91 protein-coding genes, 3 tRNA genes and 1 pseudogene (2 of these 95 only partly in view) are annotated in these 115,343 nt (G+C 65.4%); 53 read left to right on the plus strand and 42 right to left on the minus strand.

Annotated elements, in window-relative coordinates; genetic code table 11:
- Positions 1-237, minus strand: the 5' end (the start) of a protein-coding gene (locus ACSX1C_RS04490) for a hypothetical protein (RefSeq protein ID WP_439888421.1). 720 nt of this gene lie to the left of the window's left edge; only the first 237 of its 957 coding nucleotides appear in the window; its start codon is at positions 235-237; the stop codon falls past the left edge of the window.
- Between ACSX1C_RS04490 and ACSX1C_RS04495 the strand changes: the two are divergent.
- Positions 230-1,394, plus strand: a pseudogene (locus ACSX1C_RS04495) (IS3 family transposase). The gene ACSX1C_RS04490 and the pseudogene ACSX1C_RS04495 overlap by 8 nt on opposite strands.
- A gap of 15 nt (positions 1,395-1,409) precedes the next feature.
- Here the strand turns inward: ACSX1C_RS04495 and queD are convergent.
- The 3 genes from queD to ACSX1C_RS04510 form a co-directional block, all read right to left on the minus strand.
- Positions 1,410-1,766, minus strand: a complete 357-nt coding sequence (queD, locus tag ACSX1C_RS04500; RefSeq protein WP_439888422.1) for a 6-carboxytetrahydropterin synthase QueD — start codon at positions 1,764-1,766, stop codon at positions 1,410-1,412.
- A 171-nt stretch (positions 1,767-1,937) separates the two neighbouring features.
- On the minus strand, positions 1,938-3,083 hold the full coding sequence (locus tag ACSX1C_RS04505) for a catalase family protein (protein ID WP_439888423.1): 1,146 nt from the start codon (positions 3,081-3,083) through the stop codon (positions 1,938-1,940).
- A gap of 43 nt (positions 3,084-3,126) precedes the next feature.
- Positions 3,127-5,043 (minus strand): di-heme-cytochrome C peroxidase, encoded by a 1,917-nt coding sequence (locus ACSX1C_RS04510; protein WP_439888424.1) that lies wholly within the window; start codon positions 5,041-5,043, stop codon positions 3,127-3,129.
- A gap of 274 nt (positions 5,044-5,317) precedes the next feature.
- Between ACSX1C_RS04510 and ACSX1C_RS04515 the strand changes: the two genes are divergently transcribed.
- Positions 5,318-5,785 carry a DUF3429 domain-containing protein gene (locus tag ACSX1C_RS04515; RefSeq protein WP_318641740.1) on the plus strand — a complete coding sequence of 156 codons (468 nt, stop codon included), beginning with the start codon at positions 5,318-5,320 and terminating at the stop codon, positions 5,783-5,785.
- A gap of 38 nt (positions 5,786-5,823) precedes the next feature.
- On the opposite strand, the gene ACSX1C_RS04520 is transcribed toward ACSX1C_RS04515, so the two are convergent.
- A complete protein-coding gene (locus ACSX1C_RS04520; RefSeq protein ID WP_439888425.1) occupies positions 5,824-6,438 on the minus strand; it encodes a hypothetical protein in 615 nt (204 codons plus the stop codon).
- A 507-nt stretch (positions 6,439-6,945) separates the two neighbouring features.
- On the opposite strand from ACSX1C_RS04520, the gene ACSX1C_RS04525 reads away from it, so the two are divergent.
- A complete protein-coding gene (locus tag ACSX1C_RS04525) occupies positions 6,946-7,776 on the plus strand; it encodes an undecaprenyl-diphosphate phosphatase (RefSeq protein ID WP_439888426.1) in 831 nt (276 codons plus the stop codon).
- 18 nt (positions 7,777-7,794) lie between these two features.
- Here the strand turns inward: ACSX1C_RS04525 and ACSX1C_RS04530 are convergent, their stop codons facing one another.
- A complete protein-coding gene (locus ACSX1C_RS04530) occupies positions 7,795-8,148 on the minus strand; it encodes an MmcQ/YjbR family DNA-binding protein (RefSeq protein WP_439888427.1) in 354 nt (117 codons plus the stop codon).
- 26 nt (positions 8,149-8,174) lie between these two features.
- On the minus strand, positions 8,175-8,909 hold the full coding sequence (locus tag ACSX1C_RS04535; RefSeq protein ID WP_318641730.1) for a phosphoadenylyl-sulfate reductase: 735 nt from the start codon (positions 8,907-8,909) through the stop codon (positions 8,175-8,177).
- Between the two features lie 238 nt (positions 8,910-9,147).
- On the opposite strand from ACSX1C_RS04535, the gene thrH reads away from it, so the two are divergent.
- The gene (gene thrH, locus ACSX1C_RS04540) at positions 9,148-9,765 is read left to right on the plus strand and encodes a bifunctional phosphoserine phosphatase/homoserine phosphotransferase ThrH (RefSeq protein WP_318641728.1); all 618 of its coding nucleotides are present in this window, start codon (positions 9,148-9,150) and stop codon (positions 9,763-9,765) included.
- 43 nt (positions 9,766-9,808) lie between these two features.
- Here the strand turns inward: thrH and pabB are convergent, their stop codons facing one another.
- Positions 9,809-11,158, minus strand: coding sequence for an aminodeoxychorismate synthase component I (gene pabB / locus ACSX1C_RS04545; RefSeq protein ID WP_439888428.1), 1,350 nt, complete (start codon positions 11,156-11,158; stop codon positions 9,809-9,811).
- Positions 11,159-11,321: 163 nt separating this feature from the next.
- On the opposite strand from pabB, the gene ACSX1C_RS04550 reads away from it, so the two are divergent.
- Entirely contained in the window at positions 11,322-14,036 is a 2,715-nt protein-coding gene (locus tag ACSX1C_RS04550) for a LuxR C-terminal-related transcriptional regulator (protein WP_439888429.1), read from the plus strand.
- Complete coding sequence (locus ACSX1C_RS04555) at positions 14,033-16,747, plus strand: LuxR C-terminal-related transcriptional regulator (RefSeq protein ID WP_439888430.1); 2,715 nt, start codon at positions 14,033-14,035, stop codon at positions 16,745-16,747. The genes ACSX1C_RS04550 and ACSX1C_RS04555 overlap by 4 nt, the downstream gene beginning before the upstream one ends.
- A 49-nt stretch (positions 16,748-16,796) precedes the next feature.
- Here ACSX1C_RS04555 and ACSX1C_RS04560 read toward each other — a convergent pair whose 3' ends face one another.
- The 3 genes from ACSX1C_RS04560 to rloA are packed head-to-tail and all read right to left on the minus strand — an operon-like array spanning position 16,797 to position 19,855.
- Positions 16,797-17,783, minus strand: coding sequence for an alpha-L-glutamate ligase-like protein (locus ACSX1C_RS04560; RefSeq protein ID WP_439888431.1), 987 nt, complete (start codon positions 17,781-17,783; stop codon positions 16,797-16,799).
- Positions 17,784-17,786: 3 nt separating this feature from the next.
- On the minus strand, positions 17,787-19,313 hold the full coding sequence (gene rloB, locus ACSX1C_RS04565) for an osmotic stress tolerance membrane protein RloB (RefSeq protein ID WP_439888432.1): 1,527 nt from the start codon (positions 19,311-19,313) through the stop codon (positions 17,787-17,789).
- A gap of 5 nt (positions 19,314-19,318) precedes the next feature.
- Positions 19,319-19,855: a retropepsin-like aspartic peptidase RloA gene (rloA, locus tag ACSX1C_RS04570; protein WP_439888433.1), complete on the minus strand. Its 537-nt coding sequence runs from the start codon at positions 19,853-19,855 to the stop codon at positions 19,319-19,321.
- A gap of 306 nt (positions 19,856-20,161) precedes the next feature.
- Between rloA and ACSX1C_RS04575 the strand changes: the two genes are divergently transcribed.
- The 6 genes from ACSX1C_RS04575 to prpD all read left to right on the plus strand — a co-directional run bounded on the left by ACSX1C_RS04575 (position 20,162) and on the right by prpD (position 28,486).
- Positions 20,162-20,884, plus strand: a complete 723-nt coding sequence (locus tag ACSX1C_RS04575; protein ID WP_439888434.1) for a GntR family transcriptional regulator — start codon at positions 20,162-20,164, stop codon at positions 20,882-20,884.
- Positions 20,881-21,765: a methylisocitrate lyase gene (gene prpB, locus ACSX1C_RS04580; protein WP_439888435.1), complete on the plus strand. Its 885-nt coding sequence runs from the start codon at positions 20,881-20,883 to the stop codon at positions 21,763-21,765. Before ACSX1C_RS04575 ends, prpB begins: the two co-directional genes overlap by 4 nt.
- Before the next feature lie 46 nt (positions 21,766-21,811).
- The gene (gene prpC, locus ACSX1C_RS04585) at positions 21,812-22,975 is read left to right on the plus strand and encodes a bifunctional 2-methylcitrate synthase/citrate synthase (RefSeq protein ID WP_439888436.1); all 1,164 of its coding nucleotides are present in this window, start codon (positions 21,812-21,814) and stop codon (positions 22,973-22,975) included.
- 1 nt (position 22,976) lies between these two features.
- Positions 22,977-25,586 carry a Fe/S-dependent 2-methylisocitrate dehydratase AcnD gene (gene acnD / locus ACSX1C_RS04590; RefSeq protein ID WP_439888437.1) on the plus strand — a complete coding sequence of 870 codons (2,610 nt, stop codon included), beginning with the start codon at positions 22,977-22,979 and terminating at the stop codon, positions 25,584-25,586.
- Between the two features lie 137 nt (positions 25,587-25,723).
- Complete coding sequence (gene prpF, locus ACSX1C_RS04595) at positions 25,724-26,911, plus strand: 2-methylaconitate cis-trans isomerase PrpF (protein ID WP_439888438.1); 1,188 nt, start codon at positions 25,724-25,726, stop codon at positions 26,909-26,911.
- A 90-nt stretch (positions 26,912-27,001) separates the two neighbouring features.
- Complete coding sequence (gene prpD, locus ACSX1C_RS04600; protein ID WP_439888439.1) at positions 27,002-28,486, plus strand: 2-methylcitrate dehydratase; 1,485 nt, start codon at positions 27,002-27,004, stop codon at positions 28,484-28,486.
- A gap of 59 nt (positions 28,487-28,545) precedes the next feature.
- Here the strand turns inward: prpD and ppsR are convergent, their stop codons facing one another.
- Positions 28,546-29,364, minus strand: coding sequence for a posphoenolpyruvate synthetase regulatory kinase/phosphorylase PpsR (gene ppsR / locus ACSX1C_RS04605; RefSeq protein ID WP_318641700.1), 819 nt, complete (start codon positions 29,362-29,364; stop codon positions 28,546-28,548).
- 180 nt (positions 29,365-29,544) lie between these two features.
- Here ppsR and ppsA point away from each other — a divergent pair, with 180 nt between their 5' ends.
- The 8 genes from ppsA to ACSX1C_RS04645 all read left to right on the plus strand — a co-directional run bounded on the left by ppsA (position 29,545) and on the right by ACSX1C_RS04645 (position 37,701).
- The gene (gene ppsA, locus ACSX1C_RS04610; protein WP_439888440.1) at positions 29,545-31,917 is read left to right on the plus strand and encodes a phosphoenolpyruvate synthase; all 2,373 of its coding nucleotides are present in this window, start codon (positions 29,545-29,547) and stop codon (positions 31,915-31,917) included.
- 140 nt (positions 31,918-32,057) lie between these two features.
- Complete coding sequence (locus tag ACSX1C_RS04615; protein WP_439888441.1) at positions 32,058-33,077, plus strand: alpha/beta fold hydrolase; 1,020 nt, start codon at positions 32,058-32,060, stop codon at positions 33,075-33,077.
- 213 nt (positions 33,078-33,290) lie between these two features.
- Positions 33,291-33,779, plus strand: coding sequence for a ribonuclease E activity regulator RraA (rraA, locus tag ACSX1C_RS04620; RefSeq protein ID WP_439888442.1), 489 nt, complete (start codon positions 33,291-33,293; stop codon positions 33,777-33,779).
- Positions 33,780-33,810: 31 nt separating this feature from the next.
- Positions 33,811-34,806, plus strand: coding sequence for a zinc transporter ZntB (locus ACSX1C_RS04625; protein WP_439888443.1), 996 nt, complete (start codon positions 33,811-33,813; stop codon positions 34,804-34,806).
- Positions 34,807-34,860: 54 nt separating this feature from the next.
- Entirely contained in the window at positions 34,861-35,106 is a 246-nt protein-coding gene (locus ACSX1C_RS04630; RefSeq protein WP_318641691.1) for a CrfX protein, read from the plus strand.
- Position 35,107: 1 nt separating this feature from the next.
- Positions 35,108-35,932 carry a mechanosensitive ion channel family protein gene (locus ACSX1C_RS04635; RefSeq protein ID WP_439888444.1) on the plus strand — a complete coding sequence of 275 codons (825 nt, stop codon included), beginning with the start codon at positions 35,108-35,110 and terminating at the stop codon, positions 35,930-35,932.
- A 92-nt stretch (positions 35,933-36,024) separates the two neighbouring features.
- A complete protein-coding gene (sigX, locus tag ACSX1C_RS04640; protein ID WP_318641687.1) occupies positions 36,025-36,615 on the plus strand; it encodes an RNA polymerase sigma factor SigX in 591 nt (196 codons plus the stop codon).
- A gap of 105 nt (positions 36,616-36,720) precedes the next feature.
- Entirely contained in the window at positions 36,721-37,701 is a 981-nt protein-coding gene (locus ACSX1C_RS04645) for an OmpA family protein (RefSeq protein WP_439888445.1), read from the plus strand.
- A 105-nt stretch (positions 37,702-37,806) separates the two neighbouring features.
- On the opposite strand, the gene cobA is transcribed toward ACSX1C_RS04645, so the two are convergent.
- The 10 genes from cobA to ACSX1C_RS04695 form a co-directional block, all read right to left on the minus strand.
- Entirely contained in the window at positions 37,807-38,544 is a 738-nt protein-coding gene (cobA, locus tag ACSX1C_RS04650) for a uroporphyrinogen-III C-methyltransferase (RefSeq protein WP_439888446.1), read from the minus strand.
- Between the two features lie 10 nt (positions 38,545-38,554).
- A complete protein-coding gene (locus ACSX1C_RS04655) occupies positions 38,555-41,275 on the minus strand; it encodes a nitrate reductase (RefSeq protein ID WP_439888447.1) in 2,721 nt (906 codons plus the stop codon).
- 95 nt (positions 41,276-41,370) lie between these two features.
- The gene (gene nirD / locus ACSX1C_RS04660) at positions 41,371-41,697 is read right to left on the minus strand and encodes a nitrite reductase small subunit NirD (protein WP_439888448.1); all 327 of its coding nucleotides are present in this window, start codon (positions 41,695-41,697) and stop codon (positions 41,371-41,373) included.
- Positions 41,694-44,150 carry a nitrite reductase large subunit NirB gene (gene nirB / locus ACSX1C_RS04665; RefSeq protein ID WP_439888449.1) on the minus strand — a complete coding sequence of 819 codons (2,457 nt, stop codon included), beginning with the start codon at positions 44,148-44,150 and terminating at the stop codon, positions 41,694-41,696. The genes nirD and nirB overlap by 4 nt, the downstream gene beginning before the upstream one ends.
- Before the next feature lie 293 nt (positions 44,151-44,443).
- The gene (locus ACSX1C_RS04670) at positions 44,444-46,111 is read right to left on the minus strand and encodes a protein kinase domain-containing protein (RefSeq protein WP_439888450.1); all 1,668 of its coding nucleotides are present in this window, start codon (positions 46,109-46,111) and stop codon (positions 44,444-44,446) included.
- Between the two features lie 202 nt (positions 46,112-46,313).
- Positions 46,314-47,525 (minus strand): nitrate/nitrite transporter, encoded by a 1,212-nt coding sequence (locus ACSX1C_RS04675; protein WP_439888451.1) that lies wholly within the window; start codon positions 47,523-47,525, stop codon positions 46,314-46,316.
- Positions 47,526-48,009: 484 nt separating this feature from the next.
- Positions 48,010-48,804 carry an ABC transporter ATP-binding protein gene (locus tag ACSX1C_RS04680; protein WP_439888452.1) on the minus strand — a complete coding sequence of 265 codons (795 nt, stop codon included), beginning with the start codon at positions 48,802-48,804 and terminating at the stop codon, positions 48,010-48,012.
- A gap of 24 nt (positions 48,805-48,828) precedes the next feature.
- Positions 48,829-49,818: an ABC transporter permease gene (locus ACSX1C_RS04685; RefSeq protein WP_439888453.1), complete on the minus strand. Its 990-nt coding sequence runs from the start codon at positions 49,816-49,818 to the stop codon at positions 48,829-48,831.
- A gap of 59 nt (positions 49,819-49,877) precedes the next feature.
- Entirely contained in the window at positions 49,878-51,266 is a 1,389-nt protein-coding gene (locus ACSX1C_RS04690) for a CmpA/NrtA family ABC transporter substrate-binding protein (protein ID WP_439888454.1), read from the minus strand.
- Between the two features lie 425 nt (positions 51,267-51,691).
- Positions 51,692-52,009, minus strand: a complete 318-nt coding sequence (locus ACSX1C_RS04695; protein WP_318641665.1) for a transcriptional regulator — start codon at positions 52,007-52,009, stop codon at positions 51,692-51,694.
- 201 nt (positions 52,010-52,210) lie between these two features.
- On the opposite strand from ACSX1C_RS04695, the gene ACSX1C_RS04700 reads away from it, so the two are divergent.
- Positions 52,211-52,603, plus strand: coding sequence for a hypothetical protein (locus ACSX1C_RS04700; protein ID WP_439888455.1), 393 nt, complete (start codon positions 52,211-52,213; stop codon positions 52,601-52,603).
- A 55-nt stretch (positions 52,604-52,658) separates the two neighbouring features.
- On the opposite strand, the gene alaC is transcribed toward ACSX1C_RS04700, so the two are convergent.
- The 5 genes from alaC to acnB all read right to left on the minus strand — a co-directional run bounded on the left by alaC (position 52,659) and on the right by acnB (position 60,164).
- Positions 52,659-53,897, minus strand: a complete 1,239-nt coding sequence (gene alaC / locus ACSX1C_RS04705; protein WP_439888456.1) for an alanine transaminase — start codon at positions 53,895-53,897, stop codon at positions 52,659-52,661.
- A gap of 105 nt (positions 53,898-54,002) precedes the next feature.
- Positions 54,003-55,367 (minus strand): pyridoxal phosphate-dependent decarboxylase family protein, encoded by a 1,365-nt coding sequence (locus tag ACSX1C_RS04710; protein ID WP_439888457.1) that lies wholly within the window; start codon positions 55,365-55,367, stop codon positions 54,003-54,005.
- Between the two features lie 176 nt (positions 55,368-55,543).
- Positions 55,544-56,122: an ANTAR domain-containing response regulator gene (locus tag ACSX1C_RS04715; RefSeq protein WP_439888458.1), complete on the minus strand. Its 579-nt coding sequence runs from the start codon at positions 56,120-56,122 to the stop codon at positions 55,544-55,546.
- Between the two features lie 20 nt (positions 56,123-56,142).
- The gene (locus tag ACSX1C_RS04720; protein ID WP_439888459.1) at positions 56,143-57,366 is read right to left on the minus strand and encodes a CmpA/NrtA family ABC transporter substrate-binding protein; all 1,224 of its coding nucleotides are present in this window, start codon (positions 57,364-57,366) and stop codon (positions 56,143-56,145) included.
- 197 nt (positions 57,367-57,563) lie between these two features.
- Positions 57,564-60,164 carry a bifunctional aconitate hydratase 2/2-methylisocitrate dehydratase gene (gene acnB / locus ACSX1C_RS04725; protein ID WP_439888460.1) on the minus strand — a complete coding sequence of 867 codons (2,601 nt, stop codon included), beginning with the start codon at positions 60,162-60,164 and terminating at the stop codon, positions 57,564-57,566.
- Between the two features lie 405 nt (positions 60,165-60,569).
- Between acnB and ACSX1C_RS04730 the strand changes: the two genes are divergently transcribed.
- Positions 60,570-61,043 carry a DUF1289 domain-containing protein gene (locus tag ACSX1C_RS04730; RefSeq protein ID WP_318641651.1) on the plus strand — a complete coding sequence of 158 codons (474 nt, stop codon included), beginning with the start codon at positions 60,570-60,572 and terminating at the stop codon, positions 61,041-61,043.
- Positions 61,044-61,094: 51 nt separating this feature from the next.
- Here ACSX1C_RS04730 and ACSX1C_RS04735 read toward each other — a convergent pair whose 3' ends face one another.
- A complete protein-coding gene (locus ACSX1C_RS04735) occupies positions 61,095-61,958 on the minus strand; it encodes a universal stress protein (protein ID WP_439888461.1) in 864 nt (287 codons plus the stop codon).
- Between the two features lie 163 nt (positions 61,959-62,121).
- Between ACSX1C_RS04735 and ACSX1C_RS04740 the strand changes: the two genes are divergently transcribed.
- Positions 62,122-62,724 carry a tRNA-(ms[2]io[6]A)-hydroxylase gene (locus ACSX1C_RS04740; RefSeq protein ID WP_439888462.1) on the plus strand — a complete coding sequence of 201 codons (603 nt, stop codon included), beginning with the start codon at positions 62,122-62,124 and terminating at the stop codon, positions 62,722-62,724.
- A gap of 54 nt (positions 62,725-62,778) precedes the next feature.
- Here ACSX1C_RS04740 and ACSX1C_RS04745 read toward each other — a convergent pair whose 3' ends face one another.
- The gene (locus ACSX1C_RS04745) at positions 62,779-63,993 is read right to left on the minus strand and encodes an MFS transporter (RefSeq protein WP_439888463.1); all 1,215 of its coding nucleotides are present in this window, start codon (positions 63,991-63,993) and stop codon (positions 62,779-62,781) included.
- Positions 63,994-64,113: 120 nt separating this feature from the next.
- Here ACSX1C_RS04745 and ACSX1C_RS04750 point away from each other — a divergent pair, with 120 nt between their 5' ends.
- Positions 64,114-64,992 carry a LysR substrate-binding domain-containing protein gene (locus ACSX1C_RS04750; RefSeq protein ID WP_439888464.1) on the plus strand — a complete coding sequence of 293 codons (879 nt, stop codon included), beginning with the start codon at positions 64,114-64,116 and terminating at the stop codon, positions 64,990-64,992.
- A 20-nt stretch (positions 64,993-65,012) separates the two neighbouring features.
- Here the strand turns inward: ACSX1C_RS04750 and lpxH are convergent, their stop codons facing one another.
- Complete coding sequence (gene lpxH, locus ACSX1C_RS04755; protein ID WP_439888465.1) at positions 65,013-65,735, minus strand: UDP-2,3-diacylglucosamine diphosphatase; 723 nt, start codon at positions 65,733-65,735, stop codon at positions 65,013-65,015.
- Positions 65,732-66,226 (minus strand): peptidylprolyl isomerase, encoded by a 495-nt coding sequence (locus ACSX1C_RS04760; RefSeq protein ID WP_439888466.1) that lies wholly within the window; start codon positions 66,224-66,226, stop codon positions 65,732-65,734. The genes lpxH and ACSX1C_RS04760 overlap by 4 nt, the downstream gene beginning before the upstream one ends.
- 119 nt (positions 66,227-66,345) lie before the next feature.
- Between ACSX1C_RS04760 and ACSX1C_RS04765 the strand changes: the two genes are divergently transcribed.
- The 3 genes from ACSX1C_RS04765 (at position 66,346) to ACSX1C_RS04775 (ending at position 71,539) form a co-directional block, all read left to right on the plus strand.
- A complete protein-coding gene (locus ACSX1C_RS04765; protein ID WP_439888467.1) occupies positions 66,346-68,016 on the plus strand; it encodes a glutamine--tRNA ligase/YqeY domain fusion protein in 1,671 nt (556 codons plus the stop codon).
- Positions 68,016-69,401, plus strand: coding sequence for a cysteine--tRNA ligase (cysS, locus tag ACSX1C_RS04770; protein ID WP_439888468.1), 1,386 nt, complete (start codon positions 68,016-68,018; stop codon positions 69,399-69,401). Before ACSX1C_RS04765 ends, cysS begins: the two co-directional genes overlap by 1 nt.
- 158 nt (positions 69,402-69,559) lie before the next feature.
- Complete coding sequence (locus ACSX1C_RS04775) at positions 69,560-71,539, plus strand: UvrD-helicase domain-containing protein (protein ID WP_439888469.1); 1,980 nt, start codon at positions 69,560-69,562, stop codon at positions 71,537-71,539.
- Between the two features lie 16 nt (positions 71,540-71,555).
- Here the strand turns inward: ACSX1C_RS04775 and ACSX1C_RS04780 are convergent, their stop codons facing one another.
- Positions 71,556-73,427, minus strand: coding sequence for a sigma-54-dependent Fis family transcriptional regulator (locus ACSX1C_RS04780; RefSeq protein ID WP_439888470.1), 1,872 nt, complete (start codon positions 73,425-73,427; stop codon positions 71,556-71,558).
- A 310-nt stretch (positions 73,428-73,737) separates the two neighbouring features.
- Here ACSX1C_RS04780 and ACSX1C_RS04785 point away from each other — a divergent pair, with 310 nt between their 5' ends.
- From ACSX1C_RS04785 to ACSX1C_RS04810, 6 genes are all read left to right on the plus strand, one after another.
- Positions 73,738-74,832: an ABC transporter ATP-binding protein gene (locus tag ACSX1C_RS04785; RefSeq protein WP_439888471.1), complete on the plus strand. Its 1,095-nt coding sequence runs from the start codon at positions 73,738-73,740 to the stop codon at positions 74,830-74,832.
- Positions 74,832-75,944 (plus strand): ABC transporter ATP-binding protein, encoded by a 1,113-nt coding sequence (locus ACSX1C_RS04790; RefSeq protein WP_439888472.1) that lies wholly within the window; start codon positions 74,832-74,834, stop codon positions 75,942-75,944. The genes ACSX1C_RS04785 and ACSX1C_RS04790 overlap by 1 nt, the downstream gene beginning before the upstream one ends.
- Positions 75,941-76,807, plus strand: coding sequence for a carbohydrate ABC transporter permease (locus ACSX1C_RS04795; RefSeq protein WP_439888473.1), 867 nt, complete (start codon positions 75,941-75,943; stop codon positions 76,805-76,807). Before ACSX1C_RS04790 ends, ACSX1C_RS04795 begins: the two co-directional genes overlap by 4 nt.
- Positions 76,808-76,815: 8 nt before the next feature.
- Positions 76,816-77,616, plus strand: coding sequence for a carbohydrate ABC transporter permease (locus ACSX1C_RS04800; RefSeq protein WP_318641622.1), 801 nt, complete (start codon positions 76,816-76,818; stop codon positions 77,614-77,616).
- A 10-nt stretch (positions 77,617-77,626) separates the two neighbouring features.
- Complete coding sequence (locus tag ACSX1C_RS04805) at positions 77,627-77,899, plus strand: DUF2160 domain-containing protein (RefSeq protein ID WP_439888474.1); 273 nt, start codon at positions 77,627-77,629, stop codon at positions 77,897-77,899.
- A gap of 92 nt (positions 77,900-77,991) precedes the next feature.
- Positions 77,992-79,734: an ABC transporter substrate-binding protein gene (locus tag ACSX1C_RS04810; protein ID WP_439888475.1), complete on the plus strand. Its 1,743-nt coding sequence runs from the start codon at positions 77,992-77,994 to the stop codon at positions 79,732-79,734.
- Between the two features lie 73 nt (positions 79,735-79,807).
- On the opposite strand, the gene folD is transcribed toward ACSX1C_RS04810, so the two are convergent.
- The gene (folD, locus tag ACSX1C_RS04815) at positions 79,808-80,662 is read right to left on the minus strand and encodes a bifunctional methylenetetrahydrofolate dehydrogenase/methenyltetrahydrofolate cyclohydrolase FolD (protein ID WP_439888476.1); all 855 of its coding nucleotides are present in this window, start codon (positions 80,660-80,662) and stop codon (positions 79,808-79,810) included.
- A gap of 271 nt (positions 80,663-80,933) precedes the next feature.
- Between folD and ACSX1C_RS04820 the strand changes: the two genes are divergently transcribed.
- The 9 genes from ACSX1C_RS04820 to ACSX1C_RS04860 all read left to right on the plus strand — a co-directional run bounded on the left by ACSX1C_RS04820 (position 80,934) and on the right by ACSX1C_RS04860 (position 89,859).
- Positions 80,934-81,010, plus strand: a tRNA-Arg gene (locus ACSX1C_RS04820).
- A gap of 34 nt (positions 81,011-81,044) precedes the next feature.
- Positions 81,045-81,120, plus strand: a tRNA-His gene (locus ACSX1C_RS04825).
- Positions 81,121-81,174: 54 nt separating this feature from the next.
- Positions 81,175-81,259: transfer RNA gene (locus ACSX1C_RS04830), tRNA-Leu, on the plus strand.
- A gap of 124 nt (positions 81,260-81,383) precedes the next feature.
- On the plus strand, positions 81,384-82,694 hold the full coding sequence (gene tig / locus ACSX1C_RS04835; RefSeq protein WP_439888477.1) for a trigger factor: 1,311 nt from the start codon (positions 81,384-81,386) through the stop codon (positions 82,692-82,694).
- Positions 82,695-82,785: 91 nt separating this feature from the next.
- On the plus strand, positions 82,786-83,427 hold the full coding sequence (clpP, locus tag ACSX1C_RS04840) for an ATP-dependent Clp endopeptidase proteolytic subunit ClpP (protein WP_208707018.1): 642 nt from the start codon (positions 82,786-82,788) through the stop codon (positions 83,425-83,427).
- Between the two features lie 108 nt (positions 83,428-83,535).
- Complete coding sequence (gene clpX / locus ACSX1C_RS04845; protein WP_318641610.1) at positions 83,536-84,816, plus strand: ATP-dependent Clp protease ATP-binding subunit ClpX; 1,281 nt, start codon at positions 83,536-83,538, stop codon at positions 84,814-84,816.
- Between the two features lie 145 nt (positions 84,817-84,961).
- Positions 84,962-87,358 (plus strand): endopeptidase La, encoded by a 2,397-nt coding sequence (gene lon, locus ACSX1C_RS04850; protein ID WP_439888478.1) that lies wholly within the window; start codon positions 84,962-84,964, stop codon positions 87,356-87,358.
- A 136-nt stretch (positions 87,359-87,494) separates the two neighbouring features.
- On the plus strand, positions 87,495-87,767 hold the full coding sequence (gene hupB / locus ACSX1C_RS04855; protein WP_003239952.1) for a nucleoid-associated protein HU-beta: 273 nt from the start codon (positions 87,495-87,497) through the stop codon (positions 87,765-87,767).
- Positions 87,768-87,993: 226 nt separating this feature from the next.
- The gene (locus ACSX1C_RS04860; RefSeq protein WP_439888479.1) at positions 87,994-89,859 is read left to right on the plus strand and encodes a SurA N-terminal domain-containing protein; all 1,866 of its coding nucleotides are present in this window, start codon (positions 87,994-87,996) and stop codon (positions 89,857-89,859) included.
- Between the two features lie 62 nt (positions 89,860-89,921).
- Here ACSX1C_RS04860 and fabI read toward each other — a convergent pair whose 3' ends face one another.
- The 6 genes from fabI to ACSX1C_RS04890 are packed head-to-tail and all read right to left on the minus strand — an operon-like array spanning position 89,922 to position 98,131.
- Positions 89,922-90,716, minus strand: a complete 795-nt coding sequence (gene fabI, locus ACSX1C_RS04865) for an enoyl-ACP reductase FabI (protein ID WP_439888480.1) — start codon at positions 90,714-90,716, stop codon at positions 89,922-89,924.
- Positions 90,717-90,746: 30 nt separating this feature from the next.
- Complete coding sequence (locus ACSX1C_RS04870) at positions 90,747-92,360, minus strand: ABC transporter ATP-binding protein (protein ID WP_439888481.1); 1,614 nt, start codon at positions 92,358-92,360, stop codon at positions 90,747-90,749.
- A 1-nt stretch (position 92,361) separates the two neighbouring features.
- A complete protein-coding gene (locus ACSX1C_RS04875; protein WP_439888482.1) occupies positions 92,362-93,381 on the minus strand; it encodes an ABC transporter permease in 1,020 nt (339 codons plus the stop codon).
- Position 93,382: 1 nt separating this feature from the next.
- Positions 93,383-94,456, minus strand: coding sequence for a microcin C ABC transporter permease YejB (locus tag ACSX1C_RS04880; RefSeq protein WP_439888483.1), 1,074 nt, complete (start codon positions 94,454-94,456; stop codon positions 93,383-93,385).
- A 1-nt stretch (position 94,457) separates the two neighbouring features.
- Positions 94,458-96,305 carry an extracellular solute-binding protein gene (locus tag ACSX1C_RS04885; protein ID WP_439888484.1) on the minus strand — a complete coding sequence of 616 codons (1,848 nt, stop codon included), beginning with the start codon at positions 96,303-96,305 and terminating at the stop codon, positions 94,458-94,460.
- Positions 96,302-98,131, minus strand: a complete 1,830-nt coding sequence (locus tag ACSX1C_RS04890) for an extracellular solute-binding protein (RefSeq protein WP_318641545.1) — start codon at positions 98,129-98,131, stop codon at positions 96,302-96,304. Before ACSX1C_RS04890 ends, ACSX1C_RS04885 begins: the two co-directional genes overlap by 4 nt.
- Positions 98,132-98,277: 146 nt before the next feature.
- Between ACSX1C_RS04890 and ACSX1C_RS04895 the strand changes: the two genes are divergently transcribed.
- Positions 98,278-99,723 carry an HDOD domain-containing protein gene (locus tag ACSX1C_RS04895; protein ID WP_439888485.1) on the plus strand — a complete coding sequence of 482 codons (1,446 nt, stop codon included), beginning with the start codon at positions 98,278-98,280 and terminating at the stop codon, positions 99,721-99,723.
- On the opposite strand, the gene ACSX1C_RS04900 is transcribed toward ACSX1C_RS04895, so the two are convergent.
- Both ACSX1C_RS04900 and gloB read right to left on the minus strand, forming a co-directional pair.
- The gene (locus tag ACSX1C_RS04900; protein ID WP_369959276.1) at positions 99,724-101,280 is read right to left on the minus strand and encodes a lytic transglycosylase domain-containing protein; all 1,557 of its coding nucleotides are present in this window, start codon (positions 101,278-101,280) and stop codon (positions 99,724-99,726) included.
- A gap of 100 nt (positions 101,281-101,380) precedes the next feature.
- The gene (gloB, locus tag ACSX1C_RS04905) at positions 101,381-102,154 is read right to left on the minus strand and encodes a hydroxyacylglutathione hydrolase (RefSeq protein ID WP_439889368.1); all 774 of its coding nucleotides are present in this window, start codon (positions 102,152-102,154) and stop codon (positions 101,381-101,383) included.
- Between the two features lie 75 nt (positions 102,155-102,229).
- Here gloB and ACSX1C_RS04910 point away from each other — a divergent pair, with 75 nt between their 5' ends.
- Genes ACSX1C_RS04910 through dnaQ form a run of 3 tightly spaced genes read left to right on the plus strand, consistent with a single transcriptional unit; the run spans position 102,230 to position 104,220 of the window.
- A complete protein-coding gene (locus ACSX1C_RS04910; protein WP_318641537.1) occupies positions 102,230-102,988 on the plus strand; it encodes a class I SAM-dependent methyltransferase in 759 nt (252 codons plus the stop codon).
- Between the two features lie 37 nt (positions 102,989-103,025).
- A complete protein-coding gene (rnhA, locus tag ACSX1C_RS04915) occupies positions 103,026-103,478 on the plus strand; it encodes a ribonuclease HI (RefSeq protein ID WP_369959277.1) in 453 nt (150 codons plus the stop codon).
- Positions 103,471-104,220: a DNA polymerase III subunit epsilon gene (gene dnaQ / locus ACSX1C_RS04920; protein WP_439888486.1), complete on the plus strand. Its 750-nt coding sequence runs from the start codon at positions 103,471-103,473 to the stop codon at positions 104,218-104,220. Before rnhA ends, dnaQ begins: the two co-directional genes overlap by 8 nt.
- A 111-nt stretch (positions 104,221-104,331) precedes the next feature.
- On the opposite strand, the gene amaB is transcribed toward dnaQ, so the two are convergent.
- Positions 104,332-105,822 (minus strand): L-piperidine-6-carboxylate dehydrogenase, encoded by a 1,491-nt coding sequence (gene amaB / locus ACSX1C_RS04925; RefSeq protein WP_369959278.1) that lies wholly within the window; start codon positions 105,820-105,822, stop codon positions 104,332-104,334.
- A gap of 156 nt (positions 105,823-105,978) precedes the next feature.
- Between amaB and ACSX1C_RS04930 the strand changes: the two genes are divergently transcribed.
- The 7 genes from ACSX1C_RS04930 to ACSX1C_RS04960 form a co-directional block, all read left to right on the plus strand.
- Positions 105,979-106,890 carry a LysR family transcriptional regulator gene (locus tag ACSX1C_RS04930; RefSeq protein WP_439888487.1) on the plus strand — a complete coding sequence of 304 codons (912 nt, stop codon included), beginning with the start codon at positions 105,979-105,981 and terminating at the stop codon, positions 106,888-106,890.
- 206 nt (positions 106,891-107,096) lie between these two features.
- Positions 107,097-108,347 carry a 2-aminoadipate transaminase gene (locus ACSX1C_RS04935; RefSeq protein ID WP_439888488.1) on the plus strand — a complete coding sequence of 417 codons (1,251 nt, stop codon included), beginning with the start codon at positions 107,097-107,099 and terminating at the stop codon, positions 108,345-108,347.
- Between the two features lie 4 nt (positions 108,348-108,351).
- Complete coding sequence (gene ydiJ, locus ACSX1C_RS04940) at positions 108,352-111,411, plus strand: D-2-hydroxyglutarate dehydrogenase YdiJ (RefSeq protein WP_439888489.1); 3,060 nt, start codon at positions 108,352-108,354, stop codon at positions 111,409-111,411.
- A 95-nt stretch (positions 111,412-111,506) separates the two neighbouring features.
- A complete protein-coding gene (locus ACSX1C_RS04945) occupies positions 111,507-112,739 on the plus strand; it encodes a DUF3422 domain-containing protein (RefSeq protein ID WP_439888490.1) in 1,233 nt (410 codons plus the stop codon).
- A gap of 318 nt (positions 112,740-113,057) precedes the next feature.
- Entirely contained in the window at positions 113,058-113,657 is a 600-nt protein-coding gene (locus tag ACSX1C_RS04950; RefSeq protein WP_439888491.1) for an AlbA family DNA-binding domain-containing protein, read from the plus strand.
- Positions 113,658-113,933: 276 nt separating this feature from the next.
- Complete coding sequence (locus ACSX1C_RS04955; RefSeq protein ID WP_439888492.1) at positions 113,934-114,293, plus strand: nuclear transport factor 2 family protein; 360 nt, start codon at positions 113,934-113,936, stop codon at positions 114,291-114,293.
- A gap of 510 nt (positions 114,294-114,803) precedes the next feature.
- A protein-coding gene (locus ACSX1C_RS04960; protein WP_439888493.1) for a mechanosensitive ion channel family protein crosses the window boundary here: on the plus strand, positions 114,804-115,343 show its 5' end (the start). 789 nt of this gene lie beyond the right edge of the window; the window shows 540 of its 1,329 coding nt (coding positions 1-540); the start codon lies at positions 114,804-114,806; its stop codon lies beyond the right edge, outside the window.

Raw genomic sequence — 115,343 nt, forward strand, 5'->3', positions numbered from 1 at the left:
AATCGGATTAATTGTTGAAAGGGTTTGGAGTTGTTGTTCGGTGGGGGAGGGCTCTTGTTGAGTTGTTATCATATCGTTTTCAGGCGATTGACTGATTTTCCTGGATGTCTCGTGCGGTTTTTCTCGCAGAGACTCTACCTGCACCCCTAGATTGGTGTTGTGTATGTAGTGGTCTACTGATCCCGGACACCGATTTAGGCGAAAATCCTCGCCGTGAGAGAGGTGTCTGATGAGCAAGCAACGACGTACGTTTTCCGCCGAGTTCAAGCGCGAGGCAGCGGCCTTGGTACTGGATCAAGGCTACAGCCATATTGAGGCCTGCCGTTCGCTGGGCGTCGTGGACTCGGCATTGCGCCGCTGGGTGAAACAGCTCCAGGATGAGCGCCAGGGGGGGGGCACCTCGAAGAGCAAGGCGCTGACGCCCGAGCAGCAGAAGATCCAAGAGCTGGAAGCCCGGATCAACCGGCTGGAGCGGGAGAAAGCGATACTAAAAAAGGCTACCGCTCTCTTGATGTCAGACGAACTCGATCGTATGTGCTGATAGACCAGTTGAGTGAGCAGGAGCCAGTAGAAGTGGTCTGCTCAGCTTTCGATGTGGCGCGCTCTTGCTACTGCGCCCATCGCCTTCGACGTCACCGTGTCGATGCTCGCCGCGTGGCGCTACGCAGCCAGGTCAACCAGTTGTTCAGTCAGAGTCGAGGCTCGGCCGGAAGCCGGGGCATCTTGGGCATGCTGCGCGAGGATGGCGTGGCGATTGGCCGTTTTCGTGTACGCCGGCTGATGCGTGAGCTGGGCCTGGTCAGCAAGCAGCCGGGCTCGCACGCCTACAAGCAGGCCACTGTTGAACGACCAGATATTCCGAATCGGCTGAATCGCGAGTTCACGACCGAAACTCCCAATCAGGCTGGTGTGGCGACATCACCTATGTCTGGGCGCAAGGTCGCTGGCATTACCTGGCCGCAGTGCTGGATCTACATACCCGTCGGGTAGTTGGCTGGGCGTTCTCGGCCAAACCGGATGCCGAGTTGGTAATCAAGTCCCTGGACATGGTTTACGAGCAACGCGGCAAGCCACAACAAGTAATGTTCCATTCGGATCAGGGCAGCCAGTACGCCAGCCGCCTGTTCCGCCAACGGTTGTGGCGTTACCGGATGCAGCAGAGCATGAGCCGTCGGGGTAATTGCTGGGACAACTCGCCGATGGAGCGCCTGTTCCGAAGCCTGAGGTCGGAATGGGTTCCAACGACCGGATACCTGACCGCCCAGGAAGCTCAACGGGACATCAGTCATTACCTGATGCACCGTTACAACTGGATCAGGCCGCATCAGTTCAACGACGGATTACCACCTGCGGTGGCCGAAGAAAAACTTAACCCACTGTCCGGGATGGGTTGACCACTACACTGGCGTTCAGTGGCCTCGGTATTCGCAGCCGCTGGTGCAGGTCTCGTGGATGCGAATGCGGGACAGTTCCGGCAGGACAGGTTTGAGTTGTTCCCAGAGCCACTTGGCGATGACTTCGCTGGTGGGATTTTCCAAGCCGGGAATGTCATTGAGGTAGTTGTGATCCAGCTGCTCATAGAGCGGCTTGAAGATCTCCTTGATTTCGGCGAAGTCACGGATCCAGCCGGTGTAGGGATCGACCTCGCCTTCGATATAGACGGCGACGCGGAAGGAGTGGCCGTGCAGCCGTCCGCATTTGTGCCCGGCGGGGACGTGGGGGAGGCGATGGGCGGCCTCGAAAACAAACTCTTTGAACAGTTCCACTACAACATGTCTCTCTAGAAGGCGCGGCGAAAAGCTCCGCTCTGATAAAGGCTGATCTTACCAGTTAGGCCCGTGCTTTACCCAATGCCCTGGCTGCCAATCTGGGCGCCTCGCTGCCAGAGGGTGAGCAGACCGCTCGGCGCCGGGCCTGGGGCGATTCAGGCATGCAGCCTACTTGCGAGTCGGTGCGCCGTTTCGTTCGTGGCGATAGACGCTCACCGCCTCATACACGGCCCCCCTCAAACGGTTGAGTCCGCCGATCGGACGATGCTCCGGCAGCGAATGCCAGGGATTGAACGAGAGGTTGTCGCAAAACAGGTTTTGCTCCGTGCTATCGAAGTCCTGGGCAGGCAGATGGATGTCGGCAACGGTTTCGAAGGGCGACACCGCTTCGTCCCACTCGACGCTGGGGTCTTCGATCGGCATGTAGTGGGTGGGGTCCTGCCGTTGGACCTGCAGGGCGAAACAGGCAGGGACACGGTCCAGTGAGAGTTGTTGGTACAAGGCACTGCGTAGGAAGTTGGGCAGGTCGGTGTTTGGCTGTGGCAGGCTGTATTTCGGGCAGTTCTCGGGAGTGGGGATGACCCGATACTTGATGTTGTGTGGGCCGAGCTTGAACGGAGCGATGGAGTTGTAGGTGGTCGCGACCGGGCTCTGAGGCGCTGGTGCCAGGGTCTTGAGCGCGATGATGAGGTGGCGTATTTCCCAGCTGCGTGGGTCCCAGCTGGGGAAGAAGGCCAGGGCTTTTTTGCCGTCGGCCTGGGCGGCGAAGTTGCTGCGGTACTCGGCCACGTCGCGAACGAAAAAGACCGGGTGGTTGAACATCACGAAGTCTTGTTCGTTCTCATGGCCTGCACTGCCCATTAACTTGGCGCCGGGTACGTCGAGAAGCTTGATGGCCATGCCGCGGGCATCGCGAACTCGGTCGAACTGGGGGTAGGCGTTGCCATTGGAGAGACGCATCCAGGCCTGCCAAGTCTTTCCCGGCTCGCTCAGCACGCCATGCTGGAGGTCGGTATCGAGGTCGACGCGGACGGTCACTTCGGCCTTCACGCAACCATGGGCTTTGGCATGGGCGTCTCGCAGGACTCGGGTGTTATCACGGTGCTGTTCGACGATGCGAACGGCATCTTCGATGATGGCCTGGGTGAGGGCGGCCTCGCCGGGAGGTATTTGCTCCTCGCTGGGTACCGGGCCGGAGTGTTTCCAGCTGTAGTAAGCCGTGCCGACGGCCCAGCCACCCAGCCCGAGGGCCGCCAGCAAGAACAGCAATCTACCTAACAGGCGACCAAGCCAGAGCCAGAGTCTTTTGAGCATGGATCCCTTCCCTTGTCCGTTGCCGTTATGTCTGCTCGCCAGTTCAGAGTTTTTCTGACTCTCCTTCGCTTGCGAGCGAGGTTTCTGAGGTCCTGCACTCGGGGCCAGGGCTCCAGGGCTTGGCCTTGACCGGTTGCAACTGCTGCTCGAGCTCACTATTGCCCAAGACCTTGAGGTACTCGATCAGCGCCAGGCGTTCCTCGGGCTGCAGGGCGCGACCGATCACTCCACCCTGGCGGCAACCGTCGCGGAACTCATGTCCGTGGTTGCCGTTGCCGGTGATGCGGGTGTCGAAGAGGAAACCACCGGGAAACGCCTGGCTGGAGAAACCGACTTTTTTCGGGTCGAATTCGAAGTTGCCGACCCAGAACTGCTCCTGACGTTCCGATACGGGCGAAAGCAGTTGAAACAGAGTGGGTACCGAACCGTTGTGCAAGAAGGGGGGGGTCGCCCAGATTCCCTCGAGGGGACGGGCCTTATAGCCACGCTTTTCCTGGACGCCGATCGGCAGGCCGAAGCCGTCCATGCGCCAGCGCTCCCTGGGCTGTATGCCGGCGTCTTGGTAGGCGCGGTTCTCGACATAGGCGGTGATGTAGGCCAGGCCCTTGGCGCTGGAGATGCTACGCAAGTCCACCTCATCCAGGGTGGCGCCGAACAGTCGGACGTCCAGCTTGCTCAGTTCGGCCTTGGTCCAGCCCAGTCGGCCGATGTCGAACCGGTGATCGGCGATGTTGTCGGCTGCGGTAGGGTCGGTGCCGATGATATCTGTGGGGACGACGCGCATGTGCCATTCGGGATCGCGCGCCGGGGCAAAGCGTTTGTCTCGTGGCTTGGGCGCCGGTGCATGGCAATAGGCGCAGTTTTCCTGGTACAGGGCGCGGCCCTGGCTGGCGAGTGCTCGATCTATCCGGCCGAATACCGCTTCGGGCCAGGGCGGAGGTTTAAGCTGCTGGAGCGTTTCCTCGAGGGTGTGCAGATCCCGCAGGAGTACGCTGGAGGCATAGCGCTCGGTCTCTGCGACCGGTTGTCCGTTGCTGTCCATCAGGTTCAGCGTGGCGCCGACGCCCAGGGCTTCGCCGATATTGCGTGCCATCGGTTGCATGGCCGAGCCGTTCCACTGCACCCAGTCGAACTTCCAGATGTCCCATACGTGCGGGTAGCTGACAGGGGCATTGGCGACGCGATAGTTGCCTGGGTCTATGGCATCGCCGAATACGCTGTTGGCGATACGGCCGAAGGCATCGGTGCGGCCGAAGCCCTCCTCGGTCGGGTAGAGCCCGCGGTGCCAGTCGTTGAAGGCGGTGTCGAGCAAGCGATCGAGCACTTCCTTGAAGTCACGGCGCAACTGGTCGCGCCCTTCCGGATAGGCTTCGCCCAGCACTTCCTGGGCAAAGCGTCTGAATTTCAGAGGGTTGTAGTAGGTGAACGCCATGCTCATGCCGAGGGCCTGGCCGAAGCCGCCGCCTCGCAATGTGGGTACGGTTGAGGCTAGCGAGTGCAGGGCCGGACCGCCGTCGATGCGCACTGCCTCGCCTCGGTAACGTAACTCGCCCGTGTGGCAGGCCGCGCAACTGATGTCCAGGTACTGGGTTCCGGTCGTGCTGTCTTCGTGGCGGGCAAAACCAACGGGGAGATTGGCCGGGTTGCGTTCGCTTGCGACTTGCCGAGGGTCGACCAGAAAGCCGAAGCGCGCCAAGTAGTCCGGGGTGGCGAACTTGCGTGCGCTCAGGGGCAGTTCGAGGGCGCTAAACCATGCGTAACGCAGTCCCTTAACCCGAGTGCCCTGGGGCGTGTAGTAGTAGGTCTGCCGTTGTTCCTCGTCCCATTGGTCCAGGTAGTGCAGGCGTACCGGCTTCTGATAGTCGGGCAGGTTCGGATTGGCGACGAAGTACAGGCCAATGCCGAGGCCGAGGCCTAGCAACAGCACAAGAGCAACTAGGGCGCGACGGAGTATTCGCATCGGGCACTTCCTTGTCGAGCATGCATATAGATCCGACTTTATGCCAAGCACACCGCCTAATGGCAAGCGGCCATTGCGTTGTTCCTGGGGGCGGGCGCGAACTGGCCGGGCTCTGAGCATGTTTCAGGAATAACATTGCCGGAGAAGGGACGTTAGACGGAAATGGGCGCTCTCGCCGATTGTGCGCAGGCAGCCCCAATGATCGCGGCGCGACCGGTTTGCAGGCGCGGCCGTTGTCTGGCTACCCTGAGAGTACATCTGACAGGAGATCGTGATGCACCCCTTCGAAGCCAAGCATCCCCAGCAGCTGGCCATGCACCTGGGCTATGCCGGTCTGGTTCCTTTCGTCAGCGGAGCCCTGGGCATCTGGATCACGCCGTTTGCTTGGCGACCCTATGTCATGTCGGCTCTGCTGGATTATGCGGCGGTGATCCTGGCGTTTATGGGGGCGATTCATTGGGGGTTGGCGATGCGCGCCGAGGCGAACGATGAGCGTGCCAGGCTGCAGCTCGGCCTGTCGGTGATCCCGCCACTGCTCGGATGGGTTGCGGTGGCCAGCGGCATGCCATTCGGTTTCGCCTTGCCGGTGTTTCTGGTGGCCTTCGTGCTGCTCTATTTCGCTGACTTGCGCGCGGTCAAGCTGGGCCTTGCGCCGAAGTGGTATCCGGCCTTGCGGCGGCCGTTGACCATAGTGGTGACGATCAGTCTGCTGATCGCCTGGATCAGCCTGTTACGCCTGTGAGTCGATACCCCGAACGCCCTGGATGGTGTGGGTGAGCGCTAGTAGGTGAGGGTGTCTGCTTGGCGATAAAGCATCAGCAGCTTGCGCGTGATGGTCTGCTGGATATCCTCGCGCTCGAAGGACGAGAGGCGATTGAGGCGATGTACCTGCAACCTGTGCAGATGGATGTAGGGCATCTGCTGATCGAATTCGCGCAAGTCGCCCTTCATCATGATCGGAAGGAACAGGTCGCCGATTTTCTTCTGATTGCTGATGATCTGCGCCAAGGCCAGTTTGAAGGGCATGGTCTTGGGTGCGGGACCGCTCTCCGTTATCTGGGTCGCCAGCAGCAAACCAGGCTTGCCTAGCAGTGCACCGGGTAGCACGCAGAGGCCGGTCTTGCGCACCGCCAGTGCCTCGATGCCGTGCAGGGTGTCATGGAAGGCGTAGGGATTGGGGAGCACCACCATCTTGCGCCCCTGGTCACTGGGGAAGTGCAGGTCGTAGTTGGTATAGAGTTGGCGCACCGACTCGGAGTAGACGCACAGGCGGTTCTCGAACAGCTTGATGAAGCGCTCGGCCAGCTCGCGGCGGGCAATGCTGTCCAGGTCCCAGATCAGGTCCTGATTTTGCGCTCTGTTGAGATCGACTTCCTGATGTTCCATGCTGCTCATCTTCTTGCCTCATACATGAAGCTGGTTGAGCACTCTGGCGAGTGGCCCAGCCGCCAGCGCATTGTCATGCTTCAAGTCAATCGCTTGGGCGACACTCCGATTAACAGCTTCGGGCGCGCAACATTGTTGCAGTGTGGCCCTGGTATGGGAAGCATTCAAGGCGACGATCTGGGCTGTTGCCTGCGTCTCGCCCCTATTTGCTTTCGGGGTGTATTGGGCTCGGGAGCTGTTGCGGCGTTCTTTGCACTTTTCCCGTCGGTATCTGGCAGAAGTCGTACTGGTCTGGGCCGGAGGTCGCTGGTGCGCAAGACTTAGCGCAGAGAGGTCGATCGTGCGGGTTTCTCTGGTAGCATTTCGGCCCTCGCGCGGTCTACGAACACCTCTGGGCTGAATGCCCGCATGAAGGAACCTTGCTGCGAGACATGAGTCCGAGACTCGTCCCTTGGTGTTAGCCCCGCATAGACAAGTATTTTCGCACGGTGAGTGCCGTGCGCCTTAGGAGACCGGATGGATCTGTGGTTGGCCGTACAGGCTTTGATATTGGGCGTTGTCGAAGGCATTACCGAGTTTCTGCCTATTTCCAGCACAGGGCATCAGATCATAGTTGCGGATCTCATCGACTTCTCCGGTGAACGGGCGATGGCCTTCAACATCATCATCCAGTTGGGCGCCATCCTCGCGGTGGTCTGGGAGTACCGGCAGAAGGTTCTCGAGATCGTGCTCGGTCTGCCGAAACAACCCCAGGCCCAGCGGTTTACCGCCAACTTGCTAATCGCGTTCTTTCCTGCCCTGGTGCTGGGTGTGACCTTCGCGGATTTTATTCATGCGTTTCTATTCAACCCGGTCACAGTGGCGGCCGCGCTGGTGGCCGGGGGTGTGGTCATGCTCTGGGCCGAGCAGCGTAGTCATCAGATCAGTGCCGAGAGCGTGGATGACATGAGCTGGCAACAGGCGTTGAAGATTGGCTGCGCGCAGTGCCTGGCGATGATCCCCGGGACTTCGCGCTCCGGCGCCACCATCATCGGGGGGCTGCTGTTCGGCCTCTCGCGCAAGGCGGCGACCGAGTTCTCCTTCTTCCTGGCGATGCCGACCATGGTCGGGGCGGCGGTGTATTCCGGCTATAAGTACCGGGACCTGTTCCAGCCGGCCGACCTGCCGGTTTTCGCCATCGGCTTCGTCACGTCCTTCGTGTTCGCCATGATTGCCGTACGAGCATTGCTGCGCTTTATCGGCAACCACAGTTATGCGGCCTTTGCCTGGTACCGCATCGTATTCGGTCTGCTGATCCTGGCCACCTGGCAGATAGGGCTGATCGACTGGAGTACGGCGCAGGGGTGAGCCTGTTGGACGCGCCTGTCAGTGATCGAGCAACAGCCCGACCTGCTGGTGCTTGGACAGCCGGCGCACCACCAGTTGATGGGAGCGGATCAGCAGTTGGCGCAGCTCGGCGTCAGCCAGAGGTGGCTGGATGCCGCTCATGCTGACCCAGTGCGCCCGCGCCAGGTAGGGCGCCGGTCGGATGCCCGGACGGTCGACGTAGCCGAGGAACAGGTCGCGGTCGACCTTGAAGGCCAGGTCTTGTCCGAGGAAATCGAGGATGGCGAACATCTTGTTGCCGGCCACGGAAAAGACCCGGTTGCTGCCCCACTTGAAGTCTTCGCGGGCGCCGGGCAGATGCAGGCAGAAGTGCGCTATTTCATCCTGGGTCATTTCGCCTCAGCCTGCCGAGATCACCGCTAGTCCTTGGCAATCAGGTTGCCGGCGTGCAGCCCGCATTCCTTCTGCGTGGCTTCCTCCCACCACCAGCGCCCTTCGCGCTCGTGCTGGTTGGGCAGCACGGGCCGGGTGCAGGGCTCGCAGCCGATGCTGATGAAACCGCGCTCGTGCAGGCTGTTGTAGGGCAGCTCGAGCATGCGGATATAGGCCCAGACCTCCTCGCTGCTCATCTGCGCCAGCGGGTTGAACTTGTATAACGGCCGCTCGGGGGTGGAGAAGGCCGTGTCGATCTCCAGCGCCGCCACCTGGCTGCGGGTGCCGGGACTCTGGTCGCGGCGCTGGCCGGTGGCCCAGGCCTTGACCGTGGCCAGCTTGCGACGCAGCGGGGCGATCTTGCGGATGCCGCAACATTCGCCGTGACCGTCCTTGTAGAAGCTGAACAGGCCTTTTTCCTTGACCATCGCCTCGAGCGCCGTGGCGTCCGGGGATAGCACCTCGATGGCGATGCCGTAGTGCTCGCGGACCTGGTCGATGAAGCGATAGGTTTCCGGGTGCAGGCGGCCGGTGTCGAGGCTGAAGACCTTGACCTGCTTGTTGAGTTTCCAGGCCATGTCCACCAGCACGACGTCCTCGGCGCCGCTGAAGGAGATCCACAGCTCATCGCCGAAGTGCTCGAAGGCGAGCTTGAGAATGTCCTGGGGCGACTTGTTCGCGTAGGTCGCGGCCAGTTCGGTTACATCGAAGGGGTGGCTCATCGGGCTGGATTCCTGGTTATGGTCGCTTGCAGGGGCTGGCGGCCGGAGGTCTACCTGCCTCTTGCCCGGCCGCGTCCGCTGGCGCTCTGTGTGGCGGATGGTAGCAAAAAGGCTTTATTCGGCTAAATAAACAAATCCCATGATGACCGCGACGTTCGGTTATAAGCGGTCGCGTTGCGCGGCCTTGGGCGAGGGGCTAGAGTGCCGCCTTCATTCAAGCTCAAGCTAGGAGTGTGCCGTGGAAATCGCTTGTCTCGACCTGGAAGGGGTCCTGGTTCCGGAAATCTGGATCGCCTTCGCGGAAAAAACCGGCATCGACGCGCTGAAGGCGACTACCCGGGACATTCCGGACTACGACGTATTGATGCAGCAGCGCCTGCGCATTCTCGACGAGCACGGCCTGAAACTGGCCGATATCCAGGAGGTGATCGCTACCCTCGAGCCGCTGGAGGGCGCGGTGGAGTTCGTCGACTGGCTGCGCGAACGCTTCCAGGTGGTGATTCTCTCCGACACCTTCTACGAATTCTCCCAGCCCCTGATGCGCCAGCTGGGCTTTCCGACCCTGCTCTGCCACAGGCTGATCACCGACGACAGCGGCCGCGTGGTGAACTACCAGCTGCGCCAGAAGGACCCCAAACGCCAGGCGGTGATCGCGTTCAAGAGCCTGTACTACCGGGTGATCGCCGCGGGCGACTCGTACAACGACACCAGCATGCTCGGCGAGGCCCATGCCGGCATCCTGTTCCATGCGCCGGACAACGTGATTCGCGAGTTCCCGCAGTTTCCAGCGGTGCACAGTTTTGAGGATCTCAAGCGCGAGTTCCTCAAGGCGTCCAACCGCCCGCTGGGCCTGTAACTCTCGCGCCCAAGATACAGGCCCGCGGGTGCGGGCCTGCTCGTCAGTCGCAGAAGCGCTCCAGGGTCTCCAGCAGGACCTTCACCTTGGTGATCGACTCCTGGTACTCCGCCTGCCACTGGGAGTCGGCGACTATCCCGCCGCCGCCCCAGCAGCAGAGCTGCCCGTCCTTGGCCAGCAGGCTGCGGATGGCGATCGAGCTGTCCATCTCGCCGCGCACGTCCAGGTACAGCAATGAACCGCAGTAGAGTGCGCGGCGGGTCGGCTCCAGTTCATCGATGATCTGCATCGCGCGAATCTTCGGCGCCCCGGTGATCGAGCCGCCGGGGAAGCTACCGGCGATCAGGTCCAGGGCATCCTTGTCGGCGGCCAGCTCGCCGGTGACCGCGCTGACCAGATGGTGGACGTTGGGATAGCTCTCCAGGGCGAACAGCTCCGGCACCCGTACCGAGCCGGTGCGGCAGCTGCGGCCCAGGTCGTTGCGCAGCAGGTCGACGATCATCAGGTTCTCGGCCCGGTCCTTCAGGCTGCTCATCAGGGCATGGGCCTGTGCGGCGTCCTGACGGGGGTCGTCGCTGCGCGGTCGGGTGCCCTTGATCGGCCGAGTTTCCACCTGGCCCCGGCTGACCCGGATGAAGCGCTCCGGCGACAGGCTGATGATCGCACCGCCGTCCGGCAAGGCCTGATAGCCGGCGAAGGGGGTCGGGCAGGCCTCGCGCAGGGCCCGGTAGGCGCTCCAGGGGTCGCCCTGATAGCGGGCGCGGAAGCGTTGGGCGAAGTTCACCTGGTAGCAGTCGCCGGCCTGGATATAGGCCTGGATACGCGCGATGGCCTGGCGATAGCCGTCCTCGTCGAGGTCGGCCTGGAAGGCGCCGAGCAGCTTGAAGGGGTGCGCGGGCTCGACTGTCAGCCGTTCGAACAGGACGATCAGGCGCTCGCGCTCGCTGGGCGCCAGACTCGGATGGAACAGCAGCTGGCTGGTCCCCAACTGGTGGTCGCTGATCAGGGCCCAGGCGTACAGGCCGAAGCGGGCATCGCTCAGGCCGAGGTCATCGCTCGCCAGGGCGGGCAGCTTCTCCAGGCGCCGGCCGAAGTCGTAGGCCAGATAGCCGATCAGGCCGCCGGCAAAGGGCAGGGGGTAATCGGCGGGCGGTTCGGCGACGCCGAGCCTGGCCAGGCCGTCGCGCAGGCGCTGGAGAAAGGCGTCGGCCGGCTCGTCGGGGGCTGGTGCCAGCTCTGCCAGGGGCCAGGCGCTGATCAGGTCATAGCGCCCCCGCTGCGCCGTCGGGCGCCCGGCATCCAGCAAGACCGCGCCGGGGGCCTGGCTGACGGCACTGAAATAGTCGAGGGGATCGGCCCGATAGGGCAGAGGGTGAACGAGGCAAGTAGGCATGCGAGGTATTCGGAGGAGCGCGGACGCCGATTGTAGAACGCCGTCACCATTCGTCCTAGGGTTTGCGCGTAGGTTTACTCGACAGAAGGCGGCTGACTAGTATGGGCGGTCAGCGCGATAGGCTGTACGTCAGTGCCAGATAACCAGACAAAGGATCACGTTTATGGATGAAACGCTGGGGCCGGCCGCCGATAGCCTTCTGCGCACCAGATTAGGTCCGCCCCAGGTATCCAGTGAGTATTTACCCCGGCCCCGGGTCGAGGCGGCGTTGTCCGCTCGGCCCCATGCCCGCCTGCTGTTGTTCTCGGCCCCGGCCGGCTTCGGCAAGACCAGCGCCCTGGCCACCTTGGCGTACACGCGGGCCGGCGCCGGCCATGCGCTGGCCTGGCTGTCGTTGGAGCCTGAGGACGACGAGCCCTCGCGCTTCTTTCGCCAGCTGATCGAGACGCTAATCGGGCTGGCTCCCGAGTTCGGCACGGAGGCCCTGGCCTACCTGGAGAACACCGTGGGCGTACCGGTGGCGGCGGTGATGGAGTGCCTGCTGGCTGACCTGTCCCGGCTGCATGCGCCCTTGTTGCTGGTGCTCGACGATCTTCACCTGATTCAGAATGAAGAGCTGTTGGCGGCTCTCAAGCGCCTGCTCCGCTTCGCGCCCGAAGGCTTCGCCCTGGCGGTCGGCAGCCGCGCACAACCGGCGTTGGGCCTGGCGACCCTGCGCGCCAAGGGCCTGCTAGTGGAGGTCGGCGAAAGGGACTTGCGCCTGGGCCTGGAGGAAATCCGCGACTATCTGGCCCGGCACGAACTGCAGCTGGGGGCCGAGGCCGTCGCCGCGCTGCATAGACACACCGAGGGGTGGCCGGTCGGGGTACACCTGGCCTGCCTCTGGCTGCGCCACCGGCCTGAGGCCAGCCAGCAACTGAGCGAAATCGGCACCGCCCCGAGCGTCGCCGGTGACTACCTGCTGCGCAGCGTGTTCGACCAGCTGCCGATGGACAAGCAGCAGTTGCTGCAGGCCCTGGCCATTGCTCAGCAGCTCAACGGTGACCTGGCCGGTGCCCTGACGGGACACCCGGATGGTCAGCGGTTGCTGGAGGAGCTGGAGGGCATGCAGCTGTTCCTGTTGCCGCTCGATCGCGAGCGGCGGTGGTACCGCTTCCACTACCTGTTCGCCGAGTTCTTGCGCGGACGCCAGCTGGCGGTCGATCCCGAGCGCTTCAGGCAGCTGAACTTCAATGCCTGTCTATGGTTCACCAACCACCATATGCCCAACCTGGCCATCGAGCATGCCTGCCTGGCCGAGGACCCGCAGATGCTCGCGGCGCTGGTGGACGGCTGTGGGCTGGAACTGATCAACCGGGGCCAGCTCCATCTGATCTACAAGTGGCGCCTGCGCGTCCCGGACGAGATCGTCGAGGGTTACCCGCTGCTGGTGCTGGCTGACGTCTGGAGTCGAGCGACCGAACTGGGGCTGGCGGAAGCCAACCGGATGCTCGACGAACAGCTGCTGCGCTGGGGGCCGGTGGGCGACTCGGAAAGGCTCAGCGACAAGCTGTTGGCGACCTTGACGATCAAGGCGGTGGTGGCCCTGCAGAAGGACGATTTGCCTGGCTGCCTCGCCCTGGTGTGTCGGGTGGAGCGGCAGCTGGGGCAGCACACGGCCTTTCTCGAGGTGGCCATGTTGATCGTTGGTGCCCTGGCCAGCGTGATCGTGGGGCGCCCCGAATCCGCTCGCCGCCTGTTGGCCCAGGCCCAGCAACGCAACCACTTCCTGCAGGGGCGCTACCTGGGCATGCAGTTGGCCAACGTGGAGGTCCTGCTGTATCTGGAGCAAGGGCAGATCAAGCAGGCGCGGCTGCTGTTCGCGCAGCTACGCGGCCGTAGCCTGCCCTGTTTCGCCGAGCGCTCCCGCGCCATGGTGCTGCCGACCATCAGTGAGGCATTGCTCGATTACCTTCGGGGGCGTCTGGACGGAGTCGAGGAACGTTTGCGTGGGGCCCTGGCGAGGGTGGATGTGATCAATCCAATCGACCTGTATGCCCAGGGCATGCTGTGTCTGGCCCGGCTCCAGCGGATGCAAGGCAAGCCCAGGGAGGCCGCCGGGACCCTGCTACAGATCCAGAAGATGGCAGCGGCCAACCGCGCCTGGCGTTTCCATGCCCAGGCCATAGGCGAGGAGGTGGCGCAGATTCTCCAGGAGCCGGCGGCCGATCGTCTCAGGCGCGCCGAGCAACGCCTCAACAGCCTCGACTGGTTCAGGCTGGCGGAACACTATCGGCACATGGCATGCAATCCGTTGCTCTGGGAGCGGGGGCTGGCGCGCCTGCGCCTGCAGCAGGCGCGTGGCCATCACGGCGAGGCGTTGCAGGAGGCCGGCCAACTGCGCGAACTGCTGCTGGATGACTGGCACGGTCTGCAGCGTCTGCGTCTGGATCTGCTGGATGCGCTCAGCTACTTGGGGCTGGGCTATCAGGAGCGCGCCTTCAGCCTGCTGGAGCAATGCCTGATCGGCGCCGAGCGGGAAGGCGTGCGCAGCCTGTTCATCGAGGAGGGGGCGCAGGTTCGCCTAGCCTTGCAGCAGTTCGAGGCGCTCGGCCGGCAGCCGGTTTTGCAGGGCTTCATGCGTTCGATCCTGGCGATCTGGCCGGGACCGGCAGCGGCTCGGCTCCAGGAGGCCATGGATGAGGGGCTGACCGAGCGCGAGGGCGAGGTGATCCAGTTGGCGGCCCAGGGGCTCTCCAACGACGCCATCGGCCGGCAGCTCGCGCTGGCCCTGGGCACCGTCAAATGGCACCTGCACAACATCTACGAGAAGCTCAAGGTGCGCAATCGAACCCAGGCGATCCGCCGTGCCCGCGAACTGGGGCTGCTCGCATCATGAGCCAGCCAGCATTGCCGTCCCTGCCGCTGCTGCGCACCAAGCTGTTTCCGATTGCGGCCGGCAGCCAGCCGCAGTTGGAGCGCATGGCCTTGGTCGAGCGGTTGCGCGCTGCCCGCGATCGCCCCCTGACGATCCTCTGTGCGCCGGCGGGTTATGGTAAGAGCACGCTGCTCGGCCAGCTGCGACTGCGTTTGCAGGCGGAGGGTGTCCGGGTGGCCTGGCTGTCATGCGACGAGGTCGACGGTGAGCCGCAACGCCTCCTGCACTATCTGGTCGCGGCCATCGCCGAGCAGCGGCCCGGCTTCGGGGGGCGCACCCTGGCGTTGCTGCAGGGGGAGGAGAGCCTGCCTCATCAGGAGCTGATCGATGCTTTTCTGGTCGAGCTGGCAGGCATCGAGGGGCGGCAGCAGCTGATCCTGGATGACGTCCACCATCTCCGCCACCCCGACCTTGCGCCTCTGGCGCGTGGGCTGATCGAGCGGATGCCGGATCATGTCCGGCTCACCGTCAGCACGCGTCGCACGTCCGGCCTTACCGGCGAACGCTCGATGCGAGGAGCGGCAGCGTTCTGTATCGGGGCCGAGGACTTGTGCCTGACGCCTGAGGAAACCCGTGACTATCTGTGCGAGATCCGGGGCCTGAGCCTGAGTCGAGCGCAGGTCAGGCTGTTGCATGAACGCACCGAGGGCTGGATCACCGCGTTGCATCTGGCGACGCTGTCCCTGGGCCGATGCGGCGAGTCGGGCGTCGATCTCGACGGGCTCACCGGCACCGAGCGCAACATCGCCGACTACCTGGGCGAAGACGTGGTGGATCGGCTGCCGGGCGTAGTGCAGCGTTTCCTCGAGCGGACCTCGGTACTGGACGAGTTCAATGCCGAACTGTGCAGCGCGCTGACCGGCCAGGAGGACGCCGGGGCGACCCTGCGGCGTCTGCAGCGCGAGCAGCTGTTCATCGTGGCCCTGGACGAGCGGGGCGAGTGGTTCCGCTACCATCCCCTGTTCGCCGAGTATCTGCAGGGACGCCTGGCCAGGCATGGTGAGCCGACCCAGCTGTTGCACGCGGCAGCGCGCTGGTGCGAGCAACGGTCCCAGGTGGACAAGTCGGTCACTTACGCCCTGCGCGCCCGCGACTACGCCTTTGCCGCCGACCTGTTGGAGCGCCAGGGCGTGCACCTGATGGCCGGCAATCGGCTGTATGACATCCTCGCGACTATTGGGACGATTCCGGCCGAGGTCATTCGCGAAAATCCGGTGTTCCAGATCTTCTATGCCTGGCAGTTGGCCTTCGAGGAAAAATACGTCGATGCCGAGGCGTTGCTCGAGGACATCGCTGCGCGCCTGCAGAAGCCCTGTGGGCGAGAGCAGGGCGCCGGCCTGAGCGAGACACTGGCGCTGGTGCAGGTGATCAAGGCCCTGGTGCTGCTCTATCAGGATAAGTTGGGACAGTGTCTGACCGTTACCCGTCACTGGCTCAGCCTGGTCCCGGATGGGCAGGTGCTGATTCGCGCCAGCCTGTCGTGCCTCCAGGCGGCGGCTCATGCCTTGCTCGGTGAGTTTGGCGCAGCCTTGGGGATGATCGAGCTGGCCCGCGGCAGCCTGCGTCACTGCCCCAGCGAATACCTGCACGTGATGCTGAGCCTGATCGAGGCGCTGCTGTGCAAGGAGCAGGGGCAGCTGGAGCGCGGCTGTGCCCTCGCCGAAGACGCGCGTGCCCGCGTCGAGCGGGTGTTCGGCTCGCGCAACCGGGTAGGCGGTCCCCTGGCCCTGGCTTATGCCGACCTGCTGTACGAGCGGGATCGCCATGCCGGGATCCTCGCCGAGCTGCTCCAGGCCACCACCTGGCGCGACGTCGCCACGCCGGTCGAGCTGATCAGCCGTGGCCGTCTGTTGATGGTGCGTGCGAGTTTCTTTGCCGGTGAGAGCGAGCAGGCGCTGGCGCAGCTGGACGATTGGCTGACGCAGGTGCAGGGGGCCGGTTACGAGAGGCTCTATGCGTTGGCCGTGAGCTGCAAGGTGCAGTTCCTCCTGTGGCTGCGGCGCCCGAGTGAGGCCGAGCGACTGTGTCTGCAACTGCGGCGCCATTCGCTGGCGCTGCCGGCGCAGCGCGATACTGACGTCGGTGTTGCCCTGGTGCAGTGCCAGGCACGACTCGCCTTGTCAGGGCGCCGGGGCGAGCGGGTCGTCGCGCAGCTGGAAGCCTGCCTGGCGAAGCAGGGGGACGAGCATCGGCGCGACAGCCGTGTGCGCCTGTCCTTGCTGCTGGCGGTGGCCTACTGGGGCGCGGGGAGTGGTGAGAGGGCATTCGCCTTGTTTCAGGCAACCCTGGAGGAAGCCTGGAGCAGCGGCTACCGCCGTGCTTTTCTCGACGATGGGCTGTGGTTGCTGCCGCTGTGGGAGGCCTGGCGAGTGGCCGACCCAGAGGCTGCCGGGAGTTGGCAAGGCCTGGCCGAGCAAATGCGCGTGCAGTGCCGGCGTCTGGGCGTCGATCAGGAGGTTTTCGCCGGCCATCAGGATGTGAACCCCAGGGAGCAGGATATCCTGCGCTTGGTTGCCGCCGGCCTGTCCAACCGCGAGATTGCCAAGGCGATGCACCTGAGCGAGGCCACCATCAAATGGCATCTGCACAACCTGTTCGCCAAGCTGGGCACGCGCAGCCGCACCCAGGCTGTGCTAGAGGGCAGGCGTTCGGGCTGGTTGACTGAGGATTGAGGGGCAGAGGCAGAAAAAGCCCGGCATCGGCCGGGCTCTTTCGCAGGGGTCAGACCTCGGCCGTAGCGGCGTGGCCGAAAAGCTCCTGGGAAAAGCGCATGCGCTCCTCCGCGCTTTCCTGGATACCCTTGGCCTTGAGCTCGGCGAGGCGTGCCTCGACGGCGTGGGCGCGGTGGGTGAGGCCGCAGTCGTTGGCGATCTGGATGTTCAAGCCCGGACGGGCGTTGAGCTCGAGAATCAACGGGCCTTTCTCCTGGTCCAGGACCATGTCCACGCCGATGTAGCCCAGGCCGCACAGCTCGTAGCAGCCGGCCGCCAGCTTCATGAAGCCGTTCCAGTTCGGCAGCTGCACGCCGTCCACCGCGTTGGTGGTATCCGGGTGCTTGCTGATCTTGTTGTTCAGCCAGGTGCCACGCAGGGTCACCCCGGTGGCCAGGTCGACGCCGACGCCGATGGCGCCCTGGTGCAGGTTGGCCTTGCCGTTGGACTGGCGCGTCGGCAGGCGCAGCATGGCCATCACCGGATAGCCCATCAACACGATGATGCGGATGTCCGGCACGCCCTCGTAGCTGATGCTCTTGAAGATCGGGTCGGGGATCACCCGGTATTCGATCAGCGCGCGGTCGCGGTGGCCGCCCAGGGAGTAGAGTCCGGTGAGGATGCTGGAGATCTGGTGCTCGATTTCCTCATGGCTGATGATCCGCCCGGATACCGTCTTGTAGCGTTCCTCGAAGCGGTCGGCGACCACCAGGATGCCGTCGCCGCCGGCGCCTTGCGCTGGCTTGACCACGAAGTCGCTGCGCTCGCCGATGATCTCGCCGAGCTTGTCGATCTCCTTCTCGGTGGAGATCACCCCATAGAGCTCCGGCACATGGATGCCGGCCTCGATGGCCCGCTCCTTGGTGATGATCTTGTCGTCGACGATCGGGTACAGGTGCCGCTTGTTGTACTTCAGCACGTAGTCCGCATTGCGCCGGTTGATGCCCATGATGCCCTTGGCTTCCAGGGCCTTCCAGGTTTTCCAGAGACCTAGCATGGCTCAATCCTTCAGGAAGGCTTTGAAGCGGAACAGTTCGGTCAGGCGGTAGCCGCGGTAGCGACCCATCGCCAGCATGAAGCCCACCATGATCATCAGCACCGCCGGGAAGGTGAAGACGAAGTAGACCAGTTCCGGAATGCTCATCAGCAGGTGCGCGAGGGTCGCGGCCACCAGGGTGCCGATGGCGACCTTGAAGGCATGGCCGCCGCCGCGCTCCTCCCAGGTGATCGACAGGCGCTCGATGGTCATGGTCAGGATCACCATGGGGAACAGCGCCACCGACAGGCCGCGCTCCAGGCCCAGCTTGTGACTGAACAGGCTGATGGCGGCGATCAGCACCACCACGAAGGTCAGCACCACCGACAGGCGCGGCAGCATCTGCAGCTTGAGGTGCTCCAGATAGGAGCGCAGCGACAGGCCCAGGGCGGTGATCACGGTGAACAGGAAGATGCCGAAGCCCAACTGGGTCTCGCGGAAGGCCAGGGCGATCAGCACCGGGGTGAAGGTGCCCAGGGTTTGCAGGCCGCCGAGGTTGCGCAGGATCAGGATCAACAGCACGCCGACCGGGATGACCACCATGATCTGGAAGGTCTGCTGGGTCGACAGCGGCAGGCCGTACAGCGAGTAGCCGAGGAAGTCGGCATCGGTGCTCTCGTCGGTCAGCTTGGCCAGGCGGATGGCGTTCATCTCGCTCTTGTTCAGGCTGAAACTGACCTGGGCCTTCTTGCCGCCTTCCAGGTTGATCAGCTCGGCATCGCCGATCCACCAGACCAGGCGATCGGCCGGCAGGCCCTGTTCACCGCTCTCGGGGTTGAAGTACAGCCACTTTTCGCCGTTGAAGCTGCGCAGCCAGAGCTCCGGGCTCTGCTGGCTGTCGGCGCTCAGGCGAATGGTGTGGACGCGCTCCATCGGCACATGGGCGATCGACAGCAGCAGGTCGATGGCATTGGCCTTGTTGGCGGTGGAGGCATCGCCGCCGAGCAGCAGCTTGACGTTGTCGTCGGTGGTGTCGTTGACCCGCTTGATGGTCTCGCTGATGAAGGTCTCGACGTCCGCCGAGTGCTGGCGGATGGGCGCGAGCAGCGCGTCGGCGGCGATCTTTTCCGGGCCTTCGACCGGCAGGCTGTCGCGGAAGATCGGCCCCTTGGCCTTGCTCTGTTCGCCGCTGTAACGCTTGGTCAGCACCAGGCGGTAATACAGGGTCTGCTTGCCGCTGGCGCGGCGTGCCGACCAGGTGACCCGGCGGTTGCCCTCGGCGCGGTTGATGCTGACGCCATAGTTGTTGGAGATGAAGCTCTCGTTGAGGCTGACGTAATCCTGGGCCAGCGGCGGCACGAACATCTGCAGCTTGACTGGCTCGCGCGGGTTGGCCTGGAACTCGACCTTGGCGTCGATGTTCCACAGATCGTCGGTTTCGTCCTCGGTCACCGGGATGCCAAGAATGAAGATCTGGTAAGCCGTAATCAGAACGCCCAGGCTCACCAGGAGCGTGATCAGGACTTTCAGATGCAGGGTAAGAGAGCGCATGGGAATTACTCGCCAGGGTTTGCGTCGGTGGTGCAGCCAGGTTTCCCCGCTGCGTATTTGAGGCCAGGGTCGACCAGCGCACTGAAGCGTTTGAGCGCTTCGGAGCCGATCAATAGCGGGTATTGAAAGGCGCTGCGGTCGGTCAGGTTCACTTCGATGGTGCGCAGGGCTTGGCCCATGCACACCGTCATCTCGATAACGGGGCGTGCGGTGTAGGTTTTTTCTTCATCGGGATCATAGTCGCCGGCGCGGCGCTTGATCTTGCTGATCCGGGCCAGCGGGCGTTCGATCGGGCGCTCGTGGGCCTCGTCGATGGCCAGGTAGAACTGTACCCAGGTTTCATCGTCGCGCTTGAAGCGTCTGATGTCGCGTGCGCTCAGGGACGCTGTCTTGGCTCCGGTATCCAGTTTCGCGGCAACCTCCAGGTCGAGATCGTTCAGCTTGACGTATTCGTTGAGGCCGTAAACGGTCTTGTTCGCGGCCAGCCCCACGCCTGGTGAAAGGAACAGGCAGCACAGCAGGGCAGAGGGCTCGAGTCTCATAAGTCCTATTGAATATCGCGCAACATTTGATCAGAAAGACCGGCGGGCGTGATGCAACAGCCACGAGCCTCTGGCATGGAGTCTAGCAGGCATGACGGAGCCGTCTGGCCAGGCCAAAACGGGCGGCATTCTAGCATGGCGGTTTTCTGCTGTGACAGGCGCTTATGAGCAATTGTGCAGGTGATTTCCGCTGTCCAGGGGCTGCTGCTTCTTGTCGGCGTATTGTCAACAATATCTTGGTGTTGGTTGACATGCATGCCTGCAAAGCCTAATTTTTCGACATCGTTAAAGTGTGGTGTAGACAATATGCTGGAGTCCACCGAAGCCCCCCGTAGCGCGCAAGACGACTCGGAAACCCTGTCCGAGCATGTGTTTCGCTGCATTCAGGCCGCCATCGTTCGAGGCGACATCGCCCCGGGCAGCAAGATCTCAGAACCGGAGCTGGCGCGTACCTATGGCATCAGCCGTGGGCCGTTGCGCGAGGCGATTCATCGTCTTGAGGGACAACGGTTGTTGGTGCGTGTTCCCCATGTGGGCGCACGGGTGGTTTCCCTGAGTCACGCCGAACTGATCGAGTTGTACGAGATCCGCGAGTCTCTGGAGGGTATGGCCTGCCGCCTGGCTGCCGAGCGCATGAGTGCGGCCGAGATCGACGAATTGCGCCGGGTACTCGACCTGCATGAGCAGGATGCGGCCTTCAAGGCTGGCGTCGGCTACTACCAGCAGGAAGGCGATTTCGACTTCCACTACCGGATCATCCAGGGCAGTGGCAACAAGACCCTGGTGCAGATGCTCTGCGGAGAGCTGTACCAACTGGTGCGCATGTACCGCCTGCAGTTCTCCGCCACCCCCAATCGGCCGCGTCAGGCCTTTGCCGAACACCACCGCATTCTCGATGCCATCGCCGAGCGCGACGGCGAGCTGGCCGAGTTGCTGATGCGCCGTCACATCGGCGCCTCCAAGCGCAATATCGAGCGCCACTACCAGGGCGCGCAATCCAAGACAGCCAAACCCAGAGGTGAGTCATGAGTCTGAACACTCCCGGCCAGCGTTTCCGCGATGCGGTCGCCGCCGAACATCCGCTACAGGTGGTCGGTGCGATCAATGCCAACCATGCGTTGCTGGCTCAGCGTGCCGGCTTCAAGGCCATCTACCTGTCCGGCGGCGGCGTCGCGGCCGGCTCCCTGGGCCTGCCGGATCTGGGCATCACCGGCCTGGATGACGTGCTCACCGACGTGCGGCGGATCACCGATGTCTGCGACCTGCCGCTGCTGGTGGATGTCGACACCGGCTTCGGCAGCTCGGCGTTCAACGTCGCCCGTACCGTCAAGTCGATGATCAAGTTCGGCGCCGCGGCCATCCATATCGAGGATCAGGTCGGCGCCAAGCGCTGCGGTCACCGGCCGAACAAGGAGATCGTCTCCCAGCAGGAGATGGTCGACCGCATCAAGGCGGCGGTGGATGCGCGTAGCGACGACAGTTTCGTGATCATGGCGCGCACCGACGCCCTGGCCGTGGAGGGCCTGAACGCCGCCCTGGACCGTGCCGCGGCCTGCATCGAGGCCGGCGCCGACATGATCTTCCCCGAGGCGATCACCGAGCTGGCGATGTACAGGACCTTCGCCGAGCGGGTGAAGGCGCCGATCCTGGCCAATATCACCGAGTTCGGCGCCACCCCGCTGTACACCACCGAGGAGCTGGCCGGCGTCGACGTGTCCCTGGTGCTCTATCCGCTGTCGGCCTTCCGCGCCATGAACAAGGCGGCCGAGAACGTCTACACCGCGCTGCGCCGCGACGGCACCCAGAAGAACGTGATCGACACCATGCAGACCCGCATGGAGCTGTACGAGCGCATCAACTACCACGCCTTCGAGCAGCACCTCGACGCACTGTTCGCGGCCAAGAAATAAGCGGCCCGCAGACGGCCCCGAAACGGATTGATGAGGAGACTGAGTGATGAGCGCGACCCCAGAAACCCCCACCCCGGGCTTCAAGCCGAAGAAGTCGGTGGCCCTCTCCGGCACCGCCGCCGGCAACACCGCGCTGTGCACGGTCGGGCGCAGCGGCAACGACCTGCACTACCGTGGCTATGACATTCTCGATGTGGCCACCAGCTGCGAGTTCGAGGAAATCGCCCACCTGCTGGTGCATGGCAAGCTGCCGAACGTCGCCGAGCTGGCCGCCTACAAGACCAAGCTCAAGGCGTTGCGCGGTCTGCCCGCGGCCCTCAAGGCCGCCCTGGAGCAGCTGCCGCCGTCCGCTCACCCGATGGACGTGATGCGTACCGGCGTCTCCGTGCTGGGTTGCCTCTCGCCGGAGAAGGACGACCACAATCACCCGGGCGCCCGCGACATCGCCGACAAGCTGATGGCCTCGCTGGGTTCTGCGCTGTTGTACTGGTACCACTTCAGCCACAACGGCAAGCGCATCGAGGTGGAAACCGACGACGACTCCATCGGCGGCCACTTCCTCCACCTGCTGCACGGCGAAAAGCCGCGCGACAGCTGGGTGCGCGCCATGCACACCTCGCTCAACCTGTACGCCGAGCATGAGTTCAACGCCTCCACCTTTACCGCGCGGGTGATCGCCGGCACCGGTTCCGACATGTTCTCCTGCATCGCCGGCGCCATCGGCGCGCTGCGCGGGCCGAAACATGGCGGCGCCAACGAAGTCGCCTTCGAGATCCAGAAGCGCTACGACAACCCGGACGAGGCCGAGGCCGACATCCGTGAGCGCGTCGGCCGCAAGGAGGTGGTCATCGGTTTCGGTCACCCGGTCTACACGGTCGCCGACCCGCGCAACAAGGTGATCAAGGAAGTGGCCCGCGAGCTGTCGCAAGAGCAGGGCAGCAGCAAGATGTTCGACATCGCCGAGCGCCTGGAAGGCGTGATGTGGGAGATCAAGAAGATGTTCCCCAACCTGGATTGGTTCAGTGCGGTCAGCTACCACATGATGGGCGTGCCGACCGCCATGTTCACCCCGCTGTTCGTCATCGCCCGCACCGCCGGCTGGTCCAGTCACGTCATCGAGCAGCGCATCGACGGCAAGATCATCCGCCCGAGCGCCAACTACGTCGGTCCCGAGGACCTCAAGTTCGTGCCGCTCGAGGACCGTGAATAAGATGAACACACAACATCGCAAGAATCTGCCCGGCACGGCGCTGGACTACTTCGATGCCCGCGAGGCGATCGACGCCATCGCGCCCGGCGCCTACGCCAAGCTGCCCTATACCTCCCGCGTGCTGGCCGAGCAGCTGGTGCGGCGTTGCGATCCGGCCACGCTGACCGATTCGCTCAAGCAGCTGATCGAGCGCAGGCGCGACCTGGATTTTCCCTGGTACCCGGCGCGGGTGGTCTGCCACGACATCCTCGGCCAGACCGCGCTGGTCGACCTGGCCGGCCTGCGCGACGCCATCGCCGAGCAGGGCGGCGACCCGGCCAAGGTCAACCCGGTGGTGCCGACCCAGCTGATCGTCGACCACTCGCTGGCCGTGGAGGCGCCGGGCTTCGATCCGCAGGCCTTCGACAAGAACCGCGCCATCGAAGACCGGCGCAACGAGGACCGCTTTCACTTCATCGAGTGGACCAAGACCGCGTTCAAGAACGTCGATGTGATCCCGGCCGGCAACGGCATCATGCACCAGATCAACCTGGAGAAGATGAGCCCGGTGATCCAGGCGCGCGGCGGCGTGGCCTTCCCGGACACCTGTGTCGGCACCGACAGCCACACCCCGCATGTGGATGCCCTGGGCGTGATCGCCATCGGCGTCGGCGGCCTGGAAGCCGAGACCGTGATGCTCGGCCATCCGTCGATGATGCGCCTGCCCGACATCGTCGGCGTCGAGCTGACCGGCAAGCGCCAGAGTGGCATTACCGCCACCGACATCGTCCTGGCCCTGACCGAGTTCCTGCGCAAGGAGCGTGTGGTCGGCGCCTGGGTCGAGTTCTTCGGCGAGGGGGCGGACAGCCTGTCGATCGGCGACCGCGCCACCATCTCCAACATGTGCCCGGAATACGGGGCGACGGCGGCGATGTTCCATATCGACCAGCAGACCCTCGACTACCTCAAGCTCACCGGCCGCGAGCCGGAGCAGGTGGCCCTGGTCGAGAATTACGCCAAGACCCTCGGCCTGTGGGGCGATGCGCTGAAGACCGCCGAGTACGAGCGCGTGCTGAGCTTCGACCTGGGCGGCGTGGTGCGCAACATGGCGGGCCCGTCCAATCCGCACCGTCGCCTGCCGACCTCCGCACTGGTCGAGCGCGGCATCGCCGACGAAGCCAAGCTGAAGTCCGGCAAGGTCGAGGAGGCCGAGGGCCTGATGCCCGATGGCGCGGTGATCATCGCCGCCATCACCAGCTGCACCAACACTTCCAACCCGCGCAATGTGGTGGCTGCCGGCCTGCTGGCGAAGAAGGCCAACCAGCTGGGTCTGGTACGCAAGCCCTGGGTCAAGACCTCCTTCGCCCCGGGCTCCAAGGTCGCCAGGCTGTACCTGGAGGAGGCGGGCCTGCTGCCGGAGCTCGAGCGGCTCGGCTTCGGCATCGTCGGCTACGCCTGCACCACCTGCAACGGCATGTCCGGTGCGCTGGACCCGCAGATCCAGCAGGAGATCATCGGCCGCGACCTGTACGCCACCGCCGTGCTCTCCGGCAACCGCAACTTCGACGGCCGTATCCACCCCTACGCCAAGCAGGCCTTCCTCGCCTCGCCGCCACTGGTGGTCGCCTACGCCATCGCCGGCACGGTGCGCTTCGATATCGAGCAGGACATGCTGGGGCATGACCAGAGCGGCAATCCCATCACCCTGAAGGACCTGTGGCCGAGCGACGAGGAGATCGACGCCATCGTGGCCTCCAGCGTCAAGCCGGAGCAGTTCCGTCAGGTCTATATTCCGATGTTCGATCTGGGCAGCGTCAAGGAGGCCGACAGCCCGCTGTACGACTGGCGCCCGATGTCCACCTACATCCGTCGTCCGCCGTACTGGGAAGGCGCCCTGGCCGGTGAGCGCACGCTCAAGGGCATGCGGCCGCTGGCGATCCTCCCGGACAACATCACCACCGACCACCTGTCGCCGTCCAACGCCATCCTGGCCGACAGCGCGGCCGGCGAGTACCTGGCGAAGATGGGCCTGCCGGAGGAGGACTTCAACTCCTACGCCACCCACCGCGGCGACCACCTGACCGCCCAGCGCGCTACCTTCGCCAACCCGCAGCTGGTCAACGAGATGGTGATGGTCGAGGGGCAGGTCAGGAAGGGCTCCCTGGCGCGGGTCGAGCCGGAAGGCCAGGTCACCCGCATGTGGGAGGCCATCGAGACCTACATGAACCGCAAGCAGAACCTGATCATCGTCGCCGGGGCCGACTACGGCCAGGGCAGCTCCCGTGACTGGGCGGCCAAGGGCGTGCGTCTGGCCGGAGTCGAGGTGATCGCCGCCGAAGGCTTCGAGCGCATCCACCGCACCAACCTGGTCGGCATGGGCGTGCTGCCGGTCGAGTTCAAGCCGGGCACCACCCGTCTGACCCTGGGCCTGGACGGGACCGAGACCTACGACATCGAGGGCGAGGTGTCGCCGCGCTGCGACCTGACCCTGGTGGTCAATCGCCGTAACGGCGAGGTGATCGAGGTGCCGGTGACCTGCCGCCTGGACACCGCCGCCGATGTCAGCGTGTACCAGGCCGGCGGCGTGCTGCAGCGCTTCGCCAAGGACTTCCTCAAGGGCGAGGTCGCCTGATTGGTAGGGTGGGTCACGCTTCACCGATCCACCATTGCGCTCTGCGCGGTGGATGGAAAAGGCGCCATCCACCCTGCTCCAGTTGTGTAGCCCGGATTGCATCCGGGCTACTTCCACCATTCAGCCAGGACACAACCATGGCTCATCCAGCTCAGATCAAAGTACCCGCCACCTATATGCGTGGCGGTACCAGTAAGGGTGTGTTTTTCCGCCTGCAGGACTTGCCGCAGAGCTGCCAGGTGCCGGGCGAAGCCCGCGATCGGCTGTTCATGCGCGTGATCGGCAGTCCCGACCCCTATACCGCGCATATCGATGGCATGGGCGGCGCCACGTCCTCGACCTCCAAGTGCGTGATCCTGTCCAAGAGCAGCCAGGCGGATCACGACGTGGACTACCTCTATGGCCAGGTCGCCATCGACAAGGCCTTCGTCGACTGGAGCGGCAACTGCGGCAACCTGTCCACGGCCGCCGGCGCCTTCGCCATCCACGCCGGCCTGGTCGACCCGGCGCGCATCCCCGAGCACGGCACCTGCCAGGTGCGTATCTGGCAGGCCAATATCCAGAAAACCATCATCGCCCATGTGCCGGTGAGCAACGGCCAGGTGCAGGAAACCGGCGACTTCGAGCTGGACGGCGTCACCTTCCCGGCCGCTGAAATCGTGCTGGAGTTCCTCGACCCCTCCGACGACGGCGAGGAGGGCGGCTCGATGTTCCCCACCGGCAACCTGATCGACGATCTCGAGGTTCCGGGCATCGGCACCCTCAAGGCCACCCTGATCAGCGCCGGCATCCCCACCGTGTTCGTCGATGCCGAGGCCATCGGTTACCAGGGCACCGAGCTGCGCGAGGACATCAACGGCAACCCCGAGGCGCTGGCCCGCTTCGAGGCGATCCGCATCGCCGGGGCCCTGCGCATGGGGCTGATCAAGACGCCGGAAGAAGCGGCGACCCGGCAGCACACGCCGAAGATCGCCTTCGTGACGAGCGCCAAGGACTACCGGGCGTCCAGCGGCAAGGTGGTGCAGGCGAGCGAGGTCGACCTGCTGGTGCGGGCCCTGTCCATGGGCAAGCTGCACCACGCCATGATGGGCACCGCCGCCGTGGCCATCGGCACCGCCGCGGCGATTCCGGGCACCCTGGTGAACCTCGCCGCTGGCGGCGAGGCGCGTAGTGCGGTGCGCTTCGGTCACCCATCGGGCACCCTGCGGGTGGGCGCCGAGGCCGCCCGGGACGGCGACGAGTGGCGCGTGACCAAGGCGATCATGAGCCGCAGCGCCCGGGTGTTGATGGAGGGCTGGGTGCGGGTGCCCGGCGACGCGCTCTAGGACGGGGACGCCCGCGCCGGCAGGCTACTCTCATCTATAGACGTGCCGGCAGGGGGCACCGGTCAACAGCCTCGCCGGAGGAGGTGCCAGATGTCCGCGACCTTTGACCTGAACATGCGTCCCGACTACGACCAGGTGCTGCAGGATATCGCCGACTATGTCCTGAATTACCGGGCCGAGTCGCAAGAGGCGCGCAGCACCGCCCGCCACTGCCTGATGGACAGCCTGGGGTGCGCCCTGCTGGCGCTGCGCTTTCCCGCCTGCACCAAGCTTCTGGGGCCTCTGGTTGAGGGGACCCAGGTGCCCCACGGCGCCCGTGTACCGGGTACCCACTTCGTTCTCGACCCGGTCAAGGCGGCCTGGGACATCGGCTGCGCCGTGCGTTGGCTGGATTACAACGACACCTGGCTGGCGGCCGAATGGGGCCACCCCTCCGACAACCTGGGGGGCATTCTCGCCGTGGCCGATCACCTGTCGCAGAAGCGGGCCAGTCGGGGCGAGGCGCCGCTGACGATGCGCGCGGTGTTGGAGGCCATGATCATGGCCCACGAAATCCAGGGAGTGATCGCGCTGGAGAACGCCTTCAATCGCGTCGGCCTCGACCACGTCATCCTGGTGAAGGTGGCCACCACCGCCGTCTGCGCCAGGCTGATGGGGGGCAGCCGCGAGCAGCTGCTGTCGGCGCTGTCCCATGCCTTCGTCGATGGCCAGGCCTTGCGCACCTATCGCCATGCGCCGAACGCCGGCAGCCGCAAGTCCTGGGCCGCCGGCGATGCCACCAGCCGCGGCGTGCGCCTGGCCGATATCGCCCTGCGCGGCGAGATGGGCATTCCCGGCGTGCTGACTGCGCCGCAGTGGGGCTTCTACGACGTGCTGTTCAGTCATACCAACCAGGACCTGGCGACCAAGCCGGCGCAGCGGCGTCAGTTCGGCTTTTCCCAGGGCTTCGCCAGCTACGTGATGGAGAACGTGCTGTTCAAGATCAGCTTTCCGGCCGAGTTCCATGCCCAGACCGCCTGTGAGGCCGCGGTCCGCCTGCACCCGCAGGTCAGGGGGCGGTTGCACGAGATCGACAGAATCGTCATCAGCACCCAGGAGTCGGCGATCCGCATCATCTCCAAGGTCGGTGCGCTGGCCAATCCGGCCGATCGCGACCACTGCCTGCAGTACATGGTCGCGGTGCCGTTGGCCTTCGGCACGCTGCAGGCCGAACACTACGAGGACGAGTTCCATGCCGCCCATCCGCTTATCGACGAGTTGCGCGGCAAGATGGCGGTGGTCGAGGAGCCGCGCTACAGCCGCGAATACCTGCAGGCCGACAAGCGCTCGATCGCCAACGCCGTGCAGGTGTTCTTCGAGGACGGCAGTTGCACCGAGAAGGTGGAGGTGGAGTACCCCCTGGGGCATCGGCGGCGGCGCGCCGAGGGCATTCCGCTGCTGGAGGAGAAGTTCAAGGCTAACCTGGCGAGTAGGTTGGCCGAGCAGCGCTGCGCCGAGATCCTGGCTCTGTGCCGGGATCAGGCACGGCTGGAGGCCACGCCGGTGCAGCGCTTCATGGAGCTGTGGGTGGTCTGAGCCTCGCGCCGATAAAAAAGCCGAAGCGCGGGCTCCGGCTTTTCCTGCTGGGGCGGGTTTTACTTGAGACGCCGCTCGACGCCTTTTTCCACCAGGATCTTCGCCGAGATCTCCTCCACCGAAAAATGCGTGGAGTTGATGAAGGCGATGTTCTCGCGGCGGAACAGGTTCTCCACCTCGCGCACCTCGAACTCGCACTGGGCGAAGCTGGCGTAGCGGCTGTTGGGCTTGCGTTCGTGGCGGATGGCGGTCAGGCGGTCCGGGTCGATGGTCAGGCCGAACAGCTTGTCCTTGTGCTTCTTCAGCGCCGCCGGCAGCTGCAGGCGCTCCATGTCGTCTTCGGTCAAGGGGTAGTTGGCCGCACGGATGCCGTACTGCATCGCCATGTACAGGCAGGTGGGGGTCTTGCCGCAGCGCGAGACGCCCACCAGGATCAGGTCGGCCTTGTCGTAGTAGTGGGTGCGCGCGCCATCGTCGTTGTCCAGGGCGAAGTTGACCGCCTCGATGCGCTCCATGTAGTTGGAGTTGTGCCCGATGGAATGGGACTTGCCCACCGAGTAGGAGGAGTGCGAACTCAGCTCCTGCTCCAGGGGGGCGAGAAAGGTGGAGAAGATGTCGATCATGAAGCCCTCGGACTGGGCCAGCACGTCGCGAATCTCCTGGTTGACGATGGTGTCGAAGATAATCGGTCGCACCCCGTCTTTCTCGGCAGCGCTATTGATCTGTAGTACCATGGCGCGCGCTTTTTCCACGCTGTCGATGTACGGCCGCGTGAGCTTGGTGAAACTGGTGGTTTCGAACTGCGCCAACAGGCTCTGACCCAGGGTTTCGGCGGTGATGCCGGTACCATCGGAGATGAAAAAAGCGGTTCGTTTCATTTGCGCCATGGGCCTTAAGCTGAGGACGATTCTTGGCTATCATAGGCCCGCTTTGGCTGGCCCGAATGGGGCGGCATTGTTACTTATTTTCCAGGGCCAGGCCACAATCGTGCGGATTCGCGCCGCCGAACTTTCCCAGCCCCTTGAGCTTTTCCAACACCAATAAGTGGAGAGATCACCTTGGTAGAGTACGTAGTTTCCCTCGATAAGCTCGGCGTCCACGATGTTGAGCACGTAGGGGGCAAGAACGCCTCCCTGGGCGAGATGATCAGCAACCTTGCCGGTGCCGGTGTCTCGGTTCCCGGTGGTTTCGCCACTACCGCCCAGGCCTACCGGGACTTTCTCGAGCAGAGCGGGCTGAACGCGCAGATCCACGCCGCACTCGATGCCCTGGATGTCGACGACGTCAACGCCCTGGCCAAGACCGGTGCACAGATTCGCCAGTGGGTGATGGACGCGCCGTTCCCGGCCGAGCTGGACACGCAGATCCGCCAGGCGTTCGCCGCCATGGCCAATGGCAACGACAACATGGCCGTCGCCGTGCGCTCCTCGGCCACCGCCGAAGACCTGCCGGATGCCTCCTTCGCCGGTCAGCAGGAAACCTTCCTCAATATCCGTGGCGTGGACAACGTGATCCGCGCCGCCAAGGAGGTGTTCGCCTCCCTGTTCAACGACCGCGCCATCGCCTACCGCGTGCACCAGGGCTTCGACCACAAGCTGGTCGCCCTGTCCGCCGGCGTGCAGCGCATGGTCCGCTCGGAGACCGGCACCGCCGGGGTGATGTTCACCCTCGACACCGAGTCGGGCTTCCGCGATGTGGTGTTCATCACCGGCGCCTACGGCCTGGGCGAGACCGTGGTGCAGGGGGCGGTCAACCCCGACGAGTTCTACGTGCACAAGCAGACCCTGGAGGCCGGTCGTCCGGCCATCCTGCGCCGCAACCTGGGCAGCAAGGCGATCAAGATGATCTACGGCGACGAAGCCAAGGCCGGCAAGTCGGTCAAGGTGGTCGACGTCGAACGCGCCGATCGCGCGCGCTTCTGCCTGTCCGACGCCGAGGTCAGCGAGCTGGCCAAGCAGGCCATGATCATCGAGAAGCACTATGGCCGGCCGATGGACATCGAGTGGGCCAAGGACGGCGACGACGGCAAGCTGTACATCGTCCAGGCCCGCCCGGAAACCGTGAAGAGCCGCGCCAGCGCCACCGTGATGGAGCGCTACCTGCTCAAGGAGACCGGCACCGTGCTGGTCGAGGGGCGCGCCATCGGCCAGAAGATCGGCGCCGGCAAGGTGCGGGTGATCAACGACATCGCCGAGATGGACAAGGTCCAGCCGGGCGACGTGCTGGTCTCCGACATGACCGACCCGGACTGGGAGCCGATCATGAAGCGTGCCAGCGCCATCGTCACCAACCGCGGCGGCCGTACCTGCCATGCGGCGATCATCGCCCGTGAGCTGGGCATCCCGGCCGTGGTCGGCTGCGGCAACGCCACCTCCGTGCTCAAGGACGGTCAGGGCGTAACCGTGTCCTGCGCCGAGGGCGACACCGGTTTCATCTTCGAGGGCGAGCTGGGCTTCGACGTGCGCAAGAACTCGGTCGACGCCATGCCCGAGCTGCCGTTCAAGATCATGATGAACGTCGGCAACCCCGATCGCGCCTTCGATTTCGCCCAGCTGCCCAACGAGGGCGTGGGCCTGGCGCGTCTGGAATTCATCATCAACCGCATGATCGGCGTGCACCCCAAGGCGCTGCTGAACTTCGCCGGCCTGCCGGCGGAGATCAAGGACAGTGTCGAGAAGCGCATCGCCGGTTACAACGATCCGGTCGAGTTCTACGTCGAGAAGCTGGTCGAAGGCATCAGCACCCTGGCCGCGGCCTTCTGGCCGAAGAAGGTCATCGTGCGCCTGTCGGACTTCAAGTCCAACGAATACGCCAACCTGATCGGCGGCAAGCTCTACGAACCGGAAGAAGAGAACCCGATGCTCGGCTTCCGCGGCGCCTCGCGCTACATCAGCGAGTCGTTCCGCGACTGCTTCGAGCTGGAGTGCCGCGCGCTGAAGAAGGTGCGCAACGAGATGGGCCTGACCAACGTCGAGATCATGGTGCCCTTCGTGCGCACCCTCGGCGAAGCCAGCCAGGTGGTCGAGCTGCTGGCGGAGAACGGCCTGGCCCGCGGTCAGGATGGCCTGAAGGTCATCATGATGTGCGAGCTGCCATCCAACGCCATTCTCGCCGAGGAATTCCTCGAGTTCTTCGACGGCTTCTCCATCGGCTCCAACGACCTGACCCAGCTGACCCTGGGCCTGGACCGCGACTCGGGCATCGTCGCGCACCTGTTCGACGAGCGTAATCCGGCGGTGAAGAAGCTGCTGGCCAACGCCATCGCCGCCTGCAACAAGGCCGGCAAGTACATCGGTATCTGTGGCCAGGGCCCCTCGGATCATCCGGATCTGGCCATGTGGCTGATGGAGCAGGGCATCGAGAGCGTCTCGCTCAACCCCGACTCGGTACTGGATACCTGGTTCTTCCTGGCCGAAGGTCAGCCAGCCTGATCTGCGGTTCACCACCTTGATCGAGGGCGGGTTATCCCGCCCTTTTTTGTGGCTTGCCATTCCCGGCCGCCACCCATCGGGCCGTCGCCAGGCGACGTGAAAAATTGCTCCCGGCAATTTTTTGTACCAGAGCGAAGTAGATGCAAAGCAGCAGTGAGCTTTTTCCCGTCGCCTTGATCGGCGCCGATATCCGGGGCGACCTGAGCGAGGATGTCTATCGCCTCAAGCCGGGCAGCAGCCCCGACCCCAGCGTCGAGCTGGCATTGACCCGTCTGGGCCGGTTCGACCAGCAAGGCGGGCGCGGTGTGCCGGTGATCCTGCTGCCGGGGAGTTTCTCCAACCGGCGTTTCTGGTATTCGCCCAAGGGTATCGGCCTGGGCCCCTACCTGGCACGCGCCGGTTACGATGTATGGATCGCCGAGATGCGCGGCCATGGCTTGTCGCCGCGCAACCGCGGCTATTCGCGCAACCGGGTCAGCGATTACGTGCGCTACGACCTGCCGGCGATCGCCGACTTCATCCATGAGCAGAACCCGCAGCCAGCCCACTGGCTGGGCCATTCCCTGGGCGGCATCACCCTGGCCGGCGCCTTGGGCGGGCGTTATCTGGACGAGGCCCGGGTGGCCTCGGCACTGCTGTTCGGCAGCCAGGTCAGCCGCATCTACTGGCCGTTGAAGCTGCCGCCGGTGGAGTGGGGGACGCGTCTGTTGCTGGGGCGCTTCTCGGTGCTGTCCGGTTCTCGCCTCGGCCGCGGGCCGGAGGACGAGCCGATCGGCCTGGCCCTGGAAAGCCTGCGCTGGCATGGCCTGTTCGGCCGTTTCGGCGATGCCGAGCGTGACTGGTGGGCGGGTCTTGGCGAGGTGCGAGTGCCGCTGCTGGCGGTGGCGGCCGTGGGAGACCGGCAGGACCCGGCCTGGGCCTGCCGCAAGTTACTGGAGCAGTGCGGCAGCGGGGTGCGGGAGTTTCTCTGTCTGGGCAAGCAGCACGGCTTCTCCGGTGATTTCGGCCATGTGGAAATGCTGGTCAGTAAGGCGGCGCAGGCCGAGGTGTGGCCGCTGGTCGAACACTGGCTGGGCAATGGCTCGTTGCAGGGCTCCGGTGCGCAAAGCATTGTCCTTGAGCCGCGCACGGGCATACCAACGGAACCCTCATCCGGTTAACATGTGACGCTGTACGCGCTTGCGGTCACTTTGTGCGGCCTGTGCGGCCACTATGTTCGTTGTTCTGGAGTCTTGGCCGAATCTCGAACAGGGCTCTCGCCCGGTCTTTCCGGTTCAGGCGCGCGAGCCGTTGCTGCGGGTCGCCGAGGGGCGCAACCTGTCGTTGGGCACCCGCTGTTCGCCCGACGTCCCATTCTTAAAAGGAGCTCAGCCATGCACTACATCACTCCCGATCTGTGTGACGCCTACCCCGAACTGGTGCAGGTGGTCGAACCCATGTTCAGCAACTTCGGTGGTCGCGACTCCTTCGGTGGGCAGATCGTCACGGTCAAGTGCTTCGAGGACAACTCGCGGGTCAAGGAGCTGGTCGAGCAGCCCGGCCAGGGCCGGGTGATGGTGGTCGATGGCGGCGCCTCGATGCGTCGCGCCCTGCTCGGCGACATGCTGGCGGAAAAGGCCGCGAAGAATGGTTGGGCGGGCATCGTGGTGTACGGCTGCGTGCGTGACGTCGACGTGCTGGCGCAGACCGACCTGGGCATCCAGGCACTGGCCAGCCACCCGATGAAGACCGACAAGCGCGGCATCGGCGACGTCGATGTGCCGGTGACCTTCGGTGGCGTGACCTTCCGCCCCGGCGAGTACCTCTATGCCGACAACAACGGCATCATCGTCGCGCCTAGCGCGCTGGAGATGCCGGAGTGAGGCGCTCGGCTCGCTGATCGGGAGGCAAGGGATGCAGGAGGAAGACAACGGGCAGCTGGGCCTGGTCCATGCGCTGGTGCTGGATGGTCGCGGCGGGGCACGATTCGTCACGCGCGAGGGGTTGACGGGTCTCGAGCTGGGCGAGGGCGAGAGCCTGTGGTTGCACTGGGACCGTAGCCACCCGCAGACCCGGCAGTGGTTGCGGCAGGACAGCGGCCTGAGCGAGTTCGCCTGCGACCTGCTGCTGGAAGAGAACACCCGCCCACGCCTGCTGCCGCTGCCCGACCAGGGGTTGTTGCTGTTCTTGCGCGGGGTCAATCTCAACCCGGGGGCCGAGCCCGAGGACATGGTCTCGGTGCGCATCCACGCCGATGCGCGCCGGGTCGTTTCCCTGCGCTTGCGCCCCCTGCGCGCCAGCGAAGACCTGATCCGCGACCTGCAGGCCGGCAAGGGGCCGAAGACCTCCTCGGAACTGATCCTCAGCCTCGCCGATTATCTGACCGACAAGATCGACGGCCTGGTCGCCGAGCTGGCCGAGCGGGTCGATGAGCAGGAAGAGCGGATCGACGCCGACGAGCGTCTGTTACCGGACCATGACCTGTTGCTGCAGATGCGCCGCCGTGCCGCCGGCCTGCGCCGCTTCCTGGCGCCGCAGCGGGAGATCTACGCCCAGCTGGCGCGTAACCAGCAGCCCTGGTTTCTGGCCGACGACAGCGACTACTGGAACGAGCTGAACAACCGCCTGACCCGCTATCTGGAAGAGCTGGAGCTCAGTCGCGAACGGGTCGACCTGGTGCTGGATGCGGAGAAGCGACGCATGGACGAACGGATGAACCGCATCATGTACCGCTTCAGCATCATCACCATGGTGTTCCTGCCGATGAGTTTCCTCACCGGCCTGCTGGGCATCAACGTCGGCGGCATGCCCGGGGCCGACAGCCCGCTGGGCTTCGTCATCGCCTGCCTGGCCATGTCGGCCATCGGCCTCGGCCAGTGGTGGCTATTCCGTCGCTGGCGCTGGCTCTGATGTGACCCAGTGACCGCTGCTCTCGTCTAGCCGAGACGTCCTGTGAGGTGCGTCATGCACGATCCATTCGAAGAATCCCTGCGCGATTTGCTCAAGTCCCCGGTGTCCGATCACGACGATGACGCCTGCCTGCACCGCGTGCTGAAGACCGCCAACCGCCAGGTCGGCGCGGGGGACTTGTTCAGCCTGATGGGACATTGGCTCGAAGCCCTGATGATCGCCCTGAATAGCGGTTCGGCGCATGTCGCGCCGGTCTCGCGCCGCCACTCTTCTTCTCGTTCTACTGATAAGGCTGACTGAAATGGAACTCGATCCCTGGACCCAAAGCCTGATTGCCGCGATGACTGCCCTCTGGACCAAGGTCGCCGGCTTCATTCCGAACCTGTTCGTGGCCTTGATCCTGGTGCTGCTCGGTTTCGTGGTGGCCAAGCTGCTCGACACCCTGCTGTCCAAACTGCTCGGCAAGCTCGGCCTGGATCGGCTGATGGCCGGCACCGGCCTGACCAAGCTGCTCGGCCGCGGTGGCATCCAGGTGCCGGTGTCGACCCTGATCGGCAAGATCGTCTACTGGTTCGTGTTGCTGATCTTCCTGGTGTCGGCCGCCGAGTCCCTCGGTCTGGAACGGGTGTCGGCGACCCTCGACGTGCTGGCGTTGTACCTGCCCAAGGTCTTCGGCGCGGCCCTGGTGCTGGTCGCCGGCGTGCTCCTGGCCCATCTGGTCAGCGGTCTGGTGCGCGGCGCGGCCGAGGGCGTCGGCCTGGATTACGCCCATGGCCTGGGGCGTATCGCCCAGGGCCTGGTGATCATCATCAGCATCTCCGTGGCCATCGGCCAGCTGGAGGTCAAGACCGACCTGCTCAACAACGTCATCGCCATCGTGCTGATCTCGGTCGGGCTGGCCGTGGCCCTGGCGTTGGGGCTGGGCAGCCGGGAGATCGCCGGGCAGATACTCGCCGGCATCTACGTGCGAGAGTTGTATCAGGTCGGGCAACAAGTGCAGATCGGCGAGGTCGAAGGGCAGATCGAGGAAATTGGCACGGTCAAGACCATCCTGCTGACCGACTCCGGCGAATTGGTCTCGGTGGCCAACCGAGCCCTGCTCGAGCAACGGGTAAGCAGCCGCTAACGCGCCAATCCCTGCTAATGTATGCCGCCGTACCTGCCGCCTGAAGCATCAGGCGCTGGCGGCTTGTGTCCCGACTGTCGGCCCGACCCGTTTTGAATAAAGCCCAACCGTTGTCCATGCGATACGACCCCCGCGAGCTCTCGGACGAGGAGCTGGTGGCGCGGGCGCATGGCGAGTTGTTTCACGTCACCCGTGCCTATGAAGAGCTGATGCGGCGTTATCAGCGCACCCTGTTCAACGTGTGCGCGCGCTATCTGGGCAATGATCGCGATGCGGACGATGTCTGCCAGGAGGTCATGCTCAAGGTTCTCTACGGTCTGAAGAACTTCGAGGGCAAGTCCAAGTTCAAGACCTGGCTGTACAGCATTACCTATAACGAGTGCATCACCCAGTACCGCAAGGAGCGGCGCAAGCGCCGTTTGATGGATGCCCTGAGTCTCGATCCTCTGGAGGAGGCGTCGGAAGAGAAGACGCCGAAGGTCGAGGACCGCGGGGGGCTGGACCGCTGGCTGGTGCATGTGAACCCGATCGATCGGGAAATCCTGGTGCTACGTTTTGTCGCAGAGCTGGAGTTCCAGGAGATCGCCGACATCATGCACATGGGCCTGAGTGCCACGAAAATGCGCTACAAGCGCGCACTGGATCGATTGCGTGAGAAGTTTGCCGGCGACACCGAAAGTTAGTTCGGGGCAGCTCTCTCTGGCGCAGCAATCGTTCTGCTAAACTCGCCGCCGTTTTGCGTGTCTACCTGCACGCAATTCAATCAATCACCATGTGGGGATTTACGGATGAAACTGAAAAACACCTTAGGCGTAGTCATTGGCTCTCTCGTTGCCGCCTCTTGCATGAGCGCGCTGGCTCAGGGCCAAGGCGCAGTCGAGGTGGAAGCTTTCGGCAAGCGTTACATGACCGACAGCTCTCGCGACCTGTCCAACGGCAATCTGTTTGGTGGCTCTGTAGGCTACTACCTGACCGATGACGTCGAACTGGCCCTGTCGTATGGCGAATATCACGATATTCGTTCGGAAAACGGAACCGGTAACAAGAACATCAAGGGCAACCTGGCCGGCCTGGATGCCATCTACCACTTCGGTGAGCAGGGCATCGGCCTGCGTCCCTACGTGTCTGCTGGCTTCGCCCACCAGAACATCAGCAACGTGCCGGCGCGCACCGGCCGTGATCACTCCACCTTCGCCAACGTCGGCACCGGCGTGAAGTATTTCTTCACCGAGAACCTCTTCGCCCGTGCCGGCCTGGATGGCATGTACAACATCGACGCCAACGAAACCGAGTGGGCCGCTGGTCTGGGTGTCGGCATGAACTTCGGCGGCAGCAGCAAGCCGGCTCCGGCGCCTGCGCCGGTCGCCGCCGTGCAGCCGGTTGCCGAGCCGGTTCAGGCCGAAGAACCGATGGAAATGGTACGTGTCGAGCTGGACGTTAAGTTCGACTTCGACAAGGCCAACGTCAAGCAAGAGAGCTATGGCGACATCAAGAACCTGGCCGACTTCATGAACCAGTACCCGCAGACCACCACCACGGTCGAAGGTCACACCGACGCCAAGGGCAGCGACGCTTACAACCAGAAGCTGTCCGAGCGTCGTGCCAACGCCGTTCGTGAAGTGCTGGTCAACCAGTACGGCGTGTCGGGCGAGCGCGTCAACGCCGTCGGTTACGGCGAGAGCCGTCCGGTGGCCGACAACGCCAGCGATGCCGGCCGCGCCATCAACCGCCGCGTGGAAGCCGAAGTGGAAGCCCAGATCAAGCAGTGATCGAGGCTAAGCTTCAGGAAAAACCCGGCTTCGGCCGGGTTTTTCTTTGCCCAGAAAAAAGCCCGGCCGAAGCCGGGCAGGAACAACTTCGCAGGAGCGAAGCGGTTAGGCACTGATCGCCAGCTGGAGGGCTTGCGGTTCGGCGGCGACCTCGCCGATCACCAGGATCGCCGGGCTCTTGAGTCGAAAGGACAGGGCATCGTGCTGCATGGCGGCCAGGCTGCTGCGGCAGTCGCGCTGCTGCGGCAGCGAGGCGTTCTCGATCATCGCCACCGGCATGTCCGCGCGCATGCCGCCGGCCAGCAGGCCGTCGCGGATATCCGCCAGCTTGGCCACGCCCATGTACACCACCAGGGTGGTGCCGCTTTGCGCCAGGGCCGGCCAGTTCAGCGTGCTGTCGTCCTGGGTGTGGGCGGTGACCAGGGTCACGCCGCGGGCCACGCCGCGCAGGGTCAGGGGGATGCCGCACTGGGTGGCGCCGGCCAGGCCGGCGGTGATGCCGTTGACCAGCTCCACCTCGATGCCGTGGCCGCTCAGCCAGGCGGCCTCCTCGCTACCGCGGCCGAAGATGCAGGGGTCCCCGCCCTTGAGACGCACCACGCACTTGCCCTGGCGCGCGTAGCGCAGCATCAGGCGGTGGATGAAGGCCTGGGGCGTGGAGCGGCAACCGCCGCGCTTGCCCACCGGCACCACCCGGGCGCCCGGGCAGTGCTCCAGCACGGCTGGGTTGACTAGGTCGTCGATCATCACGATCTCGGCCTGGCCCAAGGCCTTCACCGCCTTGAGGGTCAGCAGCTCCGGGTCGCCGGGACCCGCGCCTACCAGCCAGACTTTTGCGCTCATATTCATCACCTCAGGCGTTCGCGGCGGCGGACAGGGGTGCCGCCAGCAGTCGTTTGATTTCCGGTACACAGGAGCCACAGCTGGTGCCGCACTTGAGCTCCTGCTTGAGACCGTCCAGGTCCAGGCCACGGGCGATGCCGGCGCAGACCGCGGCCTCGCTCACATCCAGGCAGTTGCACAGGGTCTTGCCGGCCTTGGCCGCGGCGGCATTGCCGGGGGGCGTGGCCAGCGGCGCCAGCAGCCAGCGGCGCAGGTCGGCGTCGGCCTGGCCCTTGCTCCACAGGCTCTTGAGCCAGTCGCGGGCGGCGGTTTCGCCGGCCAGGCGGATGGCGGTGATGCGCCCGTCCTCGATGCGCACGCGCTTGCCGACGGTGCGCCGCGGGTCGTCGTAGGCCAGTACCGGACCTTCGACGACATCCAGCAGCGCATCGATCCGCGCCAGCAGCGCCGGCTCAGGTGCCACCGCGCTGGCGGCGCGGATCAGCAGGGCGGGGCGCTCGCGGCCGGTGAGGCACAGGCTGGCGTAGGCGAAGCCGTCGAACAGCGGGCGCAGAGCGGCGAAGCGCTGCTGCACATCGCCCTCGACCAGGGCGAACAGCTGCCAGGGCAGCTCGGCCTTGTCCACCTCGATGCCGGCGTGCTTGAGTTCCGGTTGCTTGGACAGCGGGTCGAAGGCCGGCAGGGTCAGCACGTTGGTGCCCAGGCCCTTGAGGAAACGGTCGCCCCAGTGCATCGGCAGGTAGGCCTGGCCGGAGCGCACCGCGTCGTCGGCCTGGATCGGCAGGATCAGGCTGCCGCGGCGGCTGCGCAGCTTGACCAGGTCGCCGGCCTGCAGGCGGCGGCGGCGTAGTTCGTCCGGGTGCAGGCTGAGCACGGCTTCGGGAGCGTGGCCGAACAGCCGCGCGGCGGTGCCGGTGCGGCTCATGCCATGCCACTGGTCGCGCAGGCGGCCGGTGTTGAGGGTCAGCGGGAAGCGCGCCTCGCGCTTCTCCTTGGGCGCACGGTAGGGGTCGGCATGGAAGCGTGCGCGGCCGTTGTCGGTGGCAAAGCGCCCGTCGCCGTACAGCCGTGGGGTGCCCTGGCGGGCGCCGGCCGGGAAGGGCCACTGCTGGGGACCCAGCTGATCGATCAGCGCGTAGGACAGTCCGGTCAGGTCGAGGTCGCGCCCCCGGGTCAGCTGCTTGTATTCCTCGAACAGCGCCTCGGGGCCGTCGAAGGCGAACAGGCTCGGCTGGCCCGGACGCAGGGATGGTTCCAGGCGACGGGCGAAGTCGCTGGTGATCGCCCAGTCCGGCCGCGCCTGCCCCGGCGCCGGCACGGCGCGGCGCACATGGCTGACGCGGCGCTCGGAGTTGGTCACGCTGCCTTCCTTCTCGCCCCAGCTGGCGGCGGGCAGCAGCAGGTCGGCGTACTGGCAGGTCTCGGTGGTGAAGAACGCCTCCTGCACGACGACGAAGGGGCAGGCGGCCAGGGCCTCGTGCACCTTGTTCTGGTCAGGCAGCGATTGCGCCGGGTTGGTGCAAGCGATCCACAGCGCCTTGATGGTGCCGGCGCGCACCGCCTCGAACAGCTCGATGGCAGTCAGGCCGGTGCTGTGCGGCAGGGCGTCGACGCCCCAGTAGCCGGCCACCTCGGCGCGGTGTTCGGGGTTGGCCGCGTCGCGGTGGCCGGGCAGAAGGTTGGCCAGGCTGCCGGTCTCGCGTCCGCCCATGGCGTTGGGCTGGCCGGTCAGGGAGAAGGGCCCGGCGCCGGGCCGGCCTATCTGCCCGGTGGCCAGGTGCAGGTTGATCAGCGCGCTGTTCTTCGCGCTGCCTGCGCTGGACTGGTTCAGGCCCATGCACCACAGCGAGAGGAAGGAGGGAGCGGTGCCGATCAGCTCGGCGCAGGCCTGCAGCTGCTCCAGGGAGATGCCGCAGATCTCCGCCACCGTGCCCGGGGTGTAGTCGCGCACCAGCTTCTTCAGGGCGTCGAAGCCCTCGGTGTGGGCTTCGATAAAGCGCCGGTCGATCCAGCCTTCCCACATCAGGATGTGCAGGATGCCGTGGAACAGCGCCACGTCGGTGCCCGGCAGGATGGCCAGGTGCAGGTCGGCCAGCTCGCAGGTGTCGGTGCGCCGCGGGTCGATGACGATGACCTTCATCTCCGGGCGCCTGGCCTTGGCTTCCTCCAGGCGGCGAAACAGCACCGGGTGGGCGTAGGCCATGTTGCTGCCGGCGATCAGCAGGCAGTCGCTCTGCTCGATGTCCTCGTAGCTGCAGGGCGGCGCGTCGGCGCCGAGGCTGCGCTTGTAGCCGACCACCGCGCTGGACATGCATAGGCGCGAGTTGGAGTCCAGGTTGTTGGTGCCGACCAGGGCCCGGGCCAGCTTGTTGAAGGCGTAGTAGTCCTCGGTCAGCAGCTGGCCGGAGATGTAGAAGGCCACGCTGTCCGGGCCGTGCTCGCGGATGGTCTCGGCGAACACGCTGGCGGCGTGGTCCAGGGCGCTGTCCCAGTCCGTGCGGCTACGGGCCAGGCCCTTGCCCAGGCGCAGCTCGGGATACAGGCCGCGGGCGTCGAGGTCGCCGGTCAGGTGCAGGCTCGCGCCCTTGCTGCACAGCTTGCCGTAGTTGGCCGGGTGGCTGGGATCGCCCGCGACGCCGAGGATCTTCTCGCCGTCGTGTTCGATCAGCACGCCACAGCCGACGCCACAGTAGCAGCAGGTCGAGGCGGTGATCTGGTTGGTGCTGGCCATGGTTCGGGGCTCCTACAGGCGTGGGGTGGACGACGCTGTGCGGGTCCACCGGTACGTGGCGGTGGAAAAGCCCGTGGCGTTTTCCACCCTGCGGCTCACGCGCACTCTTTCGCGGTATTCAGGGACAGCAGCACCCGGCCGTTCTCGACCTTGGCCTGATGCCGGTGGGCGCAGCCGACATCCGGGGCCACCGCCTCGCCGCTGGCCAGCTCGATCTGCCAGTTGTGCAGCGGGCAGGCCACGCGCTTGCCGTAGATCAGGCCCTGGGACAGCGGCCCGCCCTTGTGCGGGCAGCGGTCGTCCAGGGCGAACACCTCGTCGCCTGCGGTACGGAAGATGGCGATGTCACCCTTGGGCCCTCCGATGATGCGCGAACCCAATACGTTGATCTCGTCCAGGGCGCAGATATCCAGCCAGTTCATACGGAGGCCTCCTCGAGCTGCACGACAGTGATGCGGTCGAACTCTTTCTTCAGGTTCGGGGTTTCGATGCGCTCCTTCCACGGGTCCTGCTCGAAGGACAGCGCGTACTGCAGGCGGGCATTGAGCGCCTTGCGGTTGTCGGCGTCCTCGAGCACGGCCTTCTTGATGTGCTCCATGCCCACGCGCTGCAGGTAGTGCACGGTGCGCTCCAGGTAGAAGGCTTCCTCGCGATAGAGTTGGAGGAAGGCGCCGTTGTACTCGCGCACCTCCTCGGCGGTCTTGAGCTTGACGAAGAACTCCGCGACCTCGGTCTTGATGCCGCCGTTGCCGCCGATGTACATCTCGAAACCCGAGTCCACGCCGATGATGCCGACGTCCTTGATGCCGGCCTCGGCGCAGTTGCGCGGGCAACCGGAGACCGCCAGCTTGACCTTGTGCGGCGACCACATGTTGAACAGGTCGTGCTCCAGGTCGATGCCCAGCTGGGTCGAGTTCTGCGTGCCGAAGCGGCAGAACTCGCTGCCCACGCAGGTCTTCACGGTGCGGATGGACTTGCCGTAGGCGTGGCCGGAAGGCATGTCCAGCTCCTTCCACACCGCCGGCAGGTCGTCCTTCTTGATGCCCAGCAGGTCGATGCGCTGGCCGCCGGTGACCTTGACCATGGGCACCTGGTACTTGTCGGCCACGTCGGCGATGCGGCGCAGCTCGGAGGGGTTGGTGACCCCGCCCCACATGCGCGGCACCACCGAGTAGGTGCCGTCCTTCTGGATGTTGGCGTGGGCGCGCTCGTTGATCAGGCGCGACTGCGGGTCGTCCTTGGCCTCGCCCGGCCAGGTGGAGATCAGGTAATAGTTCAGCGCCGGGCGGCAGGTGGCGCAGCCGTTGGGCGTGCTCCAGTTCATGAAGGCCATGGCCTGGCTGAGGCTGGTCAGGTGCTGCTCGCGGATGGTCTTGCGGATCTGCCCGTGGTTGAAGTCGCTGCAGCCGCAGATGGCCTTCTCGCTCTTGGGTTTGACGTCGGCGGCACCGCCGACGGTGCTGATCAGGATCTGCTCGACCAATCCTGCGCAGGAGCCGCAGGAGCTGGCGGCCTTGGTGTGCTTCTTGACCTCGTCGACCGAGAACAAGCCGTTCTCCTGGATGGCCTTGACGATAGTGCCTTTGCACACGCCGTTGCAGCCGCACACCTCCATGCTGTCGGGCATATTGGCGGTCTTGTCGGCGCCCTGGTGGCCGACGTCGCCGATGGCGTTCTCGCCGAACATCAGGTGGTCGCGGATCTCGCTGACGTTGTGGTTCTCGCGGATCTGCCGGAAGTACCAGCCGCCGTCGGCGGTGTCGCCGTACAGGCAGGCGCCGACCAGCACGTCGTCCTTGATCACCAGCTTCTTGTACACGCCGCCGATGGGGTCGGACAGGGTGATGGTCTCCGTCCCCTCGGCGCCCATGAATTCGCCGGCGGAGAACAGGTCGATGCCGGTGACCTTGAGCTTGGTCGAGGTCACCGAGCCCTGGTAGCGGGAGAAACCGAGCTGGGCCAGGTGGTTGGCGCAGACCTTGGCCTGCTCGAACAGCGGCGCCACCAGGCCGTAGGCGATGCCGCGGTGGCTGGCGCATTCGCCGATGGCGTAGACCCGCGGGTCGAAGGTCTGCAGGGTGTCGTCGACCAGGATGCCGCGGTTGCAGGCGATCCCGGCCTTCTCCGCCAGCTCGGTGTTGGGGCGGATGCCGGCGGCCATCACCACCAGGTCGGCGGGGATCACCTCGCCGTCCTTGAACTTCACCGCGCAGACTCGGCCTTCGCCGTTGTCCAGCAGCTCGGCGGTGTGCTTGGGCAGGAGGAACTTCAGGCCGCGGTCCTCCAGCGACTGCTGCAGCAGGTCGCCGGCGGTGCGGTCGAGCTGGCGTTCCAGCAGCCAGTCGCCCAGGTGTACCACGGTGACGTCCATGCCACGCAGCTTGAGGCCGTTGGCGGCCTCCAGGCCGAGCAGGCCGCCGCCGATCACCACCGCGTGCTTGTGGGTCTTGGCGGTGTCCATCATGGTCTGGGTGTCGGCGATGTCGCGGTAGCCGATCACCCCGTCCAGGTCCTTGCCGGGAATCGGCAGGATGAAGGGGTTGGAGCCGGTGGCGATGAGCAGGCGGTCGTACTCGGCCTCGCTGCCGTCCTCGGCGATGACCAGGCGGCGCTTGCGGTCGATCTCCACGACCTTGCGGCCCAGGCGCAGGTCGATGCCGTTGTCGGCGTACCAGGCCAGATCGTTGAGGACGATCTCCTCGAAGCTCTGCTCGCCGGCCAGCACCGGCGAGAGCAGGATGCGGTTGTAGTTCGGGTGGGGTTCGGCACCGAACACGGTGATGTCGTAGAGGTCGGGGGCGAGCTTGAGCAGCTCTTCGAGCGTCCGCACTCCGGCCATGCCGTTACCGATCATTACCAGCTTGAGTTTCTTCATGGTTCCTCACCGTCCTGCATCACCGGAAAACAAAAAAGGCGTCCCGCCAGTCACCTAGCGAGGACGCCTTTGTCCAAGTCCCGTTCTCTCGGGAAGTGCGCTCTTCTACGTTGAAGCGCGCACCTTATTTAATTTGTATGAGTGCTTTAGCAGGCTCTGTGCCAACTCTGGCGTATGGCCGGTTCACGGGGGTTCTGGCGGTTCCAGGGAAGGCGCCGGGCGCGGCATGGGGCCGGCTGCGCACCTGTTTAAGGCGAGTTGCGCCCTTATGGTGCATGGTTGGGCGGCTGCGCCTAGTTGAGCAGCAGTACCAGCAGGGCCAGGTTGAGCAGCAGGGAGCACAACGCCACGCTGCGCCAGACCAGCAGCGGCTCACGCTCCAGCAGCGGCCTGGGCCGGATGCTCAAGGCCTGGCGCTCGCCCTGTTCCAGGGCCAGCAGCCATTCCTCGGCGGTCTCGAAGCGCTGCTGCGGGTCGGCGCTGACCGCGCGGTTGAGGCTCTCGTCCAGCCAGCTCGGCAGGTCGGGGCGGTAGCGGCTGGCCGGAGTCGGGCTGCCGAAGCGCGGGTGCTGGAAGGCCTCGATCTCGCCATGGGGGTAGTGGCCGGTGAGCAGGTGATAGAGGGTCACGCCCGCTGCGTAGAGGTCCTGGCGGGCGCTGGGCGGGCTGCCGGCGAAGGCCTCGGGGGCGATGTAGCTGGGGGTGCCGGGCAGGCTGCCGCTCTCGTCCTGGGACAGCCCCGGGCAGTAGGCCAGGCCGAAGTCCAGCAGGCGCAGCTCGCCGTCATCGCCCCACAGCAGGTTCTCCGGCTTGATGTCGCGATGCAGGATGTTGCGCCGGTGCAGCAGGCCCAAGGCCTTGAGCAGGCGCGGGGCGATATCCAGCCACTCCGGCAGCGGCAGCGGTCCGGACAGGCGCAGGTGTTCGGCCAGGGTCTGGCCGGCGTACTCGCGCTGCAGGTAGTACAGGTGCTGGCGCTGCGGCAGCGGATGGACCTCGGCGAAGTGGCGGCCGGCTACGCGGCGCAGGAACCATTCCTCGAGCAGCAGGGCCGGGCCGGCCTGGGGTTCGTCGGCGCGGCCGGGCGGCAGGGTCTTGAGCAGCCAGCGCCGCGCCTGGCCGTCGCGCACCCGGTAGACCAGGGACTGGCGCGACTCGGCCAGCAGGCGTTCCACCTGCCAGCCCTCGAAGGCCTGGCCATCGCGCAGCCTAGGTGGCAGTGGCCAGTGCGCGAGCTGGGCCAGGGTGTCGGCCAGGGCGCTTTCCGGCAGGGCCTCGACCCTGACCAGCAGGGCGCTGGCGTTGTCCTGACTGCCGGCCAGGTGGGCGGCGCTGACCAGGGCGCGGCAGGCCGCGGCCGGGTCCGGCTCGTCGTGCAGGATGCGCTGGATGCCCCCATCGCCGAGCACCGCCCAGACGCCGTCGCTGACCAGCAGGAAGCTGTCGCCCTGGCGCAGCTCGCCGTCCAGGTAGTCCACCACCAGGTGCTGGTCCAGGCCCAGGGCGCGCTTGAGCACATGTTGCATGCCCGGCTGCTCCCACACGTGGTCCTCGCTGAGGCGCTCCAGCTCGCCGGCGTGCCAGCGATAGGCGCGGCAGTCGCCGACGTGGGCCAGGGTGAAGCGGCGGCCACGCAGGACCAGGGCGCTGAGGGTGGTGAGCAGTGGCTGGCCGCCGCCATTCGCCTGCAGCCAGCGGTTGTGGGCCACCAGCAGGCGATCCAGCGACTGCGCCACGGCCCAGGTCTCCGGGGTGGCGTAGTAATCCAGGGCCAGCGCCTGCAGCGTCGCGCGGGCGGCCAGGCCGCCGTCGGCACACTGGCTGACGCCGTCGGCCAGGGCGAACAGGTAGCCCTTGCTCGCGGCCAGGGCCGGTGCCGGGGTGACCACCCGCAGGGCGTCCTGGTTCTCTTCCCGGGGGCCGGTGGCGGTCGCTTCGCCGAAGGTCAATTGCAGGGCCATCATGGCTGTCCTGTTGGGGGAGGACTGAGGCAAAGACGGGGCCGGGGCACGGATGCCGGGGGGCGGCCGTCGCCGGCCTTCCCCATCTCGCCTGACCAGTGCATTGCTACCCTGCCGGGCAGCCCCGTCTTTGCCTCAAGCCTCCAGTTTATGAGGGCTGTAGGGTGGATCGCGCTCCACCGATCCACCCTACGTTAGTTTGTTACACCCGGGCGGCGGTGACGGCAGCCGAGCCCCAGGTGGTGCGCCAGCGCTGCTTGACGCCGTGCAGGCCGAACCAGGCCAGCAGGCCGAGGCTGGCGAACAGCCACAGGCCCAGCTGGTAGTCGCCGCTGTGCTGCTTGATGGCGCCCAGGCCCGCGGCCAGGAGGAAGCCGCCGACGCCGCCGGCCATGCCGATCAGCCCGGTCATCACGCCGATCTCCTTGCGAAAGCGCTGCGGCACCAGCTGGAACACCGCGCCGTTACCGGCACCCAGGCCGAGCATGGCGGCGACGAACAGGGCCAGTGCGGCGGTCGAGCTGGGCAGGTTGAAGCCCACCGCGGCGATGCACAGCGAGGCGAGGGTGTACATCATCAGCAGCGAGCGGATGCCGCCGATGCGGTCGGCCAGGGCGCCGCCCAGGGGGCGTAGCAGGCTGCCGGCGCAGACGCAGGCGGCGGTGTAGTAGCCGGCGGTCACCGGGTCCAGGCCGTACTGGTCGTTGAAGTAGCCGGGCAGGGCGCTGGCCAGGCCGATGAAACCGCCGAAGGTGACGCTGTAGAAGAACATGAACCACCAGCTGTCGCGGTCGCCGAGGGCCTTGAGGTAGTCGGCCAGGGCCTTGGGCTTGGGCCGCTCGGGCGCGTTCTTCGCCACGGCGGCGAAGACCAGCAGGGTGATCAGCAGCGGGATCAGCGCCCAGCCGAACACGTTCTGCCAGCCGAACAGGGCGGCCAGGCCCGGCGCGAAGATCGCCGCCAGCACGGTACCGGAATTACCCGCACCGGCGATGCCCATGGCCTTGCCCTGGTGTTCGGCCGGGTACCACTGGGACGCCAGGGGCAGGGCGACGGCGAAGGCTGCGCCGGCGAAGCCGAGGAACAGGCCGAGCAGCAGGGCCTGCTCATAGGTCTGGATGCCGATCCGCCAGGCGGCGAACAGCGACGCGATCACCACCACCTGGCCGAGCAGCCCGGCGCTCTTGGGCGACAGCCGATCGGCGAGGAACCCCATGACGATGCGCAGCACGGCGCCGGCGAGGATCGGCGTGGCGACCATCAGGCCACGTTGCTGGGCGCTCAGGTCCAGGTCGGTGGCGATCTGCACGGCCAGCGGGCCGAGCAGGTACCAGACCATGAAGCTCAGGTCGAAATAGAGAAAAGCGGCGAACAGCGTCGGGGTGTGGCCGGCCTTCCAGAAACTTTTATTCATCGAACACCTCATCAGCAAGAAGGAGCCCGGTCGGGTCGAGGCGTCATGGTCGTGGACACGACGACCGCCACCCGCCGGGGAGGCGCGGCACTTGTGGTGCCACGCCCTGCGGCCGAAGCCACAGCTGGGTTGAGAGAGTTACCGGCAGCACCGCTGGATCACAGCGGCGCCACCAAGCCCCGGGCGTTGGGGCGTAAACGAAAAACGCCGCGTCACCGACCGCTGTCGAGCGGGGGTGAGGCGACGTCTTTGTCGTTCGAGAGGGCAGCCGCCGTTGGCTGCTTGTGGTGGTGATAAAGCAAGAGGCGAGCCAACTGGCCGAAATGCCCGAAGTCAGGGGGACGCCTGGTTCAGCTCCTCAATGCTCGAGTCAAAATGGGGCGCGCCGACTTCTTGGTGCGCTGGGACGGGGCGTGAAGGCATGCGTGATCGCGGTGCATGCTCCGGACGCTCCGGGCCGAGCGCCAGCAGTGAGCCACAGGGCTCAGGCCGCCGGGCGCTGCTGCTTCTGGTAGAGGAACTCCAGCACCGCCGCGCGGTAGGCGTGGTAGCGCGCGTCGTGGGCCAGGGCCATGCGCTCGCGCGGGCGCGCCAGCTCGACCTCGAGGATGTCGCCGATGGTCGCCGCCGGGCCGTTGCTCATCATCACGATGCGGTCGGACAGCAGCACCGCCTCGTCGACGTCGTGGGTGATCATGATCACCGTGTTGCCCAGCTCGGCGTGGATCTCCATCAGCGAATCCTGCAGGTGGGCGCGGGTCAGGGCGTCGAGGGCGCCGAACGGCTCGTCCATCAGCAGCACCTTGGGCTGCATGGCCAGGGCGCGGGCGATGCCGATGCGCTGCTTCATGCCGCCGGATATCTCGCTGGGACGCTTGTCGCGGGCGTGGCTCATGTGCACCAGCGCCAGGTTGTGCTCGATCCACTCGCGCATCTCCGTCTTGCTCTTGTGCCCCTGGAACACCTGGCGCACGGCCAGTTCGATGTTCTGGTAGCAGGTCAGCCAGGGCAGCAGGCTGTGGTTCTGGAACACCACGGCGCGCTCCGGGCCGGGCGCGTCGACCTCGCGGCCGTCGAGGATGACCCCGCCGGTGCTGGCCTGGTAGAGGCCGGCGACGATGTTGAGCACGGTCGACTTGCCGCAGCCGGAGTGGCCGATCAGCGAGACGAACTCGCCCTTGGCGATCTTCAGGTTGACGTTTTGCAGGGCGCAGAACAGACCCTTGTCGGTGGGGAAGCTGATGCCGACGCCGGTCAGCTCGAGGTGGGCAGTGTTCATGGCGGACTCCTGGGTTGACTGGGGTTAGCGCAGGTCGGCGTTCTTGTCCCAGCTGGCGCGGCGCTGCAGCAGGAGCATGAGACGGTCGAGGACGAAGCCGATCAGGCCGATGACGATCACCGCCACCATGATCCGGCCGAGGGAGTTGGAGCTGCCGTTCTGGAACTCGTCCCAGATGAATTTGCCCAGGCCGGGGTTCTGCGCCAGCATCTCGGCGGCGATCAGCACCATCCAGCCGGTGGCCAGCGACAGGCGCAGGCCGGTGAAGATCATCGGCACGGCGGCGGGCAGGACGATGCGCCGCACATGGGACAGCGGCGACAGGCTGAGCACCCGACTGACGTTGCGCAGGTCCTGGTCGAGGTTGGCCACGCCCACCGTGGTGTTGATCACCGTCGGCCACAGGCAGCACAGCGCCACGGTGATCGCCGAGGTGACGAAGGACTTGGCCATCAGCGGGTCGCTGCTGGTGTACAGGGCGCTGACCACCATGGTCACCAGCGGCAGCCAGGCCAGTGGCGAGACCGGCTTGAACACCTGGATCAGCGGGTTGACCGCGTTGTAGATCGGCTTGCTCAGGCCGCAGACGATCCCCAGCGGAATGGCCAGCAGGGAGGCGAGGACGAAGCCGGTCAGCACCGTGTAGAGGCTGGTGAAGATCTGCTTGAAGAAGGTCGGCTTACCGGTATAGGGGCGAATCTTCACCTCGGCGTCGGGATTGTTCGCCAGCTTGGCGGCGTTGCGCGCCTCCTGGCGGGCGTAGAAGGCGTCGGCCTTGTCCAGCTCGCGCTGGTGCTCGCTGATCAGGGCGCCGAACTGGCTGGCGACCTGGGTCGGCCCGGGGAACTTGCCCAGGCTGGTGTCGATGCTGCCGGCGGCGAGCTGCCAGAACAGCAGGAAGGCCAGCACGCCGATCAGCGGCATCAGCACGCTCGGCAGCCAGCGTTTGAAGGCGGCGCTGCGCGCCGACTTCAGGGTTTCCCGTATGGGTTGGGCGACGGCGGGGTTGCTCATCGTCTGGTCCTCGAAGCAGAGGGGAGCCGGAGGGGCCGACTCCCTGGGCTATGGCTGGCTTACAGCGCGGAGTCGGCCTTCAGGCCAATGCTGAACTGGTTGATGTAGGCGTTCGGCTGGCGTCCGTCGTAGGTCAGGCCGTCGATGAATTCATTGGTGGGGGAACGGAAGCCATCCTCGCCGGCGTCCGGGAAGTCGTCGGCCTTGGCCAGGCCGTCGGCGACCAGTTCGGTGGCGGCGCTGCGGTAGATCGCCGGCAGGTAGACCTGCTTGGCCACGTCCAGATACCAGCTGTCCGGCTTGGCCTCGCCGATCTGCCCCCAGCGGCGCATCTGGGTCAGATACCAGATGGCGTCGGAGTAGTAGGGGTAGGTCGCGTGGTAGCGGAAGAACACGTTGAAATCCGGCACTTCCCGGATATCACCCTTCTCGTACTCGAAGGTGCCGGTCATGGAGTTGGCGATCACCTGGGCGTCGGCGCCGACGTACTCGGGACGCGAGAGGATCTGCACGGCCTCGGCGCGGTTGGCGTTGTCGTTCTCGTCCAGCCACATGGCGGCGCGGATCAGCGCCTTGACCAGGCGCTTGTGGGTTTCCGGGTTGGCCTCGGCCCAGGCCTTGGACACGCCGAAGACCTTCTCCGGGTTGTTCTTCCAGATCTCGTAGTCGGTGATCACCGGCACGCCGATGCCCTTGAACACGGCCTGCTGGTTCCACGGCTCGCCCACGCTGTAGCCGTCGATGGTGCCGGCCTCCATGGTCGAAGGCATCTGTGGCGGCGGGGTGACCGAGAGCAGCGCGTCGGCATTGAGGGTGCCGGCGATGTCGCCCTTGGCCGGGGCGTAGTAGCCGGGGTGGATGCCGCCGGCGGCCAGCCAGTAGCGCAGCTCGTAGTTGTGGGTGGAGACCGGGAACACCATGCCCAGGTTGAAGGGCTTGCCCTGGGCCTTGTACTGCTCGATCACCGGCTTGAGGGCGTCGGCCTTGATCGGGTGCACCGGCTTGCCCTTGTCCATCGGCACGTGCTTCTTCATCTCCTGCCACACGGCATTGGACAGGGTGATGCCGTTGCCGTTGAGGTCCATGGAGAAGGCGGTGACCACCTCGGCCTTGGTGCCGAAGCCGATGGTCGCCCCCAGCGGCTGGCCGGCCAGCATGTGCGCGCCGTCCAACTCGCCGGTGATCACCCGGTCCAGCAGCACCTTCCAGTTGGCCTGGGCCTCGAGGCTGACGTACAGGCCCTCGTCCTCGAAGTAGCCCTTCTCGTAGGCGATGGCCAGGGGCGCCATGTCGGTCAGCTTGATGAAGCCCAGCTTGAGTTCGTCCTTCTCCGGCTCGGCGGCCTGGGCGACTTGCAGGCTCAGCGGCGAGAACAGCAGGGCGGCGGCGCAGCCGAGGCCGGCCAGGGTCTTCTTCAGCAGGGAACGGCGAACGGTGAATGTACGCATGGTGATTCCTCAGGTCTCGAAAACGAAAAAAGACGTCGCGGACAAACCGCCCCTGGGGGCAGGCTGCCTTCGACGTCTTTGTCTATTCGTCCCGATCACCGCCGTTGGCGATCCGATGACGTTTGCCGAGGAGGTAATTGCAAGGGACTTGCCAGCTTTCTTGGCAGCGGCCGATTCCAGCTGCGCAAAAGCTGGCCGGCGGCCGCCGAGCGCTCGCGGACCTGCGGTCTATAGGCTTTTAAATCAGTAGGTTATGCAAGGTATTCAGGTGCTTCATGAGGTCGCTCAGACGCACTGCCGGCAGGCGCACGGCGCTCGGCCGCGCCGCGCCAAGGCCGCTCGTTGAGCCATCGGCGGGCGAAATGGACAGGGGCTGGGCGCTTCTGCTTCGGCTTGGTGCGCCAGCGACCACTCCACGGCGCAGCTCAGCGCGATACTGGCTGGGCGTGAGCTTCCTCGACGAACTCCCTGAGCCATCTCAGCACCTGCACGGCATCCCAGCGCGCCGGATCGAACAGGGCATAGGCCAGGCCCTGATACCCCACCACATCCAGCTGCCTGTGGTAGCCGGCGCGCTGCAGCAGGGCTTCGATCTCGGCGAAGCAGGTGTTGAAGTGCACGCGGTTGAAGGGGGTCTTGCCCTCGGTGACTATGCCTTCGAGCTGCAGCTCCTCGACCGTCGCGCGAACCCTGTCCAGCGGCATCCGGTTTACCCGGTGTTTCAGTTGCAGTACGTCCAGCATCGTTTTGCTCCCGATTGATGCTCCGAAATGGCCGGCCCGGGTCTAGGCGAAGGGCGACCGGTGGCGAGGGACAGTCTAGTGGAAAAATACTGTACAAATAAACAGTATTCGACAATAGTAAGACCGTCGCCTTTCGAACTCACTCGTTCGCCCGGTTCCCAGACACTGAGGCCCTGGCGTACAGCAGAGGAGCAATGAACAATGCAACAGAGCTTGATGACGATTGTGCTGTTGGTCCTGTTGAGCGGCTGTGCCCAGCCCCAGGTCGAGCAACCCAAGGCCAATGGCAGCTATCTGGTGATAGAGAACGGCCAGGCCTGGGCGGTGTTGGTGGCCAATGGCAAGCGGATAGAGGAACGGGGGACGGTGGTCGACGCGATCAGGTTACCCAGCGAGCATGCGGCGGTGGCTGCCAGCTATGTGATCGAGACGCCCAACTGCGGGCGAGTGCAATGGTTGACCGAGCGGCGGGATGCCGCGGAGGGGATGACCAGCCTGATGTCGTTGCACTACAACCGGCGCCTGGACGAGTCCGGCTGTGTGATAGGGGCCGGGCTGAGCCGGGTATGGACAGTGTTGGATTACTCGGGCTGAGCGCGCCCAGGGGGAGTGCGCGCCCGACAGCGCAGGGCCGTCGAGCGCGTCAGGGTCAGGCTTCCGGCGTCTTGCGCGGCTTGCCCGACGCGGCCGGCAGCAGGCCGTCGGCACGGAACATGGCCTTGATGCCGCGCAGCGCCTGGCGGATGCGGTCCTGGTTCTCGATCAGGGCGAAACGCACATGGTCGTCGCCGTAGTCGCCGAAGCCCAGGCCCGGCGACACGCAGACCTTGGCCTCGAGCAGCAGCTTCTTGGCGAACTCCAGGGAACCGAGCGCGGCGTACTGCTCGGGGATCTTCGCCCAGACATACATCGAGGCCTTGGGGTTCTGCACCATCCAGCCGAGCTCATGCAGGCCCTTGACCAGCAGGTTGCGGCGCTGGCGGTACTGCTCGGCGATGTCGCGCACGCACTGCTGGTCGCCCTCCAGGGCGGCGATGGCCGCGACCTGCAGCGGGGTGAAGGTGCCGTAGTCGTGGTAGCTCTTGATCCGCGCCAGGGCATTCACCAGCTCCTTGTTGCCGACCATGAAACCGATGCGCCAGCCGGCCATGTTGTAGCTCTTGGACAGGGTGAAGAACTCCACGGCGATGTCCTTGGCGCCGGGCACCTGCATGATCGACGGCGCCTGCCAGCCGTCGTAGACGATGTCGGCGTAGGCCAGGTCGTGGACCACCAGCACGTCGTACTGCTTGGCCAGGGCCACCACGCGCTCGAAGAAGTCCAGCTCCACGCACTGGGCGGTGGGGTTGGAGGGGAAGCCGAGGATCATCATCTTCGGCTTGGGAATCGACTCGCGGATGGCCCGTTCCAGTTCGGCGAAGAAGTCCACGCCCGGCACCAGCGGCACCGAGCGCACCTGGGCGCCGGCGATCACCGCGCCGTAGATGTGGATGGGGTAGCTGGGGTTGGGCACCAGCACGGTGTCGCCGTGGTCCAGCGTGGCGAGCATCAGGTGGGCCAGGCCTTCCTTGGAGCCGATGGTGACGATGGCCTCGCTTTCCGGGTCGATGTCCACCTGGTAGCGCTCCTGATACCAGCGCGAGATGGCGCGGCGCAGGCGCGGGATGCCGCGGGAGGTGGAGTAGCCGTGGGTGTCTTCGCGCTGGGCGACGGTGCAGAGCTTCTCGACTATGTGCGGCGGGGTGGCGCCGTCGGGGTTGCCCATGCTGAAGTCGATGATGTCCTCGCCACGGCGGCGGGCGGCCATCTTCAGCTCGGCGGTGATGTTGAATACGTAGGGGGGGAGTCGATCGATGCGCGCAAAGCGGCGCGAAGCTTGATCAGCCATGCTGTCCTCGAAAACGTAAGCGCCCGGAACCGTCCGAGCGACGTTGGCCAGTGCGCTGGCCAGGCGGCGAAGATAAGCCCAGCGCCTGGCCTTTGTCGAGTGCTGTCAGGCCGGTGTGCTGCGCTTGAGCTCGCTCAGCAGTTCGATCAGCGCCTCGATGTCGGCGTCCTCGGTGCGCCAGGAGCTGACGCTCAGGCGAAAGGCCGGGCGCCCCTGCCAGAGGGTGGGGCCGAACCAGGCCCGGCCCGAGGCCTGGGCCGCCTGGCGAATGGCCACGGTCTGCTCATCGCTGTCGGCGCGCACCAGCACCTGGTTGAGCACCGCCCGGTTGAGCACCTGATAGCCCTGGGCGCGCAGGCTCGCGGCCAGGTGGCCGGCCTGGCGGATATGCCGGTCGATCATCGCACGCAGGCCGTCGCGGCCGAGGCTGGCGAGGGCCGCCCAGATCGCCACCCCGCGGGCGCGGCGGGAGAACTCCAGGGTGAGGTTTTTCTGCGCATCCTTGGACGCCGTGGCATAGGCCGCGTCGCTGTTCATCGCGGTGGCGAGGGCGTCGGCGTCGCGGCAGATGGCCATGGCGCCGTCGTAGGGCGTGTTCAACCATTTGTGGCCGTCGCTGGTCCAGCTGTCGGCCTGCTCGACCCCGGCAGCCAGATGGGCCGAGGACGAGGCACGGGCCCACAGGCCGAAGGCGCCGTCGACGTGCACCCAGGCCCCGGCCGCCTTGGCCGACGGGATCAGCTCGGCGAAGGGGTCGAACTCGCCGGTGTTCACTTCGCCGGCCTGCAGGCAGAGGATGGTCAGGTCATCCAGAGGCGGCAATTGTTCGGGGTCGATGCGCCCATGGGCGTCGGTCGGCGCGACGATCAGCCGGTTCATGCCGAAACCGAGGATGCGCAGCGCCTTTTTCACGGTGATGTGGCAGCTGGCGGAGACCACCACCCGGACCTCCGGCGCGCCGACCAGGCCGTCGCCATCGAAGTCCCAGCCGCGGCGGGCCAGCAGGGTGCGCCGGGCGGCGGACAGGCAGGCCAGGGTGCAGGCGGTGGCGCTGGTGCCGAAGCCCACGGCGCTTTCGGCCGGTAGGCCGAGCAGCTCGCAGACCCAGCGTCCGGCGATGCGCTCCAGGGTATCGGCCGCCGGCGAGTTGTCGAACGACGAGGCGCACTGGTCCCAGGCCAGCACCAGGCGCTCGGCGGCTGCGGCGGCGGGCAGGGTGGCGCCGATGACGAAGCCGAAATAGCGCGGACCGTTGGACGCGACGGTGGCCGGCGAGCCGATCTCGTCCAGGCGCCGCAGCACCTCTGCGCCAGCCATGCCTTGCTCGGGGATGCCCTGATCGAAGGCCTGCAGCCCGGCGATGGTGGCCGGCGTCGGAAATACCGGGCGGCCGGCTATGTCGTCTAAATAGGCGAGGGCGCGGCGGTCGGCCTCGGCCAGGAGTTGGCGTTCATCGTTGTGGCTGGGCATGCGGGCAGGTCTCGTGATGGACTGGACAGGGACCCCAGCTTAGCCACTGCCGGCGTGGTCCAGCAGGCACACCCGCGGCGCCAGATGGCCGTACAGCTGGCGCGGCCTCTCCCGAATCGGGGGGCACAGTGACCCGTTGGGCAGTACAGTCGAGCGCCGGCGCGGCTCGGCGGCGGTCAATGGCCGAGCATGTCGTGCATGGCGATGATCTGCTCGGCCACCTGGATCAGCTTCTGCTGGCGGCTCATGGCCTGACGGCGCATCAGGGTGTAGGCCTCTTCCTCGTTGCAGCTCTTCATCTTCATCAGCAGGCCCTTGGCCAACTCGATGCGCTTGCGCTCGGCCAGCTGGGCGTCGCGGGCCTGCAGCTGGGCGCGCAGGGCCTGGTCGCTCTCGAAGCGGGCCATGGCCACGTCGAGGATCGGCTGCAGGCGCTCGGCCTGGATGCCTTCGACTATGTAGGCGCTGACCCCGGACTGGATGGCCTGGCGCATGACCTTGGGGTCGTGCTCGTCGGTGAACATGACGATGGGCCGAGGTTGGTCGCGGCTGACCAGCACCACCTGCTCCATGACGTCACGGCCGGGGGATTCGCTGTCGATCAGGATGACGTCGGGACGAACCGCCTCGACCCGCTCCGGCAGGTCGATGGTCAGTCCGGATTCATCGATCACCTCGAAGCCGGCCTCGATCAGGGCGGTCTTGAGACGGCCCACCTTCTTCGGTGTGTCGTTGATCAGGAGAATGCGCAACATGATGGCAGGGGTTCCGTAATTTAGAGAGCCGCGGTCGAGGCCTGAGCGTCGCCGGCCAGGGCGTGCAGGGCGAAGCTCCGGGCGTAGGCGGCCGGGTCGCTGCCGTCCCAGACCTTGCCATCGAGCAGCACGGAGCTGCGCAGGGGCGTTGCCGGCACGGCGACATTCAGCGCCGCAGCCGCCTCATGATAGAGCCCGAGCTGCTGAACCTGGGCAGCCACGGTCAGGTAGTCGGGGTCGTCGCGCAGCAGGCCCCAGCGGCGGAACTGGGTCATGAACCAGAGGCCGTCGGACAGATAGGGCATGTTCACCTTGCCCTCGTCGAAGAAGCGCAGTGGCTGGGGATCCAGCCAGGCGTGACCGTTGCCGTCCTCGTACTGGCCGAGAAAACGCGGTTGGATGGCGCTCAGTGGTGCGTCGACGTACTCGCTGGCGCTGAGCAGTTGCGCGGTGCCGCGCTTGTTCTCCTCGCTCTGGTCGATGAAGCGGCTGGCCTCCAGCACGGCCATCACCAGGGCGCGGGCCGTGTTGGGGTAGGCGCTGACGAAGGCCTGGGTGCAGCCCAGGACTTTCTCCGGGTGTCCGGGCCAGATCGACTGGCTGGTGGTCAGGGTGAAGCCCATGCACTCTTCGATCGCCTGGGCGCCCCAGGGTTCGCCGGCACAGAAACCGTCGATGCGCCCGGCCTTCAGGTGGGCGACCATCTGCGCGGGCGGCACGACCAGCGTCTGCACATCCTCCAGCGGATGGATGCCCTGGCTGGCCAGCCAGTAGTAGAGCCACAGGGCGTGGGTGCCGGTGGGGAAGGTCTGCGCCAGGCTGAGCTTTGCACCCTTTTGGCGCACGTGTGCGCACAGCGCCTCGACATTGCTCACGCCGGCTTGTTGCAGCGCATGGGAGAGGTTGATGCTCTGGCCGTTCTGCGACAGGCCCATGAGCACCGCCATGTCCACCGGCGGGGTGCCGCCGATGCCCAGGTGCACGGCATAGAGCAGGCCGTAGAGGCCCTGGGCGGCGTCCAGCTCGCCGCTGAGCAGCTTGTCGCGAAGACCGGCCCAGGACGCCTGGCGCTTGAGGTTCAGGGTCAGGCCGTAGGGCTGGGCGAAGCCCTGGGTCGCGGCGACGATCAGCGAGGCCGAGTCGGTCAGGGCCATGAAGCCCAGGTTCAGTTCGCTCTTCTCCGGTGCATCGCTGCCGTTGACCCAGGCCAGGGCATCGCCACGGGGAAGCTGGTGCTCGCTCATCGCATACCTTCCTTTCTCAGCATCCAGGGGGGTGACCTGTGCTTCGCATATCGAGCGAAGCGACGCCCTCGTCGTCGGGCCGCTCGGCGTTGCAGCGGCCCTGTTGAGTTTGTTCAAGCAAGCGATATGCCACGGCTGCGAACGCCAGACATAAAAAAGCCCCGCACGGGGCGGGGCTCTTTCGACGCGGGTAATGCTTAGGCTTGAACGACCGGAATCTGGGCGTTGGCAGCGGCTTCGCGGAACTCGGCGATCTGGTCGAAGCTCAGGTAGCGGTAGACGTCGGCCGCCATGCTGTCGATGTCCTTCGCGTAGGCCATGTACTCCTCGACGCTCGGCAGCTTGCCGATGATCGCGGCGACCGCTGCCAGTTCGGCAGAGGCCAGGTACACGTTGGCGCCATCGCCCAGACGGTTGGGGAAGTTGCGGGTCGAGGTCGAGACCACGGTGGAGTTGGCGGCGACGCGGGCCTGGTTACCCATGCACAGCGAGCAGCCCGGCATCTCCATGCGCGCACCGGCCTTGCCGTAGATGCCGTAGTAGCCTTCCTCGGTCAGCTGGTGGGCATCCATCTTGGTCGGCGGCGACAGCCACAGACGAGTCGGGATGCCGCCCTTGACCTTGTCCAGCAGCTTGCCGGCGGCGCGGAAGTGACCGATGTTGGTCATGCACGAACCGATGAACACCTCGTCGATCTTGTCGCCGGCCACGGTGGACAGCAGACGGGCGTCGTCCGGGTCGTTCGGCGCGCAGAGCACCGGCTCCTTCAGTTCGTTGAGGTCGATCTCGATGACTTCGGCGTATTCGGCGTCGGCATCGGCGCTCATCAGCTCCGGGTTGGCCAGCCAGGCTTCCATCGCCTGGGCGCGGCGCTCCATGGTGCGGGCGTCGCCGTAGCCTTCGCTGATCATCCAGCGCAGCAGGGTGATGTTCGACTTCAGGTACTCGGCGATGGCCTTTTCCGGCAGCTTGATGGTGCAACCGGCGGCCGAGCGCTCGGCGGAGGCGTCGGACAGCTCGAACGCCTGCTCGACGGTCAGCTCGTCGAGGCCTTCGATCTCCAGGATGCGGCCGGAGAAGGCGTTCTTCTTGCCCTTCTTCTCGACGGTCAGCAGGCCCTTCTGGATGGCGTAGTAGGGGATCGCATGGACCAGGTCACGCAGGGTGATCCCGGGCTGCATCTTGCCCTTGAAACGCACCAGGATGGATTCCGGCATGTCCAGCGGCATGACGCCGGTGGCGGCGGCGAAGGCCACCAGGCCGGAACCGGCCGGGAAGCTGATGCCCATCGGGAAGCGGGTGTGCGAGTCGCCGCCGGTGCCGACGGTGTCCGGCAGCAGCATGCGGTTCAGCCAGCTGTGGATGATGCCGTCGCCCGGACGCAGGGACACGCCGCCACGGGTGCGGATGAAATCCGGCAGGGTGTGGTGGGTGGTGACGTCGATCGGCTTCGGGTAGGCCGCGGTGTGGCAGAACGACTGCATCACCAGGTCGGCGGAGAAGCCCAGGCAGGCCAGGTCCTTCAGCTCGTCGCGGGTCATCGGGCCAGTGGTGTCCTGGGAGCCGACGGTGGTCATCTTCGGCTCGCAGTAGGTGCCCGGACGCACGCCGGTCACGCCGCAGGCCTTGCCGACCATCTTCTGCGCCAGGGTGAAGCCCTTGCCGCTGTCGGCCGGCTGCTCCGGCTTCTTGAACAGGTCGGAGCTGCCCAGACCCAGTTCGGCACGGGCCTTGTCGGTCAGGCCGCGGCCGACGATCAGCGGGATACGGCCGCCGGCGCGCACTTCATCGAGCAAAACCTCAGTCTTCAGTTCGAAGGTGGTGATGACTTCTTCGCTGCCGTGCTTGCACACCTTGCCGGCGTAGGGGTAGACGTCGATCACGTCGCCCATGTTGAGGTTCGACACGTCGAACTCGATCGGCAGGGCGCCGGCGTCTTCCATGGTGTTGTAGAAGATCGGGGCGATCTTGGAGCCGAAGCAGAAGCCGCCGGCGCGCTTGTTCGGAACAAAGGGGATGTCGTCGCCGAAGAACCACAGCACCGAGTTGGTGGCGGACTTGCGCGAGGAACCGGTGCCGACCACGTCGCCGACGTAGGCGACCGGGAAGCCCTTGGCCTTGACCGCTTCGATCTGCTTGAGCGGGCCGATGGTGCCTTGCTGCTCGGGCTCGATGCCGTCGCGGGCCATCTTCAGCATGGCCAGGGCGTGCAGCGGGATATCCGGACGCGACCAGGCGTCGGGGGCCGGGGACAGGTCGTCGGTGTTGGTTTCGCCGGGGACCTTGAACACGGTCAGGCTGTACTTCTCGGCGATCGCCGGGCGCTTGGTGAACCACTCGCCATCGGCCCAGGACTGCAGCACGGCCTTGGCGTGGGCATTGCCGGCCTTGGCCTTCTCGGCGACGTCGTGGAAGGCGTCGAACATCAGCAGGGTGTGCTTGAGCTGTTCGGCAGCGACGCTGGCCAGCTCGGCGTCATCCAGCAGCTCGACCAGGGTGGCGATGTTGTAGCCGCCCTGCATGGTGCCGAGCAGTTCGACGGCGCGCTGCTGGTTGATCAGCGGGGAAGCGGCTTCGCCCTTGGCCACGGCAGAGAGGAACCCGGCCTTGACGTAGGCGGCTTCGTCCACGCCTGGCGGCACGCGGTTGGTGATCAGGTCTACGAGGAATTCTTCTTCGCCAGCCGGCGGGTTCTGCAGCAGCTCGACCAGGCCTGCGGTTTGTTCGGCGTTCAGCGGCTGGGGCACGATACCCTGAGCGGCACGCTCTGCTACGTGTTTGCGATAGGCTTCAAGCACAGTTATTACCCTCATCAGTGGTCCCAAAGGGTTGTCCGGGACGCGATCCAGAAAACACTGAACCAGGCGCTTCGTGGCTTTATGGGCTACTCAGCCGAGGTTTCAGGGATTTCTTCCAGAAGCTGCTTTCAAAGTTTTACGCCGGCAGGACGGGCGAGATGAGGGCTGACGCTGGCCCTTGAAGGAACATTCAAGAGCCGGCGCCAACATCGTACCTGCGGGATCGACTGTGCTCGTGACGCTTTGAAAACAGCTTCCAACGGACATTGGCGCCTATAAAAGGCGGGGCGATAGTACCGGAAAGCGCGGGCGAAGTTAAGCCGCCGCCTGGCCGGTTTGGGGATGAACTGGCCTAGACAAAGGGCTAAGATGCCAGGCCGTTTCGCCCTCGACGTTTTCTTCACCATGTCCAATCAACGCATCAAGACGCCTTGCGTAGGCCTGTGCTCAACCGTATACGGCGACCTGGTATGCCGCGGTTGCAAGCGCTTCCATCATGAGGTGATCCATTGGAATGGTTACAGCGAAGAGGAGAAGCGCGCCGTCTGGCTGCGCCTGGAACAGCTGTTGGTGCAGGTGATGGCGGCCAAGCTGGAAGTCTTCGACGCAGTGCGTCTGCGCAGCCAGCTGGAGCAGCGGCAGATCCGTTTCGTGCCGCAGCAGTCGCCCTATTGCTGGGCGTACCAGTTGATCGCCCGCGGGGCGCGGGTGATCAGTCAGCTCGAGGCCTACGGCCTGGCGCTGCTGCCGGAGTTCCGCGACTGGGCCTTGCCGGAGCTGCGCGATGCCATCGATCGCGAGTTCTTCCTGTTGTCCGAGGCGCATTACGAGCGTTACATCGCCCCGCGTTTTCTCCGAGACGGCATGACGCGGCTGTAGGCCGCCTCATGCCGTGCGGGCTTGTCCCAGGCCTCCGCGGCGGGCTCTGTCTCAGCGCTGGGCGACCAGCTCTTCGAGATGGGCGATGATGTCCGCCGGCTTGAGCACCAGGATGTCGCTCTCCAGCGAATCGAGAATCACCTCGGCGGTATTGCCGATCAGCGCGCCGGACAGGCCTGTGCGGGCGACGGTGCCGATCACCGTGACGGCGGCATTCAGCTGCCGCGCAACCTGCGGAATCAGGGCGTCGGCCGGACCTTCGGCGATATGCAGGCGCTCGCCGGCGATCTCGTATTCGGCCTGGAAAGCCTTGCACTCCTCGCGGTAGCGCGCCTCTATGGTTTCCTTGAGCTGGAAGGTGGGGTCGGCGGCGGACAGCATCGGCGCCGGGTGGGCGCTGATCACGTGCAGCTCGGCCTTGGCCAGCGCGGCGATGTCGTAGCCGTGGCTGATGATGCTGGCATGCAGGGTGCGGTGCTCGGCGTCGGAATTGCCCACATCCACGGCCGCCAGTATGCTGCTGCCGATCCAGGACCTGTCGGTCTTGACCATCAGCACCGGGCTGGGGCAGTAACGCAGCAGTTTCCAGTCGTCGGGAGTGAGCAGGGCCTTCTTCAGCGGGTTGTCGGGGAAATGCTGCTTGACCACCAGGCCACAGCCTTCGGCCTGCTGCACGGCGATCACGGTCTGGTGCAGGTTCTCGTGCCAGGCCTGCTGGCTGGAGACGCTGAAGCCTTCCTGCTGCAGGCTGCTGCTCAGGTCGTGGAGGTAGGCCGAATGGTCGTGTTTCTTGTCGCAGACCAGCAGGTGCAGCTGTGATTGGGTCACCCCGGCGATCAGTTTGGCCCTTTTCAAGGCCAGGCCTTCCGGTTGTTCCGGCGTCATGACCACCAGAATGCTGCGTATCGCTTGCATGATCGTCTCCCTGCGAAATGGATGGTGCGGTGAGACCACTATAGATGGCGCCGCAGCCCCTTGTCTTGACCGCAGTCAACGCCGCGGCTGGCTGTTCCCCTCGTCATTCGTATAATGGCCGGCCTTGTCCGCCAGCCGGCGCTGCCACCCCATTCGTGAGCCTATGCAACTGCTACCCGAGATCGAAGCCTTTCTCCGCTGTCCCACGCCTGACGCCTGGATTGCCCAGGCCCTGGAGCACCAGGACATCATGCTGATCGACCACGCCAACTGCGAGAAGAAGGCCGCCTCGACGGCCATGACCCTGCTGTTCCGCTATATCGAGAAGGCCGATCTGCAGTACAACTTGTCGCGTCTGGCCCGTGAGGAGCTGCGTCACTTCGAACAGGTCGCGGCGCTGATGGCCAAGCGCGGTATCGCCTACCGGCCGGTCAGCGCGGCCCTGTACGCCCAGCGCCTGCACAAGCACATCCGCAGCTCGGAGCCGCACAAGCTGGTGGACACCCTGATCGTCGGCGCCTTCATCGAGGCGCGCTCCTGCGAGCGCTTCTTCCGCCTGGCGCCGCACCTGGACGAGGAGCTGGGGCAGTTCTACCGCTCGCTGCTCAAGTCCGAGGCGCGCCACTACCAGGGCTATCTGAAGATGGCCCGGGACTATGCCGGCGAATCGATCGACGAGCGGGTGGCCTACTTCGCCGAGGTGGAGCGCGAGGCGATTCTCACGCCGGACAAGGAGTTCCGCTTCCACAGCGGCGCGGCCGCCTAAGTCGTAGCGAGGCGGGCTGTCACCAGGCGTGTGGCGACAGCCGCTGCGGCTCTCTCAACAGGCGCCAGCCGCCGGCGGGACGATCGGCAGCACCTTGCGATTGCCGCGCAGGATGACCACGGCCAGGGCCACCAGCAGCAGGGACGCGGCGCTCAGCACCAGGAACACGTCGTGCAGCGAGCCGGTGCTTTCGCGGATATAGCCGGCCAGCAGGTTGCCCAGAGTCCCGCCCAGGCCGAAGGTCACCATGCAGATGCCGCTGATCTGCATGGTCGCGGTCGAGGAGTGGTGCTGGTTGACCCAGCCGGCGACTATGCCCCACATCGGGAAGTACATCAGGCCGTAGCCGAAACCGGCGACCAGGGCGAACTTGCCCGGGTCGGCGACAAACGCCAGCAGCCCCAGGGCGAAGCCGCTGAAGATCACCATCAGTGCGGTGCCATGACCCCGGCGGTCGGCCAGCTTGCCGGTGATGAAGCCGGCCACCATGCCCGTGCCCCCCACCGTCGCCCAGGTGTAGCCGCCCAGCGCCGCCGGCAGGCTGAGTTCATCTAGGTAGCTGTTGAGCCAGTAGGAGAACGGCATGGTGGTGAAGCCGACCAGCAGGCAGATCAGGCAGGCGAACAGCGCGGTGCGCTCGCCGATGATGGTGGCGAACAGTCGCGAAGTCGGAATCGCCGCGTCGACCGGGACCAGGCCCTCGACCGCTTCGGCGGGTGCCGCCTTGAGGTCGCGCAGCATGTGCCAGGTCAGGGCCACCACCAGCAGGCCGAACAGCCCGGCGACCTGCCAGCTGGCCTGCCAGCCGAGCAGCGGCACCACCACGAGGATCAGCAGGCCGTTGAGGGCATAGCCCCAGGCGGTGCCGCTGGAGGCGCAGGACAGATAGGTCGAGCGCTGCTCGGCGCGGGCGCAGCGGCTGACGATCTCGACGATGCAACCCCAGCTGATCGCCGCGCTGGCCGCCAGGCAGGTCAGGGTCAGGGTGATCAGCAGCGGATCGCGCAATTGCGCCATGCACAGCAGCAGGGTGCTGCTGAAGATGCCGGTCAGCAGGACCAGACGCCCGGTGCCCAGGCGGTGGCCGAGCGTGCCGAGGAGCATGGCCCCGGCGAGATAGGCCACCTGGGTCAGGGCGCCGATGGTCGCCAGCTGCCAGGCGCTGATCTCGATGGCTTCGCGCATGAAGGGCATCAGGGCGGCGAACAGGAACATGCCAAAGCCGTGGCTGACGATCTGGTTCATGCCGAAGGTGGTGGGCATCCGCATTGATTCAGGCTCCGTGGCAGCTCGCAGGGATGAGCTGGATGCCGGCTAACATAGAGACTTGTCAGCGTTCATGAAAACGATAAATATTGAGCACTACTTTCAATAAGGTTGAATTCTGTGATGCGCGACTTGCCCATAGCCTTGCTGCGTACCTTCGTGGTGGTCGCCGAGACGCTCAACCTGACCACCGCTGCCGCGCGCCTGCACCGCGCGCCCTCGACCATCAGCATGCAGCTCAGCCGCCTGGAAGAGCTGGTCTCGGCCGAATTGCTGCAGCGCGGCCAGTACGGCGTCCGCCTGACCCAGGCCGGCGAACAGCTGAAATCCTGCGCCCCACAGTTGCTGAACCTGCACGACCGCATCCTCGGCAGCTTCCAGCATGCCGAGGTGGGGGGGCAGGTGCGCTTCGGCACCCATGATCAATACGCCACCCGCAGCCTCACGCCGCTGCTGGAGGCTTTCGTGCTGAGCTATCCGGAAGCCTGCCTGGAGGTGGTCTGCGACCATCGCCCCGAGCATCTGGCGGCGCTGGTGGCCGAGGGCAGGCTGGACCTGGCCCTGGTGGAGATGCCGGCCTCGTCCACGGGCGGTCGCCGCCTGTTTCGCGACCAGCTGGTCTGGGTGGGCGCCGAGGCGCACTCGACCCATGCCCGCCAACCGCTGCCGCTGGCGGTGTTCGTCGAGGGCTGCTATCACCGCGATTCGGCCGCCAAGGTGCTGGCCGGGGCGCAGATAGCCTATCGCATCGCCTTCACCAGCCAGAGCAGGGCCGGGGTGCTGGCGGCGGTGCGCGCGGGGATAGGTGTGGGGATCATTCCGCTTTCGACCCTGGAACCGGGGCTGCGGGTCATAGAGGACGGGCTGCCGCCGCTGCCGGGCACGGACATCACCCTGTTCGTCGCCGAGCAGGTCAACGAAGCGACTCAGCGCCTGGCGCAGACCATAGAGGCAAGCCCGCAGTACCGGCGCTACGAGCGCCAGGCCGCGCTGCAGCGCTAGGCGAGGTGTCGCAGCCCGGCTCAGCCGAGGGGGAAGGGCGCCAGTTGCCAGTTTTCTCCGTCGATCTGCAGGGCCCAGCCCTGCTTGTCCCAGTCGCCCAGCACGATACGTCGCGCCGGCTGACCTGAGACCTGCAGCTGATGTTCGGCCGGGCGGTGGGTGTGGCCGTGGATCAGCGTGCGCACGCCCTGGGCCGCCATGACCCGCGGCACCTCGGCGGGGGTGACGTCGACGATGTCGTTGGCCTTCATCGCGGTCTGGCTGCGGCTTTCCTTGCGCAGCTTGCGCGCCAGCTTGTGCCGGGTGGCCAGGGGCAGGTGGCGCAGGATGAACAGGCTCAGCGGGTTGCGCAGCCAGCGGCGCAGGCGCATGTAGGCCTCGTCCCGGGTGCACAGGCTGTCGCCGTGCATCAGCAGCACCGGCTCCCCGTTCAGCTCGATCCGGCTCGGGTCCTTCAGCAGGGTGCAGCCGGCCTCGCGGCAGAACGCCTGGCCGATCAGGAAGTCGCGGTTGCCGTGCATCAGGTAGAGGCGCGTGCCGCCGTCGCTCAGTTGGCGCAGGGCCTGGGCGATGGAGCGTTGAAAGGGGCTGATGGCGTCGTCGCCGATCCACACCTCGAAGAAGTCGCCGAGGATGTACAGCGCCTCGGCCTGGCTGGCGCGGGTCTGCAGAAAATGCAGAAACGCCCGGCTGATGTCCGGGCGCTCCTCTTCAAGATGCAGGTCGGAGATCAGTAGGATCACTCAACGATCTCGGCACGCTCGATGACCACGTCGTCGACCGGTACGTCCTGGTGGCCGGACTTCATGGTGGTGGCCACGCCCTTGATCTTCTCGACCACGTCCATGCCTTCGCTCACTTCGCCGAATACCGCATAGCCCCAGCCCTGCACGGTCGGCGCGCTGTGGTCGAGGAAGGTGTTGTCGGCGACGTTGATGAAGAACTGCGCGGAGGCCGAGTGCGGTTCCATGGTGCGGGCCATGGCGACGGTGCCGACCTTGTTGGAGACGCCGTTGTTGGCTTCGTTCTTGATCGGTGCGCGGGTCGGCTTCTGCTTCATGCCCGGCTCGAAACCGCCGCCCTGGATCATGAAGTTGCTGATCACGCGGTGGAACACGGTGTTGTCGTAATGGCCGGCCTTCACGTATTCCTTGAAGTTGGCCACGGTTTCCGGGGCCTTGTCTTCGAACAGCTTGAGGGTGATGACGCCGTGGTTGGTGTGCAGCTTGATCATGGGGGATTCGCTCTGTCGAGAAATTCGAAGGCCTGTCAGGGGGTTGACAGCTTCGGCTATGATAAGCGCTTTGTTTTAGCCGGCCTACCCTGCGCCGCACCTGCATGATCAAGGACCCCATGAGCAAGCCAGAGACTCCCGCCGCCACGAACTTTCTGCGCCCCATCGTCCAGGCCGACCTGGATTCGGGCAAGCACACGAAGATCATCACCCGTTTCCCGCCGGAGCCCAATGGTTACCTGCACATCGGCCATGCCAAGTCGATCTGCCTGAACTTCGGCTTGGCCAAGGAGTTCGGCGGCGAGTGCAACCTGCGCTTCGACGACACCAACCCGGCCAAGGAAGACCAGGAATACATCGACGCGATCAAGAGCGATGTGCAGTGGCTGGGCTTCCAGTGGGCCGGCGAGGAGCACTACGCCTCCGACTACTTCGACCAGCTGCACGACTGGGCCGTGGCGTTGATCGAGGCGGGCAAGGCCTATGTCTGCGACCTGTCGCCGGACCAGGCCCGCGAGTACCGCGGCAACCTCACCGAGCCGGGCAAGAACAGCCCGTTCCGCGAGCGCTCGGTGGCGGAGAACCTCGACCTGTTCGCCCGCATGAAGGCCGGCGAGTTCGCCGATGGTGCCCGCGCCCTGCGCGCGAAGATCGACATGGCCTCGCCGAACATGAACCTGCGCGACCCGATCCTCTACCGCATCCGCCACGCCCATCATCACCAGACCGGCGACAAGTGGTGCATCTACCCCAGCTACGACTTCACCCACGGCCAGTCGGACGCCATCGAGGGCATCACCCATTCGATCTGCACCCTGGAGTTCGAGGACCATCGTCCGCTGTACGAGTGGTTCCTGGCCAACCTGCCGGTGCCGGCGCAGCCGCGCCAGTACGAGTTCGCCCGGCTCAACCTGAACTACACCATCACCAGCAAGCGCAAGCTCAAGCAGCTGGTCGATGAGAAGCACGTCGAGGGCTGGGACGACCCGCGCATGTCGACCCTGTCCGGCTACCGCCGCCGCGGTTACACCCCGGCGTCGATCCGCACCTTCTGCGACATGATCGGCGTCAACCGCGCCGGCGGCGTGGTGGACATCGGCATGCTCGAGTTCGCCATCCGCGAGGACCTGGACGCCAACGCCTCGCGCGCCATGTGCGTGCTCAAGCCGCTCAAGGTGGTGATCAGCAATTACCCCGAAGGCCAGGTGGAAAACCTCGAGCTGCCGCGCCATCCCAAGCAGGACATGGGCGTGCGCGTACTGCCGTTCAGCCGCGAGCTCTACATCGACGCCGGCGACTTCGAGGAAAACCCGCCGGCCGGCTTCAAGCGCCTGGTGCCGGGGGGCGAGGTGCGCCTGCGCGGCAGCTACGTGATCCGCGCCGACGAGGCGATCAAGGACGCCGCCGGCAACGTCGTCGAGCTGCGCTGCAGCTACGACGAGAACACCCTGGGCAAGAACCCCGAGGGCCGCAAGGTCAAGGGCGTGATCCACTGGGTGCCGGCCGCCGAGAGCGTCGAGTGCGAAGTGCGCCTGTACGACCGCCTGTTCCGCGCGGCCAACCCGGAGAAGGTCGAGGAGGGCGCCAGCTTTTTGGACAACATCAATCCAGAATCATTGACTGTGCTGAAGGGCTGCCGCGCCGAGCCGTCCCTGGCCCAGGCCCAGCCGGAGGAGCGCTTCCAGTTCGAGCGTGAGGGCTACTTCTGCGCCGACCTCAAGGACAGCCGGCCGGGCGCCCCGGTGTTCAACCGCACCGTGACCCTGCGCGACTCCTGGGGAGGTCAGTGATGGCGCTGTCGATCTACAACACCCTGAGCAAGACCAAGGAAGCCTTCCAGCCGCTGGTGGGCAACCAGGTGCGCATGTACGTGTGCGGCATGACGGTCTACGACTTCTGCCACATCGGCCATGCGCGGGTCATGGTGGCCTTCGACGTGATCGCCCGCTGGCTGCGCCATAGCGGCTATGCGCTGAACTACGTGCGCAACATCACCGATATCGACGACAAGATCATCAAGCGTGCACAGGAGAACGGCGAGCCGTTCGAGGCCCTGGTCGAGCGCATGATCGCCGCCATGCACGAGGACGAGGCACGACTGTCGGTGCTGCGCCCGGATCAGGAGCCCCGCGCCACCGGCCACATCGCCGGCATGCACGGGATGATCCAGACCCTGATCGACAAGGGATTCGCCTATGCCCCGGGCAACGGCGACGTCTACTACCGGGTCGGCAAGTTCGAAACCTACGGCAAGTTGTCGCGGCGCAAGATCGACGAGCTGAAGGTCGGCGCGCGCATCGAGGTCGACGAGGTCAAGGAAGACCCCCTGGACTTCGTCCTGTGGAAGGGCGCCAAGCCGGGTGAGCCGAGCTGGGATTCGCCCTGGGGCAAGGGGCGGCCGGGCTGGCACATCGAGTGTTCGGTGATGTCCACCTGCTGCCTGGGCGAGACCTTCGACATCCACGGCGGCGGCCCGGACCTGGTGTTCCCGCACCACGAGAACGAGATCGCCCAGAGCGAGGCGGCCACCGGCAAGCTCTACGCCAAGGCCTGGATGCATGCCGGCGCGGTGCGGGTGGACGGCGAGAAGATGTCCAAGAGCTTGGGCAACTTCTTCACCATCCGCGAGGTGCTGGACAAGTACCACCCCGAGGTGGTGCGCTACCTGCTGGTCGCCAGCCACTACCGCAGCCCGATCAACTACTCCGAGGACAGCCTCAAGGAAGCCAAGGGCGCCCTGGAGCGTTTCTACCATGCCTTGCGCGGCCTGCCCGAGGCGGCGCCGGCCGGCGGTGAGGCCTTCGCCGCGCGCTTCGCCGCGGCGATGGACGACGACTTCAACTCCCCGGAAGCCTGCGCCGTGCTGTTCGAGATGGTGCGCGAGGTCAACCGTCTGCGCGACAGCGACCTGCAGGCCGCGGCCGGCCTGGCGGCGCGCCTCAAGGCGCTGGCCGGGCTGCTCGGCGTGCTGCAGCTGGAGCCGGATGCCTTCCTCCAGGCCGGCGCCGCCGGCCGGGTCGACGCCGCCGAGGTCGAGGCGCTGATCGCCGCGCGCCTGCAGGCCCGCGCCGAGAAGAACTGGGGCGAGTCCGACCGCATCCGCGATCAGCTCACCGCCATGGGCGTGGTGCTGGAAGACGGCAAGGGCGGCACCACCTGGCGCCTGGCCGAGTAAGTCCGAGTCCGAGCCACGAGAAGGCCGCTTGAATGCGGCCTTTTTGTTGGCCGGGCTTTGTGCGCAGCCGATAGGGGGCAAGGGGCGCGTGACTCAGGTCTCTATAAAATCCCTTATTATTCAATGGTATATACAGGCAACCTAATGGGAGGCGGCGAATGTTGTCAGCTGTCAGGCGCTACAAGGCGCTGGTCTCCGACGTTCTGGTGCGTTACTTCCCGCGTACTACGGCCTATCTGCGGGCGGAGAGGGCCGGTGCCCTGGGCGGCCCCTCGGCCAAGACGCCGGTAAAGACACGGGCCAAGGCGAAGCAGGGCGGCGCCGGCAAGGCGAAAGCCACGGGGGCGCGCAAGGCCGCCAAGCCCCGCGGCAAGCCCAGGTCGAAGAAGGCGCCCGCCGCCGGCATCTATGGCCCCGGCCGGGTGAGGGTCGAGGAGCGGCAGGTCCAGGCCATGCGCGAGAAGGTGGACCAGGCGGTGGCGGCGGGGTTGATCGGCCCGCCGTCGGACGAGCAGTGGGCGATGATCCTCGGCGATCGGCCCTTGACCCGGATCTTCGCCGGGGCGGGTTCGGGCAAATCCACGACCCTGGTGCTGCGGGTGGTGTTCATGCTGGCGCACCTGGGGATCGACCCCGCGCGCCTGACGGTGATCTCCTTCACCAACGCGTCCTGTGCCCAGCTGCGCGAGCAATTGCTTCGGCTGCTGCGGTTCTGGCACTGCCCCTTCGATGCCGAGGCGGCGCGGCGCTGCGTGCGCACCTTCCATTCGGCCATGGCCACGCTGGCCCGGGAGGTGCTGGGCACGCCGGTGTGGTTCGAGCAGCTGGACGACAAGCGGGCGGCGGCCGAGGAGCCGGACAACCCGCTGGCGGTTTCGCGCCTGCGCCCCGCCCAGCGCCGCCTGCTGCAGCAGGCCTATCAGCGTTGCTATGACGAGGAGGCGGAGTTCAGGTGGCGGGTGCACGCCTTGCTCGGCCAGCCGGAGCCGGTCCCTGCGGTCCGGGGGGCGAAGGCGCCGCTGGACGGCTACAGGCTGGACGGCGAATTCACGCCCGTGCCGCTGTTCGAGGCCTTCTATGGGCAGGCCGGGTTCATGCAGAGCATCGGCATCGAACTGGACCGGATGCGCCCCGAGACGCTGGCCTGCGCGGCTGGCGAGCGCCTGTTCGTCGAGGCCCTGCTGCTGTTCTGGCGCGCCTTCGAGTCCTGCCTGGACGAGCAGGGCCTGATGACCTTCAACGGCGCCTTCCTGCGCCTCACCCGGCTGTTCGAGCCCGGCGAGGGCGCGGCCTCGACCACGCCGCTGGCCCCCCTCAGCCACCTGCTGATCGACGAGTTCCAGGATATCTCGCCGCAGATCGTCCAGTGGTTGCGCGCCGTACACGGCAGTCTGGCGCGCCAGGGCGAGGCGGTCAGCCTGATGGCGATCGGCGACGACTGGCAGTCTATCTACGGCTGGCGGGGCAGCTCCCCCGAGCTGTTCATGGACTTCGATCGCCACTTCCCGAGCCGGGGGCGCTCGCAGCGTAGCCAGGTGCTGCTGTTGACCACCAACTACAGGTCGGTCGAGCCGGTGATCCGCGATGCGGAGGCGGTGCTCGACGCCGTCGAGGTCAAGCAGGCCAAGTCCAGCCAGGCCTTCCGGGCGGTGCGCCCCGGCGATCACGGCGTCAGATTGAGCACGGGCTTCGAGATCAAGCAGCACCTGCCCAAGCTGCTCGAGGAGATCGAGCAGCAGTGCGCCCGGGTGGCCAGCCGCGGCACCACCGAGCGTACGGCAGTGCTGGTCTTGAGTCGGCGCAACGAGCCGCTGCGCGACATCCAGACCGGGTTGGACAGCCGCTTGCCGGTCAAGGCCTACAGCATCCACCGGGCCAAGGGCCTGCAGGCCGAGGTGGCGATCATAGTCGACGACTGCGTGGCGCCGCAGCCGCACCCTCTGCGCAATGCGCTCTATGCCTACTCGGGGCTGTTCCGCAACAGCTACGACCAGGCCATGCGGGACGAGAGCCTGCGCCTGGCCTATGTGGCCATCACCCGCGGGGTGAGCCGGGTCATCTGGTTCACGCGCCGGCCCGAGGGGGCGACGCAGCTATTGGCGGCCAGGGCCGGCCGGCACGCCGCCTTGGCCTCCTGAGGCCGCGCCTGGCCGACTAAGGCTTCAGGCCCTGTTCGCGCAGGCGCTTGTACAGGGTATTGCGGCTGACCCCGAGGTGCCGGGCCAGGTGCGAGATATTGCCGCCGCAGGCCTGGTACTGGCTGGCCAGGTCAGGGTCGCCGGTCTCGACATGAGGCCGGGGCTTGTGGTGTTCGAGGGGGCTGTCTGGGCCGCTGCGTTCGGCCAGGTCGGCAAAGAAGTCGTCGGGCAGGTGCTCGGCCCGAATCGGTTGCTCCTCGGCCATGACCAGGGCAATCTGCAGCACGCTGCCGAGCTGGCGCAGGTTACCCGGCCAGGGGTGTCGCTCGAACAGTTCCAGCACCTCGCGGCTCAGCCCCGCCCCTTGCTGGGGTTCGCGATGGTGGTTCCACAGGCGCTGGAACAGGGCCTGCTTGTCGCTGCGCTCGCGCAGCGGCGGCAGTTCCAGGTTGAGGCCGCTGATGCGGTAGTAGAGGTCCTGGCGGAACAGGCCACCGTCGACGTCCTGGCGCAGCGGGCGGTTGGTGGCTGAGATCAGGCGGATATCCACCGGATACAGCTCGCTGCTGCCCAGGGGCTGCACGCAGCGCTCCTGCAGCACCCGCAGCAGGCGGGCCTGTACCCGTAGCGGCATGTCGCCGACCTCGTCGAGGAACAGCGTGCCTTTGTGGGCCTTGCGGATCAGGCCGATGCTGCCTTTCTGGTTGGCGCCGGTGAATGCCCCCTTCTCGTAGCCGAACAGTTCGGACTCCACCAGTTCGGCGGGGATGGCCGCACAGTTGACCGCAATCAGCGCCTGGTTGGCGCGGGAACTGGCCTGGTGCAGGGCCTTGACGAAGACTTCCTTGCCGACCCCGGTCTCGCCGTGGACGAGGATCGGGATGTCCTTCTCCAGCAGGCGTTCGGCCTGGCGCACGGCCTTGGCCACCCGCGGGTCGCCGAGGTCGATCGCGTCCAGGGCGAGGGCCTGGGCGCTATTCGCTGTGCCGGGCGGCGGCGCGGGGCGAAAGTCCCGCGCCTGGATCGCCGCGGCCTGCTGCGGGCGCTTGAGCAGGCCGTGAAAACGGTAACGGCCGGCGCCGCGCAAGGCGAACGGCAGACCTTCGGGCTGATTGAGCAGTTGCCGCAAGGGCAGATCGAACAGGCTCTCCACCGTCACCCGTGACAGGCTGATGCCCAGCAGGCTGTCGGCGCGGCGGTTGGCGGACACCACCAGGCCGGTCTCGTCGAAGATCAGCAGGCCGGCCCACTGGCTGTCCAGGTTGTTCAGCCCGGTGTTGAAGATCAGCTGGAAGTAGCGGCCCTGGAACAGGTTGAGGATCAGGCGGTTCTCCACCGACTGGCTCATCATCTTGACCATGCCCAGGGTGTGGGAGGGCGGCAGGTAGCTGTCGCTGGAGACGTCCAGCACGCCGATCATCTGCCGCTGGGCGTCGAAGATCGGCGAGGCCGAGCCGGTCATGAAGCGGTTGGCCTTGAGGAAATGCTCGTCGTGCTGGATATGCACGGCCTGGGTGCTGCTCAGGGCGGTGCCTATGGCATTGGTCCCGGCATGGCGCTCCAGCCAGCTGGCGCCGGCGACGAAACCGGGCGCCAGGGCCGGTTCGATAAAGCGTCGGTCGCCCCAGGACTGCAGCAGCTGGCCCTGGCTGTCGGCCAGCATGATCAGGCAATTGGAGTTGGCGAGGATGTTCTCGTAGTAGGGCAGCACCTCCCGCTGGGTGGTCTGCACCAGAAACTGCTGCCGCTCCAGCAGGGCCGATACTTCGCCATCGGTCGGGGGGCTGAAACTCGGGGGGCTGTGGTGGAGCAGGCCGTATTCACGGCAGCGGGCCCAGGAGTCCTGGATGATGGTCGCGTGGGGAAGCGCTTGGCTGGCGTCCTTCATAAGGTGGTCCGATCACCTGCATGTTCTTGTTCTTATCGGGCGGCAAATCGCTGTGCGCCGTCGTTATCCAGCGCGCAGGATGTTGTTCGCCCCTGTTCATTGTCAACGCCTGCGCTGTTCAGTTGTTCAGGCTGAACAGTGTTCAGCTGTTCAGGAGGGTGTTTCGGTGGTGACGGGATTCTGATTAATCCATAAGTATTTCAATGGCTTGCAGATTATTAAGGTGGGCGTGGATGAGCTGGCATGGTTGTCGCTATGTCCTGGCAAGGCGGTTCATACCGCAGGACATAACAACAATTAAGGGCACGCCATGTCGCTTACCCTCGAACATGTCAGCCGCATCGTCGACAACCAGGTCCATATCGACGACGCCTGCCTGACCTTCGAACCCGGTTCCTTCAATGTCTTGCTCGGTCGCACCCTGGCGGGCAAGACCAGCCTGATGCGTCTGATGGCGGGGCTGGACAGGCCGACCAGCGGCCGCATCCTGATGAACGGCGCGGACGTGACCGGTGTGCCGGTGCGCAAGCGCAATGTGTCGATGGTCTACCAGCAGTTCATCAACTACCCGACCCTGACGGTGTTCGAGAACATCGCCTCGCCGTTGCGTCAGGCCGGGGTCGGCCAGGCCGAAATCGTGCAGAAGGTCGAGGAAACGGCGCGCATGCTGCATATCGAGAAGCTGCTGCAGCGCCACCCGTTGGAGCTGTCCGGCGGTCAGCAGCAGCGCACGGCCATGGCCCGGGCACTGGTCAAGGAGGCCGACCTGGTGCTGTTCGACGAGCCGCTGGTCAATCTGGATTACAAGCTGCGCGAAGAGTTGCGCCAGGAGATGCGCGAGCTGTTCCGGGCGCGCCACACCATCGCCATCTACGCCACCACCGAGCCGAACGAGGCGCTGGCCCTGGGCGGCACCACCACCGTTCTCCACGAGGGCCGGGTGGTGCAGAGCGGCAAGACCGCCGAGGTCTATCACCGGCCGCAGCGGGTATTGGCGGCCGAACTGTTCTCCGAGCCGCCGATCAACCTGCTGGACGGGCAGGTCAGTGCCGCCGAGGTGAGTTTCGAGAACGCCGTGCATTTCCCGCGCAACCCCGATCTGGGCGAGTTGGGTGAGGGCGCCTACCGTTTCGGCGTGCGCCCCAGCCACATCGGCCTGGTGCCGTCCAACGACGACGACCTGGAGCTGGCGGTGACCGTCGAACTGGCGGAGATCAGCGGCTCGGAGACCTTCCTGCATGTGGGCAACGAGCACTTCTCCCTGGTCCTGCATCTACCGGGCGTGCACGAGTACGACGTCGACACGCCGATCCTCATCTACATCCCGACCCACAAGCTGTTCGTCTTCGATGCCAACGGGCGCCTCGCCCAGGCGCCCAGCCGCCGCATGGGGAGGAGTGCCTGATGGCCGAGATACGCTTGCATAACCTGGCCCACAGCTACAGCCGCACGCCGACCGGGCCCCAGGACTACGCCATTCGCGAGATGAACCACGTCTGGGAGCAGGGCGGGGCCTATGCCTTGCTCGGCCCCTCCGGCTGCGGTAAGTCGACCCTGCTCAACATCATCTCCGGGTTGCTCAAGCCGTCCCACGGCGAGGTGCAGTTCGACGCCAAGGCGGTCAACGCGCTGCCCCCGGAGCAGCGCAACATCGCCCAGGTTTTCCAGTTTCCGGTGGTCTACGACACCATGACGGTGTTCGACAACCTGGCCTTTCCCCTGCGTAACCAGGGCCTGGCCGAGGCCAAGGTGCTGAGCAAGGTGCACGAGATCGCCGAGGTGCTCGACCTGCATCCGCTGCTGCACAAGAAGGCGCGCAACCTGACCGCCGACGAGAAGCAGAAGGTCTCCATGGGCCGCGGCCTGGTGCGCGACGACGTGTCGGCGATCCTCTTCGACGAGCCGCTGACCGTGATCGACCCGCACCTGAAATGGAAACTGCGGCGCAAGCTCAAGCAGATCCACGAGCAGTTCAACATCACCATGGTCTACGTCACCCACGATCAGCTGGAGGCCTCGACCTTCGCCGACAAGATCGCGGTGATGTACGGCGGCCAGATCGTCCAGTTCGGCACGCCGCGGGAGCTGTTCGAGCGCCCCAGCCACACCTTCGTCGGCTATTTCATCGGCAGCCCGGGGATGAACCTGATCGAGGTGGAGCGCTGCCCGGGCGGGGTGCGCTTCGGCGCCATCGAACTGCCGCTGGCCGATGCCCTCAACCGGCGCCTGGCCGAGTGCGGCGGCCAGCGCCTGCAGGCCGGCATTCGCCCCGAGTTCGTGCACGTCTGGGAGGGTCCCTACGAGGGCGCCTTGCGTAGCGAGGTGGTGCATGTCGAGGACCTGGGCACCTACAAGATTGTCACCCTGCGCCTGGGCGAGCAGCTGCTCAAGGCACGCTTGCAGGAGGACCAGCAGGTGCCGCACAAGCAGGCCTACATCAGCTTCCCGGCGCAGTGGCTGATGCTCTATGCCGACGACGTGCTGGTCGAAAGCGCACAGGCGGAGGAGCAGGCATGAGCAAGGTGCACAACAACCGGGCCTGGTGGCTGGTGCTGCCGGTCTTCCTGCTGGTGGCCTTCAGCGCCATCGTGCCGATGATGACGGTGGTCAACTATTCGGTGCAGGACATCTTCGACCAGTCCAGCCGCTACTTCGTCGGCGTCGACTGGTTCCGCCAGGTGCTGCAGGACACCCGCCTGCACGACTCGCTGCTGCGCCAGTTCGTCTACTCGGCCTGCGTGCTGTTGATCGAGATTCCCCTGGGGATAGGCATCGCCCTGTGCATGCCGACCAGGGGGCGCTGGGCCTCCTTGTGCCTGATCCTCATGGCCATCCCGCTGCTGATCCCGTGGAACGTGGTCGGCACCATCTGGCAGATCTTCGGTCGCGCAGACATCGGCCTGCTGGGTTGGAGCCTCAACGAGCTGGGGGTGGCCTACAACTATGCCTCCGACACCGGCGACGCCTGGGTCACGGTGCTGGTCATGGACGTCTGGCACTGGACCTCGCTGGTGGCCCTGCTGTGCTACTCGGGTCTGCGGGCGATACCCGACGTCTATTACCAGGCGGCGCGCATCGACCGCGCCTCGGCCTGGGCGGTGTTCCGCCACATCCAGCTGCCCAAGCTCAAGAGCGTGCTGCTGATCGCCGTGATGCTGCGCTTCATGGACAGTTTCATGATCTACACCGAGCCCTTCGTGCTCACCGGCGGCGGGCCGGGCAATGCCACCACCTTCCTCAGCCAGACCCTGACCCAGATGGCGGTCGGCCAGTTCGACCTGGGGCCGGCGGCGGCGTTCTCCCTGGTGTATTTCCTGATCATCCTGCTGGTGTCCTGGCTGTTCTATACGGCCATGACCCACGACGACACGCATCGCTGAGGCCGACCATGAGCATACGCAAACGTCTGGTGCTGCTGGGCTACCTGCTGTTCCTGCTGGTGCCGATCTACTGGCTGCTGAACATGTCGTTCAAGAGCAACACCGAGATACTCGGCGGGCTGAGCCTGTGGCCGCAAGGCTTCACCCTGGACAACTACCGGGTGATCTTCACCGACCCCAGCTGGTACCGGGGCTATCTCAACTCGCTCTACTACGTCAGCCTCAACACCCTGATCTCGCTGAGCGTGGCGCTGCCGGCGGCCTATGCCTTCTCGCGCTACCGCTTTCTCGGCGACAAGCACCTGTTCTTCTGGCTGCTGACCAATCGCATGGCGCCGCCGGCGGTGTTCCTGCTGCCGTTCTTCCAGCTGTATTCCTCCATCGGCCTGTTCGACACCCATATCGCCGTGGCTCTGGCCCACTGCCTGTTCAACGTGCCGCTGGCGGTGTGGATTCTCGAGGGCTTCATGTCCGGGGTGCCCAAAGAGATCGACGAGACCGCCTATATCGACGGCTACAGTTTCCCGAAATTCTTCGTGAAGCTGTTCATCCCGCTGATCGGCTCGGGCATCGGCGTGACGGCGTTCTTCTGCTTCATGTTCTCCTGGGTCGAACTGCTGCTGGCGCGCACCCTGACCTCGGTGGAGGCCAAACCGATCGTCGCGGTGATGACCCGCACCGTGTCGGCCTCGGGGATCGACTGGGGCGTGCTGGCGGCGGCCGGGGTGTTGACCATCCTGCCGGGCATGCTGGTGATCTGGTTCGTGCGCAACCACGTGGCCAAGGGCTTCGCCCTGGGTCGGGTTTAAGGAGAAGACGATGGAATGGATGGCGTGGACCCTGCCGACGGGCCTGTTCTTCGGGGCCATCGCCCTGACCCTGGTGGGCATGACGGTCTGGGAAATTCGTTCGCCCTGCATGGAGCGCAAGGGCTTTCTGCCGATTGCCACCACTCGGGGCGATCGCCTGTTTATCGGTCTGCTCGGCAGCGCCTACCTGCACTTGCTGGTGGTCGGCGCGACCGACTGGAGCGTCTGGATAGCCTCGTTGCTGTCCCTGTTGTGGCTGTTTGCAGTGATGCGCTGGGGCTGATCCGCGGCGCCCGGGCTGCGCCGCCGGCAAGGTTGCGGTGGCGAGGAGCGGGCGATGCGCGGCCTCTTATAAAACCTGAGATGGAGGTCTCCATGTTCGACAATAACAACAACACCCGACATAGCATGGCCCTGGCCGCCTTGCTGGCGCTGTCCGGCCTGAGCGGCGCGGCCTGGGCGGATGCCTACGAGGAGGCGGCGAAGAAATGGATCGCCGAGGAATTCAATCCCTCGACCCTGACGCCGGAACAGCAGCTGGCCGAGCTGCAGTGGTTCATCAAGGCGGCCGAACCGTTCCGCGGCATGAGCATCAGCGTCGCCTCGGAAACCATCGCCACCCATGAATACGAGTCCAAGGTGCTGGCCAAGGCGTTCAGCGAGATCACCGGCATCCAGCTCAAGCACGACCTGATGCAGGAAGGCGACGTGGTGGAGAAGCTGCAGACCCAGATGCAGTCGGACAAGAACATCTACGACGGCTACATCAACGATTCGGACCTGATCGGCACCCACTTCCGCTACGGCAAGGCGGTGGCGATCAGCGACATGATGGAAGGCGAGGGCAAGGCGGTGACCTCGCCGACCCTGGACCTGCAGGACTTCATCGGCCTGTCCTTCACCAGTGGCCCGGACGGCAAGCTGTACCAGCTGCCCGACCAGCAGTTCGCCAACCTCTACTGGTTCCGCGCCGACTGGTTCGAGCGCCCGGAACTCAAGACCAGGTTCAAGGAAATCTACGGCTATGAGCTGGGGGTGCCGGTCAACTGGTCGGCCTACGAGGACATCGCCGAGTTCTTCTCCGAGAAGGTCAAGGAGATCGACGGCCAGCGTGTCTACGGTCACATGGATTACGGCAAGAAGGACCCGTCCCTGGGCTGGCGCTTCACCGATGCCTGGTTCTCCATGGCCGGTGGCGGCGACAAGGGGCTGCCCAACGGCCTGCCGGTGGACGAGTGGGGCATCCGTGTCGACGGTTGCCGGCCGGTCGGCTCCAGTGTCGAGCGCGGTGGCGACACCAACGGCCCGGCGGCGGTCTACGCCACCACCAAGTATGTCGACTGGATGCGTCAGTATGCGCCGCCGGAAGCCCAGGGTATGACCTTCTCCGAGGCCGGCCCGGTGCCGGCCCAAGGCAACATCGCCCAGCAGATCTTCTGGTACACCGCCTTCACTGCGGACATGACCAAGCCGGGGCTGGCGGTGGTCAACGGCGACGGCACGCCGAAGTGGCGCATGGCGCCCTCGCCCAAGGGCCCGTACTGGGAGGAGGGGATGAAGCTCGGCTATCAGGATGCCGGCTCCTGGACCTTCCTCAAGTCGACGCCGGAGAAGCAGCGCCTGGCAGCCTGGCTGTACGCCCAGTTCGTCACCTCCAAGACCGTGTCGCTGAAGAAGACCCTGGTCGGCCTGACGCCGATCCGCGAGTCGGACATCAACTCCCAGGCGATGACCGATGCGGCGCCCAAGCTGGGGGGGCTGGTGGAGTTCTACCGTAGTCCGGCCCGGGTGCAGTGGACGCCGACCGGCACCAACGTGCCGGACTACCCGCGCCTGGCGCAGCTATGGTGGCAGTTCATCGCCGAAGCGGCCAGCGGCGACAAGTCGCCGCAGGAGGCGCTCGATGGCCTGGCGGCGGCGCAGGACACCATGCTCGGTCGTCTCGAGCGCTCCGGTGTGCTGGGTGAGTGCGGCCCCAAGTTGAACGAGCCGCGTGACCGGCAGTACTGGCTGGATCAGCCGGGGGCGCCGAAGGCCAAGCTGGCCAACGAAAAGCCCAAAGGGGAAACCATCGGCTATGACCAGTTGCTGAAGTCCTGGCAGCAGGCGCAGAAGTAGCCGCACGAGCGGCTGCTCCGCGCAAAAGAAAACGGCACCCTCGGGTGCCGTTTCTCGTCTCTGAACCCTGGGTTCAGTCGTGCAGGTGTTCAGCCGCGTGCAGGGTGTTCTCCAGCAGGCCGGCACGGGTCATGGGGCCGACACCGCCGGGCACCGGCGTGATCCACCCGGCGCGGGACAGGGCGGTTTCGTACACCACGTCGCCGATCAGCTTGCCATCGGCCTGGCGGTTGATCCCCACATCGATGACGATCGCCCCCTCCTTGATCCACTCGCCCTTGACCAGGCCCGGCTTGCCGGTTGCGACCACCACGATGTCGGCCTGGCCGACATGCTGTGGCAGGTCCTTGGTGAAACGGTGGGTGATGGTGACGGTGCAGCCGCCGAGCAGCAGTTCCATGGCCATCGGCCGGCCGACGATGTTCGAGGCGCCCACGACCACGGCATGCAGGCCGTAGAGGTCCACGCCGGTGCTCTGCAGCAGGGTCATGATGCCCTTCGGCGTGCAGGGGCGCAGCAATGGCATGCGTTGGGCCAGGCGGCCGATGTTGTAGGGGTGGAAACCATCCACGTCCTTGTCCGGACGAATGCGCTCCAACAGCAAGGAGGCGTCCATGTGAGCGGGCAGTGGCAGTTGCACCAGAATGCCATCGACGCTCGGATCGTCATTGAGGCGGTCGATCAGCGCCAGGAGTTCCTCTTGGCTGGTGCTGGCCGGTAGGTCGTAGGCTTGGGAGAGGAAGCCCACTTCTTCACAGTCTTTGCGCTTGTGCGCGACATAGACCTGAGAGGCTGGGTCGCTGCCGACCAGGATCACCGCCAGGCCGGGGGCCCGCAGGCCCTGCTCGCGTCGCTCGGCGACCCGTTGGGCGATCTGCTGGCGGAGGCTGGCGGCGATCGCTTTGCCGTCGATCAATTGTGCGGTCATTGCGCTAGATAAACCATTGGAAAGGATTGAAAAAGGACGCGCATTCTCGCATGGCGAGGCGGTGCGGCAAAGGCGCCACCCCAGGATTTTCGCGTAACCCCTTTATCTCGCTGAACTTTTTTTAAAATTAGTGTTGACGGCCCATGGGTGCCTCTATAACATGCGCCCCGCTTGTCGAGCACAGCCAGTCGCTGGGTAAGACGGCAAAGGCAGAGGTTGCAAAGCCTCCGCCGAAGCCGAAAGCTTTAAGTCTGCGCTTGCAGATGGATAGGCGCCCGTAGCTCAGCTGGATAGAGCATCCGCCTTCTAAGCGGATGGTCGCAGGTTCGAGTCCTGCCGGGCGTGCCATTTGGCAGCTTTGGCACAAGCAAAGCGTAATATGGTGGGCGTAGCTCAGTTGGTAGAGCACAGGATTGTGGCTCCTGGTGTCGTGGGTTCGATCCCCATCGTCCACCCCATATTCCAAAACGCCAGGCCGAAAGCCTGGCGTTTTTGTTTTATAGTCTGACCACGCGGACGTGGTGAAATTGGTAGACACACCAGATTTAGGTTCTGGCGCCGCAAGGTGTGAGAGTTCGAGTCTCTCCGTCCGCACCATCTTCTTTCCCTCCCGATTGCCGCCTGCATCTAGGGTGACTTCTGTAAATTGACCCTCTAGAATGCATGCCCTTGATCTGGGGCCGGAAACGGCCGGCTTATGTCTGTGCAACGAGGAATATCCATGCAAGTTTCTGTTGAAAGCACTTCTGCTCTTGAGCGCCGCATGACCGTCGGCGTTCCCGTCGAGCGCATCGAGACTGAAGTCAACAAGCGTCTGCAGCAGACTGCCCGTCGTGCCAAGGTTCCTGGCTTCCGTCCCGGCAAAGTGCCGATGAGCGTGATCCGCCAGCGCTATGAAGCGTCCGCGCGCCAGGAAGCCCTGGGTGACCTGATCCAAGAGACCTTCTATGAGGCCGTTGTCGAGCAGAAGCTGAACCCGGCCGGTGCTCCGGCTGTCGAGCCGAAGCCGTTCGAGAAGGGCAAGGATCTGGAATATGTGGCCACCTTCGAGGTGTTCCCGGAGTTCCAGGTGCAGGGTTTCGAGTCCATCGCGATCGAGCGCCTGCAGGCCGAGGTCGGCGATGCCGACGTGGACAACATGCTGGACATTCTGCGCAAGCAGAACACCCGTTTCGAGGTCGCCGAGCGCGCCGCCGAGAATGGTGATCAGCTGAACATCGACTTCGTCGGCAAGATCGAAGGCGAAGCCTTCGCCGGCGGTTCGGCCAAGGGCACCCAGTTGGTGCTGGGCTCCGGTCGCATGATTCCGGGCTTCGAAGACGCCCTGGTGGGTGCCAAGGCGGGCGAAGAGCGCGTCATCAACCCGACCTTCCCCGAGGATTACCAGAACCTGGACCTGGCCGGCAAGGTCGCCGAGTTCAGCGTCACGGTAAACAGCGTTTCCGCGCCGCAGCTGCCCGAGCTGAACGACGAGTTCTTCGCCCAGTTCGGCGTCAAGGACGGTGGTCTGGAAGGTTTCCGCGCCGAAGTGCGCAAGAACATGGAGCGCGAGCTGCGCCAGGCCGTCAAGTCCAAGGTCAAGAACCAGGTGATGGACGGTTTGCTGGCGGCCAACCCGATCGAGGTGCCGAAGGCGCTGCTGGGCAACGAAGTCAATCGTCTGCGTGTGCAGGCGGTCCAGCAGTTCGGTGGCAACATCAAGCCTGAGCAGCTGCCGGCCGAGTTGTTCGAGGAGCAGGCCAAGCGTCGTGTGGTGCTCGGTCTGATCGTCGCCGAGGTGGTCAAGCAGTTCGAGCTGAAGCCGGACGAAGAGCGCGTGCGTGAGCTGATCCAGGAGATGGCTTCGGCCTATCAGGAGCCCGAGCAGGTCGTGGCCTGGTACTACAAAAACGACCAGCAAATGAACGAAGTGCGTTCGGTTGTGCTGGAAGAGCAAGTTGTAGATACTGTTTTGCAGAAGGCCAACGTGACCGACAAAGCGGTCTCTTACGAAGAAGCTGTCAAGCCGGCGGAAGCGCCCAAAGCCGACTGATTCTTTACCTCGTTCGAACACGCCATAAGCCAGCCTCCGCGCTGGCTTATGCGTATTTGTGACATGACTATTTAGGGAGCGAGTGCAAGACATGTCCCGCAATCCTTTTATGCAACACATGCCTGACATCCAAGCTGCCGGCGGCCTGGTGCCGATGGTGATCGAGCAGTCGGCTCGCGGCGAGCGCGCCTACGACATCTACTCGCGTCTGCTCAAGGAGCGGGTGATCTTCCTGATCGGCCCGGTCGAGGACTACATGGCCAACCTAGTCGCGGCCCAGTTGCTGTTCCTCGAGGCCGAGAACCCGGACAAGGACATTCACCTGTACATCAACTCGCCGGGCGGGTCGGTGACTGCGGGCATGTCGATCTACGACACCATGCAGTTCATCAAGCCCGATGTGTCGACCATCTGCATCGGTCAGGCCTGCAGCATGGGCGCCTTGCTGCTGGCCGGCGGCGCCGCGGGCAAGCGTTACTGCCTGCCGCACTCGCGGATGATGATCCATCAGCCCCTGGGCGGCTTCCAGGGCCAGGCCTCGGACATCGAGATTCATGCCCGCGAGATCCTGACCATTCGCGAGCGGCTGAACAAGATCCTCGCCGACCACACCGGCCAGCCGATCGAAGTGATCGCCCGCGACACCGACCGCGACAATTTCATGAGCGGCGAGGATGCGGTCAAGTATCGCCTGATCGATCAGGTGCTGAGCAAGCGTCAACTGGCGGGCTAAGCGGCTTGCGTATGGGGCGGCTGGATTGTTCCAGCCGCCGCGCGGGCTTGAAAACGCCCGCATTTGCCTTCATCTTGTGTTTCAAGCCTACCGTATTGGATTGATCGAATGACTGATACCCGCAACGGCGAGGACAACGGCAAGCTGCTTTATTGCTCCTTCTGCGGCAAGAGCCAGCACGAAGTACGCAAATTGATTGCCGGGCCCTCTGTCTTTATCTGCGACGAGTGCGTCGACCTGTGCAACGACATCATCCGCGAGGAGGTGCAGGAAGCTCAGGCCGAGAGCAGTGCGCACAAGTTGCCTGCGCCCAAGGAGATCAGCACCATCCTGGATCAGTATGTGATCGGTCAGGAGCGTGCGAAGAAGGTCCTCTCGGTAGCGGTGTACAACCACTACAAGCGCCTCAATCAGCGCGACAAGAAGGACGACGTCGAACTGGGCAAGAGCAATATCCTGCTGATCGGTCCCACCGGTTCGGGCAAGACCCTGCTGGCCGAGACCCTGGCGCGCCTGCTCAACGTACCGTTCACCATCGCCGATGCCACCACCCTGACAGAGGCGGGTTACGTCGGGGAGGATGTCGAGAACATCATCCAGAAGCTGTTGCAGAAGTGCGACTACGATGTCGAGAAGGCCCAGATGGGCATCGTCTACATCGACGAGATCGATAAGATTTCGCGCAAGTCCGACAACCCCTCGATCACTCGCGATGTGTCGGGCGAGGGCGTGCAGCAGGCCTTGCTCAAGCTGATCGAAGGTACCGTCGCCTCGGTCCCGCCGCAGGGCGGCCGCAAGCACCCGCAGCAGGAGTTCCTGCAGGTCGACACGCGCAACATCCTGTTCATCTGTGGCGGTGCCTTCTCCGGCCTGGAGAAGGTCATCCAGGGGCGCTCGACCAAGGGCGGGATCGGCTTCAATGCCGAGGTGCGCAGCAAGGATCTGGGCAAGAAGGTCGGCGAGTCGTTGCGTGAGGTGGAGCCGGACGACCTGGTGAAGTTCGGCCTGATTCCCGAGTTCGTCGGCCGCCTGCCGGTCATCGCGACCCTGGAGGAGCTGGACGAGGCCGCCTTGATGCAGATCCTCACCGAACCCAAGAACGCCCTGACCAAGCAGTATGCCAAGCTGTTCGAGATGGAAGGGGTGGAGCTGGAGTTCCGCCCGGACGCGCTGAAAGCGGTCTCGAACAAGGCCTTGGAGCGCAAGACCGGGGCCCGTGGCCTGCGCTCGATACTCGAAGGCATCCTGCTCGACACCATGTACGAGATCCCTTCGCAGTCGGAAGTCAGCAAGGTGGTCATCGACGAAAGCGTGATCGACGGTTCGTCCAAGCCGCTGTTGATCTATGAGAACAGCGAGGCGCCTGCCAAGGCAGCGCCGGACGCGTGACCGTTACATCCTGAATGCAAAGGGGCCTGCGGGCCCCTTTGCATTTCCAGTGCTAGCGCTTGTTTTTTGCGGGGGCTACCCCCATCTTAGGGCCAAGGGTATTCCCATCTGTTTACGGCCGTATGGCCGCCGTAGAGCCGAAATCATGAAGACAACCATCGAATTGCCTCTCTTGCCGCTGCGCGATGTCGTGGTCTATCCGCACATGGTGATCCCGCTGTTCGTCGGGCGCGAGAAATCCATCGAAGCCCTGGAGGCGGCGATGACGGGGGAGAAGCAGATCCTGCTGCTCGCCCAGAAGAACCCCGCGGACGATGATCCGGGTGAAGAGGGGCTCTACCGGGTCGGCACCGTGGCGACGGTCCTGCAACTGCTGAAGCTGCCGGACGGCACGGTCAAGGTGCTGGTCGAGGGCGAGCAGCGGGGCGAGATCGAGCGGTTCATCGAGGCCGAGGACCACTGCCGCGCCGAGGTGCAGCTGCTCGACGAGGTCGAGACCGCCGAGCGTGAGTCCGAGGTCTTCGTGCGCAGCCTGCTCAGCCAGTTCGAGCAGTACGTGCAGCTTGGCAAGAAAGTGCCGGCCGAGGTGCTGTCGTCGCTCAACAGCATCGACGAGCCGAGTCGCCTGGTCGACACCATGGCCGCGCACATGGCGCTGAAGATCGAGCAGAAGCAGGAAATCCTCGAGATCACCGACTTGTCGGCGCGGGTCGAGCACGTACTGGCGCTGCTGGACGCCGAGATCGACCTGTTGCAGGTCGAGAAGCGCATCCGTGGTCGGGTGAAGAAGCAGATGGAGCGCAGTCAGCGCGAGTACTACCTGAATGAGCAAATGAAGGCCATCCAGAAGGAGCTCGGCGATATCGACGAAGGCCACAGCGAGCTGGATGAGCTGAAGAGGCGCATCGAGAATGCCGGCCTGACCAAGGAAGCCTACGACAAGGCGCAGACCGAGCTGAACAAGCTCAAGCAGATGTCGCCGATGTCGGCCGAGGCCACCGTGGTGCGCTCCTATATCGACTGGCTGGTGAACGTGCCGTGGAAGGCGCACAGCAAGGTGCGCCTGGATCTGGCGCGGGCCGAGGCCATCCTCAATGCCGATCACTATGGCCTGGAAGAGGTCAAGGAGCGCATCCTCGAGTACCTCGCGGTGCAGAAGCGGGTGAAGAAGATCAAGGGGCCGGTGCTCTGTCTGGTCGGGCCGCCGGGGGTGGGCAAGACCTCCCTGGCCGAGTCGATCGCCCACTCGACCAATCGCAAGTTCGTGCGCATGGCCTTGGGCGGCGTGCGCGATGAGGCGGAGATCCGCGGTCATCGGCGGACCTATATCGGTTCGATGCCGGGCCGGCTGATCCAGAAGATGACCAAGGTGGGCGTGCGCAACCCGCTGTTCCTGCTCGACGAGATCGACAAGATGGGTCAGGACATGCGCGGCGATCCGGCCTCGGCCCTGCTCGAGGTGCTCGATCCGGAGCAGAACCACAACTTCAACGATCACTACCTGGAAGTCGATTACGACCTCTCCGACGTGATGTTCCTCTGCACCGCCAACTCCATGAACATTCCGGCGCCGTTGCTGGACCGCATGGAGGTGATTCGCCTGCCCGGTTACACTGAGGATGAGAAGGTCAACATCGCCATCAAGTACCTGGCGCCGAAGCAGATCCAGGTCAACGGCCTGAAGAAAGGCGAATTGGCGTTCGAGGAGGCGGCGATTCGCGACATCATCCGCTACTACACCCGCGAGGCGGGGGTGCGCAGCCTGGAGCGGCAGATCGCCAAGGTGTGCCGTCGGGCGGTGAAGGAGCATGCCCGGCAGAAGCGTTTCGAGGTGCTGGTCACCGCCGAGTCGCTCGAGCATTTCCTCGGTGTGCGCAAGCACCGTTATGGCCTGGCCGAGCAGGAAGACCAGATCGGTCAGGTGACCGGGTTGGCCTGGACCCAGGTGGGCGGCGAACTGCTGACCATCGAGGCGGCGGTCGTGCCCGGCAAGGGCCAGTTGATCAAGACCGGTTCGCTGGGCGACGTGATGGTGGAGTCGATCACCGCCGCGCAAACCGTGGTGCGCAGCCGCGCCAAGAGCCTGGGCGTGGCCCTGGATTTCTATGAGAAGCGCGATATCCATATCCACATGCCCGAGGGCGCGACGCCCAAGGACGGCCCCAGTGCCGGTGTGGGCATGTGCACGGCTCTGGTCTCGGCCCTGACCCAGATCCCGGTGCGGGCCGATGTGGCCATGACCGGCGAGATTACCCTGCGCGGCCAGGTGCTGGCGATCGGTGGACTAAAAGAAAAATTGCTGGCGGCTCATCGGGGCGGAATCAAAACAGTGATCATTCCTGAAGAAAATGTCCGCGACTTGAAAGAAATTCCTGAAAATATAAAGCAAGACCTGCAGATTAAACCCGTTAAATGGATTGACGAGGTCCTGCAAATTGCGCTGCAATACGCCCCGGAGCCCTTGCCCGATGCGGCTCCCGAGCTGGTTGCAAAGGATGAGAAGCGCGAGTCTGATTCCAAGGAGCGAATTAGCACGCATTAGCCGGGGGGCTTTCTTGACACAATTTTAGAGCCCTTGATATAAAGCGGCTCTTATTGTGTCTGCAGGCCGCCCAGCACCCGCTTTGCTTACACTAAAAATCAAGAAACAAACTCAACAGAAATTAAGGGGACTTAGAGTGAACAAGTCGGAACTGATTGATGCTATCGCTGCATCTGCTGATATCCCGAAAGCTGTTGCTGGCCGCGCGCTGGACGCAGTGATTGAATCCGTCACCGGCGCTCTCAAGGCTGGTGACTCCGTCGTACTGGTTGGTTTCGGTACCTTCGCCGTCAAAGAGCGCGCCGCTCGCACTGGCCGTAACCCGCAGACCGGTAAGCCGATCAGCATCGCCGCTGCTAAGATCCCAGGTTTCAAGGCTGGCAAAGCCCTGAAGGACGCAGTCAACTAAGCGTCTTTCGGGCCTTGCCCTTCCAGTTCGGCTGTGAGGTCGGGCTGGTAGCGGAGCGGTGATTCAGCCGGTCAGACACCGGCCGTAACGCCGGAAGTCACGGGCTCGAGTCTCGTCCGCTCCGCAAGTCACGCGAAGGCGCATCCCCGGATGCGCCTTTCTTCTATCTGGATATTACCCACGCTGCGCGGCTGTTTATTATTCGTACAGTCGTTCTGGGGGACGCATGCTGCAGAACATCAGGGACAATTCACAGGGGTGGATTGCCAAAACCATTATCGGCCTTATCGTCGTGCTGCTGGCGCTGACCGGTGTCGAGGCCGTATTCACCGGTACCAGCAACAGCCAGAACGCCGCCGAGGTGAATGGCGAAAAGGTCAGCTTGAATCAGCTGGGGCAGGCGGTCGAGATGCAGCGGCGTCAGCTGTTGCAGCAGCTCGGCAAGGACTTCGACGCATCCCTGCTGGATGAGAAGCTGCTGCGCGAGTCGGCGCTCAATGGCTTGATCGAGCGGACTCTGCTGTTGCAGGCCGCGGCGGATGCAGACTTCGCGTTCTCCGAGCAGGCGCTCGATCAGCTGATCCTGCAGACCCCGGAGTTTCAGGTGGACGGCAAGTTCAACGCCGATCGCTTCGATCAGGTCATTCGCCAGCTGGGCTATAGCCGCCTGCAGTTCCGCCAGATGCTGGCCCAGGAAATGCTCATCGGCCAGCTGCGGGCGGGGCTGGCCGGCAGCGGCTTCGTCACCGACGCCCAAGTCGAAGCCTTCGCCCGCCTGGAGCAGCAGACCCGTGACTTCGCCACGCTGCGGGTGCCGGCTGATACCGCGGCGGTGCAGTTGAGCGATGACGACGTCAAGGCTTACTACGAGGCCCAGGCCAGCCAGTTCATGAGCCCTGAGCAGGTGGTCCTGGAGTACCTCGAGCTGAAGAAGGATGCCTTCTTCGATCAGGTGGAAGTGGCTGACGAAGACCTGCAGAGCGCCTACCAGAGCGAGATCGCCAATCTGGCCGAGCAACGCCGAGCGGCGCACATCCTGATCGAGGTCAGCGACGCGGTTGACGAGGGGCAGGCCAAGGCCAAGATCGACGAGGTCCAGAAGCGCCTGCAGCAGGGCGAGGAGTTCGCGGCGCTGGCCAAGGAGCTCTCCGAGGACCCGGGTTCGGCGACCGAGGGCGGCGATCTGGGCTATGCCGGGCAGGGTGTGTACGATCCGGCCTTCGAAGAGGCCCTGTATGCCCTGGGCGAGGGCGAGGTTTCCGCGCCGGTCCGCAGCGAGTTCGGCTGGCACCTGATCAAGCTGCTGGGTGTACAGGCGCCCGAGGTGCCGAGCTTCGACAGCCTGAAGGACAAGCTGGTACGCGACCTGAAGGCGCAGCGGGTCGAGCAGCGTTTCGTCGAAGTTGCCAAGCAGCTGGAAGACCTGGCGTTCGAGTCCTCCGATCTGGCCCAGCCTGCTCAGGAGCTCGGTTTGGAGGTGAGAACCACCGACGCCTTCGGCCGTGAAGGTGGCGAAGGGCTGGCGGCTAACCGCCAGGTTATCCAGGCGGCCTTCAGTGCGGAGGTGCTGGAGGACGGCAACAACAGCGCGACCATCGAGCTGGATCCGAACACCGTCGTGGTGGTGCGCGTCAAGGAGCACCGGAAGCCCGAGCAGTTGGCGCTGGAGCAGGTGGCCGACAGCATCCGTGCGCACCTGACCAGGGTGCGGGCCAGCGAGGCGGCGAAAGCCAAGGGCGAGGAGCTGTTGACGGCATTGCGCGACGGCAAGACGCCGGCCGAGCAGACGCAAGAATGGCAGCCGGTCGAGGCGGCCACGCGCAGCCATGAGGGTGTCGAGCCGGTGGTGCTGCAGGCGCTGTTCCGTATGCCCAAGCCGAGCGATTCCGGCCAGCCGAGCTTCGCCGGCGTGGGCCTGGACAACGGTGACTTCGTGGTGATCCGCCTGAACGGCGTGAGCGAGCCGCAGGAAGCGTTGGCCGAGGAGGAGAAGTCCATGTACCGCCGCTTCCTGGCCTCGCGCAGTGGTCAGCAGGACTTCGCCGCCTTCCGCAAGCAACTGGAAGCGCAAGCGGATATCGAGCGGTTCTGATAACCGTCGAGTCATAAAAAAGCCCGCTTTCGCGGGCTTTTTTATTGTCGCCGTTGGCTCGATCAGTCTTCCATCGCGCCCATGGCGGTGGTGTTGAAGCCGCCGTCGACGTACATGATCTCACCGCTGACGCCCGAGGCCAGGTCGGAGCAGAGGAAGGCGCCGGCATTGCCGACCTCCTCGATGGTCACGTTGCGGCGCAGCGGGGTCTGCTTCTCGTTGGCGGCCAGCATCTTGCGGAAGCTGGCAATGCCGCTGGCGGCGAGGGTGCGGATCGGGCCTGCGGAGATGGCGTTGACGCGGGTGCCTTCCGGGCCGAGGCTGGCGGCCAGGTAGCGGACTCCGGCTTCCAGGCTGGCCTTGGCCATGCCCATCACGTTGTAGTTCGGCATGGTGCGCTCGGCGCCCAGGTAGGAGAGGGTCAGCAGGCTGCCGTTGCGCCCCTTCATCATTTCGCGACCGGCCTTGGCCAGGGCGACGAAGCTGTAGGCGCTGATGTCGTGGGCGATCTTGAAGCCTTCGCGGGTGGTGACTTCGGTGAAGTCGCCGTTGAGCTGATCACCCGGGGCGAAACCGACCGAGTGGACGATGCAGTCCAGGCCGTCCCACTTCTTGCTCAGGGCCTCGAACACGCTGACGATCTCGTCATCGTTGGCCACGTCGCAGGGGAAGCACAGCTCGGGGCCCGAACCCCAGCCGGCGGCGAACTCTTCGACCCGGCCCTTGAGCTTCTCGTTCTGATAGGTGAAAGCCAGTTCGGCGCCCTCGCGGTGCATGGCCGCGGCGATGCCCGAGGCGATGGACAGTTTGCTGGCAACGCCAACGATCAGTACGCGCTTACCGCTTAGAAAACCCATGTGTACGCTTCCTCTTCCTGCTTTCAAGGATTAGTCGGCAGCGCCTGGAGCCAGAAAGGCGGCTTCCAGCAGCTGCCGAGTGTAAATATGCTGCGGTGCGGCGAAGATCTGCTCTGCCGCCCCCTGTTCCACTACTTGTCCTTCCTTGACCACGATCAGCTGGTGGCTCAGTGCCCGAACCACCGCCAGGTCATGGCTGATAAACAGGTACGTCAGGTTGTGCTTGATCTGCAGCGAGCGCAGCAACTCGACGACCTGGCGCTGGACTGTGCGGTCGAGCGCCGAGGTGGGCTCGTCCAGCAGTATCAGCGCCGGTTTCAACACCAGTGCCCGGGCGATGGCGATCCGTTGCCGTTGCCCGCCGGAAAACTCGTGGGGGTAGCGGTGCCGGGTCTCCGGGTCCAGGTCTACCTCCACGAGCGCGTCGATGATCGCTTGTTCCTGTTCGTCCCGCGTGCCCATGCGATGGATGTGCAGGCCTTCGCCTACGATCTGGCCCACCGACATCCGCGGACTCAGGCTGCCGAAGGGGTCCTGGAACACCACCTGCATCTGCCGGCGCAGCGGACGCACGGCATGCTGCGACAACCCCTGCAGTGCCTGACCCTGGAAGCGGATGGCGCCCTGACTGCCGAGCAGTCGCAGGATCGCCAGCCCCAGGGTCGACTTGCCGGAACCGCTTTCGCCGACTATGCCCAGGGTCTGCCCCTGGGGCAGGCTGAAGCTGATCCCGTCCACCGCCTTGACATGACCGACGGTGCGACGCAGCAGGCCCTTCTTGATCGGGAACCATACGCGCAGATCGTCGATTTCCAGCAGCGGCTCGCCGGCCTCGACGGCCACCGGGTCGCCGCTGGGCTCGGCGCCGAGCAGTTCCTGGGTATAGGGATGCTGCGGCGTTCGGAACAAATTTTCACACGACGCTTGTTCGACGACCTTTCCGCTCTGCATGACACATACCCGATGGGCAATTCGTCGTACCAGGTTGAGGTCATGGCTGATCAGCAGCAGCGCCATGCCCAGGCGGGCCTGCAGATCCTTGAGCAGCTCGAGGATTTTCAGCTGCACGGTCACGTCCAGGGCGGTAGTCGGCTCGTCGGCGATCAGCAGTTCCGGTTCGTTGGCCAGGGCCATGGCGATCATCACCCGCTGGCGTTGGCCGCCGGAGAGTTCATGGGGGTAGGCCTTGAGGCGCTTGTGCGGTTCGGGGATGCCGACCAGGTCGAGCAGTTCCAAAGTTCGCTCGGTGGCAGCCTTGCCGCTCAGGCCCTTGTGCAGGGCGAGCACCTCGTTGATCTGCTTCTCGATGCTGTGCAGCGGGTTGAGGGAGGTCATGGGCTCCTGAAAGACCATGGCGATGCGGTTGCCGCGCAGCTCGCGTAGACGCTTCTCGTCGAGCTTGAGCAGGTCTTCGCCGGCGTAGTGGATGCTGCCGGCCGGGTGCTGGGCCAGGGGGTAGGGCAGCAGGCGCAGGATCGAGTGAGCGGTGACCGACTTGCCGGACCCGCTTTCGCCGACCAGGGCCAGGGTTTCGCCACGCTGGATGGAGAAACTGACAGCTTCGACCACGCGTTGCCTGTGCTCGCCGGTGACGAATTCGACGGCCAGGTCGCGTACTTCGATCAGGGGGGCGGAGTCGCTCATCTCATTTCCTCGGGTCGAAGGCATCGCGTGCCGCTTCGCCGATAAACACCAGCAGGCTGAGCATCAGGGCGAGTACGGCGAAGGCGGTCATCCCCAGCCAGGGGGCCTGCAGGTTGGCCTTGCCCTGGGCGACCAGCTCGCCGAGCGACGGTGCCCCCGGCGGCAGGCCGAAGCCGAGGAAGTCCAGGGCGGTGAGGGTGCCGATGGCGCCGGTGAGGATGAAGGGCATGAAGGTCATGGTCGAGACCATGGCGTTGGGCAGGATGTGGTGGAACATGATGGCGCCGTTCTCCATGCCCAGGGCGCGGGCGGCGCGCACGTACTCCAGGTTGCGGCCACGGAGGAACTCGGCGCGCACCACATCCACCAGGCTCATCCAGGAGAACAGCAGCATGATGCCCAGCAACCACCAGAAATTCGGCTGCACGAAGCTGGCCAGGATGATCAGCAGGTAGAGCACCGGCAGGCCGGACCAGACCTCGAGGAAGCGCTGCCCCAACAGGTCGACCCAGCCGCCGTAGAAGCCCTGCAGGGCGCCGGCGAGCACGCCGATGATGGAACTGAGCAGGGTCAGGGTCAGGGCGAACAGCACCGAGATGCGGAAGCCGTAGATGACCCGGGCCAGTACGTCGCGACCCTGGTCGTCGGTGCCCAGCCAGTTGGCCGCCGAGGGCGGCGCCGGGGCCGGCACCTCCAGATCGTAGTTGATGCTCGAATAGCTGAAGGGGATCGGCGGCCACAGCATCCAGCCGTCCTTCTCCGCGATCAGCCCCTGGATGTAGGGGCTCTTGTAGTTGGCCTGCAGCGGGAATTCGCCGCCGAAGGTGGTTTCCGGGTAACGCTTGAGCACGGGGAAGTACCACTGGCCGTCGTACTGCACGACCAGGGGCTTGTCGTTGGCGATCAGCTCGGCGCCCAGGGTCAGGACGAACAGCACGAGGAAGATCCACAGCGACCACCAGCCGCGCTTGTGGGCCTTGAAGCGCTGGAAGCGCCGTTGATTGATAGGAGACAGGGCCATCTCAGTTCTCCCGGCTTTCGAAGTCGATGCGCGGATCGACCAGGGTGTAGGTGAGATCGCCGATCAGCTTCAGGATCAGCCCCAGCAGGGTGAAGATGAACAGGGTGCCGAAGACCACCGGATAGTCGCGGTTGATGGCGGCCTCGAAGCTCATCAGGCCCAGACCGTCGAGGGAGAAGATCACCTCGATCAGCAGGGAGCCGGTGAAGAAGATGCCGATCAGCGCCGCCGGGAAGCCGGCGATGATGATCAGCATGGCATTGCGGAACACATGGCCGTAGAGCACGCCGTTCTTCGACAGCCCCTTGGCCCGGGCGGTGGTCACGTACTGTTTGTTGATCTCGTCGAGGAAGCTGTTCTTGGTCAGCAGGGTCAGGGTGGCGAAGTTGCCGATGACCAGTGCGGTGACCGGCAGGGCCAGATGCCAGAAGTAGTCGAGGATCTTGCCGCCGAGGCTGAGCTGATCGAAGTTGTTCGAGGTCAGGCCACGCAGGGGGAACCAGTCGAAGTAGCTGCCACCGGCGAACAGCACGATCAGCAGGATGGCGAAGAGGAAAGCCGGTATGGCATAGCCGACGATGATCGCCGAGCTGGTCCAGACGTCGAAGGCGCTGCCGTGGCGCACGGCCTTGGCGATGCCCAGGGGGATGGACACCAGGTACATGATCAGGGTGCTCCACAGCCCGAGAGATGCCGATACCGGCATCTTCTCGACGATCAGGTCGATCACCTTGGCGTCACGGAAGAAACTCTCGCCGAAGTCCAGTTGGGCGTAGTTCTTCAGCATGATCCAGAAGCGTTCCGGGGCCGGCTTGTCGAAGCCGTACAGGCGCTCGATCTCGGCGATCAGCTCGGGGTCCAGGCCCTGGGCGCCGCGATAGTTGGAGCCGGCCACCGCCACCTCGGCGCCGCCGCCGGCAATGCGGCTGGTGGCGCCCTCGAAGCCTTCCAGCTGGGCGATCATCTGCTCCACCGGGCCGCCGGGGGCGGCCTGGATGATGATGAAGTTGAGCAGCAGGATGCCGAACAGGGTGGGAATGATCAGCAACAGGCGACGCAGGATATACGCCAGCATGCTAGTGCTCCGTGCTCGCCAGGTCGGCCTCGGTTGGCGTCGCCGAGGTCTGCGGCAGTTTGCGGAACCACCAGGTGTTCAGGCCGATGTCGTACAGCGGGGTGACCTGGGGGTGGGCCAGGTGGTTCCAGTAGGCCACGCGCCAGGTCTTGATGTGCCAGTTGGGAATGACGTAGTGGCCCCACAGCAATACCCGGTCCAGGGCGCGGGTGTGGTCGATCAGGCTCTGGCGCGAGTCGGCGTTGATCAGGCCGTCGACCAGCTGGTCGATGGCCGGGTCCTTGAGGCCGATGAGGTTGCGGCTGCCGGGGTTGTCGGCGCTGCTGGAGTGCCAGTACTCGCGCTGCTCGTTGCCCGGCGAGTTGGACTGGCCGAAGCCGCTGACGATCAGGTCGAAATCCCGCGAGCGCAGGCGGGTGATGTACTGGGAGACATCCACCCGGCGAATCACCAGTTCCATGCCGAGATCGGCCAGGTTGCGCTTGAAGGGCAGCAGCACCCGTTCGAACTCCGTCTGCGCCAGGAGAAACTCGAAACGCACCGGCGTGCCCGTGGCGTCGAGCATATGGTCGCCCTCGACCCGCCAGCCGGCTTCCTGCAGCAGCTGGTAGGCGCGGCGCTGCTGCTCGCGGATGATGCCGCTGGCATCGGTGGTCGGTGGGCGGAACTCGTCGGTGAACACCTCGGGCGGAATCTGCTCGCGCAGCGGCTCGAGTATCTGCAGTTCGGCCTCGCTGGGCAGGCCGCGGGAGGCCAGTTCGGAATTGTCGAAATAGCTGCGGGTACGGCTGTAGGCACCGTTGAACAGCTGCTTGTTGGCCCACTCGAAATCGAACAGCAGGCCGAGGGCCTCGCGTACCCGGCGGTCCTGGAACAGCGGCCGACGGATATTGAAGACGAAACCCTGCATGCCGGTGGGGTTGTGGTTGTCGATTTCTTCCTTGATCAGCTGGCCGTTGGCCACGGCCGTGGTGTCGTAGGCGCTGGCCCAGTTCTTCGCGCTGGTTTCCAGCCAGTAATCGAACTGCCCGGCCTTGAGCGCCTCCAGGGCCACGGTGTTGTCGCGGTAGTAGTCGATGCGCATGCGTTCGAAGTTGTAGAAGCCGCGGTTCACCGGCAGGTCCTTGCCCCACCAGTCCTCGACCCGCTCATAGACGATGGAGCGGCCAGCCTTGACCTCGACGACCCGATAGGGGCCGCTGCCCAGGGGGATGTCCAGGTTGCCCTTGGCGAAGTCGCGCTCGGCCCACCAGTGTTTGGGCAGCACCGGCAACTGGCCGAGGATCAGCGGCAGCTCGCGGTTACCGGCGTGCTTGAAGACGAAGCGCACCGTATTCGGGCTTTCGACCTCGACTCGCTCGACGTCGGCGTAATAGGCCCGGTACAGCGGCGCGCCATGCTCGATCAGGGTCTCGAAGGTGAACTTGACGTCCTCGGCCGTGACCGGCTGGCCGTCGTGGAAGCGCGCCTCGGGGCGCAGGTAGAAGCGCACCCAGGCGTTGTCCGGGGCCTTCTCCATTTTCTCGGCCAAGAGGCCGTACTCGGTGAAGGGCTCGTCCAGGCTGTGGCGGGTCAGGGTGTCATAGATCAGGCCGATGTCGTCGGCCGCCACCCCTTTGTTGATGAAGGGGTTGAGGCTGTCGAAACTGCCGAAGCCGGACTGACGCAGGGTGCCGCCCTTGGGCGCATCCGGGTTCACGTAGTCGAAGTGCTGGTAGTCGGCCGGGTACTTGGGGGCCTCGTCGTACAGGGTCAGCGCGTGTTGCGGCGCCGCCTGGCTCAGGCCGGCCAGGGCCAACAGCACCAGGCCGCTGCCGTGTGCAAGGAGGGCGCGCAGGGAGTGCGTCATCGAGTGGTCTCCGAGGATTTCAGCCACCAGGTGCGCAGCCCCAGGGTGTAGGGCGGGGTGGTGACGAAGGCGAAGCGGTTCCAGTACGCCAGGCGGTGGTGGCTGATGTACCAGTTGGGGATGGTGTAGTGCTGCCATAGCAGCACCCTGTCCAGGGCGCGGGTCGCGGCTACCTGCTGGTGACGGGTCTTGGCCGCCAGCAGCTTGTCGAGCAGGGCATCGACCACCGGGTTGTCGATGCCTGCATAGTTCTTGCCCCCCTTGACCTTGGCCTGGCTGGAGTGGAAGTACAGCCACTGTTCCAGGCCGGGGCTGAGGGTCTGCGGCAGGGTCAGCAGGATCATGTCGAAGTCGAACTGGTCCAGGCGCTGCTTGTACTGGGCCCGGTCGACGGTGCGCAGGTTGGCCTCGATGCCGATGCGCGCCAGGTTCTCGGCATAGGGCTGGAGGATCCGCTCCAGCCTGGGGTTGACCAGTAGAATCTCGAACTGCAGCGGCTGGCCATCCTCGTTGAGCAGGCGCTGGCCGCGTGGTTTCCAGCCCGCCTCGGCCAGCAGCTTCAAGGCGCGGCGCAGGGTGTCGCGCGGAATGCCGCGACCGTTGGTTTGCGGCATCTTGAAGGGCTCGGTGAACAGGCGCGCCGGCAACTGTTTGCGGTACGGGGACAACAGCAGCCACTCGGCGCCCTTGGGCTTGCCGGTGGCGGAGAACTCGCTGTTCGGGTAGTAACTCTGGGCCCGGGTATAGGCGCTGTTGAACAGCGCGCGGTTGGTCCACTCGAAGTCGAACATCAGGCCGATGGCCTCGCGCACCTTGCGTTCGGCGAAGGTCGCGCGCCGGGTGTTCATGAACAGCGCCTGGGTCTGGGTGGGGATCTGGTGGGGGATTTCCGCACGAATCACCTCGCCACGCTCCACGGCCGGAAAACGGTAGCCGCTGGCCCAGTTCTTCGCCTGCTGCTCGATATAGAAGTCGAACTCCCCGGCTTTGAAGGCTTCGAAGGCGACGTGACTGTCGCGATAGAACTCCACGTTGACCCGGTCGAAGTTGTACTTGCCGCGGTTGACCGGCAGCTGCTCGCCCCACCAGTTCTTGACCCGCTCGAAGACCAGGCTGCGCCCCGGCTTCACCTCGGTGATGCGATAGGGACCGCTGCCCAATGGCGGCTCGAAGGTGGTGGCCTTGAAGTCGCGGTCCTTCCAGTAGTGCTGGGGCAGCACCGGCAGTTCGCCCAGGCGCAGGATCAGCAGCGGATTGCCCGAGCGTTTGAAGACGAAGCGGATGCGATGACGGTTGAGAATGTCGACCCGCTTCACCTCCTGCAGGTGGGTGCGGTATTGCGGATGGCCGTCCTTGAGGAGCAGGCGGTAGGAAAATGCCACGTCGTAAGCCGTGATCGGCTTGCCGTCGTGGAAGCGCGCCTGCGGCCGCAGGTTGAACACCGCCCAGCTGCGATCCTCGCTGTACTCGACCGACTTGGCAATCAGGCCGTAGCTCGAGGCCGGTTCATCGCCGGAGGGATCGTAGGAATCGGTGCCGACCATCAGCGGTTCGTTCAGGCCGGTGATGCCGTATTGCAGGAAGTTGGCCGTGGAGATCGGGCTGGTGCCCTTGAGGGCGTAAGCGTTGAGCGTATCGAATGACCCCAGGGCCATCATGCGTACGGTGCCGCCCTTGGGGGCATCGGGGTTGACCCAGTCGAAGTGGCTGAAGCTGGCGGGGTACTTGAGTACGCCGAATTGCGCATAGCCGTGGCTTTCGCGGATAGCGGCCCAGGTCGGCAGGCTGAGGACCAGACCGAGGAGTAGCGGGAGGAGGGGACGCATCAGGTGAAATATCCGATCCGTGGCGGCTTTTGGGCTTCTTGTCCGGTACAGTAACAGCTTGTATCAGCTGGAAAAAGAGCGGGCCCGGGGGCAGGCTGCGGACGCCTTCTGACTACACTTGGACAACTCATTGCGAGGCCTCGAACTTGGATACACGTTGCCATGGTTTGCAGTCATGGATAGAGCGCTTGAACGAAGCCGAGTTGCCCGCGTTGGCGGCGGTGGTGCAGGACCTGCATCGCTTGGCCCAGGAGGAAACCTCTTCGGTCAAGCAGCTGGCCGACGTCCTGTTGCGCGACGCCTCCTTGACCTCCAAGGTTCTGCGCGTCGGTAACAGCGCATATTACAACCCTTCGCAGGAGAGCATCCGGACTATCTCTCGCGCCATCGTGCTGATCGGCTTCGACAACGTGCGTCTGATCGGCATGGCGGTGAGCCTGATCGATGGCCTGCTGACCCGGGTGCCGCGCGAACAGCTGCAGGCACTGCTGGCGCGCTCCTTCCATGCCGCGGTGCAGGCACGCAATATCGCCGGTTATGTGCTTTCCAGGCATCAGGAAGAGGTTTTTATCGCCGCCTTGCTGTTCCATCTGGGCGAGCTCGCCTTCTGGGGCTGCGGTGGCGAACAGGCGGACGAGTTGGCCCGTGCCCTGGACCAGGCGGGCGTCGATGAAGAGGCGGCGGTGCGCGCCGTACTCGGCACCAGTTTTCGTCAGCTGACCCTGGGGTTGGTCAAGGCCTGGAATCTCGGCGAGATCGCCAGCCTGGCCCATGGCGCCTCCAGCCGGAGCGATCCGGCGGTGTATGCCGTCAACCTGGGCACGCGGATCAGCGAGGCGGCGCTGGAGGGCTGGGATTCTCCGGCCATGGAGCAGCTGGTCCGGGAGTTGGCCGGCTTCGTCGGAGTGAGCCCGGAGGAGGCCATGCAGCAGGTGCTGGACAGCGCCGACGAGGCGGTCAGGGTGGCCAGCACCTTCGGTGCCGGCAAGCTCTGCAGCCTGATTCCCAATACCGACCCCGAGCAGATCCGCCTGCAGCAGGAGCAGCGCCGCGCGCGTCTGCTGCAGCCCGATCTGCAGGTCCTGCAGTCGGCGCTGCAGGCGCTCGGGCAGATGGCGGTGCGACGCGGCGAGGTCGGCGCGATTCTCGATACCCTGCTCGAGGGCTTGCACCGGGGCGTGGGGTTGGAGCGGGTCATGCTCGCGGTATTGGCCGACGGCCAGAGCTGCTTTCGCGCCAAGCGAGTTGCGGGAGAGGGCACGGCCGGTTGGCTGAGCGACTTCGAGCTGCCGTTCGAGCCGTCCAGCCAGAGCCATATCTTCGGCTACGTGCTGCGCGACAAGGAGGCGGTGTGGATGGGCGTGCCGGCCAGCTATGGCCTCAACGAGCTGGTGACCCAGGCCATTCGCGAAAAGCTCGGCCAGGGCATGTTCTTTATCGCGCCGCTACTGGCGGGCAAGCGTGAGATCGGTGTGCTCTATGCCGACAGCCGGGTCTCCGGGCGGGCGCTGAGTCATGAGCAGTTCGTCGCCTTTCAGCGCTTCGCCCAGCTCGGTGGTCGTTGCCTGGAGGCGTTGACCCGGCGCGACTGATCAGCGTGGCAGGTGCAGCGTCAGGGTCTGTCCGGGCTTGAGTGCGCTGCCGGTGCGTGGGTTCCAGCGTTGCAGGTGCTTCATCTGCACCTTGAAGCGTTTGGCGATCAGGTACAGCGAATCGCCTTTGCGGACCCTGTAATAGGTCGCATTGGTGCCGCCTTTGCTGGTGCCTGCGGAGGCATCCGACGCTTGCAGAATCAGGGTCTGGCCGACGCGCAGGTTGTTGCCCTGGAGCCGGTTCCAGCGTTGTACGTCCTTCACCGAAACCTGGTGGGTCTTGGCGATCTGCCAGAGGTTGTCGCCGCTCTTGACCCGATAGCTGCGTGGCGTGCCGGCAGTGCTGGCCAGGGCCGCGCGTGGCGCTTCCTGCACCCGCGTGCCCGGCTGGGCGGGAATGCTCAGTACCTGGCCGATGCGCAGGCGGTTGCTGGTGAGGCGGTTGAGGTCCTTGAGGGTGCTCACCTCGAGCTGGTAGCGATTGGCGATGGCGCTCAGGCTGTCGCCGCGGCGCACCCGATACTGCTGCCAGTCGACCAGCTCCTGGGGCTTGACCTGGGCCAGGTTGGCCGTGAGTAACTCGGCCTTGTCGGTCGGCACCAGCAGGTGCTGGGGGCCATCGAGGGTGATGCGCCGTTTGAAGGCCGGGTTGAGCTGATACAGCTCGTCCTCGTCCAGATCGGCCATGGCCGCCACGCGCGACAGGTCCATGCGCTGTTTGAGCTCGACCTTCTCGAAATAGGGTTCGTTGGCGATCGGGCCGAGGCTGACGCCATAGGCCTGGGGGCTCATGATCACCTGGGACAGGGCGAGCAGCTTGGGCACGTAGTTGCGCGTCTCGTTCGGCAGCGCCAGGTTCCAGTAGTCGGTGGGCAGGCCGAGCTGCTGGTTGCGCTCGATGGCACGGCTGACCCGGCCTTCGCCGGCGTTATAGGCGGCCAGGGCCAGCAGCCAGTCGCCGTTGAACATCTCGTGCAGGCGCGACAGGTAGTTCATCGCCGCGTTGGTCGAGGCCAGCACGTCGCGGCGCCCGTCGTACCAGCTGGTCTGGCGCAGATTGAAGTGGCGGCCGGTGGAGGGGATGAACTGCCACAGGCCGACGGCATCGGCGGGCGAATAGGCGAAGGGGTTGTAGGCGCTCTCGATCATCGGCAGCAGTGCCAGCTCCATTGGCATGCCGCGTTCTTCCAGGCGCTCGACGATGTAATAGATATAGGGGCTGCTGCGCTCGCTGACCTTCTCGACGAAGGAGGGGTTGCTGACGAACCACAGACGCTGCTGCTCGATGCGCGGGTTGATGCCGATCTCGTCCTGCAGCTGATAGCCGCCGCGGACCCGCTCCCAGATATCGTTCGGTTCCTCGGCATCGACCTCGGGCGTCAACCACTCGGGTTCCCGTTTCAGATCGGCCGCCAGGTCGCTCTCCCGGCCCAGGTCGCCATTGCCATTGCCCATGCTCTGGCAGCCGCCCAGAAGCATCGAGAACACCACCACGAGCGCCCCGGCGCTTTGTGCCAATGCCTTTGAAATCAAGGTCTTGCGTGGTGATAAAGGCATTGTTCGGCGCGCACTTCCCAGGCAAAAGAACGGGCGATTCTAGGAATCGTCACCCGGAGGGTCAAGTTTGCGGCGACCCTTTTGCGCAATCGTCGAGCTTTTAGAAGCGATCCTTCCAGGCCCGCAGGCAGGCGAACACCTCGCTCGAGGACCTTGCTCGAGGGCCGTCGTGCGCGTCGATCCGCGCCTGCACCGAGGCCTCGGTGCTGCGCAGGAAGGGGTTGGTTGCCTGCTCCAGGGCCAGGGTGGAGGGCAGGCTGACACGCCCGGCCTGGCGCCACTCGGCGACCTGCTGCAGGCGTCGGGCGATCTGCGGGTTGTCCGGCTCGACCGCCTGGGCGAAGCGCAGGTTGCTCAGGGTGTATTCATGGGTGCAGTACACCAGGGTTTGACCGGGCAGCGCCGCCAGGCGGTCGAGCGAGTCATGCATCTGCTGCGGGGTGCCTTCGAACAGGCGGCCGCAGCCGGCGGCGAACAGGGTGTCGCCGCAGAACAGCCAGTGCTGCTCGGCCTGGTAATAGGCGATATGGCCCAGGGTATGCCCCGGTACCGCGATGATGGCGAAGCTGTGGCCGAGCACCTCGACCCTGTCCCCTTCGCCCAGGGCCAGGTCGCGGGCGGGGATCTGCTCCTTGGCCGGGCCGAGCACGCGGGCACCGCTCGTCGCTTTCAGTCGCTCCACCCCGCCGATATGGTCATGGTGATGGTGAGTGATCAGAATGTCGCTCAGTTCCCACCCCGGATGTTCGGCCAGCCAGGCCAGTACGGGGGCCGCGTCGCCGGGGTCGACGACCGCGCAGCGGCGCGTCGTGGCGTCTTGCAGCAACCAGATATAGTTGTCGGTAAAGGCGGGTAGGGCGTCGATCTTGATCATGGTGTGGGTCGCTAAGCGGTTCACAAAGGTGCATCTTAGGCCTCAATGGCAATGGCGGCTACGCAGGCAAAGCTTATGTCCGATCATCCTTTCGCTCAGGCCGATGCCGACTGGCTCTCGCTGATCGGCATGGCACGCAACTGGTTCAAGGGCCCCTACGGCCAGCTGTTGCTGGCCGAGGAATACCGGCTGCTGGAGGACGAGCTGGCGCGCTTCTTCGGCGGCTACCTGGTGCATTACGGGCCTTCGGCGGCGGCCCCGGGGGCGACCCAGATCCAGCGCAGCGTGCGCCTCGGCGCGCCATTCGCGGGGGTGGAGATCGTCTGCGAGGAGCAGGCCTGGCCGCTGGGCGAGCACGCAGCGGACCTGGTGCTGCTGCAGCATGGCCTGGACTTCAGCCTGTCGCCCCACGGCCTGCTGCGCGAAGCGGCGCGCAGCGTCAGGCCCGGCGGCCACCTGGTGGTGATCGGCATCAACCCCATCAGCATCTGGGGCGTGCGCCATCTGTTCAGTCGTGACGCCCTGCGTCAGGCCCGCTGCATCGCCCCGGGGCGGGTCAGCGACTGGCTGCGCCTGCTGGGCTTCGCGCTGGAGAAACGCCGCTTCGGGTGCTATCGTCCGCCGCTTGCTTCGAGCGCCTGGCAGGCTCGTCTCGCGCCTCTGGAAGCCTGGGGCGATGCCTGGCAATCGCCGGGCGGCGGCTTCTACCTATTGGTGGCGCGCAAACTGGTGGTTGGCCTGCGGCCGCTGCGCAAGTCCCAGCGCGCCCCCATGGGCCAGCTGGTGCCTATGCCGGTGGCCAAGGTCAGCCGCCGCGACTCCGAACAGCACTAGGCCTGCCGGGCGAAATTTACTGAGAGAAAGGCTGTGCATGTCTGAACAAGTCGAGATCTACACCGATGGCGCCTGCAAGGGCAACCCGGGCATCGGTGGCTGGGGGGCGTTGCTGGTTTTCAAGGGTGTGGAGAAGGAGCTCTGGGGTGGCGAGGCCGAGACCACCAACAACCGCATGGAACTGACCGCCGCCATCCGTGGCCTGGCCGAGCTCAAGCGGGCCTGCGAGGTGCGTCTGGTCACCGATTCCCAGTACGTCATGCAGGGCATCCAGGACTGGATGCCGAACTGGAAGAAGCGCGGCTGGAAGACCGCCGCCAAGCAGCCGGTGAAGAATGCCGACCTGTGGCAGCAGCTGGACGAGCAGGTCAACCGCCATAACGTGACCTGGCAATGGGTGCGCGGCCACACCGGCCACCCGGGCAACGAGCGGGCCGACCAGCTGGCCAACCGCGGCGTCGAAGAAGTGAGGGGAAGCAAGCGTGCGTAGCATCGTTCTGGACACCGAAACCACCGGCATGCCGGTCACCGATGGCCATCGCATCATCGAGATCGGTTGCGTCGAACTGGAAGGCCGGCGCCTGACCGGCCGGCATTTCCACGTCTACCTGCAGCCGGACCGGGAGATCGACGAAGGCGCCATCGCGGTGCACGGCATCACCAACGAATTCCTGCAGGACAAGCCGCGCTTCAAGGACGTGGCCGAGGAGTTCTTCGAGTTCATCAAGGGCGCCCAGCTGATCATCCACAACGCGGCGTTCGACGTGGGCTTCATCAACAACGAGTTCGCCCTGCTGGGGCAGCAGGATCGCGCGGAGATCGCCGATCACTGCGCGATCCTCGACACCCTGTTGATGGCCCGCGAGCGTCATCCGGGCCAGCGCAACAACCTCGATGCGCTGTGCAAGCGCTACGACGTCGACAACTCCGGCCGCGACCTGCACGGCGCCTTGCTCGACGCCGAGATTCTCGCCGACGTCTACCTGGCAATGACCGGCGGGCAGACCCACCTGTCCCTGGCCGGCGAGGGCGGCGAGGGCGACGGCAGCGGTCGCCGGCAACCGACGCCGATCCGTCGCCTGCCGGCCGAGCGCGCACGCACCCCGGTGATTCGCGCCAGCGAAGCAGAGCTGGCCGCCCATGCCGCGCGTCTGGCGGTGATCGAGAAGTCCGCCGGCGCGCCGCCGCTGTGGCTGCAGCTGGAGCAGGCCGAGGGCGCGACCGAGGCCTGAGCCGGCGGCGGGTCTGTCTGAGGCAGGTCCGCGACGCGCCAACCCAGGCGCCAACGAAAAACGCCCCGGGGCCTTGCGGCTCCGGGGCGTTTTCGTACCCGCGCGGTGCTATCAGTCGAACACGATGCCCTGGGCCAGCGGCAGCTCGCGGGAGTAGTTGACCGTATTGGTCTGCCGGCGCATGTAGGCCTTCCAGGCATCGGAGCCGGACTCGCGGCCGCCGCCGGTCTCCTTCTCGCCGCCGAAGGCGCCGCCGATCTCCGCACCGCTGGTGCCGATATTGACGTTGGCGATGCCGCAGTCGCTGCCGGCGGCGCTCTGGAACTGCTCGGCCTCGCGCATGTCGGTGGTGAAGATGCACGACGACAGGCCTTGCGGCACTTCGTTGTTCAGGCGCAGGGCCTGATCGAAGTCGCTGTAGCTCAGCACGTAGAGGATCGGCGCGAAGGTCTCGTGGCGCACCACCTCGCTCTGCGCCGGCATCTCGACTATGGCCGGGCTGACGTAGTAGGCGTTCGGATACTGCTCGGCCAGCTGGCGCTCGCCGCCGAAGACCTTGCCGCCCTCGGCACGGGCCTTGTCCAGCGCCGCCTGCATGGCCTCGAAGCTGTGCTTGTCGATCAGCGGTCCGACCAGGTTGCCCTGCAGCGGGTTGCCGATGCGCACCTTGGCGTAGGCGACCTTGAGGCGGGCGACGATCTCGTCCTTGACCGACTCGTGGGCGATCAGCCGGCGCAGGGTGGTGCAGCGCTGGCCGGCGGTGCCCACGGCGCCGAACAGGATGGCGCGCACGGCCATGTCGAGGTCGGCGCTGGGGGCCAGGATCATGGCGTTGTTGCCGCCCAGTTCGAGGATGCTGCGACCGAAGCGGGCGGCCACCTTGGGCGCCACTTCGCGGCCCATGCGGGTGCTGCCGGTGGCGCTGATCAGCGCCACGCGCGGGTCCTCGACCAGGGCGTCGCCGGCCTCGCGGTCGCCGATGATCAGCTGACTGAGACCTTCGGGGGCGTCGCCGAAGGCGGCCAGCGCCTGCTCGAACAGCGCCTGGCAGGCCAGGGCGGTCAGCGGGGTCTTCTCCGACGGCTTCCACAGCACGGCGTCGCCACAGACCAGGGCCAGGGTGGTGTTCCAGGCCCAGACCGCCACCGGGAAGTTGAAGGCGCTGATCACGCCGACCACGCCCAGCGGCTGCCAGGTCTCGCGCATGTGATGGCCCGGGCGCTCGGAGGCGATGGTCAGGCCGTACAGCTGGCGCGACAGGCCGACGGCGAAGTCGCAGATGTCGATCATCTCCTGCACTTCGCCCAGGCCTTCCTGGGTGATCTTCCCGGCTTCCCAGGACACCAGCTCGCCGAGGTCGGCCTTGTGCTTGCGCAGCACCTCGCCGAACAGACGGATCAGCTCGCCGCGACGCGGCGCCGGCACGCTGCGCCAGGCCAGGAAGGCCTGCTCGGCGCGGGCGATCTTGGCCGTGACCGCGGCGCGGTCCTCGAGGCTGACCGAAGCGATCTGGCTGCCGTCGATCGGGGTGTATACCGGGTGGTTGCCATTCGCTACTGCCTGGGCGCTAACCCCGAGGCGGCTCAGAAGTCCGTCAACCATGGCTCTCTCCTGTATTGGGTCGTGGTTGAAAATTATGCTCGGGGTCAGTATTAATCCTCCGCCTGGAGGGCAGCAAGCGAGCATTATTCGCCATGTCATTCCTAGGATTCATCGTTCGCCCCTGTTCGCCGCCCCACGCCTTCGCGAGATTTTCCCATGTCCAAACGCCTGATGCCGTCCATGGCCGCCCTGCAGTGCTTCGAGGCGGTGGCGCGCCACCTGAGTTTCACCCGCGCCGCCGAGGAGCTGTTCCTGACCCAGAGCGCGGTGAGCAAGCAGGTGGCGCAGCTCGAGGAGATGCTCCAGCACCTGCTGTTCCGGCGCATCCGCCGGCGCCTGCAGCTGACGCCGGCCGGTTCGCTGTACCTGACCGAGGTGAACAAGATCCTCAAGCAGGTGGAGATGTCCACCCACTACATCCTGTCCTACGGCGGCGAGACCGAGGTGCTCAAGGTGGCGACCCAGCCGACCTTCGGCGCGCGCTGGCTGATCCCGAATCTCAAGGGCTTCGGCGCGGCCAACCCGAACATCCACCTGGACATCCGCAACGAGTTGGAACCCTTCGACCTGGTCCAGGCGCGGGCCGACGTGGTGTTCTTCTTCGGCCAGGGCACCTGGCCGGGGGCCGAGTGCATCGAGCTGTTCGGCGAGCAGATGGTGCCGGTGTGCGCCCCGGATATCCTTCCCGCCGAGCCGCTGGTCAGCGCCCTGCAGCTCAGCGAGCGGGTGCTGCTGCAATGCGCCTCGCGGCCCGAGGCCTGGCACGAGTGGTTCCAGGCCCAGGGCCTGCAGACCGAGCACAGCTACCACGGGCCGCGCTTCGAGACCTTCTACATGTGCATCCGCGCCGCCCAGTCCGGCTGCGGTGTGGCCCTGGTGCCGCGTTTCCTGGTGGAGGACGAGCTGGCCGAGGGCAAGCTGGTGATTCCCTGGGACCACCCCCTGGCCAGCAGCGGCCGGCACTTCCTCGCCTACGCCGAGCACGCCGCCGAGGTGCCGAAGATTCGCGCCTTCGTCCGCTGGATCGAGGAGCAGGTGCGTCGCGAACGGGGCGAGGCCGCTCGCTGATCACGCCCCTGCGCAGCTTCGAACGGGGCCCGACTCGGAAAAAAAGGAATAACTGGCGCGTTTTTTTTCGTTTGTAGGGCGGCTTCCTCTCTCGCTTTCATAGTGGCCCAGTCAAACCGGCCACGAGGACGCCCCATGCCCGCCCGCGAGAATGCCTGCCCACGCCCATCGATCCGTCGCCGCCAGCGCGCAGCGGGAGCCCGCCCATGAGCCAGGCACCGATCAGCAATGCCCTGGGCATCGTCCACCCCATCAGCCTCAGCCACGGTCGCAACGCCGAGGTCTGGGACACGGCGGGCAAGCGCTATATCGACTTCGTCGGCGGCATCGGCGTGCTCAACCTCGGCCACTGCCATCCGCGCATCGTCGAGGCGGTGCGCGAGCAGGCCGGCCGGCTGACCCATTCGGCCTTCAATGCCGTGCCCCACGAGGGCTACGGCCGGCTGATGGAGGCCCTGACGCGCTTCGTTCCGGTGAGCTACCCGCTGTCGGGCATGCTCACCAACAGCGGCGCCGAGGCGGCGGAGAACGCCTTGAAGCTGGTGCGCGCGGCCACCGGGCGCACGGCGGTGATCGCCTTCGACGGCGGCTTCCATGGCCGCACCCTGGCCACCCTCAACCTCAACGGCAAGGTGGCGCCCTACAAGCAGAAGGTCGGCGTGCTGCCGGGGCCGGTCTATCACCTGCCGTACCCCAGTGCCGACAACGGCGTCAGCCGCGAGCAGGCACTGGCGGCCATGGAGCGCTTGTTCAGCGTGGAGATCGACCGCGCCGAGGTGGCCTGCTTCATCGTCGAACCGGTGCAGGGCGAGGGCGGTTTCCAGGCCCTGGACGCGGCCTTCGCCCAGGACCTGCGGCGCTTCTGCGACGCCCACGGCATCCTCCTGATCATCGACGAGATCCAGTCCGGCTTCGGCCGCAGCGGCCAGCGCTTCGCCTTCAGCCGCCTGGGCATCGAGCCGGACCTGCTGCTGCTGGGCAAGAGCATGGCCGGCGGCCTGCCGCTGGCGGCGGTGGTCGGCCGCCGCGAGCTGATGGACGCGCTGCCCAAAGGCGGCCTGGGCGGCACCTACTCGGGCAACCCCATCGCCTGTGCCGCGGCCCTGGCCACCCTGGAGGAGATGAGCGACGCCAACCTGGCGACCTGGGGCGAGCGCCAGGAAAGCACCATCCTGGCCCGCTACCAGAGCTGGCAGCAGGCGCCCTGGGCCGGGGCCATCGGCCGCCTCAGCGGGGTGGGCGCGATGCGCGGCATAGAGCTGCGCAGCGCCGCCGGCGGCCCCGGCAGCGAGCGTCTGGCCGGCCTGTTGGGCCTGGCCCGGGAGCAGGGCCTGCTGCTGATGCCCAGCGGCAAGCAGCGCCACATCGTCCGCCTGCTGGCGCCGCTGACCGCCGAGCAGGCGATCCTCGACGAGGGCTTCGACATCTTCGAGCGCTGCCTGGCGCAGCTGGACTGAGCCGATGATCGCCCGCCTGACCCCGCCGGCGCCGCCGGCCGCGCTCTATAGCGCGTTCCTCGACGCCCTGGCCGCCGCCGGCTTCGCCGGCGAGATCGCCCACGACCACGGCACGCGCACCGTGCTGGCCACCGACAACTCGATCTACCAGCGCCAGCCCCAGGCCGCCGTGTTCCCCAGGGACGTGGCGGACGTGCAGCGCCTGCTGCGCCTGGCCGGCGAGGCGCGCTTCAGCCGGGTGGTGCTGACCCCCCGCGGCGGCGGCACCGGCACCAACGGCCAGTCGCTGACCGACGGCCTGGTGGTCGACCTGTCGCGCCACCTCAACCGCATCCTGGAGATCAATGTCGAGGAGCGCTGGGCGCGGGTGCAGGCCGGGGTGGTCAAGGATCAGCTCAACGCCGCGCTCGCGCCCCACGGGCTGTTCTTCGCCCCGGAGCTGTCCACCTCCAGCCGCGCCACCCTCGGCGGCATGATCAACACCGACGCCAGCGGCCAGGGCAGCTGCACCTACGGCAAGACCCGCGACCACGTGCTGGAGCTGCACAGCCTGCTGCTCGGCGGCGAGGCCCTGCACAGCCGGGCGCTGGACGCCGCCGAGCTGGAGGCCGAGTGCGCCCGCGCTGACCGCATCGGCGCGGCGTACCGCTGCGCCCGGCGCATCGCCGAGGAGCAGGGCGAGTTGATCGCCGCGCGCTTCCCGCCGCTGAACCGCTGCCTGACCGGCTACGACCTGGCGCACCTGCGCGAGGCGGACGGCCGCTTCAACCTCAACAGCCTGTTGTGTGGCGCCGAGGGCTCCCTCGGCCTGGTGGTGGAGGCCAAGCTCAACCTGCTGCCGATTCCGCGCCACAGCCTGCTGCTCAACCTGCGCTACGCCAGCTTCATGGACGCCCTGGGCGATGCCCGGGCGCTGATGGCCCAGGCGCCGCTGTCGATCGAGACGGTGGACTCGCGGGTGCTGCAGCTGGCCATGCAGGACATCGTCTGGCACGGCGTGGCCGAGTATTTCCCCGACGACCCGCAGCGCCCGACCCTGGGCATCAACCTGATCGAGTTCTGCGGCGACGACGAGGACGAACTGGAGCGGCGGGTCGCCGCCTTTATCGAGCACCTGCGCCGCGACCGCTCGGTCGAGCGCCTGGGCCATACCCTGGCCCGCGGCGCGGCGGCGGTGGCGCGGGTCTACGCCATGCGCAAGCGCGCCGTGGGCCTGCTCGGCAACGTGGCGGGGGAGGCGCGGCCGCAGCCCTTCGTCGAGGACTGCGCGGTGCCCCCCGAGCAACTGCCGGCCTTCATCGCCGAGTTCCGCGCGCTGCTCGACGGCCATGGCCTGGAGTACGGCATGTTCGGCCACGTCGACGCCGGGGTGCTGCACGTGCGCCCGGCCCTGGACCTCAAGGACCCGGCCCAGGCCGCGCTGCTGCGGCCGCTCAGCGATGCCGTGGCGGCGCTCGCCGGCAAGTACGGCGGGCTGCTCTGGGGCGAGCACGGCAAGGGCCTGCGCTCGGCCTATGCGCCGCAGTTCTTCGGCGAGCTGTACCCGGCGCTGCAGGCGCTGAAGGCGGCGTTCGACCCGCACAACCAGCTCAACCCGGGCAAGATCGCCACGCCCCTGGGCAGCGCCGCGCGGCTGCTGGCGGTCGACGAGGTGCCGCTGCGCGGCGAGTTCGACCGGCGCATCGACCCCGGCGTCTGGCGCAGCTACCGGAGCGGCCTGCACTGCAACGGCAACGGCGCCTGCTACAACCAGGACCCGGACGACGCCATGTGCCCGTCCTGGAAGGCCACCCGCCGCCGCGAGCAGTCGCCCAAGGGCCGCGCCGCGCTGATCCGCGAATGGCTGCGCCTGCAGGGCGAGCAGGGCGTCGACGTGCTGGCCAGCGCCGCGGCCATCCGCGCCGGGCGCGGCTCCGGCCTGTGGCGCCGGCTGCGCAACAGCCTGGCGCAGCGGCACGGCGCGGCGGACTTCTCCCACGAGGTCTACGAGGCCATGGCCGGCTGCCTGGCGTGCAAGTCCTGCGCCGGCCAGTGCCCGGTCAAGGTCGACGTGCCGGAGTTCCGCGCGCGCTTCCTCGAGCTGTACCACGGCCGTTACCTGCGCCCGCTGAAGGACTACCTGATCGGCTCCCTGGAGTTCAGCCTGCCCTACCTGGCCCATGTGCGCGGCCCGTACAACGCGCTGCTGGCGGCGCGGCCGGTGCGCCAGCTGCTGCGCCGCTACGCCGGGCTGGTCGACAGCCCGCCGTTCAGCCGCCTGGACCTGGCCCCGGTGCTGGCCCGCTGGCGGGTGCGCAGGGCCACCCCGGCGGCGCTGGCGGCGCTCAGCCCGGCGCAGCGCGGGCGCAGCGTGGTGCTGGTGCAGGACGCCTTCACCCGCTACTTCGAGACGCCGCTTTTGGCCGACTGGATCGAGCTGATCGGCCGCCTCGGCTACGCCATCTACCTGGCGCCCTACGGCGCCAACGGCAAGCCGCTGCAGGTGCAGGGCTTTCTCGGCGCCTTCGCCCGGGTGGCGCGGCGCAACGCCGCCCGCCTGCGCGCCCTGGCCGAGCAGGGCGTGCCCCTGGTGGGCCTGGACCCGGCCATGACCCTGGTCTACCGCCAGGAATACCCCAAGGCCCTCGGCGCCGAGGCCTGCCCGGAGGTGGCGCTGCCCCAGGAATGGCTGGCCCGGGTTTTGCCCGAGCGGCCGGCCTGGGCCGGCGACGGCAGCCAGCGCTACCAGCTGCTCGGCCACTGCACCGAGAAGACCAACGCGCCGGCCGCCAGCGCCCTGTGGGGCGAGCTGTTTAGGCGCTGCGGCCTGGGCCTGGAGCAGCCCGCCAGCGGCTGCTGCGGCATGGCCGGCACCTACGGCCACGAGCGCCGCAACCTGGAGACCTCCAGGGCCATCTACCGCCTGTCCTGGGCGGCCCGGGTGCGGCAGCAGGCCGGGGCAGGGCGCCTGCTGGCCAGCGGCTATTCCTGCCGCAGCCAGGTCGAGCGCCTCGACGGCCAGGCCCTGGCCCACCCGCTGCAGGCGCTGCTGGCCCAGCTGCGCCGCTTCCAGGCGGCGAATTAGCCGGCGCGCGCCTGTGTCCCGGACGCGCCGGCGGCAGTCCAGTCACTACAGGCGCCGCCGGCCGAGCGGCGGCGCCCTCTGCCCCGGAGCCCCCGATGCACCCGCTGAGAGAAAGCCTGCACGATGAACTGCACGCGCGGCCGTCGATCTACTTCGACGGCCCCGCCCACGTCTACCACTTCGCCCTGCTCGACGACGGTCAGTCCCTGGATGGCATCGTTCGCCGCCTCGACGAGCTGGCCGACAACCCCGGCCGCGGCGTGCAGCGCCACGGCCTGCTGCGCATCGCCGGCCACCCCTTCAAGTGGGAGCGCCACAGCGAGTTCCTCTCCCTGACCTGGGTGGTGCCGCTGCAGGCCGGCGACAGCCGCTGGGCCGAGCTGCCGCAGCCGCTGCGCGGCCTGCTCGACGCCCACCGCGAGCTGATCCTCAACGCCCAGGTGATCCTGGTGGAGAACCAGCAGGACGCCGAGCAGGCCCCGGCCGGCTACGGCTTCAAGGACCCGGCCGGCTCCCATATCGGCGGCGGCGACGCCACGCTGTGGAGCGACTTCCGCCTCTCGGCCCAGGGCTTCAGCCGCCTGCTGCTGGTCAACCGCGGCCTCAACGCCTACCGCCTGGGGCGGATGATCCGCCGCCTGGTGGAGATCGAGACCTACCGCATGCTCGCCTCCCTCGGCCTGCCGGAGGCCCAGCAGCTGAGCGCCAGCCTGCAGGAGCTGGACCGCGAGCTGATCGAGCTCGCCGAGCGCAATGCCTGCGCCGACAACGCCCAGGCCAAGGCCCTGCTCGACGGCCTGACCGCCCTCTCGGCGCGGCTGATGCGCAGCTCCGCCGGCAGCCGGCCGCGCTTCGGCGCCACCGCCGCCTACGCGCAGATCGTCTTCGAGCGCATCGCCGAGCTGCGCGAAAGCCATGTCGGCGGCAGCCAGCGCCTGGGGGTGTTCCTCGAACGGCGCTTCAAGCCCAGCGTGCGCTACATCGCCGCCACCGAGCAGCGCCTGGACCGCCTGGCCGCCGGCATCGCCAACCTCGGCGAGCTGCTGCAGGCCAAGGCCCAAGTGGAGGTGGAGGAGCAGAACTCGAAGATCCTGGAAAGCCTCAACGCCCGCAGCCACACCCAGCTGAAGATCCAGAAGGCGGTGGAGGGCTTCTCGCTGATCGCCATCAGCTACTACCTGATCGGCCTGCTGAAGATGACCCTCGAAGGCCTCGGCGCCCTGGGCTCGCCGCTGTCCGCCAAGGTGCTGTTCGCCCTGCTGGCGCCGCTGTTCCTGCTGACCCTGCTGCTGATGGCGCGCAGGCTGAAGCAGGCGGCGCGGCACTAGGCGGGCAGGGTGGCACTCTCGCCCGGCGCGCCTGGCGCTGCCCACCTCCGTACGGGGCGTAAGGTCGGGGGCGCGGTGCTGGACAGCCTCATGGCAAAACAGTAGCGTCGGCGACGCATGCCGGGCGACTGCCCGGCTTCGGGGCTTGTCGTCCATGTCGTTGTTCCTTCCCGCACCCTGTCGCGTTTGCCGATGCGATGGCCTGGCGAGGCAAGGCGTTACGGATGAACAGGGAACGTTATCCGACACAAGTGGCGTAAGAAATTACCCCAAATGTGTCGCCTACTTGTAGTTAGCCAACACCAATAAGGCAGATACATGTCTGTAGATATTCAGTTGCTTCTAGAGCAAGGCGAAAGCGAGACAGTAGAATTCAAGGAAATAGTAAAGCATCCGGCAATTCTTGCCCGCTACTTGTCAGCTTTCTCCAACACAGACGGCGGACTCATTGTCGTTGGCGTTAGAGAGCCAAATCATATCACCGGCATCTCTCAAGAAAAATTAAGAAGCCTATTTAACGCCGCAATCAAAAAAGTCACAGGCCCCATAAAAGCCGAGATAGAATTCAAAGAGTTTGAAGGTAAAAATGTAGGCATTATTCACGTTCAAAAATCAGCAGAGCTTGTCGGATCTTCTGATGGCATTTTCAAGAGAGACGGCGAAAGAACAATAGCGCTATCTGCTGAAAACATAACAAGAATGGTGCACAAGTCACCAGACATTGAATCCTCTCTGTCGACACTATGTGAAACGATCTCCAGGCAGAGCCAAGAGATATCCAGAATGTCCGATGAGGTTCAAAAGCTGAATTCATGGAAGCGTAAAATATTTTGGATAGTGCTTGGTGCTATCGTTGGTGCTTTCGCCAGAGCTGGCGTTCCATATATTGAGCCACTCCTTTCGAAGGTTGTAGGCTAACAATGTATATGGACTCTCCCTGCAAGTAGTGAGCAATAGCTTTTCCAGCCCTGTCGTCAGTGCGGCTGCATGCATCTATACGGCCTGTTCTGGGCGTAACCGCCTGACCACTCTGTAGCTCGAACGATGGTGCAATCGTGATGCCAACTTGTAGTTAGATACCAGGCTGCCCATGGCGGGCGTATACCTTCTATGCTTGGACTGTACGCAGCTTGCTTGTATTCCGTTTCATGGTGGGCTTCAAGTTGCTCGGCTAAAAATGGGAGGGCAAGAACAATGAGCCTGGCTGATAGGGTACGGCAAGGGTGGAAGGCGCTCGGCGCTGGCGATTTCGATACCTTGGTGGCCGACTATGCGGAGGATATGAAGTTCATAATGCCAGGGCAGGCTGATGTTCTGGATGGGCGGCAGGCGTTCCGCTCTGCGCTGGATAGTCTCGGGGAAATCCTTCCCCCGGGGTTCGAGATCACAGGCTTGCGCCAGATTGAGGGGGCGAATGAAGTTGTCTCTATTGTCGAGTGGCGCTCGGCGAGTATCGCGGCCTCCCAGTTGTCGGTCCTGTTCAAGTTCCACGATGGAAAAATCTACGAGGAGCGCTGGTTTATCGACACCGAGCAGTGGAAAAGTGCGTTCTGATTTTCCAGTGGTCACTTACAAGGCGTATAGGGCTATCCCTGCCAGCAGGGCGTAAGGCCACCGCATTCCTGTCGCCCGTGATTGGCCGCTCTGTGTTGGACTTATCGCCCGGGCTGCTCTGTGATTCGCGCAACGGAGTTGGCGTACTTGCTGCGCGGCAGAACTGGCCAGTTCCGACAGCGCCTCATGCTCGTCACAAATAGCGGAGTCCCCCGCTCGAGCTATTTGCCTACTTGGCATATCCGTATTTCGCCAGTTGTAGCCTCACCGTGACCGATGCCCAGTGCAACCTGGAAGTTATGGCGAGTTGCATGCTGCTCTATGGATGTAAGACTGGGTGCACGAGTTTCTGCTTGATATCGGCCTGTTGTAATTAGGCCGGGTTAAGTGATTCATACTGTAAGCCGTCGTGTTAATAGGCGGCGTCTATACTGCTGTTGGATTGGGCGTCAACACAGGCCAATTAAATAATCTGGACAGTCAGTTGGGCGGCATAAGGATGTAGTGAAGATGCTATTCGACAATCTCGACGCGCGAATCGAACAGGCCGCCAATAAGGTGGCCGAGGTGTTGTTCCAGCCGGAGACCTACACCCAGGCCGGCATCGTGCTGGCGATCTATGCCGTCGCCTGGCTGGTGGCCAATCGCATCCGCACGTACGCGCCGCTCCTCGACGCGGGGTACGAGGCGGCGGCGGTGCATCCCGTGCGCAAGTTCGTCGGCAGGCTGGGCGCGCTGATCTTTCCGCTGCTGGCCATCCTCATGCTGCGGGTGTCGGTGGAGGTCAGCGAGAACCTGCTGAGCCAGGGCTGGCTGGTGCAGGCGGCGCTGACCATCTCCATCCTGCTGATCTTCTACTCGATCATCCGCAACTTCATCCGCAACAGGTTTCTCGCCGTGGCCTTCCGCTGGCTGGGCATCCCGCTGCTGTTCCTGCACCTGGTCGGCCTGCTCGACGGCCTGATCGCCATACTCGAATCCATCTCGGTCAACCTCGGCAATATCGAGATCTCGGTGTATGGCATCGCCCGGGTCGCCATCTTCGGTTCG

The sequence above is a fragment of the Pseudomonas sp. MBLB4123 genome (assembly GCF_051904775.1).
GTDB classification, from domain to species: domain Bacteria; phylum Pseudomonadota; class Gammaproteobacteria; order Pseudomonadales; family Pseudomonadaceae; genus Aquipseudomonas; species Aquipseudomonas benzenivorans_B.

Coding starts and splice junctions, on each gene's coding strand:
- ACSX1C_RS04505 (WP_439888423.1), bottom strand. CDS start 3,083: ATGCTCAAAAGACTCTGGCTCTGGCTTGGTCGCCTGTTAGGTAGATTG.
- ACSX1C_RS04510 (WP_439888424.1), bottom strand. CDS start 5,043: ATGCGAATACTCCGTCGCGCCCTAGTTGCTCTTGTGCTGTTGCTAGGC.
- ACSX1C_RS04515 (WP_318641740.1), top strand. CDS start 5,318: ATGCACCCCTTCGAAGCCAAGCATCCCCAGCAGCTGGCCATGCACCTG.
- ACSX1C_RS04520 (WP_439888425.1), bottom strand. CDS start 6,438: ATGAGCAGCATGGAACATCAGGAAGTCGATCTCAACAGAGCGCAAAAT.
- ACSX1C_RS04525 (WP_439888426.1), top strand. CDS start 6,946: ATGGATCTGTGGTTGGCCGTACAGGCTTTGATATTGGGCGTTGTCGAA.
- ACSX1C_RS04530 (WP_439888427.1), bottom strand. CDS start 8,148: ATGACCCAGGATGAAATAGCGCACTTCTGCCTGCATCTGCCCGGCGCC.
- ACSX1C_RS04535 (WP_318641730.1), bottom strand. CDS start 8,909: ATGAGCCACCCCTTCGATGTAACCGAACTGGCCGCGACCTACGCGAAC.
- pabB (WP_439888428.1), bottom strand. CDS start 11,158: ATGCCTACTTGCCTCGTTCACCCTCTGCCCTATCGGGCCGATCCCCTC.
- ACSX1C_RS04550 (WP_439888429.1), top strand. CDS start 11,322: ATGGATGAAACGCTGGGGCCGGCCGCCGATAGCCTTCTGCGCACCAGA.
- ACSX1C_RS04555 (WP_439888430.1), top strand. CDS start 14,033: ATGAGCCAGCCAGCATTGCCGTCCCTGCCGCTGCTGCGCACCAAGCTG.
- ACSX1C_RS04560 (WP_439888431.1), bottom strand. CDS start 17,783: ATGCTAGGTCTCTGGAAAACCTGGAAGGCCCTGGAAGCCAAGGGCATC.
- rloB (WP_439888432.1), bottom strand. CDS start 19,313: ATGCGCTCTCTTACCCTGCATCTGAAAGTCCTGATCACGCTCCTGGTG.
- rloA (WP_439888433.1), bottom strand. CDS start 19,855: ATGAGACTCGAGCCCTCTGCCCTGCTGTGCTGCCTGTTCCTTTCACCA.
- ACSX1C_RS04575 (WP_439888434.1), top strand. CDS start 20,162: ATGCTGGAGTCCACCGAAGCCCCCCGTAGCGCGCAAGACGACTCGGAA.
- prpB (WP_439888435.1), top strand. CDS start 20,881: ATGAGTCTGAACACTCCCGGCCAGCGTTTCCGCGATGCGGTCGCCGCC.
- prpC (WP_439888436.1), top strand. CDS start 21,812: ATGAGCGCGACCCCAGAAACCCCCACCCCGGGCTTCAAGCCGAAGAAG.
- acnD (WP_439888437.1), top strand. CDS start 22,977: ATGAACACACAACATCGCAAGAATCTGCCCGGCACGGCGCTGGACTAC.
- prpF (WP_439888438.1), top strand. CDS start 25,724: ATGGCTCATCCAGCTCAGATCAAAGTACCCGCCACCTATATGCGTGGC.
- prpD (WP_439888439.1), top strand. CDS start 27,002: ATGTCCGCGACCTTTGACCTGAACATGCGTCCCGACTACGACCAGGTG.
- ppsR (WP_318641700.1), bottom strand. CDS start 29,364: ATGAAACGAACCGCTTTTTTCATCTCCGATGGTACCGGCATCACCGCC.
- ACSX1C_RS04615 (WP_439888441.1), top strand. CDS start 32,058: ATGCAAAGCAGCAGTGAGCTTTTTCCCGTCGCCTTGATCGGCGCCGAT.
- rraA (WP_439888442.1), top strand. CDS start 33,291: ATGCACTACATCACTCCCGATCTGTGTGACGCCTACCCCGAACTGGTG.
- ACSX1C_RS04625 (WP_439888443.1), top strand. CDS start 33,811: ATGCAGGAGGAAGACAACGGGCAGCTGGGCCTGGTCCATGCGCTGGTG.
- ACSX1C_RS04630 (WP_318641691.1), top strand. CDS start 34,861: ATGCACGATCCATTCGAAGAATCCCTGCGCGATTTGCTCAAGTCCCCG.
- ACSX1C_RS04635 (WP_439888444.1), top strand. CDS start 35,108: ATGGAACTCGATCCCTGGACCCAAAGCCTGATTGCCGCGATGACTGCC.
- ACSX1C_RS04645 (WP_439888445.1), top strand. CDS start 36,721: ATGAAACTGAAAAACACCTTAGGCGTAGTCATTGGCTCTCTCGTTGCC.
- cobA (WP_439888446.1), bottom strand. CDS start 38,544: ATGAGCGCAAAAGTCTGGCTGGTAGGCGCGGGTCCCGGCGACCCGGAG.
- ACSX1C_RS04655 (WP_439888447.1), bottom strand. CDS start 41,275: ATGGCCAGCACCAACCAGATCACCGCCTCGACCTGCTGCTACTGTGGC.
- nirD (WP_439888448.1), bottom strand. CDS start 41,697: ATGAACTGGCTGGATATCTGCGCCCTGGACGAGATCAACGTATTGGGT.
- nirB (WP_439888449.1), bottom strand. CDS start 44,150: ATGAAGAAACTCAAGCTGGTAATGATCGGTAACGGCATGGCCGGAGTG.
- ACSX1C_RS04670 (WP_439888450.1), bottom strand. CDS start 46,111: ATGGCCCTGCAATTGACCTTCGGCGAAGCGACCGCCACCGGCCCCCGG.
- ACSX1C_RS04675 (WP_439888451.1), bottom strand. CDS start 47,525: ATGAATAAAAGTTTCTGGAAGGCCGGCCACACCCCGACGCTGTTCGCC.
- ACSX1C_RS04680 (WP_439888452.1), bottom strand. CDS start 48,804: ATGAACACTGCCCACCTCGAGCTGACCGGCGTCGGCATCAGCTTCCCC.
- ACSX1C_RS04685 (WP_439888453.1), bottom strand. CDS start 49,818: ATGAGCAACCCCGCCGTCGCCCAACCCATACGGGAAACCCTGAAGTCG.
- ACSX1C_RS04690 (WP_439888454.1), bottom strand. CDS start 51,266: ATGCGTACATTCACCGTTCGCCGTTCCCTGCTGAAGAAGACCCTGGCC.
- ACSX1C_RS04695 (WP_318641665.1), bottom strand. CDS start 52,009: ATGCTGGACGTACTGCAACTGAAACACCGGGTAAACCGGATGCCGCTG.
- ACSX1C_RS04700 (WP_439888455.1), top strand. CDS start 52,211: ATGCAACAGAGCTTGATGACGATTGTGCTGTTGGTCCTGTTGAGCGGC.
- alaC (WP_439888456.1), bottom strand. CDS start 53,897: ATGGCTGATCAAGCTTCGCGCCGCTTTGCGCGCATCGATCGACTCCCC.
- ACSX1C_RS04710 (WP_439888457.1), bottom strand. CDS start 55,367: ATGCCCAGCCACAACGATGAACGCCAACTCCTGGCCGAGGCCGACCGC.
- ACSX1C_RS04715 (WP_439888458.1), bottom strand. CDS start 56,122: ATGTTGCGCATTCTCCTGATCAACGACACACCGAAGAAGGTGGGCCGT.
- ACSX1C_RS04720 (WP_439888459.1), bottom strand. CDS start 57,366: ATGAGCGAGCACCAGCTTCCCCGTGGCGATGCCCTGGCCTGGGTCAAC.
- ACSX1C_RS04730 (WP_318641651.1), top strand. CDS start 60,570: ATGTCCAATCAACGCATCAAGACGCCTTGCGTAGGCCTGTGCTCAACC.
- ACSX1C_RS04735 (WP_439888461.1), bottom strand. CDS start 61,958: ATGCAAGCGATACGCAGCATTCTGGTGGTCATGACGCCGGAACAACCG.
- ACSX1C_RS04740 (WP_439888462.1), top strand. CDS start 62,122: ATGCAACTGCTACCCGAGATCGAAGCCTTTCTCCGCTGTCCCACGCCT.
- ACSX1C_RS04745 (WP_439888463.1), bottom strand. CDS start 63,993: ATGCGGATGCCCACCACCTTCGGCATGAACCAGATCGTCAGCCACGGC.
- ACSX1C_RS04750 (WP_439888464.1), top strand. CDS start 64,114: ATGCGCGACTTGCCCATAGCCTTGCTGCGTACCTTCGTGGTGGTCGCC.
- ACSX1C_RS04760 (WP_439888466.1), bottom strand. CDS start 66,226: ATGATCAAGCTGCACACCAACCACGGCGTCATCACCCTCAAGCTGTTC.
- ACSX1C_RS04765 (WP_439888467.1), top strand. CDS start 66,346: ATGAGCAAGCCAGAGACTCCCGCCGCCACGAACTTTCTGCGCCCCATC.
- cysS (WP_439888468.1), top strand. CDS start 68,016: ATGGCGCTGTCGATCTACAACACCCTGAGCAAGACCAAGGAAGCCTTC.
- ACSX1C_RS04775 (WP_439888469.1), top strand. CDS start 69,560: ATGTTGTCAGCTGTCAGGCGCTACAAGGCGCTGGTCTCCGACGTTCTG.
- ACSX1C_RS04780 (WP_439888470.1), bottom strand. CDS start 73,427: ATGAAGGACGCCAGCCAAGCGCTTCCCCACGCGACCATCATCCAGGAC.
- ACSX1C_RS04785 (WP_439888471.1), top strand. CDS start 73,738: ATGTCGCTTACCCTCGAACATGTCAGCCGCATCGTCGACAACCAGGTC.
- ACSX1C_RS04790 (WP_439888472.1), top strand. CDS start 74,832: ATGGCCGAGATACGCTTGCATAACCTGGCCCACAGCTACAGCCGCACG.
- ACSX1C_RS04795 (WP_439888473.1), top strand. CDS start 75,941: ATGAGCAAGGTGCACAACAACCGGGCCTGGTGGCTGGTGCTGCCGGTC.
- ACSX1C_RS04800 (WP_318641622.1), top strand. CDS start 76,816: ATGAGCATACGCAAACGTCTGGTGCTGCTGGGCTACCTGCTGTTCCTG.
- ACSX1C_RS04805 (WP_439888474.1), top strand. CDS start 77,627: ATGGAATGGATGGCGTGGACCCTGCCGACGGGCCTGTTCTTCGGGGCC.
- ACSX1C_RS04810 (WP_439888475.1), top strand. CDS start 77,992: ATGTTCGACAATAACAACAACACCCGACATAGCATGGCCCTGGCCGCC.
- folD (WP_439888476.1), bottom strand. CDS start 80,662: ATGACCGCACAATTGATCGACGGCAAAGCGATCGCCGCCAGCCTCCGC.
- tig (WP_439888477.1), top strand. CDS start 81,384: ATGCAAGTTTCTGTTGAAAGCACTTCTGCTCTTGAGCGCCGCATGACC.
- clpP (WP_208707018.1), top strand. CDS start 82,786: ATGTCCCGCAATCCTTTTATGCAACACATGCCTGACATCCAAGCTGCC.
- clpX (WP_318641610.1), top strand. CDS start 83,536: ATGACTGATACCCGCAACGGCGAGGACAACGGCAAGCTGCTTTATTGC.
- lon (WP_439888478.1), top strand. CDS start 84,962: ATGAAGACAACCATCGAATTGCCTCTCTTGCCGCTGCGCGATGTCGTG.
- ACSX1C_RS04860 (WP_439888479.1), top strand. CDS start 87,994: ATGCTGCAGAACATCAGGGACAATTCACAGGGGTGGATTGCCAAAACC.
- fabI (WP_439888480.1), bottom strand. CDS start 90,716: ATGGGTTTTCTAAGCGGTAAGCGCGTACTGATCGTTGGCGTTGCCAGC.
- ACSX1C_RS04870 (WP_439888481.1), bottom strand. CDS start 92,360: ATGAGCGACTCCGCCCCCCTGATCGAAGTACGCGACCTGGCCGTCGAA.
- ACSX1C_RS04875 (WP_439888482.1), bottom strand. CDS start 93,381: ATGGCCCTGTCTCCTATCAATCAACGGCGCTTCCAGCGCTTCAAGGCC.
- ACSX1C_RS04880 (WP_439888483.1), bottom strand. CDS start 94,456: ATGCTGGCGTATATCCTGCGTCGCCTGTTGCTGATCATTCCCACCCTG.
- ACSX1C_RS04885 (WP_439888484.1), bottom strand. CDS start 96,305: ATGACGCACTCCCTGCGCGCCCTCCTTGCACACGGCAGCGGCCTGGTG.
- ACSX1C_RS04890 (WP_318641545.1), bottom strand. CDS start 98,131: ATGCGTCCCCTCCTCCCGCTACTCCTCGGTCTGGTCCTCAGCCTGCCG.
- ACSX1C_RS04900 (WP_369959276.1), bottom strand. CDS start 101,280: ATGCCTTTATCACCACGCAAGACCTTGATTTCAAAGGCATTGGCACAA.
- gloB (WP_439889368.1), bottom strand. CDS start 102,154: ATGATCAAGATCGACGCCCTACCCGCCTTTACCGACAACTATATCTGG.
- ACSX1C_RS04910 (WP_318641537.1), top strand. CDS start 102,230: ATGTCCGATCATCCTTTCGCTCAGGCCGATGCCGACTGGCTCTCGCTG.
- rnhA (WP_369959277.1), top strand. CDS start 103,026: ATGTCTGAACAAGTCGAGATCTACACCGATGGCGCCTGCAAGGGCAAC.
- amaB (WP_369959278.1), bottom strand. CDS start 105,822: ATGGTTGACGGACTTCTGAGCCGCCTCGGGGTTAGCGCCCAGGCAGTA.
- ACSX1C_RS04930 (WP_439888487.1), top strand. CDS start 105,979: ATGTCCAAACGCCTGATGCCGTCCATGGCCGCCCTGCAGTGCTTCGAG.
- ACSX1C_RS04935 (WP_439888488.1), top strand. CDS start 107,097: ATGAGCCAGGCACCGATCAGCAATGCCCTGGGCATCGTCCACCCCATC.
- ydiJ (WP_439888489.1), top strand. CDS start 108,352: ATGATCGCCCGCCTGACCCCGCCGGCGCCGCCGGCCGCGCTCTATAGC.
- ACSX1C_RS04945 (WP_439888490.1), top strand. CDS start 111,507: ATGCACCCGCTGAGAGAAAGCCTGCACGATGAACTGCACGCGCGGCCG.
- ACSX1C_RS04950 (WP_439888491.1), top strand. CDS start 113,058: ATGTCTGTAGATATTCAGTTGCTTCTAGAGCAAGGCGAAAGCGAGACA.
- ACSX1C_RS04955 (WP_439888492.1), top strand. CDS start 113,934: ATGAGCCTGGCTGATAGGGTACGGCAAGGGTGGAAGGCGCTCGGCGCT.